Raw genomic sequence first — 115,343 nt, forward strand, 5'->3', positions numbered from 1 at the left:
ATACAGATGTATATTATAAGTTATAGTGTGATTATTCTAATATCAGTCAAATGATATAAATAATTAATATTTAAATATACTTAATAAAAATATGTATTTTAAAATTAAAACTAAACAAATAATTTTACTTACAAACAAGTCTTGCTCCAGTAAGAGAAGAAGAATTATTAAGTAAAAATGAGTAGCCGCTCTACAAAATTTTATTCTTCTTAAGAATTAATCTATTGATTCATAACATTTTTAAAAAAAAGTTGACTAAATTAGTCCTTTTTTCAACATTTTCTATTGTCATGCCCTTGTAATTTTTAAAATACACATCACTATAAAAAACATGGCAACCTCGTTGTCACTCATTAGGAGTGCCCATGTCTGAACTTATTATGAATGAAAAAACTGACTTAGAGCCTCAGGTTCCAAGTGTATTACCACTATTAGCCTTACGTGATGTGGTGGTTTATCCACACATGCAGATTGCGCTATTTGTGGGTCGTGAAAAATCGATCAATGCAGTTGATGTGGCTCGTAACAGTGACAATTTAGTATTTGTAGTTGCGCAAAAAGATTCGCTTACAGAAGAAATTGATCACGACAATTTATACCAGTACGGTACAGTCGCTAAGATTGTACAAGTAGTTAATCATGAAAATGATGAAAACTGCATTAAAGTACTTATTGAAGGCTTGCATCGTTCTAAGCTCACAAGAATTATCGATGAAGATAGTTATTTGACTGCTGAACACGATTTAAGCCCAATGACTATTAATGTAGATAAGGCAACGCAAGAAACTCGTTTACAAGAGTTACGTAACTTATTTGCTCAATATGCAGAAGCAAAATTACGTAATGCACGTGAACTGGTTGCTGCTGCCAACAAAATCGAAGACTTATTGCAATTGATGTTCTTCGTAGCAACTCGTGTGCCTCTAAATATTGAAATTAAGCAGAAATTTTTAGAGTACGATGAGTTTGAAGCTCATTTGCAAGAGTTGATGAACTACTTGATGAATCAATCTGCTGAACAGCAAATTGAGCAAACTTTACATGACAGCGTGAAACGCCAAATGGAAAAGAACCAACGTGAATACTTTCTAAATGAAAAAATGAAAGTCATTCAACGTGAACTTTCCGACATGAATGGCGGTGCTGAAGATGACGTTGCTGAAATTGAGAAACGTCTTGCTGAAGCTGATTTACCTGAACACGTACGTAAAAAAGCCGAAGCTGAGTTCCGTAAACTTAAAGCAATGCAGCCTGCATCTAGTGAAGCTGCTGTGGTACGTAACTATCTAGAAGTGATTCTAGATACGCCATGGAACAAAGCGAGCAAAGTCAGTATTAACCTGAACAAAGCGCAAGAGATTCTTGATGCCGATCATTATGGTCTTGATGACGTTAAAGATCGTATTGTTGAATACCTAGCTGTTCAATCACGTGTGAAAAAACTCAAAGGTCCTATCCTTTGCTTGGTTGGACCTCCAGGGGTTGGTAAAACTTCACTCGGTGAATCAGTAGCGAAAGCAACAGGTCGTGAATTTGTTCGCATGGCGCTTGGTGGCGTACGTGATGAAGCAGAAATTCGTGGACACCGTCGTACTTATATTGGTGCGATGCCAGGTAAAATCGTGCAGTCTTTAACAAAAGTTGGTGTGAAGAACCCATTGTTCTTACTCGACGAAATTGACAAGATGGCTCAAGACTACCGTGGTGATCCTGCTTCTGCTTTGCTTGAAGTGCTTGATCCATCACAAAACAGTAAGTTCAACGATCACTATTTAGATCTTGATCTTGACCTTTCTGAAGTGATGTTCATCTGTACTGCAAACAGCATGAATATTCCAGAAGCCTTGTTGGACCGTATGGAAGTTATTCGTCTACCGGGTTATACCGAAGATGAAAAAGTTAACATTGCTGAGCGTTACCTTGTTCCTAAAGCAATTAAGAACAATGGCCTACGTCCAAAAGAGTTAACTATTCATGAAGAAGCGATTCGTGACATTGTTCAACGCTATACACGTGAAGCTGGCGTACGTAATTTAGAACGTGAAGTTTCTAAAATTGCACGTAAAGTCGTAAAAGAAGCGGTAAGTAAAAAATCTAAAAACTTACAGCTTGACGTTACCTCTGCCAATCTTCCTGAATACCTAGGTCCACATAAATTTGACTTTGGTATGGCCGAAGATGAAGCACAAGTAGGCCGTGTAAATGGCTTGGCATGGACTTCTGTAGGTGGTGAATTGCTTACTATTGAAGTTGCAGCTGTTAAAGGTAAAGGTAAATTCATTACAACCGGTTCACTCGGTGATGTAATGAAAGAATCAATTACCACAGCAATGACAGTAGTACGCACACGTGCGGATGAACTTGGAATTGAAGCATCTCGCTTTGAAGAAACTGATGTACACGTTCACTTACCTGAAGGTGCAACTCCAAAAGATGGACCATCTGCTGGTTTGGCATTAACAACTGCACTTGTATCAGCATTTACAGGTATTGCGATTCGTCCAGACATCGCGATGACAGGTGAAACAAGTCTTGGTGGTCGTGCGATGCGTATCGGTGGCTTGAAAGAGAAACTTCTTGCTGCACATCGTGGTGGAATTAAGCTTGTCTTTATTCCTCAAGATAACGTTCGTGATTTGGCAGAGATCCCTGACAATGTGAAAGAAGGATTAGAAATCAAAGCTGTGAAAAGTATTGATGAGATCTTGCCTTTAGCATTAACTTCAATGCCAAAACCTTTACCAAAAACACCGATTGTAAAACCGGTGGAAGGCTCAAAAGCAGCACGTCACTAATTAAAAAATAAAAAAGAGAGCTTCGGCTCTCTTTTTTTTGTTACATAATTTGATTGAAAAATATCCAACCATCCTCATAATAAGAAGTAAGAGTGATTAATTTTATTATTTACTCTTATCTATCTTATGTTACAGATAGCCTTGTTTTTATTCTCTATGATCATCTGAACTCCAGACAGATGATCATTTGATCGCAGTCCAACACTGTTTTTTGGACTGCGTTTTTTATGCTCACTTACTCCCCCGCAGTTATTGTCTCCTCAGGTATAATACGTCAGCTGTTTTGACTGAATAGACCACATGAAAATTCGTATTCTGACCATTGGTCAAAAAATGCCTGCTTGGGTACTTACTGGTTTTGAAGATTATTTCAAACGCATCCAACCTTTCGTTCAGACTCAAGTGATTGAACTTCCAATGGCAAAACGCGGCAAAAATGACTCAGAAGCAGATATTTTAAAATACTGCCAAATTGAAGGTGAAAGTATTTTAAATGCTTTAAAACCCAACGAGACACTTATTGCTTTAGAAGTTGGCGGACGCGAACTTAGTACAGAAAAGCTGGCTGACACCATGAAACAATGGATGCTTGAAGGTAATGATGTTGCACTGGCTATTGGTGGCCCAGATGGCTTGTCTGATCAGGTACGTAAAGCTGCTGCCTGGCATTGGTCACTCTCAAAACTTACCATGCCTCATCCTTTAGTTCGTGTTTTATTAATCGAACAACTTTACCGAGCGATGTCTATTAATCATAATCATCCTTATCACCGTGCATAAAAAGAACAAACGTTTCATTTTAAGAACAATCCGTTGAAATCAGGATACTTTTAACATGTCCTGATTTTGGCATAATGACTATTATTCTGCTTTTCAACTCAGGTGTAATGAAATGGAACTACAAACCCTTCCCGGACTGTTTATTTCACATGGATCACCCATGCTTGCACTTGATCCAGAACAAGTGGGTCCTGCCTTACATCGTCTTAGTGTGAATTTACCTACCCCACAGGCAATCATCGTGATGTCTGCTCACTGGGAAAGTAAAGCGCTTGAAGTAAGTAGTTCAACACGTCCAGAAACATGGCATGACTTCCGTGGTTTCCCACCAGAGTTATATGAAATTCGCTATAGCGCACCAGGTCAACCAGAACTCGCCGAAGAAATCTTAAAGTTGTTGGCAGACGCTCATTTCGTTGCTCATGCCAATAGTACCCGCCCTCGCGACCACGGTGTATGGATGCCTCTTTTACATATGTATCCAGATGCAGACATTCCTGTTGTTGAGATTTCTTTACCAATGAGCTTAAGCGCACAAGAAATTTATAGAATTGGGCAAACACTTGGGCCTTTACGTGAAAAGCAAATTTTACTGATTGGTTCTGGAAGTATTACCCATAATCTTGCTGAATTGTCATGGCAAGGTGATAGTTCAAAAGTTCCTGAATGGGCTTCAACGTTTAGAAATACTGTTGTTAATAAACTTTCTCATCAAGATTACGATGGCGTGTTGGAATGGCAATCATTGCCTTATATAAAACGTAATCATCCAACTCTTGAACATTTTGCACCGTTATTTTTTGCAATGGGAACTGGCCATCGTTTTACGATTGTTCATAGCAGCTTCACAATGGGCTCGTTAGGTATGGATATATACCGTTTTGATTAATTTTTAGGAAATACCCCGTTTTTGCGGGGTATACCACTATTTTTATTAAAAATTCGAATAATTTACAAACTTATACATTTTAAAAACCGAAACAATCATATGTTTACATTTTATTTTTTTAAGAATGTTTTAAGCTTAGTGCTGTTGTTTTTTTACTTGAAGTTTTTTAAATGAAAATTAAATATTTAATTCTTGCGTTGTTACCTTTTTCTTTGATGGCGTGTCAAACAGTTTCAAATACTCAAGCTCCAATTGTATCTGAGCAACAACAAAATCTTGCAGCAACTTTAAGTGAATATGCTTGGACTTATCAAAATGTAAAAGCTTCTAAGCCACTTGTTCTTAATTTTAATGCAGATGGTAAATTAGCAATTAACACAGGTTGTAATGGTCAAGGTGGTACTTGGAAAGTTGAAGGCAACCAACTTGTAACCTCTCCTCTCGCATCGACAATGATGGCTTGCCAAGACGATTTAATGAAACAAGAACAATTGTCTAATAGCATCTTTAGTGAAGCAAAATTGCCAATCGAAATTAGTAATAGCAATGGTCAGGTAATCTTAAGCGTGACAGATAAAGCAGGTCAAAAGCATATTTTCCAAGGCGTAAAAGCAACTAATACTCAAGCTTTAACTGATTATTCATGGTCATACCAACCTGAAAATACTAAAAAGCCGATCGTTCTTAACTTCACAAACGACCGTTTGTCTATCGCAACAGGTTGTAACCGTCAAGGTACAACTTGGAAAGTTGAAAACAATACCATCGTAACTGCTGATGTCATGTCGACAATGATGGCGTGTGAACCTGCGTTAATGAAACAGGAACAATTCTCTAGTAGCCTGTTCCAAAAACGTGCGATTCCATTTGAACTTAATACGACAAATGCTGATCAACCAACATTAACAATCCTTGATGCTCAAGGTCAGAAATATACTTTCACAGGTAAAATGACACCTGAAGCAAAATACCAGTCTGAAGGTAAAACTGTTTTCCTTGAAGTAGCACCAGAAACTAAATCTTGTACGGGTGTTGCGCCACAAACTTGCTTGCAAGTTCGTGAAGTTAAATATGATGACAAAGGCGTAAAAACTTATGCCGACAAAAACTGGTCATTATATTATGGTCAAATCGAAGGTTTTGAACACAATCCAAACCAACGCGTAATCTTACGTGTAAAACGTTTTGAAGTGAAAAACCCAGCAGCTGATCAATCTAGCCAAGCAGATGTGTTAGATATGATTGTAGAGCAAGAAATGGTTAAAAAGCCTAAAAAATAATTTTTAGACTAAAAAAATCCGATGCAAAAGCATCGGATTTTTTATTTCTATATTTTAATAAATACCTTGTGCAAGCATGGCATCAGCAACTTTTACAAAGCCCGCAATATTGGCACCATCTACATAGTTCACAGTACCGTCTTCTTTTGTACCGTATCTTACACAATTGGCATGAATGTCTTTCATGATTGCATGTAAACGTTCATCGACTTCAGCATGTGTCCAGCCCAAGCGAATTGCATTTTGGGACATTTCTAAGCCAGAAGTTGCCACACCACCTGCATTAGATGCTTTACCAGGGGCATATAAAATCTTAGCTTCAATAAATTGTTCAACAGCTTCAAGTGTAGATGGCATGTTAGCGCCTTCAGCTACACAAATGACACCATTAGCAATAAGTGTTTTAGCATCTTCGCCTGTTAATTCATTTTGTGTAGCACATGGTAAAGCAATATCTACAGGAATATGCCAAGGGGTTTTACCTTCAAAATATTCAAAACCATGCTTAGAAGCAAACTCCGAAATACGCCCACGCTTAACGTTTTTCAGCTCCATGACCTCAGCAAGCAACTCATCTGTAAAGCCATTTTTTAGATAAACAGTACCGTTCGAGTCTGACAAGGTAACCACTTTCGCACCTAAGAACATTGCCTTCTCTGCCGCATATTGCGCAACGTTACCAGAACCAGATACTGAAACAGTTTTACCAGCAAAAGATAGCCCACGTGTTTTTAGCATTTCTTCTGCAAAATAAACCGTACCATAACCTGTTGCTTCCGGACGCATTAAGCTACCGCCAAATGAAATTCCTTTACCAGTAAATACACATGCCGTGTCATTACTGAGCTTTTTCATCATGCCAGCCATGTAGCCTACTTCACGCGCACCCACGCCAATATCTCCAGCTGGAATATCGGTATTGGGACCTAAATGACGGTAAAGCTCAATCATGAGTGCCTGACAGAACCTCATAATTTCAGCATCAGATTTACCTTTAGGGTCAAAATCTGAACCTCCTTTTCCTCCACCCATCGGCAAAGTAGTCAGTGAGTTTTTAAAAGTTTGCTCAAATCCTAAAAATTTTAAAATAGATAGGTTGACCGACGGATGGAAACGCATACCGCCCTTGAATGGACCAATTGCTGAATTGTATTGAACACGGAAAGCACGGTTTACTTGAGTCTGCCCTTGATCATCCATCCATGAAACACGAAATTGAATCACACGCTCAGGTTCAACCAAACGCTCTAACAATCCCTGCTCTGCATATTCCGGATTTTTTTCAATGAATGGCCACAAACTTGTCATGACTTCTTCGACAGCTTGTAAAAACTCAGGTTGATGCGGATCACGCGCTTGCACGTAATTCAGGAATTCATTCAGATTGTTATATTTCAATGCACGGTCCTCAGCATAGTAATGAATTAAATTGGTGCAATACATTTTAAAATGCATCATTTAGCAGCAAAATATTAAATCCCTTTCCATCAATTTTAACAATAGTTATTTTAAATTATTTTATTTTACTTAATTATCATAAACTTAATTTTAGAAAAACTATCTAAAAATCAAAAATAGTCATTTATCTTTTCAGTTTTATTGATCTATTATTGTGCAATATTAGCTACATTTTAGGTCAATCAAAAAGCCAATAAATTCGTTAAAATCCATTGACCTTACTTAGGTTTTTCTTCATTATCGCATCGTTTTAAGCAAGCTATTTTCCTCTATGAATCCATCTATTTCTCTCATACGCGAGATTGATGCGTTATTACCACAAACGCAATGTGGTTTATGTGGACACCGTGACGGCTGTCTACCTTACGCAAAGTCCATTGCTGAAGGTGAAGAAGCAAATAAATGTGTTCCTGGTGGACAGCCAGTGGCAGATGCGCTCGCAAAATTATTAAATCGCTCATCGTTACCTGCTGAAACAAGTGTCTGGCCTGTACAAGCCGATGGACGCCCTCAACGCATGAAAGCGATTATTCGCGAAGACGAATGTATCGGATGTACAAAATGTATTAATGCTTGTCCTGTAGATGCCATTATTGGTAGTGGTAAGCTCATGCATACCATCTTGACTGATTTGTGTACAGGTTGTGAGTTATGTATTCCACCCTGCCCAGTTGACTGTATTGATCTGGTCGAAGACACTCAAGCTTTGCCGAACGAACAACAGCGCATTGCAGAGCAAGATGATTTAAGACAACGTTACTACGCGCATATTCAACGCGAAGAAAAACGTCGTATACATCGTAAAGGGCCTGTTGTACGCGCTGAAATTGATACACAACTTTTTGCACAGTTTTCTCAAGCACTTGATGATTTACCTTCAATTCAAATCATTGAGAAGCCAAAAGAAGCGGTTGTAAATGATGCAAAAACTACGATTGAATTAGCTAAAATTCGCACACAAATTAAAAAGTTGGAAAAGCAGCTCAGTGTTCGAGAAGATGCAAAAAAACGTCTTCAACTTGATGAACTACAACAGCAACTCATTCAATTACAGGAGGTCTGAATGGCCGTCAAAAACATGACGAAAAAGCAGATTCAAATTTTCTTTGAACGCCTTCGTGAACAAAGACCTTCTCCAGAAACCGAATTAAAATATTCATCACCTTTTGAATTATTAATTGCCGTCATGTTATCGGCACAAGCAACCGATGTTAGCGTAAACAAAGCAACAGATAAGCTTTATCCTGTCGCCAATACTGCTGAAAAAATCTATAACTTAGGTGTAGACGGCTTAAAAGAATATATAAAGACCATCGGCCTTTATAACGCGAAAGCTGAAAATGTTATTAAGACCTGTAAGATTCTAATGGAGCAATTTAACGGCGAAGTTCCAAGTAATCGAAAAGACTTGGAAGCTTTACCGGGTGTAGGTCGTAAAACAGCCAATGTGGTTTTAAATACAGCATTCGGGCAACCAACTATGGCTGTCGACACACACATTTTCCGTGTGGGAAATCGTACTGGATTAGCAGTAGGTAAAAATGTTCTTGAAGTTGAACACCGTTTAGTTAAGGTAATTCCAAAAGAATTTATTATAGATGCACACCACTGGCTGATATTACACGGCCGTTATTGCTGTATCGCTCGTAAACCGAAATGTTTCGAGTGTGTTGTTGCTGATGTATGTAACTGGCCAGACCGCTTTGAATTTGGCGCCACAAAAGCAATTCCAACAAAAAACCTCAGTTAATCCTGAGGTTTTTTAAGCTGCTGCAATTTGGGATGTAGTTGACGTTCTCGTCCGTTCTTTTTATTTTCCAAAGCCTGTTGTTTCTGCACATGACGCAACATTTTTTGACTTTGATATAGTAAAAATAACAATAGTGCCAGACTCAGCAATACCACTAAAATCAAAATGATTTTCATATCGTTCTCCCGCACTCAATGAAAGAAAAGAGCCCTCATAAAGAGGGCTCTTTATGACAAATAATATTAAATTATTTGTCTAAGATGTTGAACAAATCTTTTTGTACATCTTCAATAGTGCGCAAGCCATCAAGCTTGTCATAAGTTGGCGCATTTTCACCAGAAGCAGCACGGCCTTGATAGAAACCAACTAATTGCTCTGTTTCAGTATGATAAGACGCTAGACGCTTACGGATGGTTTCTTCTTGGTCATCTGGACGTTGAACAAGATCTTCACCAGTTTCGTCATCTTTACCTTCCACTTTAGGTGGATTGTATACAGTGTGGTAAACACGGCCAGAAGCTGGGTGCTGACGGCGACCAGAAAGACGTTTTACGATTTCTTCGTCAGGTACATCAATTTCAATCACGTGATCAATGCTGATGCCTTCTTTTTCCAATGCTTCTGCTTGAGGAATCGTGCGTGGGAAGCCGTCAAAAATACAACCATTCACACAGTCCGGTTGAGCAATACGTTCTTTTACTAAACCAATAATGAGTTCATCTGAAACTAAACCGCCAGATTCCATTACACTTTTAGCTTTTAAACCTAATTCAGTACCTTCACGAATTGCAGCACGGAGCATATCACCGGTTGAAATTTGTGGGATATTGTAGCGCTTACAGATCAACTGAGCCTGAGTACCTTTGCCTGCCCCAGGTGGTCCGAGTAAGATAATGCGCATAAAAAACATCCTCATTTAAAACAATGAATGTGAGGTCTGGCAGATTTAATTTCGTTGATCCTGATAGATCCTGCCCGACTTCGAATTATAAGAAAGCCACAAACAAATGTATTGTACCAGCAATAAATCCGGTTACCCCACCTAGTACAATAAGAATCCACTCGTCCTCTTGGAATGCTGGACGTAACAAATTCTGAAACTCTTTTGGTGTCAGTTCACGAATACGCTCTTTAAACATTTGAAAAATCTTCTGTGCCCGGCTTGCATTCAGTGCAGGGTCACATACGGGTCCCATCGTAATTTCAATTGAACGATCAATCAAGTCCGTCTTTAATCTTGCGTACTCTCTTGGGCCCAAAGAAAGCTGTAAAGATGTACGAACAAGTGGTGTTTCCATAATTTCGTTAATATGACGTTTAACAATACGACGTGTTTTGTCCTTGCGTGAACCGTACATCATTTCTGTCATAATCGATTTTAACGTAATTAAGTCTTCTGTCACTACACTAGAAAAGACTTCAGAGACTTCTTCTTGACGCTTCATGAAAGCACCTTGGAAATTATAGGTACCGATTCGTAAAACAGGTACAATCCAAGGGAACTTGCGATCTTTGGTTAATCTAAATATTTGGGGATAACGAACGTAATGTGGCTCAATTGGGTTAAATACCATCCAGATTGCAATCCAGTTGGTTAAAAAGCCCCAAATAGATGCCCAAAATGGTACCGTCCAATGCCAAGGTACAACAAACCAGACAACCATCTGGAAAATACCGAAGAACATCCCGATTAGAGCACTAATATGCCAAATAAAGTTGATTTCTTTTTGCCCAACTTTTAAAAACATACGTACCATTAAACGGCGGTCACCTTCCATTTGGCTCACCACCATTTCACGCATATCAACCAGTGACTCGACATTCATGGTCAGTTCAGTTACTAATTCTCTTAGCACACCTGGTAACTGCTTATGTGCTTGAGCATAAATACGGCGTTTAATCGAATAAGGTAAATTTTCCCAAAGCACTGCATTACGATCGATCATCACTTCATCAATCAAATGCTCAAGTTCAAATCCGACTTGTTCACCAATAATACGTGCCATGTCTTCAGGGTCCATTGCCTCTAAAAACTCACGTAAAGAGCCTAACTTAGATAGAGTATTATCGGTAATAATTCCTGAGATACGCCCTGCTTTACGTGGCACAATACCTTGCCAGCCGACTGGTAAAGGACCTAAATGGAATCCCCAAAACTTGATTGGGTAAAACACCATTTTTAAAGCCATCCACACATGTGCCCATGTGACAAAGGCAGTGACCGGAATGATACTCAAAACGGCCCAAAAATCAGGTCTGTGTAAAAAGGTCTGCCACAATCCGCTGACGTACTCTAACATGTAAGACTCTCGTATTTATTTGTGCTCTGCTTATGGCGAGTTAACGATAAGCTGCTTTGTTTTATAAACCAAAACTTAGAGAATAAGAAAATTGTATTTGCGGTTTTGTATTGGCAGCAACGGCTCCATTTTGATCAGTTAATTTTTCAGCTGCTCCAATACCCACACTAAAGGTACTAATCCTTTCTGAATTCAACAATACATATGCCAAATCGACGCCAGCACCTAAACGAGATTTATAATCTCCGTCTACAGATTTGCTATCAAGATGTCCAGCATAAAAGCCAATATAGTAACCATTCTTATCAGTTCCGGTAAGGTAGTAAGGATAGCGAAATCCGACTTGTCCACCGGCAGTTTTATCACCATTTAAAAATGCACCAACTTTTGCATAAGCAATCCCATAAGGATTTACCCACTCACCATTGAGATGTAACAATTTTTGAGTAAAACCTGCGCCTACATTCCAAGTCGCTGCTTTATGATCTGCTAATTTTGCTTCTGGAAGAAATGAATAATCTTGAGCATGAGCCCAACTACTTACTGTCAAAACTGCAAGTAAGGGATAAATTTTTCTCATTATTTTCTCCATTTTCCCTAATCGTATGGTGAGAACAACCCTATTCTATTGAATGAGAGACTTTAACAGAATTATTTTGCTTCTTATATACAAGACTCTACAATTTTGTTGTCTACAAAGTCAAAAAAGCCAATTTGTTTCTTCACTGAAACTTTGAAAATTATGCAATATTTTAACTGCGCTTGCGTTAGAATAAGCAGCTATTTTTCTCATCCTATGTCATTAAGTCGATCCGTATGAAACAGCACTTTCCTTTAAAAGATATCCAGCAAGAAAAGCGCATTTATCGAGGTCGTATATTTTTTGCCGTAGGTCTTGTGATTATTTGTCTATTAGTATTAGCAAGCCGATACGCCTATCTACAAATTTTTCATTACGATGAGTTCTCGACCGCATCGGATAAAAACCGTATTCGCTTACAACCTCTCCCCCCTGCTCGTGGTTATATTTATGACCGTAATGGCGTTTTATTAGCAGATAACTATCCTGTTTTTACCGCAACATTAAGTAAAGCAGACGTTGAAGATCCTGATGCAGTTATTGAACAATTACAACCCATTTTAGAGCTGACTCAAGAAGATGTAGACCGCTTTAAAAGTCGTATTAAAACGGCGCGTAAAACTGAACGCGTAGCAATTAAGCTAAACTTAACCGAGACAAATATTGCCAAGTTTAGTGAAGTTAAATACAAATTCCCTGGGGTTAGAATTGAAACCCAAATGACGCGCTATTATCCGCATGGTGAATTGTTTGCTCATGTGATTGGATATGTGGGCCGTATTAACGATAAAGAATTAAAAAGTATTGATAAAGATTTATACGCTGGAACAAACCTGATTGGTAAAATCGGCGTAGAGAAAAGTTACGAAGATTTACTTCATGGAACACCGGGTTATGAATCTGTAGAAGCAGATGCTCATAGTAATGTATTGCGCCATTTAGGACGTAAAGACCCAACTCGCGGTAATGACCTGTACTTATCATTAGATTATGGTTTACAAGTCGTAGCATCACAGCAACTTGCTGGACGCCGTGGTGCAATTGTTGCGATAGACCCTCGTACAGGTGAAATTCTTGCGTTGGTTTCAAGTCCAAGCTTTAACCCAAACTTATTTGTGACGGGTATTAATCATAAAGATTATAGCTCGCTACGTGACAACATCGATCAACCTCTTTATAACCGTGCTGTTCAAGGGGCATACCCTCCTGGTTCGACCATTAAACCAATGGAAGCGATGGGCGGTTTACATTATGGTATTGTGGACTGGTCTACTGCTATTTCCGATCCGGGCTACTTCCATTTACCTGGAGACTCTCATAAATTCCGTGACTGGAAAAAAACTGGTCATGGCATCGTGAACATGCACAAAGCCATTATCATGTCTTGCGATACCTATTTTTATATTTTGGCAAATCAAATGGGCATCGACCAGATGAACCAATGGATGCGCCAATTTGGCTTTGGTCAAAAAACAGGTGTCGACTTACCAAGTGAAAGTGAAGGTTTATACCCAAGTCCAGAATGGAAAATGCGTACACGCAAAACTAAATGGATGAAAGGTGAAACAATTTCCGTCAGTATTGGTCAAGGTGCATTTACTGCAACTCCATTACAACTTGCAATGGCAACTGCTATTACAGCGAATCACGGCTCTCATGTAGTTCCACATGTTTTACGTGCATCGCATGGTGCAAAACCTTTTACAGTCCGTAATGCGCCTGATGGAAAAATTAATTTCAACGGTACAGACGAAGACTGGGTAAAAATGCGAGAAGCCATGATTGATGTAATTCAATCAGGTACTGGACGTGGTATCCGTACATCGCTCTATCAAATTGCCGGAAAAACAGGTACGGCACAGGTTAAGAGTATTGCGCAAGGTAAACGCTACAACGAAGCTGCGCTTAGTGAACGCCAACTTGACCATGGTCTTTTTGTTGGGTTTGCACCTGCCGATAAACCAGAAATTGCTATTGCGGTCATTTGGGAAAATGGTCGTCATGGTGGTTCCGCAGCTCAACTTGCTAAGCCAATATTTGATTACTGGTTATTAACCCGCAATAAAAATCCAATTCGTCCAGCCAACCATCAAGTTAATGGTGGCCTTATGACAGCCGGAATTAAACCGGGCGAGCTTCCAAGTGGCGGCGAGACTGCTAGCTCTACTCCAGCAGCTGCTACAACTACCGCAGCAGCAACATCTGCTCCACAAGCTGCCCCTGCTCGCCCTGCTACAAATGAGATCGATGAATAATGAAAAATCAGTTGCGCATTATTGGGGGCGAATGGAAAAGACGAGTTTTGCCATTTGCCAGTATTGAGGGTTTAAGACCAACCCCAGATCGTGTCCGTGAAACGTTATTTAATTGGCTCATGTGGGACATTCAAAATGCTCAGGTTCTCGACATCTGTACAGGTTCTGGTGCATTAGGCTTTGAAGCACTTTCGCGCGGTGCCGCATCTGTTTATATGATTGAACCTGATAAGACTCAAGCACGATTTTTAAAAGAGAATATCCAGCTTTTAAAAGCGCAAAATTGTCATTTAGTTAATGCAACTGCTCAACAAGCATTACCGCGCTTAAAAGAACAATTTGATGTAGTTTTTTTAGATCCGCCTTATAGTCTTGATCTATGGCAAGAGCTCGCTCACTTGGCAGATTCACATATTAAAAAGAGTGGATACATTTATGTTGAAGCTGACCGAGATTTATCTCAGCTTCAACTTCCTGCAACATGGCAACAAGTTAAAACCACTAAAGCTGGTACAGTCCACGCCGGTCTTTATCAGAAAATCTAATCATGTAGAATTTTTATAACGAATTATTTTAACTGATCTATTTGTCTGAATTCGATTATTTTAATTTTGCATTTCAGAATAAATAGATCGTAAAAAATCGTATGAGTTGACCTCGGTCGTAAGGAAAACTCGAAATATATTCATAACCAATTTTTAGTCTTGGATTAACACTATAGTTAACTCCATACCCAACTGAAATGGATAAATCTTGAATATTAATATGATTCGTTAAACCAGCGATGCTTTTGCTGTGAAGTTGCCCCGTATCATAGGCTGTATAATTATAAATCATCCAACTTTCATTTGAATAAAATTCGTTTTTAAGCACATTATAGTTATTAATTTCATCATCATGCTCAATTGCCAACCGCCTTTGTTCCAAGTTTAAATCTGATTGATCTAACAACTGATCTGTATCTAATAAAGCAGAATCATCGCTTCCTGGTTGAAAAAAATCATAAGCCTGAACATATCCACTATAAAGCATAGTGATCACTGTAAAAACAGTATAAAAAATTTTCTCTACACACATTTTATTTTGCAAATTCGAAAAGGTAGCTTAAAGCTACCTTTTTTTGCAAGGTTTTAATTAACTTAAACCAATGACTGCCACAATTGCTGCGCAGGTACCCATAATTTTTTTGCCATAAGGTACATATCGTGTAAATATTGCGCCTAATGCAAGTCCAGCACAATAAATAAGTGCCATACCGGTAACCATACCAGTTACTAATGCAACAATATGCCCTGCATGTGCTAACTCAACTCCATGAGCTACTCCATGGAAACTTGCGAGTAAAGCAGCAGCCATAGGCCATATCCGATTTGATTTTGTCCATAATGCAATCGCTGTAACAATCAAAGAAGCAATAATCCCATATTCAGCGATACTCTCTGGTATTAGACCTTGGGCACCTACTAAAAAGCCTACAATCAAAGCAATACTTAGAGTAATGACACCGGCAATTTTCCATTGTTTAGCTGCTGACCATAACAAGATACCAAAACCTAAAGCCATCACTAAATGATCGAGACCAGTAAAAGGGTGAATAAAACCTGCTACAAATCCAGAATGCGCATGATCATGACCCGGGTGTGCCATAGCTAACACAGGTAACATGCTAAGGAGCCCGACACTACATTTTTTAATGAAATTCATAGTTACTCCTTAAGCTTTAAACAGCCCTTGCTTCTCAATAAATTGAATAATTTCTTCAAGCCCATCTTGTGTTTTCATGTTTGAAAATAAAAATGGTTTTTCACCGCGCATGCGTTTGGCATCTTGGTCCATCACATCAAGATTTGCACCAACCATAGGTGCAAGGTCAGTTTTATTAATAATCAGTAAATCTGACTTGGTAATACCTGGTCCACCTTTACGTGGAATTTTTTCACCACCTGCCACGTCAATAACATACAAGGTTAAATCAGAAAGTTCTGGGCTAAATGTTGCGGCCAAATTATCGCCACCGCTTTCAATAATAATGAGTTCTAAGCCATCAAATTTCTCACACAAATCATCAATCGCGGCCAAGTTAATTGAGGCATCTTCACGAATTGCTGTATGAGGGCAACCACCTGTTTCCACACCCACAATACGATCTGGTGACATCGCTTCATTACGGGTTAAAAAGTTTGAGTCTTCTTTGGTATAAATATCATTTGTCACTACAGCCATATTGTATTTATCACGTAAGGCACGGCATAAGTTAAGCGTAAGTGCTGTTTTACCTGAACCGACTGGTCCGCCAATTCCAACTCGTAATGGACTACGTTCTGTCATGATTTTTATCCTTTTATTTCCTAATTTTAAGATCTGAATAACCGTGAATATTGTGTTTCGTGTTTCATACTCAGCATGGCATAGCGAGGTAAAGCACTACTCAGTTGCTCATCTTTAAGTTTTAAAGCCTTCTCTACAGCGTGTGGTACTCGCCCATGCAAATGCCACAAAATTCTTTGTCCTGCCATTTGTCCCAATGGGACTGTTTTTACGGCCGCTAAAACCTGATTTTCTAAAACAGTAAAGGTATACGCCGTGAGTACATCAATATCTTTAAGCTCTAAACGCCCACAAAGCTGTGCATAGACAGGTACAAAACCAAACTGCTTTTTAACCTCAACTGGCTTTTTCAAAACATCTTTAATCCATGCATTTAAAGAAAATGCGAGTTGCTGAGATTCAGCAAGTAGCTCTTTACTTTCTCGGCTTGCCTTATACAAATGTGCCCAAGTCAAGAACTCGTCTGAGTCATCATAATGTTGCATAAGACGCTTAAGTACAGGTAACTCAAAGCGTACCAGCAACATTTCAAGCACTTCTTCGAAGTAATCAATGGCAGAGCTTTCATCGCGTATTAAGCCAATATCAATGGCTGTTTCTACACCTTGTGAATAACAATACGCTCCAACTGGCAATGCCGTCGAAGACAGTGTCAGCAGTTGAAGTAATTGCGCTGCGTTATGAATGGACATGGTGCAAAGCTTTGATTGGGCTTAAGCGATGGTCATGACTATGCTGTGCATAGGCACCGCTTTCAGGTTCAAACGGATGATCAGTTTCTGTTACTGTAAGCCCCAAACCTTCTACCATTTCAGCAAGTACATGATCAGGCTCAAAATATAAAGCTGTTGGTGTCAGCATTAATGGCACATGTCGGTTACCTAAATGATAGGCCGCTTTAAGCAAATCAAATTCAGTCTGAGCAGTAACTCGCATTAACCGTTCAGGTTTTGCATCAACTCGCAATACATCGCCCTCTTGCGTTGCAATATATGAACCACTACGCAAAATGCCAGTACGAGGCAAATCCGCACCGATATCTACGCCACTCGCTAAAGCCGCTCGAAAACGTGATTTCTGACGGGTATCAAACGTTAGCTCAACCGTTTCAAATGTCTGATCAGGAGAAATATCTTCAAGACGTTGGGTGTAAATTTTCATTTAGCTTTTCTCTCCTTACTTATTTCTTTCACATATAAGGTAGTGAGGCAAATCACCTCTATAAATTCATTAAAACAAGAAATAACGCTGTGCCATTGGTAACACGTCAGCAGGTTCACACGTTAGTAATTCACCATCTGCTCGTACCTCGTAAGTTTCGGGATGCACATGCATAACTGGACAATATGTATTGTGTTTCATATCGGCTTTGGTAATTGAACGCGTATTTTTACATGAGCTAATTAACTTTTTCAGATTTAGTTTCTCAGCAACTTTTTCATCAATTGCTGCTTGAGATAAAAAGGTAATACAAGTGTTATGCACACCACGCGGATAAGCCCCAAACATTGGACGGTAATGCACAGGTTGAGGGGTTGGAATGGAAGCATTAATGTCACCCATCGGTGCAGCTGCAATCATGCCACCTTTAATAATCATGGAAGGTTTCACGCCAAAAAACGCAGGCTTCCATAACACTAAATCAGCAAGTTTTCCGACTTCAACCGAACCGATTTCATGGCTTAAACCATGGGTAATTGCTGGGTTAATTGTATATTTGGCAATGTAGCGTTTAACTCGATTATTATCATGAAGCTCATTGTCACCCTCTAATGGGCCACGTTGTACTTTCATTTTGTGGGCAGTTTGCCAAGTACGTAAAATGACTTCACCCACGCGCCCCATCGCCTGCGAGTCTGATGACATCATGGCAATTGCACCTAAGTCTTGTAAAATATCTTCGGCAGCAATAGTTTCACGGCGAATACGACTTTCTGCAAAAGCAATATCTTCGGCAATTGCTGGATCTAAATGATGGCATACCATGAGCATATCTAAATGCTCGTCAATGGTATTAATGGTATAAGGTCGTGTTGGGTTGGTCGAAGATGGCAAGACATTACTTTGCCCAATTGCTTTTAAAATGTCGGGAGCATGCCCGCCGCCCGCACCTTCGGTATGGTACGTATGAATGGTACGATCTTTAAAAGCCGCTAGTGTTTCTTCTAAAAAACCACCTTCATTTAAAGTGTCCGTGTGAATTGCGACCTGAACATCATACTCGTCTGCCACACTCAAGCAGTTATCAATTGCTGCTGGTGTTGAGCCCCAATCTTCATGCAGTTTTAACCCAATTACGCCAGCCTTAATTTGCTCACGAATAGGGTCAGGTAAACTCAAATTCCCTTTGCCTAATAGACCAATATTTATAGGCAAATCATCAATCGCCTGCAACATGGTCGCAATATGCCAAGGACCTGGAGTCACTGTGGTTGCCGAAGTTCCGGCTGCTGGTCCTGTACCCCCACCTACCATTGTTGTTGTCCCAGACATCAGAGCGGTTTCAACTTGCTGCGGGCAAATCCAGTGAATATGAGTATCAATACCACCAGCTGTTAAAATTTGCCCTTCACCCGCAATCACTTCTGTCGCCGCACCTAAAGGGATGGTAATGTCGGGTTGAATATCAGGATTACCGGCTTTTCCTATTTTCCAGATTCGTCCATTTTTTAAACCTACATCGGCTTTAACAATTCCCCACCAATCCACAATTAAAGCATTGGTTATGACTGTATCGGCAACTTCATCAGCTAAAAGTTGCGATTGCCCCATCCCGTCACGAATGACTTTACCACCGCCAAATTTAACTTCTTCACCATATGTCGTTAAATCTTGTTCAACTTCAATAAAAAGCTCTGTATCAGCTAGTCGAATACGATCTCCAACCGTTGGACCAAACATCTCAGCATATGCACGACGTGACATTTTCATAATTTTTTACTCATATCTTTCATTATGGTTGTTATGTTTAATCCAACTTACCCATGACTCGGCCTGCAAAACCATATACTTCTCGCTTACCAGCTAAAGCAACAAGTTCCACTTCTCGGCTTTGCCCCGGTTCAAAACGTATTGCAGTACCCGCTGCAATATTTAAGCGAAAACCCTTTGCTATCTCACGATCAAACTGTAAGGCATCGTTTGCTTCATAAAAATGAAAATGTGAACCCACCTGAATAGGCCTATCGCCAAGATTAGCCACTACAACTTTTAAAGTTTCTCGTCCGACATTCAGTTCAATATCAGTGTCTGGAGTAATAACCTCACCGGGGATCATAAGCGTTCCTTTTATACTATTGGCTGATGAACAGTGACTAATTTCGAACCGTCAGGAAAAGTTGCTTCGACCTGAACCTCAGCAATCATTTCCGCTACGCCATCCATAACATCTTCACGCTTTAACAAAGTCGTTCCAAAGTGCATAAGTTCACTCACCGTCATGCCATCTCGAGCACCTTCAAGTAAGGCTGCCGAAATAAACGCAACAGCTTCCGGATAATTCAGCTTTAAACCTCTTGCTTTACGACGCTCAGCCACCAAACCTGCGGTAAAAATGAGTAACTTATCTTTTTCTGTTGGATTGAGTTCCATATCTCTTTCCTAATAGCATCTAGTTTTCTTTAAGCAAAATGCGTGCTCAAAAACAGCATACTTGTTTTAATCGTTTTTAAAATACGCAATTTAACGTAAATTAAGTTTTCCAAATTCTTGGGAATTCCTCATCTAAATCAAACCAATACCGTCTTAATCTTGCTCTTATAGCCGCGAAAGCATCATGGCAATGTCGCACATCATTTCCTAAAAACCGAGCACACAGCACATCTTCTAGTAACGTCAAAGTCACAGGCACATCCATACGCATAATGAGTTCACGAATGAGTTCAATATGTTGCTCTAAATAAAATGAAGAACGGAATTTTGCTGGCGGTACAGCCCAAAAACTTGCCATTACAGCCAGATTATTCATTCCTAAACATGAGCTTAACCAGCGATCTCCCCCCTCAAAATATAAAGTATCGGCAACTAATAATTTATTCTCACGCCATAACTTAAATTGATTGTGATAACTTCCCTGAACAAAATTCTCAGCTCGAGCCTGTCGGCCCAAAACCAGCATATCCCATCCAATAAAACTTGCTGTTTGTTCAAGGTGAATATGTGTTTCCGAATGTGCTACAGCACCATCAAATAACATCGTTTCTTGTGGCATCCACTCTAAAATAGAGTCATTTTTTACAGTCAGATAAATATGCTGAAAAGCCTGTTTACCATTCGTTCTATACCATTTCCCAGCTCCAGGTGTGGTAATAACTGCATGTGCCTGCTCTGCTGTTTCAATTTGGAAAGTAAGATGATCTCCTCCTGCAATTCCTGCTGGTGGATGAACAATAATAGCGTGGCAAACTCCAGTTTTTTCGGGCCAGAGCATTTTTTGCACCCGAACAGGGCCATGATGTTTTCTATGACTCATTATGGTGCGAGAATTTTTAGAACTAAAACCAAGCTCTAATTGTGCATACCAAAATGGTGCTAAAGAAGTCTGAGAAAATTGCTGAATCCGATTCATTTTGGCTCATTTTTAATAATGGCTTTTTTAGTAAGCAAAATATGCACCAAATACAAAAAGAGGTCATTACAAACTTAGAAACAATTTTTTTATTTTAATGAGTTAAAAAATAGTCAATGTCTAACATAAAACCACAGTAAAGCATGGAATTATTTATACAATAGCGCCCATCCTCGCTCTTATAAATTTTTTCCATGAAAATCTTTTTCGTGTTAGTACCTTTTGTATTTTTAACTGGGTGTATTTTTGGCCAATCTAGTGAGCTCAAACGTGCAGAAAAACTATTAAATAATTTTCAATGTAAAAATGTTGAAACCAGTGAAATGCCTACAAGCTCTATCAATTCTTATTACCAACAAACTTTGGCGGTAAGTAAAGATAAAGCGACCTCTTATGTAGAAAGTTACAAAGAGGGTGAAGAATTATTCGCTATGCCTTTAGATGAAGTGGTAAAGAAGCAATATGAACTTTATAAAGCAGCATGCGACTCTCTAGGTGGAGTTTCTGCACAGCCATAATTAAAAACAGGTATCCATTAAATCGCCCGAATGGATACCTCTACCCCACCAACTTAATTTTAAAAATTACTATTAAAAGGTTCCTAATAAGCATTCACTTTACCTTTTGATAAAATTAAGCAACATACTAACGCTTTTATTTTATTTTCTTTTTTTCTAGGCTTTAAATACTTTTTATTTTTTATTTTGAGGTTTTGGTCATTATGAAAAAATCATTATTAGCAATTGCACTTATGAGTACTCTCCTTGTCGCATGTAATAAACACGAAAATAAAACAGAGACAACTTCTGATGCATCTACCCCTGTACAAACTACTGAAGCAAGTAATGCTGTTGCCGTAGATACTGAACATACAGCAGAGAACTCTCTCGACTGGAATGGTAAATACAAAGGAACACTTCCTTGCGCAGACTGTGAAGGCATCAAAACTGAATTAAAATTAAAAGATGATAAAACTTATGAGTTGACTGAAACTTATTTAGGTAAAGGTGATACAAACCCATTTGAAACACACGGTAAGTTTGCTTTCGATAAAGACAACACTTCTATTATTACCTTAGATGATAAAGCTCAAAACCGTAAATTCTTTATTGGTGAGAATACTGCTACTGCATTAGACATGGAAGGTAAAAAAGTTGAAGGTTCTTTGGCTGAACATTATGTGTTGAAAAAAGAAGACTAATAAATTTTTTCAATATAAATAAAAAACCGCTCATTTGAGCGGTTTTTTTATGAAGTCAATTCTTAGTGAGCTGAGAATTGGTTCATTGTGTTTTTAGAGTCATCACCAGCTTTAAGTGCGTTTTCACCAGCGAAGATTTCTTTGTGATCATCACCGATGTCTGAACCAGCCATTGCTTGGTGTTTCACACATGCGATGCCGCCACGGATTTCTTTACGTTGTACGCCAGCAACATAAGCTAACATACCTTGGTCACCGAAGTAACCTTGTGCTAATTCGTGAGTAGAAAGAGCAGCAGTGTGGTATGTAGGAAGTGTGATCAAGTGATGGAACACACCAGCTTCACGCGCAGCGTCTGCTTGGAAAGTACGGATTTTTTCATCAGCATCAGCAGCTAATTCAGTGTTGTCGTACTCAGCGCTCATTAATTTAGCACGGTCGTAAGCAGACACATCTTTACCTTCAGCAACCCAACGGTCATACGCTTGTTGACGGAAGTTTAAAGTCCAGTTGAATGATGGGCTGTTGTTGTAAACAAGCTTCGCATTTGGAACTACTTCTTTAACACGGTTAACCATGTGTGCAATTTCTTTTACGTTTGGAGTCGGAGTTTCGATCCAAAGTAAGTCAGCACCATTTTGAAGGCTAGTGATACAGTCAAGTACAACACGGTCAATCTGAGTGCCTTCACGGAATTGATATAAACCAGAAGCTAAACGAGTTGGGCGGTGTAACTTGCCGTCACGTTTAATTAAGATTTCATCATCAGTTGCTTCAGAGATATCAATTTCTTGAGTGTCTAAGTAGCTAATATATTTAGATGCGATGTCACCTGGTTCTTTAACTACTGGAATGCTTTGAGTAAGGTCAGCACCTTCAGAGTCAGTACGAGCAACGATAACGCCTTCTTCTACGCCTAATTCTAAGAATGCATAACGAAGAGCATGGATCTTAGCGATGAAGTCAGCATGTGGAACAGTTACTTTACCAGCTTGGTGACCACATTGTTTTGCATCAGATACTTGGTTTTCGATTTGAAGCGCACAAGCACCAGCTTCAATCATTTTCTTAGCAAGTAAGTAAGTTGCTTCTTCGTTACCGAAACCAGCATCGATGTCTGCAATAATTGGCACAACGTGAGTTTCGAAGTTGTCGATTTGAGCTGTGATTTCAGCTACTTTCGCAGAGTCACCCGCTTCTTTTGCTTTGTTTAAAGCACGGAACAAGTCATTTAATTCTTTTGCATCAGCTTGACGTAAGAAAGTGTAGATTTCTTCGATCAAAGCAGGTACTGAAGTTTTTTCGTGCATAGATTGGTCAGGAAGTGGACCGAATTCTGAACGAAGTGCAGCAACCATCCAACCAGAAAGGTAGATATAACGTTTGCTAGTAGTACCGAAGTATTTTTTGTTAGCAATCATTTTTTGTTGAGCGATGAAACCATGCCAGCAACCTAATGATTGAGTATATTTGCTTGAATCAGCATCGTATTCAGCCATATCACGACGCATAATCGCAGCTGTATACTTAGCAATATCTAAACCTGTTTTGAAACGGTTTTGAAGTTGCATACGAGCAGCATCTTCTGGACTAATGTCTGCCCAAGTGTTGCCGAATTTTGATTTTAATTCACGTACTGCATCAATCGCTGTTTGATATGTAGTCATGATATTGTCCTGTATTCATTTTAGGATTTCATCGATCAAAGCCTAGAGTCATGTTACTTAAATTTCTTATGACACCAGCTGCTTCTTCATGTACACAGCTTAGACTTAGCCAATCAATTAATCCAATATCCTTCGTTAATCTTCAGTATTTATTTAAAAAATATACCAATAAATCGATATTATAAGTAAAACTAAAAAACATAACACTTTGTTTATAAAAACAAAATAATCCTAAAGGAGTATAGTATTTTGATCAAAAAACTCTCCAAATTTTATTTTTATACAATTTTTGAGATTTTTCCATTCATTTTTAGTGTTAAAAGTCAATTGTAAATTAGGCGACTTTTGCCAATGAAAAAAGTCAATCAACATGCTAGAACAATACTAAATATTAATTAAAAATATTTCTTCCCTAACCACAAATATAAAAACAGATCAAAGATAACAAAATAGAGGATTTGAGGCGCTTTTCAAGCATACTTAATTTCAACAAAAAATGTCGTTTTTCTCATCATTTTTTCACACAATGTTCTTTAAATATGGCATAATTTGAAACAATTTTAGGGTTTTATTTTCGGTATTTTTTTTATGAATCTGGAGCGGGTAGATCTTAATCTATTAATATATCTTGATGTTCTTCTTCGTGAAAAAAACGTTACGCGCGCAGCCGAACAGCTTGGTGTTACTCAGCCTGCCATGAGTAATATTTTACGCCGTTTGCGTAATTTATTTAATGACCCTCTCCTGATCCGTTCATCTGAAGGGATGACACCGACAGAACGTGCACTTGAATTACAACCACGTATTCGTGATGCCCTTTCTGATCTTTCCATGATTTTGGAACCGCGTACCGAATTCCGCCCTTATACCAGTAATCGCGTTTTCCGTATTATGACTTCTGACTATGCAGAAGCAACCCTAGTCCCACGTCTTGTTAAAGCCCTACGCTCTGAAGCACCAAACGTTGTACTCGATTTTCTCACTCCAAGTGATGTGTCATATAGAGACATGGAACAAGGTAAAGTTGATTTAGCTATTAACCGCTTCAATGAAATACCACAAAGTTTCCACCAAGTTTTAGTTTGGCGTGATAGCTTTAGCTGTATTTTAAATGACAAACACCCTGCTGTTACTCATTTAAATTTAAAAAGCTATTTAGATGCTCAACATATTTGGGTATCTAAAACTGGTATGGGTGTTGGTTTTGGGGTAAACCCAGACAAACAAGGTGGCCTAGGCTGGATTGATCAAGCATTAGAACGTATTGGTCAACGTCGTAAAATTTCTGTATTTACGCGTCACTATCAAATGCCAGCATTACTTGCTCAAAATGTTGATTTGATTGCAACGCTTCCAACTCGAATGGCTCGTTTGCAAGCACAAAATCCAAAATTAGTCATTAAGGATCCACCGTTTTATATTCCTGAGTTCGAACTCAAGATGGCATGGTGTCCATTATTACATCATCATCCAGCTCATCGCTGGTTACGCCAACTTATCTTATTCGTTGCTCGCCAAATGATCGAAGAGGAAAATCGTGAATTCCTAACCAATAATTCACAATTTTCCCACTATTAAATAAATTTTAATTTAATTGTCTCTTTCAAACATTATCTTAAGCGATGAGCAATCAATCTGATTACCTCAGCGCTTTTTTGTGTTAAAACATAGTCATAATAATGATGATCCTCGGGTGATTTGTGAGTCTCTTTCAAAATATCATTATCATCGTACTGCTCATCATCGCAGCAGGCTTTTTATCTTTAACTGAAATTGCTCTAGCTGGTGCCAGAAAAGTAAAGTTAAAAATTTTGGCCGAAGCTGGCGAAGAACGTGCTCAACAGGTACTTGATTTACAAGAACAATCTGCAGACTTTTTTGCAGCATCCCAAATTGGCCTAAATGCTGTCGCAATCTTAGGCGGTATCTTGGGTGAAGCTGCATTTCGTCCTTTCTTTGTCAACTTAGTTGACCGCTTTTACCAAGGTCCGTGGACGCAAACAATTGGTTTCGCCCTATCTTTCACCTTGGTAACTTCTTTATTTATTTTATTTGCCGATCTCATGCCAAAACGATTGGCAATGATTGCACCTGAAAAAATCGCAATTAGTGTGATTAATCCTATTCAGATTTTTATTAAAATCTGTAAGCCCTTAGCATGGGGTATCAACGCAATCGCAAACTTGTTATTTCGCTTATTTAAAGTAAATACAACACGTGAAGATAATATAACTTTTGATGATATTTCAGCAGTTATGGATGCTGGTGCCCAAGCAGGCGTACTGCAAAAACAAGAACATCATTTTATTGAAAATGTATTTGAGCTTGAAGAACGCACAGTGCCGTCAAGTATGACAACGCGTGAAAATGTTGTGTATTTTACTTTAAATGAACATGAAGACAGCATTCGACAAAAACTAGCGGAATATCCTTATTCTAAATTTTTGGTTTGTAATGAAAATATTGATCAGGTTATTGGTTATGTAGATGCCAAAGATTTTTTAGTTCGTATTTTAAATAATCAATCGCCTACACAGTTAAATGAATCTACTATACGTAATGTTCTCATTATTCCTGACACTTTAACACTTTCTGAATTACTTGATCGCTTCCGCTCAACAAAAGAAAAATTTGCCGTTGTAATTAACGAATACGCGCTTGTGGTCGGTGTTATTACCTTAAGCGATATTATGATTACCGTTATGGGCGATTGGGTTACCCCAATTGAAGAAGAGCAGCAAATTATTAAACGTGATAATAATTCTTGGTTAATTGATGGAAGTACACCAATTGATGACCTAAGACATGCTCTAGAAATTGATGAAATGCCTGATGAAGAAAATTATGAAACATTAGCCGGATTTATGATGTACCGTTTACGCAAAATTCCTCGCCCCGCAGATTTTGTTGAATTCGGTGGTTATAAATTCGAAGTTGTCGATGTGGACCATTTTAAAATTGATCAGTTACTGGTAACACGTGTATTAGAAAAATCTGACCTCCCCTCAACACCAGATGAAAATTGATTTATTTTGGTGCAAAATATCCTGCTAATTAAAGCGGGATATTTTTTTAATAAAATAATTTTTAAACTCATACTTATTTTAAGATATTATCATTTTAAAAGTTTAATTTATTATCTTAATCATATTTTTAAATATATAAATTAACTCTTTAATTAAAATAAAAATTTTTAATTAAATAGAAATAAAAATTTGCACATAAAGCATTTACAGCTTCTTCTTACTTATGTAACGTAGCTATAGTAAGCAATGTAAATGGGTATACTTCTCATTTCAGCATTCAAAAACAAATATAATTGTTAAAAATATATGATAATTCCAAATATGATAAAGGTTTTATATGCTCTAATAATAACTAATATATATTATAAATAGACTATACCAATAATATATATATTCAGTATTTTCCTAGAATATACCTTTCCAAGTGAATATATATTAACCAAATAAACTAAATATATTATTTGTCTTTTTAATAAAAATTCATAAGAATAATCAAAGTCAGAGTTTTGAATAAACTTGTTCAGTAAAACTAAAGGCAAAGGATTGATTGTATGCTGACATTACTTGGTGTTGGCATGATTTTATGCTTCATGTATTTAATCATGTCCAAACGTTTAAGCCCTATTATTGCTTTAATTCTTATCCCATTTATTTTTTCTCTTATCGCCTGGGGCCTTGGTCATTATTTTGAAAGCTTAAGTCATATTGAGCTTAAGGGTCTCAGCGAAATGATGCTAGAAGGCATCAAAAAACTTGCGCCTACTGGCGTAATGCTCTTATTCGCGATTTTATATTTTGCCTTAATGATCGACGCAGGTCTTTTCGATCCTCCGGTTAAATGGATTTTGAAAAAAGTTAAAGGTGACCCTCTAAAAATTACATTAGGGACCGTTTTTTTAACTACATTAGTTTCTCTTGATGGTGATGGCTCGACTACATATATGATTTGTGTCGCAGCAATGCTTCCTCTCTATCAACGCCTAGGTATGAATACACTTATCATGACAGCACTTATGTTGTTATGTAGTGGTGTCATGAATTTAACACCATGGGGAGGCCCTACTGCTCGTGCAGCGAGTGCGCTTCAAGTCGACCCAAGCCATATTTTTGTACCAATGATCATTCCAATGGTGATTAGTATTGGCTGGTTATTCTTCTTGGCATATTTATATGGTCGTTATGAGCAAAAACGTCTAGGCGTAATTGAGCTTGAAAGTCACCATGGTGACAACATTACCGTTTCAAAAGATCCGGAAGCGACTCGTCCACATTTACGTAAAGTAAATATGGTACTCACCATTATTCTTATGATTGCGTTGATCAAAGGTATTTTACCAATGTCAGTGCTATTCATGCTGGCGTTCTGTATTGCGATGCTTATTAACTATCCAGATGTTGATATGCAGAAGAAACGTATCGCTATGCATGCAGATAGTATCTTGGCTGTTGTCGGATTAATTTTTGCGGCAGGTATTTTTACAGGTATTTTATCTGGCACAGGCATGGTTGAAGCGATGTCTAAAGAATTTGTCGCAATGATTCCTGCAAGTATGGGACCTTATCTGGCTCCAATTACAGCGTTGGTAAGCATGCCTTTGACGTTCTTTATGTCAAACGATGCATTCTTCTATGGTGTATTGCCTATTCTTGCCGAAGCTGCTTCACATTATGGCATTAGTCCAGAAGCGATTGCTCGTGCTTCAATTGTAGGTCAACCTGTACACTTATTATCACCTCTTGTTCCATCAACTTACTTATTATGTGGTCTTGCTAAAGTCGATTTTGCAGATCATCAAAAGTTTACTTTTAAATGGGCATTTATTACTTGTATGGTTTTAATGGGTACAGCTTTAGTGATTGGTGTTTTCCCACTTTTTAGTGCAATCTAAGCATATTCTGCTATAAAAAAATAAAAGCCCCAATTGGGGCTTTTTTTTATTTATTCACATACTCAATCATGGCATCTAAGAACGCATGAAAGTGCAAGGTAATATCTTCTTCTAAAATTTTATAGGCATTATCAAATTGCACCATTGGCCAACCTTCTTTCCAAAATGGGAAGATATCATGTAAGTCATGGGTAACTATGCCATCTTCACGAACAATTGCTTGTGAAATTTGTGCCAAAACTTGCGCTGTTTCTGCCCCATCAATAGCTAAATAATCAATACCACGTGCTTTTAAAATACGAATTCGATCTTTTTTATAGCGAATTTTTTTAGCTTGAGCTGCATTTAAACCTAGTGCAAGAGTAACTGCCTCTACAAATTTCTCTTCAAAATTTGTATTTAGTGCTACCAAAGCCTGTTTATGCGCTTCCTGACGTCCTGCTTTCCCCCCGCTACGGATGATCTCATGTGCTTCCGTATCTAGCTTATCTTTTTTCATCGACTGTAAAATGTCTAAAATTTCGATATCGCTTAAAGATTCAGGAGATTGCTCAAACATAGGAGTCCTTATACATACAACTAAAGACACATTCTCTCATAAAAGCAATATTAAAGCAGAACAAAATTTTAAAAGCCTATTACCTTGATATTTTTATAGTCCTAATCTCAGAGACTACATTCATAAAACCTGATAATTCTTTGGTTATGAATTTTACTATTTGCCAAATTAGTTTTACCCTGATAATATTATTTTACCCTGATAAAAATATGCGGCTAAAATGAATACTAAAATCACCTATACTGCTTTCACTGGAAGCACGCTTATTGCGAGTGACTCCCTTATTGAACTTGCAAAGAAACTCAAAGAACTTCCGAAAACAACGGAAAATATTCTGATTTTTAATGATCAAACAGGTCAACAAATTGATCTTGATCTTTCTGGTTCGGAACAAGAATTTCAACAACGTTATGCTGAGCCGGAAGAAATTAAAAAAGTTGGACGACCTAAACTTGGCGTAATTTCGCGTGAAATCACTTTACAGAAAAAACATTGGGATTGGTTAGATCAACAAAGTGCAAGTGCATCAGCAGTGATTCGCAAGTTAATTGATAAAGAGTTAAATAACCCAAATTCTGAAGGCAATATTATGCTCGCCAAACAAGCCATCGATCGTTTTATGTCTGCTATGTTAGGTAATATGCCAAATTATGAGGAAGCAACACGTGCCTTATATCAAGGTGATCGAAATACATTTTTAAAGATGATTCAGAACTATCCTAAAGATTTAAGAGAATATTTAACTTTAAAAGCTCAAAATATTTTCTAAACTCAATAAAAAAACCCGCTTACGCGGGTTTTTTAGAACTCATTTTCAATCTATTAAAGACGAACCAATTCCACGATTTTTTCTACTGCTTCTTCCACAGTTTCAGCAGTTATCTCTGTATCTATACCTTCCACAGAAGTTGTGATAATTACAACGCCCGTCTCACGTAATAGAACCAATTGCTCAGCTGTTAAGCTTGCTTTTGCAATAGCAACTACACCTTGCTGAATCAGCAAACTTTCTAAAGCTTGAGCTTTTTCAATTAATTGTGCAGAAACACCAATAGCGGCAGGTTTTTGCCCTAAACGAGCAGCACGGTCTTCGGCAGTAACAGCATTGCTATGAGCAGTCCATTCTACAGCCGCCTCTACCATGCCCGCACCAACGGTCACGTTACTTAAACGGTCAATAAATATAAATGAACCTGTGTAACGCGAATCTTGATAACGGTCAAACACGACTGGAGCATCGAACTCAACCACAACATCCGCAATTGCATTTAACTCAAGCTCTTCGACCTGAGTATGCTCAAGTGTATTCACATTTACACGGTAGTGAATGTTCGTCACTTTTGCTGGAACGGTTTGTGTACCAATCTTAATATTGTACAACTTACCTTTTACAAGTGGATGCTCATTCATCCATACCACAGAAGCACGAACGCTACGTGAAATTAATGGTTGCTCACCTGCACGTACCAGCACGTTTCCGCGACTAATATCAATTTCATCATTTAACGTTAATGTAACTGCTTGGCCTGCAACTGCTTGCTCAAGGTTACCATCAAAAGTAACAATTTCTTTAACTGTAGAACGCTTACCAGAAGGTAACGCTACAATTTCATCACCAACTTTAATTTCACCTAATGCAACTGTACCCGCAAAGCCACGGAAATCGAGGTTTGGACGGTTCACATATTGAACAGGGAAACGGAATTCATGTTTATTCGACTCACGGCTAATTTCCACAGACTCAAGAATACTCATCAAAGTCTGACCTTTATACCAAGGAGTATGAGCCGATGGATTTACAACGTTATCGCCATTTAAAGCAGAGATTGGAACAAATAAGATATTGGCTGGGCGACGGTCACCTAACTGGCTCACGAACGCATCATATTCAATCTGAATTTCATTAAAGCGCTCAGGTGAATATTCAACCAAGTCCATTTTATTAATGGCAACTACAATATTCTTAATACCAAGCAAACTTGCAATAAATGTATGGCGACGAGTCTGAGTTTGTACACCATAACGTGCATCAATCAAAATGATTGCAAGATCAGCAGTCGATGCACCAGTTGCCATGTTACGGGTATATTGTTCATGTCCCGGTGTATCAGCAATAATAAACTTACGTTTTTCAGTCGAGAAATAGCGATAAGCTACATCAATGGTAATACCTTGCTCACGCTCGGCCTGCAAACCATCTACAAGTAATGCCAAGTCCGGTGCATCACCTGTTGTACCCACTTTCTTACTGTCACGTGTTACAGCTTGCAATTGATCTTCATAAATCAATTTTGAATCGTAAAGTAAACGGCCAATTAAAGTACTTTTACCATCATCTACGTTACCGCAAGTCAAAAAGCGTAACAGGTCTTTTTGTTCATGCTGTTTTAAATAAGCCAGAATGTCTTGGCTGATTAAGTCTGATTGATGAGACATTGCTCAAACTCCACAAATTTAGAAACTGTCTTAGAAATAGCCTTCTTGCTTTTTCTTTTCCATTGAGCCTGCTTCATCATGGTCAATCATACGACCTTGACGCTCAGAACTTGTTGCCAATAACATTTCCTGAATAATTTCTGGCAATGTATCAGCTTCAGACTCGACTGCACCTGTTAATGGATAACAGCCTAGCGTACGGAAACGTACAGACTTCATTTGCGGAACTTCACCCTCTTTTAAACGCATGCGTTCATCATCCACCATAATGAGCGTACCACTACGCTCAACCACAGGACGAACAGCAGAGAAATAAAGAGGAACAATTTGAATATTTTCTAAATAGATATATTGCCAAATATCTAACTCAGTCCAGTTTGATAATGGGAATACACGAATACTTTCGCCTTTATTCACTTTACCATTGTAAAGATTCCAAAGTTCAGGACGTTGGTTTTTAGGATCCCAACGGTGCTTACTATCACGGAATGAATACACACGCTCTTTCGCACGTGATTTTTCTTCATCACGGCGCGCACCACCAAAAGCAGCATCAAATTGATATTTGTCTAGAGCCTGTTTTAAAGCTTGGGTTTTCATAATATCTGTATATTTTGAGCTACCATGATCAAATGGATTGATACCTGCTTCACGGCCTTCTTTGTTCTGATGAACAATTAAATCAAAGCCATGCGTTTTTGCCATGTTATCGCGAAACGCGATCATGTCTTTAAACTTCCATCCAGTGTCTACATGTAATAAAGGAAAAGGAAGCTTCGCAGGATAAAATGCTTTTAATGCAAGATGGAGCATTACAGCCGAGTCTTTACCAATTGAGTAAAGCATGACTGGGTTTTCAAATTCTGCCGCAACTTCACGAATAATATGAATACTTTCAGCTTCAAGTTGCTTGAGATGTGTAAGTCTTGATTCAGTCATGAACACGTCCTTCTCTATCCATTTTGCCCATAAAATCTAGAAGTGGTATTAAACCACCACTTAGAAGACCATGTGGAGGAACGAGTGCCATAACAACTCCAATTTTTTGTGATAAATAATCCAACCACAAGCCTTTATGAGGCCTATAGCATTAGTTATGCATTATAGTGATTTAAAACTGTTTTCTTTTGCTTGTTTTTTCATATTGATATTCAAATTCATCATATAAATGTAAAATACTGATTCGCATAGATAACATGTGCATCCTAGCTCGCATCGTTAACCGAAGCAAATCACGATCTCATCTTTAGATTTCTTTAAATACAATAAAAAAGAGAAGCCATTTTAGCTTCTCTCTTTCTATAGCATTATTTAATTCTTAGAAACCAAACATTTTACGTTCTAACGGAATCTCAATACCAATAGATGCACCTGAATCATTACCCTCTAAATCAGAGTCACTAATCCAACCATTAATTTTTAATGGAAGATCTGGTTTGATGTAATGCGTCCAAGTTAAATCAAGCGCTTTAATTTTATCTTCTTTAGGGAAAGCTTTATTGATTGCTAAGTTAGATTCATTCACCTTAACAACCATTGCACGACCACTTAAGCGATTCATCGTATCAAAGCGAATATCGCCACCAACAGAATACATTTGACCATCACCACCCATTGCATGTCCTAGCGGGAAACCATGCTGATAATAACCATCTGTATAAATATAATGGTTATAAGAAATTCCTTTTACATCGCCATTAGTACGTGTATCTGCCCATTCAGCATAAAGTTGATAAGGCATATTTTTATAGCTAGAAGAATAATCAGCACCAGCTAAATACATTTTCTTCGATGGTAAGTGCCCCGCTTCATCTTCACCTACATATTGACCATAAATACCAACAGGAACATTTAAAAGTGATTGAAGATTTAAACGAGCATCAAATCCAGCAATTTGGTTAGATCTGTCTTCAGCTGCATCATAAACATTATCATTACCTTTAATTGCATTCCATAATGAGTTCCAACTTTCAGAACGCCCTTCACCACCCCATTGTAAAGTTCGTGAAGCACCTAGTTCCAAGTAAGGTAATGGACTTGCAGTAACACGCAAACCTAATAACTTAGCATGTGGAATAGCTTTATAATCATCTAACTGACCTGCAAATAGTTGATATTGCCAAGGCCCAATCCAAGATAACCATTTAGTATCAAATGCATTTTGTATAGCTCTTTGAGCTGTCACCCCATAAACAGGACGACTTGCATCACCACGGATTAAACTACCATCATGCCCAGGTCCCCACCATGTTGGAATTTGACCGGCAACAATCCATTGGTTCCAGATTTTACCAGCGACATACGAACCCTCCACATTAGCATCATGACCATTATCAATTTGCGGATCTTTTTCTGCGTTTACACGGATTTTTGCATCCCAGTTTTCACCACCTGCATTAAACTCTACAGAGCCTTGATACTGTGATTTATGATTATTCCCAAATGCTTGAGGAATATCTTTGATATCTGTTCCAGCGAAAGCACCCACTTTAACCGTATCATTATCTGCTTTTAATGCATTGAGAACTGAGTTAATAACTTTTTGTTGAGCTGGATGCGTTACTTTAGCCTGTGAGAGTGCACGTTGAATTTCATCCCCACTTAAAGGCCAAGTAGAAGTGCTGATGTTAATAACACCTTGTTGATTCAACCAATTTAAATCTGTACGTAAATCATCATTATTAAGCACCAAGCCTTGGGCAAAAACAGCTGATGAGGCAGTAGCTAATAATGCAATTGAAAGTGTTTTTCTTAAAAACATGTCAGCACAATTCTCAAAGTTATTTATGAGCAACACATTAATTTTTTTATCGCAAATTTGCAATTGTTAAACTGTGCAATTACATTTTTTAACGAGGTCTTAAGTTTTCTATAATTTAAGTATTTTTTATATATAAATAGTTAATAAAAAAGGCAGTTTACACTGCCTTTTTTATTGAAGATTAAATTAACCTTCTTTACGACGCATATGCGGGAATAAAATTACATCACGAATACTTGGCGCATCTGCAAAAAGCATAACCAAACGGTCAATACCAATACCTTCACCCGCTGTTGGAGGTAAACCATATTCAAGCGCTTCAACAAACTCTGCATCGTAATGCATTGCTTCATCATCACCTGCATCTTTTTCCGCAACCTGAGCTTGGAAACGTTCAGCCTGATCAATCGGATCATTTAACTCGCTAAAGCCATTTGCCAATTCACGTCCGCCGATGAAAAATTCAAAACGATCAGTAATGTGTGGATTGTCATCATTACGACGAGCGAGTGGAGAAGTTTCCGCTGGATATTCAGTAATAAAAGTAGGCTGACGAAGTTTAGTCTCAACTGTTTCTTCAAATACAATCGTTTGAAGTTTGCCTAAACCAAAACCAGGTTTAACTTCTTCTTTCAGCTCTTCACGCACAAATTTTGCAAGGAACTCACGATCACCTACATTTTCAGGTGTGAACTGAGGGTTATTCTCTAAAATCGCATCGAACATAGAGATTTTCTTGAATGGCCCTTTAAAGCTAAACACTTCACCTTGGTAAGGCACATCAGTCGTACCTAAAATATCAAGAGCTAGCTTTTCAAGCATGTTTTCAGTTAAAGCCATCAAGTCTTTATAATCAGCATAAGCTTGATAAAACTCGATCATTGTAAATTCAGGGTTGTGACGCGTTGACACCCCTTCATTACGGAAGTTACGGTTAATTTCAAACACGCGCTCAAAACCACCAACAACCAAACGCTTTAAGTAAAGCTCAGGTGCAATACGCAAGAATAATGGCATATCTAGAGCATTGTGATGCGTTTCAAACGGACGTGCAGACGCACCACCTGGAATCACATGCATCATTGGCGTTTCAACTTCCATGAAACGTTCATTTGTTAAAAATGCGCGAATACCTGCAACGACTTTGGCACGAATTTCAAAAGTCTTACGAGTTTCTTCATTCACGATTAAGTCGAGGTAACGTTTACGGTATTTAACTTCTGTATCGTTCAAACCATGAAATTTATCTGGTAACGGACGAAGTGATTTTGTAAGAAGTTCAAAACCTTCAAGGTGTACATACAAGTCACCTTTGCCTGAACGACCAATATATCCTTCAGCAGCAATAATGTCGCCCAGGTCTAAACCTTTAATAGTTTCAAGCGTATCTTTTGGTAAACCTTTGCGGTCAACATATAACTGAATGCGACCAGTCATATCTTGAATCACCATAAAAGAACCACGGTTTAACATGACACGGCCAGCGACTTTTACATATACATGTTCAGCGCTTTCAATTTGTTCTTTCGACTGATCTTTAAATTGTTCTTGTAGATCAGCAGCGTAATGTTCACGTTTGAATGTATTTGGCCAAGGACTCTTTCCAGTATCCTTTGCAACATCTTGGATTTGCTTTAATTTGGCATGACGCTGTGCAATTAAATCGTTTTCGGAAATAGTTGGTTCAGAAGTCGATTGAGCGTTTTGTTGCGTCATCTCTGCCTCGATTAAGTAAAAATGAAGTGGCATAGCTTAACAGATTGCTGAGGTTTTTCGAATGATTTCAATCAAACAAAAATGAAAAAAGTCAAAGCCATCACATTAAAGGCGGTTTGAATGATGAAAATTAGTTAGACCAATCGCTAAGATCATTTTTTTTAGCTTTAAGTAAAATATAAAAAAATCCAAATAACCTCGATTTTTAAAAGGCCTATTTTGCCTTTTATTTTATCTATGAGATTGTGTAGCAAATAATGAAAATTCTATTTTTACATGGCTTGGATTCTTCTCGTGAATCAACAAAATTCCATGCCATCTTGCATCCTGAAAAATTTTGTATTGATGTGGATTATCGTAACTTAAGTTATGCCTCAGTGAAGGACTTTTATCATCAAGCAATTGAAACGATTAAACCAGATTTATTAGTCGGCCATAGCCTTGGTGGCTACTGGGCTTTAAAAACAGCTGCTCAACATAAGTTAGCTGTTGTTGTTGCCAATCCAAGCCTTAATCCTAGTTTTCGTAATGATTATCCCGACCTTTGTGATGAAGATCTTGATCACTCTAATCCTAAAATGGCTTATTTAGAGTTAGGAGACGAACAACTTGATATGTATCAAGTACAGGAAAAGCTTTCACCTTATATGACAGTAGAAACATATGACGGAGGCCATCATCGTCTTGCTTATCCTTCTCGTCTCAATGATCTTATTTCTAAAATTCATAAAAAATACTTTGCCTAAACAATTAACTGAATAAGATAAATTAACTTCCTTCAGCAATATGTTTTACAACTTCAAAACCTTGAACAAAGCCACTTTTTAACATACCGATATATTCAGGTAAGGTGGCCAATTCAACTTTTAAAGTTGTAGTATTCCCATTTTGGCTTAAAAAATATTTTTCTAACGAACCACTCCAGCTTTTCACCTCTTCACTTTCTAAGTCTTCTTTTCCTTCTTTAATCATTCCTAAATGTTTAAAAATTAATACTTCAGGCTTTTGCATTTCTTCAATGGTTGAAACCATTCCATTTCCTTCTCCGTCTAGAAAATATGTATTACCGCCAACTTTCCAGTCCGTCTTCATTGAAGAATCCGGTGCAAAGAATTTTGTCCATGCATTAAATGTTTCACTATTCCAGAGTATGTCCCATACTTTTTCTATAGGCGCATTAATTTCTACTTCATATACTAGAATTTCCATATTCGACTTCCTTATCTCTGTTACTAAGTGTTCAATAAACTTTCTCGTTTTATATAAACATCATTTTATTTATTCATTTATTAACCAGATTACATTTTTAAGAACTTTATTTATATAAATGCTTTGCTCTTTTTGTAACCCTTCATATCACGTAAGGTCTTATTACATTAATGAGTGAATAAAAACATATGATTTATTATGCGTTTAAGTGGAAGTTTTGCCTAAATAACCACTTATTTGTCTCGATATGCCATTCATCTTTGCTTACGAATGATTAAACTCCCTTATGTGCTTTACTTTAAATGTAGAACTGCGTAAAAATTTGATACCCGATCAAAGCTACATTAGTTATTATTGAACGGATCGTAGTTACATTATTAATAGATGGAATAGTTTTACTGAAAGGCAGCTTTGAGCAAACTTATCAGTGCGGAGAGTCTCATGAAAAAATATCAATGTATCGTTTGTGGATGGATTTACGATGAAGCAGAAGGTTGGCCACAAGACGGCATTGCAGCTGGAACAAAATGGGAAGATATCCCTGATGATTGGACTTGCCCTGATTGTGGCGTTTCAAAAGCTGACTTTGAAATGATCGAAATCTAATGTCTTAAATTAAAAGGCCATGATTTACATGGTCTTTTTTATATATCACCAATCACCGTATTAAATGAACAATTCTAATTCTGGAGAAAAAAATGCATCCAATCGTCATTATCGGATCAGGCATGGCGGGTTATACCTTAGCACGTGAGTTCCGTAAGCTTAACCCAGAGCAAGAACTTGTGATGATTTGTGCGGATGATGCAGTGAACTATGCAAAACCAACGTTATCTAACGCTTTTGCAGGTAAAAAGGCTCCAGAACAGATCCCTTTAGGTGATGCCGCAAAAATGAGTGCGCAGCTCAATATGCGTATTGAGCCTTTTACATGGGTAAAAGAAATTTTAGCTGAGCGTCATGAGCTTGTTCTGGAAAAAGATGGGGTAACTTCAAATCAACCGTATTCAAAACTGATTTTAGCCGTTGGTGCCAACCCGATTCGTCTTGCAATTGCAGGTGATGGCAGTGATGACATTCATGTAGTGAACTCTCTTATTGATTATCGTTCTTTCCGTGAAAATCTAGCTCAGCGCAAAGATAAACGTGTTGTGATTTTGGGTGCTGGTTTGATTGGTTGTGAATTTGCCAATGACTTACTTCATAGCGAATATGATGTAACGGTAATTGATTTAGCGCCTCAACCATTAGGCCGTTTATTACCTTCACACATTGCTTCAGCTTTCCAAGAAAATCTTGAAGAAGCTGGGGTTAAATTTGCTTTAGGCACAACTGTTGAAAAAGTAAATAAAATTAATAACGGTGAAGATTACGCGGTTACATTGGCAAATGGTCAGACTTTGGTCGCTGATATTGTGCTTTCAGCCATTGGCTTACAACCGAATATTTCTCTTGCTCAAAGCGCAAATATTCAAACTAGCCGTGGTGTAATTACCAATAGCTTGCTTGAAACCAATCAAGCCGATATTTATGCAATTGGTGACTGTGCAGAAGTGAACGGTACCCTGCTTCCTTATGTAATGCCAATTATGCAACAAGCGCGTGCTCTAGCAAAAACATTAAGCGGTCAACAGACAAATGTACATTACCCCGCTATGCCAGTTGCGGTAAAAACTCCGGCTGCACCGCTTACAGTTTTACCGGCTCCGGTTGATGTCGATGTAAATTGGGAAACTGAAGAATTCGACGATGGTATGCTTGCCAAAGCAATTGACAATGAAGGAACATTGCGTGGTTTCGTATTGTTAGGTGCAACAGCAGGCAAGCAACGTTTAACGTTAACTAAGCTTGTTCCAGATCTTATTCCTGCCCAAGCATAAGGTTTAAATTGGGAATGCTCGCTCGAGAGTATTCCCTTCAAGGAATGCATAACATGAATAGCGCCTTACAATTTAGTATTTCACCCTACACTCCTTTTATGCAAGAAACCAAAGTCAACTTAGGCAATGGTATTGAATTGCATGTAGAAGTAGGAGGAAAAGCAGAACATCCGACCATTTTGCTGATTATGGGTCTAGGTGCCCAAATGCTATTTTGGCCGGACTTTTTCTGTAAATCGCTCATTGATCAAGGTTTTCGTGTTATTCGTTTTGATAACCGTGATATTGGCCTTTCTTCGAAAGTACGTCATCAGGGTAAACGTTTAAATACCATGAAATTGATGGGGCGTTTTGCTTTAGGGTTAAGTAATCAAGGTGCACCTTATACGCTCTATGATATGGCAGATGATGTATCGATGCTTCTCGACCGTTTAGGCATAAGTAAAGCGCATGTGATCGGTGCCTCAATGGGCGGCATGATTGCTCAGATACTTGCTGCAAAATATCCGGAAAAAGTAGAAAAATTAGGTTTGATGTTTACAAGTAACAACCAACCGTTTTTACCCCCACCGTTTCCTAAACAACTTTTAAGCTTAATTGGCAAGCCAGAATCACGTGATGAAGAAGGGATTGTTAACCACAGCTTAAAATTATTCCAATTGATTGGTTCTCCTGGTTATATTAACCATATTGAAGCTGTACAAACTGCACGAAAACTTTATCAACGTAGCTATTATCCTGCTGGTGTACTTCAACAGTTTTTAGCAATATTATGTACAGGTTCCTTACTGCAACTGGACCGTGAAATTAAGCAACCCACTATAGTCTTACATGGCTCGCGTGACCGCTTACTTCCACCAAGCCACGGTAAGGCTGTAGCAAAAGCAATTTCCGGTGCTAAGTTTGAATTAATTGATGGAATGGGGCATGATATCCCTGCCCATTTTATTCCACAGCTTAGCGGTTTATTTGCGCATCATTTTAAATCATCATACTAGGACACTATGGCTGCATTACCCTCACTAAGACAGCTATCATATTTAGTTACGTTGTCGGAAACTTTGCATTTTACTGAAGCAGCACGACGCTCTTTTGTTACCCAATCGACTTTATCGGGCGGTATCATGGAGCTGGAAAGGCTATTAGGTGGCGTTCTGGTTGAGCGTGACCGTCAAAATGTGCGTTTAACACCATTAGGTGAACAAGTCGTTGCTCGAGCCCGTGTATTGCTAGCAGATGCTCAGGATTTAATGCGTTTAAGCCGTGAAATGAGTGAACCATTAACTGGTGATCTTCATTTAGGTGTTATTCCAACCATTGCACCTTTTATCCTGACACGGTTACTTGATGAAGTGCATCAACAATTACCGAAGATTCAGTTGCATTTACATGAAGCTCAAAGTGAGAAAATTGTAGAACGCTTAGAACACGGTAATTTGGACATGATCGTCCTTGCCCTACCTTTTGACACAAGAAGTCTAAAAGTAGCTGAAATTTCAAAAGAAAATTTATATCTTGTTTGTAGTAAGCAAGATACAAATGCACTTCAAGCAAACTCTCTCGATGACCTTGATTTGTCACGCCTTATTTTGCTTGAAGAAGGCCACTGTTTACGTGACCATGTATTAAGTGCTTGTCCAATTGGTGAACGTAAAAACGATAACCGTTTAAAAGCAAGTTCACTACCAACATTAGTCGAAATGGTTTCTTCTAATTTAGGTTTTACGCTTTTACCAGAAATCGCAATTGAAAATAGTATGATCAAGTTTAATGATCAGATTACTGCAAAACCAATTGAAGATGCACCAAGTCGTACTCTAGCACTCGTTACGCGTAAAAGTACGCCATTGCAAAGCGAGTTTGACGTACTACTGCAAATCATGCAGAAGATCACAACAAATTTACATGAATAAAAAAAGGAGTCTTCAGACTCCTTTTTCTTTTACTGTGCTGTTAAAGAAGCCCATTTAAAAACCCAAGCCGATTTTAAATCTAAACTCTCATCTGAAATTATTTTTTCTCGAATAATTTGTGCAATCGCAAAATCATTAGCGGGGTCTACCATAACCCGTATTCCTTTTGTGGTTGGGCTAGTCACAATCTTATATCCTTTCGCCTGCAATTGTGACTGGATCATATTTGCTTTATTTTGATTAGGTGCCAACGCTACCTGTACCATCCATTTTTTTTCGCCATTTTCTAAAATTTCTTTAGCGACTGCTGCATCAAGCTGTTTTTTATTCTCAAGATTTTTCTTTTCATCTATTTTTTTTAATTGAGTATCTTCAACTTTCTTTTGTGCTACCAGTTCATCTTGAGTAGGTTTTCTTTTCTGGACCGTTATTACCTTGGTTTGTGATTCATTTTTCTTATTTTTTTCCTTAGAGGGTTGTATAAAGTAGGGATATATCATTTGATCATCATATTTATGAAAAACAATAATATCTCCATAGCACTTTTGATCTGCATATGCAGTCACTGGCATTACCCCTAAAAATATTCTAATAAATAAACTTTTAATAAAGCCTTGCATATTATTCACTTACCAAAGTTAAGTATATTTAATGCCGCGTATTAAAGTAGATTTCACGTAATTTGTATATTTTTAAAATTCAATGTTTTATGTAAAGAATCACATATTTTTAAAACATATTGCGGTGTTTCAAATTATTATCGTATATCCTGCAACCATTTAAGAAATCATATTAAATTACTATGAATTTCAAATAATTAAAAAGCCGACACGAAGCCGGCTTTTTAATATTAAGTTTTATTTAAATGTTTCTAATAATTCTCTTTGAGCATTATGTAATTTTTCACCCTCAGCAGGCTGCGCACGTATCCAAGTACCATCCCCTTGTAATAACCAAGCTTGCTGGTTATCTTGCAAATAATTAAGAAGACCTTGCTGATAAATACGTTTTTTCAACGCAGGATCTTCAATTGGGAAACATGCCTCAACACGATTAAATAAGTTACGGTCCATCCAGTCAGCACTTGAACAATAAATGCGGGCATCACCATTATTACTAAAGTAATAAACACGTGTATGTTCAAGGAAACGTCCTACAATCGAACGTACACGAATATTTTCCGATAAATTTGGTAAGCCTGGACGTAAGCAACAAATCGAACGAATGATGAGATCTACCTGCACGCCAGCTTGAGAAGCTTCGTATAATTTATTAATGAGTTGAACTTCAGTTAATGCATTTACTTTCACAATAATTTGGGCTTTACGACCAGCCTTTGCATTGGCAATCTCTTCATCAATGAAATTGATGAGCTGAGCATGCAAAGTAAAAGGAGCATGGAGTAACTTTTTCAGCTTTGCCATTTTGCCCATACCAGTCAGCTCTTGGAAAATACGGTGTACGTCTTCACACAAGTCTTTATCGGTCGTCATGAGACCATAATCGGTATAGATACGGGCATTCATAGCATGGTAGTTACCTGTTCCTAAATGAACATAACGTACCAGTTTATTGTTTTCACGGCGTACCACCATAATCATTTTGGCATGTGTTTTATAACCCACAATACCGTAAACAACTACCGCCCCTGCTTCTTGAAGTACATTTGCCACTTCAATATTTGATTCCTCATCAAAACGGGCACGTAATTCAATGACTGCTGTTACTTCTTTTCCATTACGTGCAGCTTCGGCCAAGACTTGAACAATTTCAGAGTCCGCTCCACTGCGGTAAAGCGTTTGTTTAATTGCGAGCACCTGTGGGTCACGTGCTGCTTCACGGAGTAACTGAATAACAGGAGCAAATGATTCAAAAGGATGATGCAGTAAAATATCCTGCTTTTGCATAGCCGAGAAAATACTCTCGGTCTTTTTAAACACTTTCGGTACGACTGGCGTGTGTGAGTCGTAACGTAAATGAGGACGTTTAAAGTTTGAAACCAGACGGGCTAAGTTTACAGGGCCATCAACTTTGTATAGTTGTTCTTCGTTTAAGTCGAATTCTTCAAGCAAATATTCATAAATATGCTGTGGACAGTTGTGAGTTACCTCCAAACGAACTGCACGACCAAATCGACGTGAACTTAATTCACCTTTTAAAGCTTTAGCTAAATCTTCAACGTCTTCATTGAGCGCCAAATCCGCATTACGAGTTACGCGGAATTGATAGCATCCAGTTGCAGTCATGCCAGGGAACAAGTCTGATACGTGTTCATGAATAATTGCGGACAGCATAACATGATGCTCTTTGCCACCCGTTAGTTCGTCTGGTAATCGTACAACACGTGGCAATGAACGCGGCGCTGGTACAACAGCTAAATCAATTTGACGGCCAAACGCATCTTTACCTTCTAAGGTCACAATAAAGTTTAAGCTTTTATTGACTAAGCGTGGAAATGGATGGGCTGGATCTAAGCTAATTGGTGTCAACACAGGTGCGACCTGTTCCTGAAAATACTTTTTCACCCACGCCGATTGAGCTGGTGTTAACTCCCCACGACGCAAGAAGCAAATATCTTCCTCACGAAGTTTAGGTAAAATTTCTTCGTTTAAAATACGATATTGACGTTCAATTGCAGCGTGAGCAGTTTCAGAGATTTTTTGTAAGACTTGTCTTGGTGTTAAGCCATCTGGACTTCGACTTTCATTACCTAGAGCATATTGCTCCATGACTCCCGCTACACGAATTTCAAAAAACTCATCTAAATTACGCGAAAAAATCAGTAAGAAATTCATTCGCTCTAATAGAGGATGTAAAGGGTCGACTGCCTGTTCCAATACACGCAAATGAAAGTCAAGAATAGACAACTCACGATTAATATAACGGTCGTTATAACTATATTCTGTTGGGGTCGTTGCTGTAATCGCTGTATTCATGTCTAAATCTATCTCTTTCCAACCAAAATCTCTGCAAAACAGTATGCTGCAAAATTATGTCAATTTTATAAAAATTAAAAAAATAACACATCTTTAAGACAGTGTTATTCAGGAATTGGGGTGCTATTCATATAACGTAAAATTACGCGTTTTCGATATTGTAGTTTACGATCATTGCGGTGATCTTGATAATATTTCGGATCAGGCAATAAGGCTGCTAAAAAAGCTGCTTGTTCGCGTGTTAAGCTTTTAGCACTTTTACCATAATAATATTGAGCAGCTGCTTCAACCCCATATAAATGTTTACCAAATTCAACCGAGTTCATATACACCTCAAGAATTCGGCGTTTTGACCACATGCGCTCCATCATCCACGTTGCTATCGTTTCTTGGCCTTTACGAATAAATGAGCGCTGATTATATAAGAACAAGTTCTTTGCAAGTTGTTGAGACACGGTAGAACCACCTGCAACAACTTCACCTTCTTCATTATTACGCTCTAGAGCAAAACGGATACCATACCAGTCAAAGCCATGATGATGAATAAATTTTGCATCTTCGCCTGCCAAAATCGCATGTTTGAAATTGTCGCTAATATCATCATAGTCGAGCCATTCATGAACAATCGGCCGAGATGTATCTGACCAATAATCAATTCGCATAAACATGGTGGTATCAACTTCATGTGTACGCCACCAAACCAAACTTGAAAAGATCCAAAGCTGAATAAGGAGAATTGCCCCAATAAAAATTAACAACACGCGAACAATAAAAGCTTTCATGTTCGTCTTGATCTCCTGTATTCAACTTTTTTCATGTTAAGCTGTAAAGCATGTTCATATATAACAAAAGCATAGCATGACTCAAACTCAGCCTCCGCACATTAATCGTAAACTCAATGTACAAGCTTGGTGGCTGACCGCCCTACTGATCTCGATCAATGTAGGTTTGTTCATCTGGCAAATTGTATCTGGGGTGGACATAAGTGACCCAGCTATAAAAGATGCACTTCGCTGGGGAGCAGATTTTACACCACTTACTTTCTCTGGACAGCCAGAACGTTTATTTACCAACATGTTTTTTCACTTTGGTATTATTCACCTTATGCTCAACATGTGGGCCCTATATATTTTTGGTAATGTCGCTGAAGCTTTATTTGGTCGCTTATATTTTATTGGTCTATATTTACTTGCAGGTTTGTTTGGTAGTCTTTTGAGTAGTTATATCAATATTCAAAATGGACATGAATTACTACAACATTTTGATCAAAGCTTACTTCCTCACGTAAGTGCAGGTGCATCGGGCGCTGTGATGGGATTAGGTGCAGCGTTAACCGTTCTTTCTTTATTTCCACCCTTGCCACATCAAGTCTACATACTTGATAAAAAAGCATTATTAATGATTATGGCCATTAACCTTATATTTGGTCTGGTTGCCACAGGTATTAATAATGCTGCACATGTCGGCGGTATGATTATGGGTGCCTTACTCGCACTCATTTGGTATTTAAGCTACCACACTCAATTTAAAAGCCTCCTAAAATTCTTAGGGTTAGTGGGAGGACTTTTCATGACTGTCGGTTTCTATATTTACTGTAATCAGCTTAACTCACCATTACTTCCACTTTGGCATGAAGTTTTAATTCAGAATCCAGAAATACTGCCCTAACTTAAATCTGGTTCAACTCTCTTAAACTTTGTAGTGGCGGTAAATTACAAAGATAACCTAGTCTATATCGACCAATAAGAGCACAAAGTAACATCATGGCAAGCGGTAAAATTAACCATATTTCAATATGCCACTGTAAAGTCATCTTCATTTTATAACTTGCAATTGCACTAATTACCTCGGCAAAACAGCAGGCAACAATGCCTGCTAACAGCCCTAAAAATCCAATTTCTAAACTGAGCATTTGCTTCATTTTATTTTTAGACAAACCAAATGAACGCAACAAAGCCACTTCCCGACGGCGTTCATCCATTAATAGATTTAAACAAGCAATTAAAACAAGTATCCCAGAAAAGCCAACTAAAGCTGCAAGCACAGTCACAATTTTAACCAAGACATTCATTAAGTGCTTTACTTCATCCAAAATACGGTCAACATCAATAAAAACCGTATTTGAAAATTGTTGAATCATATGGATCATTTTAGGTTGATCTTGTTTAGGCACATAAAAACTGCCCAAATAGCTACCAGCATTTTCATCTAAAGTTTTAGGTGAAAATATAAAGAAGAAGTTTGGGCTAAAACTTTCCCATTCAACATTTCTAAAATTCACAACTTTAGCCTGTAAAGTACCGTCTGGCAGGCTAAAAGTAAGCTTATCGCCAAGCTGGATACCTAGACTTTCAGCAGTTTTTGCCTCGACCGAAACTTGCCCTACAGCATTAAAAGTGGCCTGCCCCTTTGTAATGACATTGTCATTTGGTAATGTACTTGACTGAGTTAAATTTAATTCACGTCTTAAAGAATTATTTTGCTTGATCGCATCTTCAGAAAAAGGAATATCATTCTTTGCGAGTAATCGCCCCCGAACATTGGGATATAACGGTGTGCTTTGCCAACCATTTTGTTTTAATTGTTGCTCAAAAGCTTTTAAATCAAATGGAGGCAACCCGTATACAAACTGGTTTGGTGTACCCTCAGGTAACTGCTGTTGCCAGCGTTCTAGTAAATCTGTTCTGAGCACGCTTAACACTGTAATAAGACTTAACCCTAAAGCCAAAGCAGTAATTTGTAAGGCACTTTGCGATGGTGAACGAATATAAAAAGCCAAACGAGTTTTCATCTTTTTTAAACTACGAAGCAAACCCCAAACAACGGTGTACAGCAAAATACAAAGAACGATAATGGCAGCCAAAACTATAATGCTGAGCATTAAGTTTTCACTTAAAACTAAGCTAAAAATAACAAGACTGGTGATGCCTGCAAAAAACATAAAGAATAATGATTTTCGGGATTTTGCCTGTTCGCGAATAACTCGAATAGGTGGCGTATTTAACAATTCCCAAATGCTTGGCAAAATAAACCCAAGTAGCACAATTACACTGGTAAAAATGGCAATTGGTAAGGGACCAAGTAAAAATCCAACTACAGAAAAACTTAATTCCAGTTGTGGAATCAGTTGTAACATGAGCTCAAGTAAACCATAGCCCATCATTATTCCTAATAGACTACCAATCACAATTGAAATTACGCTGACTACGCAAAGTAGCCCAATATAGGCCCATAAAATTTGGAACTTGCTAGCACCAAAGCAACGTATTACAGCAATATGATCTTGGTTTTGCTGAACATAACGTTGGCTTGTTAAAGCAATAGCAATACCACACAATAAAATCGTTAAAATATTGGCAAGTTGCAAAAAGGTATCTAGGTTTTCTAGCGGTCGTAATAATCTGCTATTTGATTCACTGGCATCACGTAAGCGTAAACCTATGGTTTCTTCCTGATCATTTACAGTTTTATGTTGTTGTTTAAATTGCTTGCTAAAGTTTTGTACTTGATTAGGTTGACCAGACATTAACAGTCTATAATCGATTCTACTTCCAGTTTGAATTGCATGGGTTTTAGCAATATCGGCTTGATGAATAATAACTGTGGGCGAAAAACCTGAAAAACCGAGTTCTTGATTTGAATCCCGAAAAATTACGCCGCTAAAGCGAAATTGGGCATCTGCAATAGATACCGTATCGCCAAGTTTAACTTTAAGTAAATCAGCTGCTCTTTGACTTAGCCACACTTGACCAGGTTGAATACTCTGTGCTCTAGGCTCAATCTCAAGTTTTCCTCTTAATGGAAACGCAGGTTCTATAGCTTTCACATTGACCATGACAAACTGATCTTGAGTATGTGCCATTGAACTAAACATAGTCACATGAGTCTGCTTTAATCCAATCTGTTCCGCCTTTTTTTGCCATTTAGTGTCTAGAGGTTCGTTATTTGATAGAACCAAATCAGCTGCTAACATTTGCGAGGCTTGTAGGCTAACCGCATTTTTAACTTGGTCATTACTAAACTTAAGAGCCGTGGTCGCACTAATCGCAAGTGAAAGCGCAATGATGAGTAAATATAACCCTCCAGTGCGAAAGCTTTGTAGCAAAAGTGGCTTAAGTAGATTACGCATAGTCTAACTACCCTGTACTGTCTTTAGTCGGCCATCATTTAATTCAACATGACGTTGGCAAAGTCCAGCCAAATTACGGTCATGTGTGACCAAAATAAGCGTTGTACCGAGCTCTTTATTTAAATCAAAAAGTAGTCGTTCAATTTCTTGGGCTGTTTGACCATCTAGGTTTCCAGTAGGTTCATCTGCAAAAATAATTTGTGGTTCTGCAATAAGGGCCCGTGCTATTGCCACACGTTGCTGCTCTCCACCAGATAAGACTTTAGGCGTTTGTTCCGCTTGACGGCTTAAACCTACCCGATGCAACCAATCTAAAGCTTTCTGCTCAGCAATTTTATAATCAAAATCTTTACGTAACCGAAGCGGCAACATCACGTTTTCAAGCGCACTTAACTGCGGTAAAAGTTGGAAAGACTGAAATACAAAGCCAACATGCTGCATTCTGATCTGGGCGCGCTGTTCCTCCGTCAACTCATGAACAGGCTGACCACATAACCATACTTCGCCTTCAGACGGTTGGTCTAAAGTCGCTAAGATACCAAGTAAAGTCGATTTTCCTGAACCAGAACGTCCCGTAATGGCTACCTGCTCCCCTTCATAAATATCTAAATCGATATTTTTTAAAATCGTAAATTGATTTTGGTTAATCTGAATAGTTTGTGTAACTTGATGGGCAGCAATGATAGGTTGTGGCATGATGGGGACAGTCCTATATATTTAGTATTCGGGTCGAAACACAAATGTATAAATCTTATTTGTCTGGTTCTAAAAGTCTCTTGCTCATCGCATTGAGCATGTTGCCTATGTTGGTCTCGGCCAAAACTATTTTAATTTTAGGAGATAGTATTAGTGCCGGTTACGGAATAGACCCTAAACAAGGTTGGGTACAATTACTACAAAAACGTCTAGACCAACAGTATCCCAAACAACATAAAGTGGTCAATGCAAGTATGAGTGGTGAAACCACAAGTGGCGCTTTGGCCAGATTACCTAAGCTTTTACAAACGTATAAACCCGAAGTCGTAGTTATTGAATTAGGTGGGAATGATGGTTTACGAGGTCAACCACCACAAATGATTCAACAAAATCTGTCGCAGCTCGTCCATTTAAGCCAACAACAAAAGGCGCAGGTTATTCTTTTTGGTATGAAGATTCCGCCTAATTATGGCACAGCTTATAGCAAAGCATTTGAAACCAATTATAAAACTGTAAGCCAAAAATATCAGGTGAAACTGCTACCGTTTTTCCTTGATGGCGTCGCTGGACAAAGACAACTAATGCAAAATGACTTGATTCATCCAAATGCGCAAGCGCAGTCAAAATTACTTAATTTAGCTTATCCATACATAAAAGGTGCCCTATAGGCACCTTTTAGTTTTAAATCTTTATAGACTGATTAGAAGTCAAAAAAAGTAACTTCACCAGTTTCTAATGAATACTCAGCACCAACAACAATCAACTCGCCTTTTGCAATCAGGTTTTCTAATACAGCCGAGCCATGACGTAATTGATTGACCGAAGCAAAAACGTTTGAACGTACTGCATGACATGAAAGTTTTTTCAAATCATTTTTCAGATCAGTTTGCATTAAAATTTCAACTGATGGTCGAACACGGTTCACAATCGACATTAAGTTAGATGAAGGCGGATGATCAGGGTTCATCAACGTATCAATAGTCGCTTGAATCGCACCGCAATGACTATGCCCTAATACAACTACAACCGGACAATCATAACGTTCTGCCGCAAACTCAACACTACCAACTTGTGAAGGCGCAACAACATTACCAGCAACACGGATTACGAATAAGTCACCAAGACCTTGATCAAATACCATTTCTGCTGGTACACGAGAATCTGAACAGCCTAATACAATTGCAAACGGATTTTGATCCTTTGCCATTTCAGCGCGTTCATGATGCGATAAGGTTTTTGCAAGGGAAGTATTTCCATTTACAAATCGTTGATTACCTGCTTTCAAACGATCTAAAACTTCTTGCGCAGTAGGCATTTTATATTTCCATTGTTTTTTCAAGGTTAGAAATCATTTTAATGTGTCAAAATTTGAATGTCACTGACAAAAAATGAATCCTTTTCTAAGAAAATATTTTTAAAGCTTTAATGAGTTTTATAAGAAGGATAACCGCACAATTCCCTACTGTTTAGTGAAAAAATAGACATACTTTAGTTTATAGATTGACTATAATTTTCTTCATTCCAAACGTTTGGCAAATGACTCATTGGCAAAGTTTTTCAATAATTTTTCAAACTCGTTTAAGCTTCAAGGATGAAATGTATGATAAGGCTGTCCGCTCCAATTAAAGCCTCTATGAAAAAAACTGCTACTGCATTGATTCTAGCTTGTAGTTTGTTGTCAGTAACTAGTATTTCTCAAACGCAGGCAGCCGATAATATTGATGTCAGTTTTCAAACAATATTACAGCAAGAACGTAGCTGGGCCGGACTGCAAAGTAAAAAATTAAAAGTAGGTGATATTACTTGGTCATATAGTGAAGGTGGTTCAACCACAAAACCGACCTTGTTACTTATTCATGGTTTAGGTGGCAGCCGCGATAATTGGAATCGCATGGCGCATTACTTAACTACGAATTACCACGTGATTATTCCAGACTTACCAGGTAGTGGCGAAACTATCGTTACGCAAGACTTCGATTATTCGGTTCCGAACCTTGCTGAAAAATTACGCCGCTTTGTTGAAGCTGCAAATTTGAAGGGGCCTATTCATATTGCAGGGCACTCACTTGGCGGCTCAATTGCCCTACTTTATGCGGGACAATATCCATTTGAAACTAAAAGTCTATTTTTAGTTGATAGCGGTGGTATTTTCCGTTCTGCCAACACAATTTATCTCAAAGACCCTACCTATCTAAAACAACTGTTAGTCTCTAAAAAAGGTGACTTTAACTATTTGTTAAAACAAACCATGTTTAATCCTCCGTTTATTCCTAAAGAATTCTTACAAGCTCAAGAAAAATTGATGATTAATCAGGCACCTCAAACACAAAAACTAGTCGACCAACTAATTGCACTCAATAAAGTCTATACTCCAGATTCATTTGCTGTACTTACCAAAACGATCGACGCGCCTACACTTATTTTATGGGGCAAACAAGATAAGATTATTAATGTAGAAGTGGCGAGTGAACTCAAACGACTTTTAAAAAATGCACAACCGCCAGTTATTTTAGAAAATGTAGGTCATATGCCGATTTTGGAAGCTGAACAACTGGTCATTCAACAATACGTACCATTTTTACTTAAAGTAGAATCGAATCAGTCAGTAAAAACGGCAACACCTTAAATAAAACTCCGGACTTGTGAGACCTTATGTCTACCCAACCAATTATTGAAAAACTTATTGAAGCTCATCTAGTTTTTTTAGATGAGCAATTTGTTCAGGCTCAGGTGATTCAACAAGAGTTTGAACAGTTTTACCATTGGTTGGGGAGTCGGCAATTACAACACCTTTGGACTTTTGAACAGATTCAACATCTCATTCAAAAGCAGATTTTAGATACCCCCGCTTCTGATTTTCTGATCGAACAAATTGCAGAGCATATCCGCTTCGCCCTGATTCATCCTGCAAATGAGACGGCAACAGTTGAAGATGTTATTCCTGTTTTAACGATTGACCGCATTGCACAGTATGTTGCAAGTAAAGAAGAGCATCGTAAAAAACTGATTAAAACAATTGTAAATAATCCAGCTTTTTCAGCTCTTTTGACTCAGTTGATTCAACAAACAATGCATGATTATTTAGATGAATCAATGTCAAAACGCGTGCCAGGTGTAGGACGCTTCATGAAAATGGGTAAATCAGTATTAGAAACAGTGACCGATTCTAATCTGGACGATACCATTAACCATTATTTGCAAAAGAATATTTTAAAACTTAGCCAAATGAGTGAGCGCGTTTTAAACCAACATTTTGACAATGATAAGCTCTATCATTTTCAGGCAAATGTTTGGCACAAAGTTAAAACTATGCCACTTTCTGTTTTAAAAAATTATGTAGAAGTTCAAGATTTAACAAAAACTGTAGGTCTAGGGCATGAAATCTGGGACCACATTCGTCAAACCGATTATCTAAAACAGCAAGTCCACGATGGTATCTATACTTGGTATGTCCGTAATCAGGAACGTAGTTTTGACTTACTACTCCGTGACCTCAATATTGATGAAAGTTTGGTGAAGCATGAACTCACCGACTTGCTTGTACCCGTATTACAACAACTCGTTACAACAGGACATTTAAGACGCCGTGCCCGTGTGTATTTAGAGAAGTTTTATTATTCTGAAAAAGCTTTAGATATTTTAAATAACAAAGGCGCTTGAAGCGCCTTTGTTACTTTTATTGATTAGAAAGAATATTTTAAAGAAGCGTAATAAGCTCGACCTGGCTCATTATAAGTTTGGCTAATAGAATTACTGTCTCTTAAAATTTGTTTATCAAATAGATTACTTACACCAACGCGTGTACTTATATTGTCTGAAAATTTATAACCGACATTAATTCCAGCAATACTATAGCTTTTTACAGTACTTGGCTTAAGCGCAGAATTCGCACCTCCTGAACCTATACCAGATTCAAGTCTATTTTCTGCAAACTGGCGTGATTTTTGACGACCATATTGAGTAAATACAAAATTTACATCTAACTGATCCGTAATGTCATAATCAAAAATTGAGTTAATCGTATAGTTTGGTACTAAAGATAATGGGTTCCCTGTTTGTTTATCTTTCGAGTCCATCATATAAGTAAAGTTGTTAGTCCAGCGGATATCACCAAAGTCTAACCCTAAGCTTCCCTCAAAACCTTGAATTAGAGCTTTAGGCGTATTTTCCCAACGCAGAATATTCCACTTCGTATTCGTCACAGCTCCTGTATTTGCATTGGTGCTTGAACCATCAACTGTTCCGACAACATTTGTACCAGCTACAATTTTATCTTTATAGTCATTACGGAACCAAGTTAAGCTCGCATTCACGATATCTTTTTGAAACTGAATACCGAGCTCTTTGTTTACCGATGTTTCAGGTTTTAAGTCGCCATTACCTTGTAACAAACAACGTGAATCAATATTGGCTGGACAACCATTACCATTTGTACTTAATAAATACCCTTCGGCATTTTGATACATATTTGGTGCTTTATAAGCTTTTGCTACCCCACCTTTTAAAGTGAAATAATCGTTAAGTCTTTGGGTAATATTTAAGCTTGGGCTCCAGTTAGAACCAGATTTACTATGGTCATCAAAACGTAAGCCTAATACAACATCTGTGCTGTCTGTAACTTTCAGGTTATCTTCAATATATGCAGAAGCAATACGTGATTCCATTTTACTACGATCACCTTTCGTCAATTGATCGCCATAACCTGAACCACTGCTGTCTTTACCTTGATTTGTCGAGATATTATCTTTAAATCTGTCTTCAACCCATTCCGTACCTACAGTTAATACTTGGGGTATATAGTATTCGAAAGGAATATTAGCCTCACCGTTAAAGCGAAGAGTTTCTAAACGTGAGGTGGCTTTATCATCAAGGTTATTAATTTTTCCTTCTACACTCCCCGCTAAACCTTCAGGTAGACGTTTGTTATGCGTTTTATCATATTGAGCAACGAGTTTACTCTTACCCCAAGACCAATCGCCCTCGTGCGTTACCGCATAGCTATCACGATACATGGTATTGGTTTCTTTACCGATGAGCTGCGAAAGAATCGCATCTGCTTCTGCGTTTGCATTTAACTGAGAGTCGCCAGAATAAATATTACCTTGTTTGCTAGAAGAAACATCGAACAAGACAGTTTGTTGGTCTGTTGCCTGCCAAGCTAAACGGCCTGAAATATCTTTATTTTTAACACCTTCACGGCCAGCTGCTGTACTACCAATAGATTTATTAATATCAACATCATCAGCTTCCGTTTTATTGTAATTACCATATAAACGATAAGACAAAACGTCTTTATTTAATGGCCCACTTACATTAAAACCAACACGATTTGATGAACCTTCTTTGGAGTCTTCAGGCTGTGAAGTATAGAACTCTACTGAACCATGAGTTTCATTAGTTACTTTTTTAGTAATGATGTTAACTACACCACCAGCAGCACCTGAGCCATATCGCGCAGCTGCTGGTCCACGTAAAACTTCGATCGACTCGATTGCTTCTGCTGGTACCCAGTTTGAGTCGCCTCGTGTATCACGCTCTCCTTTCCAGCCATAACGGACTGAGTTACGAGAGTTAATTGGTTTACCGTCCACTAAAATAAGTGTGTTTTCAGGCCCCATTCCACGAATATCAATTTGTCTATTATTACCACGCTGCCCTGTTGCACTATTGCCTGTCAGGTTGACACCTGGCATACGACGTACATAGTCAGAAATATCATTACGAACTGGTAGTTTTTCTAAATCATCTTTGGTAATAACCGATACACCAAGCGATTGCTTCACTTGCTCTTCCGCTGTTACGAAAATTGTTTCCAATTTCACAGGTTCAGCAGGCTTTTCTAATGTTTGTTCAGCTTGTTCTTGCTCATTTTGTGCAGCAAAAGCCATAGACATCATACTTGCCAGTACTGAAACAGAAAGCACTGACTGGATAATACGCTTCGACATAAGTATTCCCAATATATTGATTTATTAAACATCTCTCATTTTCTGTTTCGCATTGTAACAAAGATAAATAAAATTACAAATGATATTGATAATAATTATCATTATTTATATTGAGTAATAAAAAAACCTCATTTCGAGGCTTTTTTATTTCACTTTTCAAATAATTTAATTATTTGAAATAGGCACCTTCTGCTTGCGTATGGTCTGTTTGGTCAACCACACGTTGTAGTTCAGGAATGTGTTCTCTTAACGTTGTTTCTACACCTTGTTTCAAGGTTACATCAATTGCAGAACAACCTTGGCAACCACCACCGAACTTCAATACAGCAGTTAAGCCATGTTCAGGATCATCTTGCACTTCAACTAAGCTACAGTTACCGCCGTGTCCTGCAAGACCTGGATTAATTTCCGCTTGAAGTACATAAGTAATACGCTCTTCAATTGATGCATCTGGCCCTACACGCGGCACTTTAGAGTTTGGTGCACGGAAAGTTAGCTGACCACCGAAACGATCTTTGTTGTAGTCAATAACAGCGTCTAAAAGATATGGAATAGACGGCGCATCAATGTATGCAGGGAAATCAGGATAGTCCTGTTTATAGTCCGTTGGCACCACTTCTTCTGGTGCACTATATGCCATACAGCACTCTGCACGTGGTGTACCCGGATGTTCAACAAAAATTCGAACGCCAATTCCCGGAGTATTTTGCTTCGCCAATAATTCGTGCAAATACTCTTGTGCAGATGGTGTAATCAAAAGGTTCGGAATTTCTTCTGCAACAGCAGTGTTGGTGTTCTCAGTCGACATAACAATATTCCTCAAGCTGATGCCTTTATATTAACCGAAGATGAGGTGGATTTAAAAAAAATCAACTAAATCTGTCGGATTTATACACAACGGGGTTTCAAGTTGTATTTTTAATGGCATTATTGACCTCAGTATCGATCATTTTTTAAATATTTCTTATGTTGCATTTGCCGTTTAACCATACCATTACCCTTATTATTATTACGGTCATTATCTCTTTACTTGCTTTTAGCAATCAAAACGTTATGAACCGCCTAATCTTTTGGCCGCCTGCGATGCAACGTGGACAATTTGATCGCTTCATCACACATGGCTTTATTCACGCAGATGGTACTCATTTACTCTTTAATATGATTACCCTGTTTTTCTTTGGCAGCATCATTGAAAGTTTTTATCGCCAATATTTCTACGACATGGGCTTTGTCTTGTTCTATTTGGGCGGGCTAATTTTTGCGATTTTACCAAGCTATCTACAACATAAAAATGATGCAAACTGGGCAAGTCTTGGAGCTTCAGGGGCAGTATCTGCTGTTCTATTTGCCTATATCCTGTTTCAGCCATGGAAACTGATTTTTGTATTTTTTATTCCAGTACCCGCTATTATTTTTGCAGTTCTCTATGTTGCTTATAGTATTTGGGCAGGTAAACGTGGCAATACGCATATTAATCATAGTGCCCATTTATGGGGTGTAGCTTACGGCGTAATTGTAACAATTTTGATTGAGCCGCGAGTGATTCCACATTTCTTAGATCAGCTTACCCGCTTACCGTTTTAAACTTAATATTTTTGAAAAGCCCGATATGGGCTTTTCTTTTTTTCTCATTTATTTATCACGATAAATTCTCAGATATTTTTCTGATTTTCTTTGATCAATTCCTTGTTTTGATTGCAAAAACCATCTGATTAAACTCAAGCCAATTCTTTTAATAATTCAGATGATACAATGAAGTACAAAGCTCTTTCATCTAGTCTTTCAATTGCATTATTTAGCTTATCTTTAGCTGGCTGTAACGATAATGATTCACAAGAAACCACGGTAAGTACTCCAAAGCAGCCCAATATTTTATTTATTATGGCCGATGACTTAGGCTATTCAGATTTAGGAGCATTTGGTGGTGAAATACATACGCCTAATATTGATAGTTTGGCGCAAGAAGGTCGACTGTTAACGGACTATCATACTGCACCCACTTGTTCCCCTACTCGCTCGCAACTTATTTCAGGAACTGATCATCACCTAGCAGGCATAGGTGCTATGGCAGAGCTTACACCAGACCATTTAAAAGGCCAGCCAGGTTACGAAGGCTATTTAAATGAACGCTCTTTATCAATTGCGCAGGTGCTCAAAGACAATGGTTATCGGACATATATTAGTGGTAAATGGCATTTGGGGCTAACTCCTGAAACCAATGCTCATGCCAAAGGTTTTGACCATTCATTTACCTTATTACAAGGTTTAGACCATCACTTTAAACAAGCCCCAAGCGCGTTTAAACGAAATTCAACCTATACCGAAGATGGGCAAATTATTCCAATTTCAGCATTACCTGATGACTTTTTCTCGACCAATTATTTTACCGATAAATTGCTGAGCTATTTAGAATCAGGTAAAAATAGCGGTAAGCCATTCTTTGCTTATGCTGCCTATACAGCACCTCACTGGCCTATACAGGCTCCAGCAGAATACCGTGACAAATATCGTGGCGTTTACGATGTCGGTTATGACGCCATTAGAAAAGCACGTATAGCACGCCAAAAACAGCTTGGAATTATTCCAGCAAACTTTGAAGCAGCAGAACCAATCGCCACTCAAAATGCACCACAAAAATATGGAAAATGGGAGGAGTTAACAGCTGAGCAGAAAGCACTTGAAGCCCGTAAAATGGAAATTTACGCAGGTATGGTAGAAAATCTTGATGCAAATGTAGGCCGAATTATCCAATACCTAAAACAAAATAATCTTTATGAAAATACTTTAATTTTCTTTGTTTCTGACAATGGTGCAGAAGGTTTCATTAGTGGTGGGTATGGCAGTGAATCTGGTTTTGATAACTCTGTAGCAAACGTAGGCACCCCTACTTCCTACCACTATATTGGACCACGTTGGGCTGAAGTCAGCGCGGCACCTTTTCATTTATGGAAAGATACAGCTGGCGAAGGTGCAACTACAGCTCCTGCTATTGTGAAATTACCAAATCAGAAAAAAGCTGAAGAAACTAATCATAGCTTCGCATCTGTACTCGATGTTTTTCCAACATTATTAGATTATGCCAATATTCCTGTACCTCAAGGACAATATAAAGGCCGAACCATTAATACACCAAGTGGTTACTCTTGGAAGTCTGTACTTGAAAATAAATCACAAACTATCCGTCCAGCCAATTTCAGCTTTGCCGATGAATTACACGGTAGTAAATATGCTAAACAAGGCGAATGGAAAATTGCACTTCAAGGACGCCCTGAATTAGGATCAGGTTCTTGGGAACTCTATAACATTGCTACTGATCGTGGTGAAAATCATAATGTTGCACAGCTTTATCCTGCAAAAGTTCAAGAGCTATTAGCGGTTTATCAGAAATATACTGAGCAAAATGGCGTACAGGAATATAACGCCAAATGAAATTAAAACTGCTTTTAAGTACTACACTCAGCCTGTTATTCATCACAGGCTGTAGTAAGTCTGAACATAAAGCTGACCTGAAAACAGTTTTACCAAAGCAAGCCACCTCATCGGCTGCTTTGGGTTCTATCGAACAGTGTAAAAGCTATATAGGGCTTCCTACAAACTGGCTTAAAAATAAAACCGCAGGTATGGTATTCATACCAGATGGACAATTTAATTTTGGTTCTGAAAAAGCTTATCCAGATGAACTTAACTTTGGGAAAAAACAACGGGAAGTTAAAGGTTTCTGGATTGATCAAACTGAAGTCACTGTTGCTCAATTCGCCAGTTTTGTAAAGGCAACTGGTTATATTACCGATGCTGAAAAACAAAAACAGGCTGCTGTTTTTACTCCAGATCCACGTCATCCCCAACAATGGTGGCAACTCAAATCAGGATATACATGGAAAACTCCAAATGGCAAAAATGGAGCTCTCCCTCCCCCTCATGAACCTGTAAGGTACGTGACGAAAAATGATGCTGAACATTATGCAGTTTGGCTAGGACGTGATTTACCAACAGAATTAGAATGGGAATACGCCGCTAAAGCAAACTCAAAAACTGACACACCTTTACACCAAGCACCTACCGATGAACATCAGCATCCACAAGCAAATTACTGGCAAGGCACATTCCCTTTTGAAAATTTGAATCACGACCATTTTACTGGTGTTGCTCCTGTCGGCTGTTTTAAATCCAACGGCTTTAAGCTATTCGATATGATTGGAAATGTTTGGGAATGGACATCCTCTCCCTATCAAGGTGCGCATGATCAACATATGGGTAATTATTCTGATTTAAGACAAAAAGAAATGAGCAGCACTCAATATGTGATTAAAGGAGGCTCATTTTTGTGTGCTGAAAATTACTGTTCACGTTACCGTAATAGTAGTCGCTACCCACAAGATTTTGATTTAGCCGCTACTCATGTAGGTTTTCGTACAATTTTACGTACGCCTTAATCGCTAAAAAAACTAGTTTGGAGTGTTGATATTTCTTAACCAAAAATAGATCGAAAAACAATCTAATAATTTCTATAGTAAATAATAAAAGGGAGAATGATAAAAAGAGAGAACAATATGATGAAAAAATTTCTAGTTTGTGCAGCAGCAATTTTCACACTATCACTATCGGCTTGTGCAGTTTATACCCCTGCTGGCAGTGTAGTAGTTGATCCGGATTCGCCTTATCACAATCATCCAGGAGATTTTTGTCCACCAGGTCAGGCCAAGAAAGGTCGTTGTTAAAAGTTTAGATAGACTATAAGCAAATTAATCTGACTGTTTAGAAAGATGATTTACAGCTTATGTATAGGGCTTCACCCAAAATTAGATGGGGCGAAACTAGAAAATTATGGTGTAAAAAAATCACCATATCCCCAAGATTTTTAAAAGACAATCTTACGTTGTCTTCCATCTAGTTTCACCCCAATTCTTTCTTATTCCGTTTGACTTTTCTTATCGTTTAATAAAAAAGTCTAGTTTTTTACTCATCATCGTATCTTTTTTATTGATACATTTTGAACATTTTATCTTCAGCTTAGATCTGATGAATTCGCTCTATACAAAATAATCATTTATGTAACGTAAGTCTATAAAAATGTTCTAGAAATGTGAAAAAAAATGAAGTTAAAATGAGATCAAATTATCATAAAAACTCACTCAAACCACCTTCATCACAAAAATAATTTAATTTTCATTTTGTCAGTTATTGCCACTCGTTTCTTTTAATTGGCATAGATAATGTATACACCTGTATATTAATACTACCGTCCAAGTGAGATATTTTATGTCCAGCCAGAGTCCAGACGAAGGTCTACAATTTCCGATACACGCTTCAACAAAAAAACAAAGTACTTCTCGCACAGGCCAAGAGATTTTGTCAGAAGCTTTATCTATTGTAGATAATAAAACTGCTCAACAGATTTTGACTGAAAAAAACTGGCGGAAAAACTATCCAAGATACTTTAAATCACTTGTTCAACATGGGCTTTCTAATAACAATAACCCGATTACTATCGCCAAACAGGGTTTACATAAGGCTCATCATCTTTTTGACTATTTCCGCGATGGTAAACACTATCTTTTAAAAGATGCTTTGCACATCCCTACCACTAAGCCTTTAAATACAGTTAGATTTAAAGGTGAAAGTGAAGCTGCACCAGAATGGTATGTTCCATATAAAGGCCAAAAACTTAGCGGGCAAAGCTTACTTGATCAAATTCAAAAATGGGAAAATGCAGGTATTATTGAACCAAGCCATGCCAAGGCTTTACGTGAAGCTGCCGCTCATCCAGAATGGTTTGATTTATCTGATCGAACCATGGTTCTGTTTGGTGCGGCTTCAGAAGCTGGTCCTTTACCTTGGTTAGCAAAATGGAAAGCGAATATTGTTGCAATTGATTTACCGAACCCAAGAGTTTGGGGGAAAATTTTAAATACAATTCAGCAAGGAAACGCAACGCTGATTGCACCTACAATTGAATCAGTTGACTCAACAGCAAAAGCTTCTGAATTAAGAGATAAATTAGGTGCCAATTTACTGACTCAAATACCAGAAATTGCTCAGTGGTTAGTTCAATTTCCTCAAAAATTAGATTTAGCTGCTATTGCTTATCTAGATGGTGAAAAACATGTCCGCGTCTCAATGGCTATGGACAGTATTATGCAATATGTGAGTGAACATAAAGCTGATACAAGCTTAATGTTTATGTGTACTCCAACCGATGTTTACGCAGTACCTAAAGAAGTTGCAGAGGCAGCTCAAGAGAAATTTAAATCTCGTTCACAACTACAAAAAATGGCTGCAAAAGGTGTCTCTACACTATCGCTCAAACGTTTTTTCCAAGCACCTTATCAAGACTTGATTACCAGCGAAAATGGCAAAACTTATGGTATTGCAGACTGCTTGGTAGTTGAACAAGGGCCAAACTACGCATTAGCTAAACGTATTCAACAATGGCGAGCAACACTTGCCCGCTATCAAGGCCAACGCGTGAGTATTAATATTGCCCCTTCTACCACAACTCATTCGGTCACAAAAAATCCACTCCTTAAAGCCGCTTTTAACGGTGCGGAACTTTTTGATGTAGAAGCGTTTAGTCCAGAAACCACAAATGCCATTATGGCGGCACTCTGGATCCATGACTTAAGAAATGAATCTTCTGTCGCAAATCCTGAAACTGTGCTTGACCATCCTCTAGAGTTGATGATGGAAGGTGCCAACCATGGCGGTCTATGGCGTGTAGCTTATTTAGCCCGTACAGCCCTTCCTTTTGCTGCAATCTATGGTTTTGCGGCCGAAAAGCTTCCATTTAAGAAATTTTCTAAAAAATAATGAAGTTAAAAGCCCAATTTTAGAATTGGGCTTTTTTATACAATTATTTGTTTTGACTATGCGTTAAATACTTTTGCATTTCATCAGGTGGAACCATACCTCCACCAGTCGCCCATACCACATGTGTCACATGCTGTAACTTTACAGCTGACAATTCATGCAAGGCCAAATAATCAGGAGTAGTTTGCACATAATATGGCCCCATCATGCCTGCCGCTGCCGAGGGCTCAACTTGGATATTCTCAGTTTGATTTAAAAGCGCAATCAGCTCATATAAACATTCATCATGAATGGTGTAGTAACCGTCAATTAACTGCTGCATAGCACGGCCGACAAAACCAGAAGCACGGCCAACAGCCAATCCATCTGCAGCAGTAATGTTATCTAAACCAATATCGTTTACTGAAATCTGATCATGCAGCCCTGTATAAACACCTAGTAACATACATGGAGAGTGAGTCGGTTCTGCAAATATACAATGTACATGCTCACCAAAAGCGAGTTTTAACCCAAAACTCACTCCACCAGGGCCACCACCGACACCACATGGCAAATAAACAAATAATGGGTGTTCTGCATCGACTTTAATCTGTTTTTGCTCACACTGTTGTTTTAAGCGTATTCCTGCTACTGCATAACCTAAAAATAGAGTCGTCGAATTCTCATCATCAATAAAAAAACAATTTGGATCTTGTTCTGCTGCTTTACGTCCCTGCTCTACAGCGACACCATAATCACTGGCGTATTCCACAACATTGACACCTAATGAACGCAGTTTATCTTTCTTCCACTGTCTTGCATCAGCAGACATATGCACGGTCACTCTAAAACCGAGCTTCGCGCTCATAATACCGATTGATAAACCAAGATTACCTGTAGAACCTACTGCAATTTGATATTTGGAAAAAAATGCTCGAAATGCATCTTGGTCAAGTTGACTGTAATCATCATCTAACTTGAGAAGCCCTGCCTCAATTGCTAACTTTTCAGCATGAGCCAAGACTTCATAAATTCCACCACGTGCCTTAATTGAACCCGAAATAGGTAAATGACTATCTTTTTTAAGCCAAAGCTTTCCAGTAAGCTTCTGTTGTTTTTCTACAGATAAGGCTTGTTGCATATCTGCAATTTCAACTAGTTCTGATTCAATTTTTCCATGTAGTGCTTGAGTTTCTGGAAATACTTTTGCTAAGTAAGGTGCAAAACGTTCTAGCCTTGCTTCGGCATCTTTTACATCTTGCTCTGTAAGTCCTACTTTCGCGAGAGCTTCTTTTAAAGGATAACGGCTCGGATTAAACCAAAATGTTTCTTGGTAATCTTGTAATGTTTGAATGAGTGGGAATTGTTGTTTGAGTTGATCGAGTTGAACCGTTTTCATCCTATATCCTTTCATCAATTTTTGAGCTAGTCACCTAGCAATAAGTATTTGCAGTAATCATTCATTCTTTACTGAGTTTATTTGAAAAAAGCGATCTTTTTTTTAAATGTGACAATAAAAAAGCCACTAATAATAGTGACTTTTTAGATTTAAGCAGACAACTTAAATGAACTTTAAGAACAACCAATATAAACCACCTGACAAACAGATGGTCGCAGGTAAAGTAAATATCCAAGCTGACAAAATTGTCTTAATGGTATTAAAGTTTAGACCTGATTTATTTGCAACCATGGTACCCGCAACAGCACTGTTTAAAACATGAGTAGTTGAAACTGGCATACCTAAACCATCTGCTGCTGCAATAGTACTCATTGCAATAAGCTCAGCAGACATACCTTGACCATAAGTCATATGGTTCTTACCAATACGCTCACCTACAGTCACCACAATACGTTTCCAACCAACCATAGTGCCAAGACCAAGTGCTAATGCAACCGCAACTTTCACCCAGTTTGGAATGTACTGTAAGAATGAATCCAAGCTACCGCGATAATCTTTCACAAGCTTTTTCTGTGAATCATCCATTTTTGGTAAAGCATCTGCTTTGTCCAAACGTTTAAACGTGGTTGTGCTTAAATACATATCATTACGAATTTCACTAATCGCAGCTTCAGGAATATCTTTTAAGTCGCTATAGCTAGAAACACGAGCACCTAAATGATCAGTCATACTTGCCAATGCAGGTACAACTTCAGGTGTCTGTTGCTTGGTTTGAATATATTTAGTTAAAACTTCACGCGCTTTTTCATCAGTCAATTCTTGCTGATTATGGTTTAACAAAACAGCAGTTTGAGAAGAAAGTTGGTGGAATGATTGAACCTGTTGTGTATCTAGGTTTTTATTTATTGAATAAGCTAACGGTACTAAACCAACCAAAATGAGCATGATGAGACCCATACCTTTTTGGCCGTCATTTGAACCGTGTGCAAAACTTACACCTGTACAGGTAAAGATTAAAATTGCACGAATGATTGCTGGTGGTGGCTTATTACCTTCAGGTGGCTGGAATAATTCTAATTGGCGTTTGAAAATAGTTTTAACCAACAAGAATAAGATTGCTGCAAAAGCAAAACCAATTAAAGGTGAAAATAATAATGCCTTACCTACTTTAATCACCTGATCCATATCTACACCACTGGTCGTTACGCCAGTCGATGCACTCAATAGATGGTTCATAATACCCACACCCAAGATTGAACCAATCAAGGTGTGAGAGCTAGAAGCTGGGATTCCTAAGAACCAAGTACCAAGGTTCCAAAGAATTGCAGCGATTAACAATGCAAAAACCATTGCAAAGCCAGCACCGCTACCCATGTTCATGATAAGTTCAACAGGAAGCAATGCAATAATGCCATAAGCAACAGCACCACTTGCGACCATTACCCCAAGAAAATTACAAAAACCAGCCCACATGACTGCAACTGGTGCAGGCAATGCATTTGTATAAATGACCGTTGCAACTGCATTAGCAGTATCGTGGAAACCGTTTACAAATTCAAAGCCCAATGCAATGAAAAGTGCAGTAGATAAAAGAATAACCGAATAAAGGCTCAAAGGTGGAACATGCGCTAAATCAGCACTAACCTGAAACCCAATATAAATAAGTGTTGCAACAATAATCGTCAGAAACACCGGCATAAAAAATTTCGGTGTTGGGACGTGTACATTCGTCGATTTTGCTTGCAGGTTTGCCGCAAGTTTTGAATCCGAAACAGGGGGTAGATTAGAATTCATGCAGACGGTAAGAGGATAATAAAATCCTCTGTATTCTTAAATTAAATTATGACAATTATATGACAAAGAGCCGCCTGATGAAGTCAATTTTTTATATTTTGACCTCATTTGATGCACCTTTCCCCGATCATTTTTATTTTATTTTTAAAATACAATAACTTAATTCATTATTTATGAGCTCCTTTTGTGCTTATTTTTACAGCAAAAAAATAAATAAAATGGCCTATATGTCTATTTTTCATACAGAACAACTGTAATATTTCGGCATATTGAGCATGAAATATTTCAATATCATGATCATTTGATGAATATTTCATGAAAATTCTTTCGTTTTTGTCATAAAACACGCTCTTTATTATTTTTTTACTTATTGTCTCATGACCTTCGTAGGTCATCATTTGTGCTGCTATTCTGTTACAATAGCGCCGCATTTTTAAATTCATATAAAAGATCGGGGTTTTCTATGTCTACGCTTGCCACCCTAAAAGCGCTTCTTGCTAAACGCATTCTGATTATTGATGGTGCTATGGGAACCATGATCCAGCGCCATAAATTAGAAGAAGCCGACTACCGTGGTGAGCGTTTTGCCGATTGGGCACATGACTTAAAGGGTAATAATGACCTTTTAGTTTTGACACAACCTCAAATTATTCAAGGCATTCATGAAGCTTATCTTGATGCTGGTGCGGATATTATTGAAACCAACAGCTTTAATGGCACGCGTGTTTCAATGTCTGACTATCACATGGAAGATCTTGTTCCAGAGATTAACCGTGAAGCAGCACGTTTAGCCAAAGCAGCTTGTGAAAAGTATTCAACTCCAGAAAAACCACGTTTTGTTGCTGGTGTACTTGGGCCTACATCGCGTACTTGTTCAATTTCACCGAATGTAAATGACCCTGCTTTTCGTAACATTACCTTTGATGAGTTAAAAGAAAACTACATTGAAGCGACTCATGCACTGATTGAAGGCGGTGTAGATATCATTTTGATTGAAACCGTATTTGATACATTAAACTGTAAAGCAGCGATTTTTGCAGTCAAAGAAGTCTTTAAACAAATTGGTCGTGAATTACCAATTATGATTTCAGGGACAATTACCGATGCATCAGGTCGTACTTTAACGGGTCAGACTGCAGAAGCTTTCTGGAACTCTGTGCGCCATGGTGATTTGCTTTCAATTGGTTTTAACTGTGCCCTTGGTGCAGATGCCATGCGTCCTCACGTAAAAACCATTTCCGATGTCGCAGATACTTTCGTTTCAGCACACCCCAATGCAGGCTTACCAAACGCATTTGGTGGATATGACGAAACACCTGAGCAAACTGCAGCTTTCTTAAAAGAATTTGCTGAAAGCGGTTTAATTAATATTACTGGTGGTTGCTGTGGTACGACACCAGACCATATTCGCGCTATTGCTAATGCAGTTAAAGACATTGCGCCTCGCCAAGTACCTGAAACCGTACCTGCTTGTCGCCTAAGTGGTTTAGAGCCATTTAATATTTATGATGACTCTCTCTTTGTAAACGTTGGTGAACGTACTAACGTTACCGGTTCTAAAAAATTCTTACGTCTTATTCGTGAAGAAAACTTTGCAGAAGCTTTAGAAGTTGCACAGCAACAAGTGGAAGCTGGCGCGCAAATTATCGACATTAACATGGATGAAGGGATGCTCGATTCGCAAAATGCGATGGTGCATTTCTTAAACCTTGTAGCATCAGAACCTGATATTTCACGTGTGCCAATCATGATTGACTCATCCAAATGGGAAATCATTGAAGCTGGCTTAAAATGCGTACAAGGTAAACCAGTTGTTAACTCCATTTCCTTAAAAGAAGGTTATGACGAGTTTGTCGAAAAAGCCCGCCTCTGCCGTCAATATGGTGCCGCAATTATTGTAATGGCATTTGATGAAGCTGGACAGGCTGACACTGCTGAACGTAAACGCGAAATCTGTAAGCGTTCATACGATATTCTAGTGAATGAAGTGGGCTTCCCTGCTGAAGATATTATTTTTGACCCGAACGTGTTCGCAGTGGCAACTGGTATTGAAGAACACAACAACTATGCGGTCGATTTTATTGAGGCAACAGGTTGGATTAAACAAAACTTACCACATGCCATGATTTCTGGTGGTGTATCGAACGTTTCGTTCTCGTTCCGTGGTAATGAACCAGTTCGTGAAGCCATTCACTCGGTGTTCTTGTACCATGCCATTAAGCAAGGCATGACCATGGGTATTGTGAACGCTGGGCAAATGGCAATTTATGATGATATTCCAGCCGAGCTAAAAGAAGCAGTTGAAGATGTTATCTTAAACCAAAACCAAGGTGAATCAGGTCAAGCTGCGACTGAGAAACTGCTTGAAGTAGCAGAAAAATACCGTGGACAAGGTGGCGCAGCTAAAGAAGCTGAGAACCTTGAATGGCGTAATGAGTCGGTTGAAAAACGTCTTGAATATGCACTAGTTAAAGGTATTACGACTTATATTGACCAAGACACCGAAGAAGCTCGCTTAAAATCAAAACGTCCTTTGGATGTGATTGAAGGGCCGCTGATGGACGGTATGAACGTGGTTGGTGACTTGTTCGGTTCAGGCAAAATGTTCTTACCACAGGTTGTAAAATCTGCCCGTGTAATGAAACAAGCTGTAGCATGGCTCAACCCGTACATTGAAGCTGAAAAGGCTGAAGGACAATCTAAAGGTAAAGTCCTGATGGCAACTGTTAAGGGTGACGTACACGATATTGGTAAGAATATTGTTGGCGTAGTACTTGGCTGTAATGGTTATGACATTGTTGACCTTGGTGTGATGGTCCCTTGCGAGAAGATCTTACAAACTGCAATTGATGAAAAATGTGACATCATCGGCTTGTCTGGGCTGATCACTCCATCTTTAGATGAAATGGTATTTGTTGCGAAAGAAATGCAACGCAAAGGCTTTAACATTCCTTTATTGATTGGTGGCGCGACTACTTCTAAAGCGCATACGGCAGTAAAAATTGATCCTCAGTATCAGAATGATGCAGTAATTTATGTTGCCGATGCTTCACGTGCTGTAGGTGTTGCTACAACCTTGCTTTCTAAAGACATGCGAGGTGCATTTATTGAAGAACACCGTGCTGAATATGCCAAAATTCGTGAACGTTTAGCCAACAAACAACCAAAAGCGGCCAAACTGACTTATAAAGAGTCGGTTGAAAATGGTTTTAAAATTGATGAAAGCTACGTGCCACCAAAACCAAATCTTTTAGGAACACAAGTTTTAAAGAATTATCCGCTTGCAACACTCGTGGATTATTTTGACTGGACACCATTCTTTATTTCATGGAGCTTGGCAGGTAAATTCCCGAAAATTTTAGAAGATGAAGTGGTTGGTGAAGCTGCAACTGACTTGTACAACCAAGCTCAAGCAATGTTGAAAGATATTATCGACAATAACCGTTTTGATGCTCGTGCCGTATTCGGTATGTTCCCTGCTCAGCGCACTGATGCAGACACAGTGAGCGTATTTGATGAAGCGGGGCAAAATGTTACGCATACTTTTGAGCACTTACGCCAGCAATCTGACAAAGTGACAGGTAAACCAAACTTGTCTTTGGCAGATTACATTCGTAATGACCGCGAGCAGCAGGACTACTTAGGCGGATTCACTGTATCGATTTTTGGTTCAGAAGAATTGGCAAATGAATACAAAGCCAAAGGTGATGATTACTCTGCAATTTTAGTTCAGTCACTAGCCGACCGTTTTGCAGAAGCTTTTGCCGAACACTTACATGAACGCATTCGTAAAGAGTTCTGGGGTTATAAAGCTGATGAACAGCTTAGTAATGAAGAACTGATTAAAGAGAAATATGTCGGTATTCGCCCTGCACCAGGTTACCCTGCTTGCCCTGAGCACTCTGAAAAAGCAGTATTGTTTGACTGGTTAGGTTCTACCGACAAAATTGGTACTAAACTGACTGAACACTTTGCAATGATGCCGCCATCTTCGGTAAGTGGTTTCTATTATTCTCATCCACAAAGTGAATACTTTAACGTAGGTAAAATCTCTCAAGACCAACTTGAAGATTATGCAAAACGTAAAGGTTGGACACTGGATGAAGCAAAACGCTGGTTAGGACCGAATTTAGATGATTCGATTGTTTAAGCTTAAGTAACAATATTAAAGCCTCTAAAATGTAGAGGCTTTAATATATAAATATTGATAGTGACAATGATTTTATTTTAATCTAAAATCAAGAAAAAATTATATATTAAAGTTACTTATGGAAATGGATGAAAATCAAAAGAAGGAGCAGTTTAGTAAAGCTTTTGTTTCAGCAATATCAGCTCAATCTGGATTAAGAATTGACTCTATTTCTGTTGATGATGACAGTATTGACTTAATAATAAGAGGTAAAAACTTTTCAGGTATATTCCGTAATCCCCAAATAGATATACAATTAAAATGTACAGCAAATGATGAGGGTGATAAAGATAATTTAAAATTTGTTCTTCCTATAAAAAATTATAATGATCTTAGAGGAAATAATATAGTTACCCCTAGATATTTATTTGTTGTAATAGTCCCTAAAAACTGCATAGATTGGCTAATTCATTTAGAGGATTTTTCAACAATAAAACATTGTTGTTATTATTATTCATTACTTAACCACCCTGAAAAAAATAATAAAAAAAGCGTAACACTACTTATTCCACGCACCCAAAAACTAACATCTGCAACTATGTTAGAATTACTAGAAAGTGCCAGTAATGGTAAAAGCATTGGAGCCAATCATGATTAAAGAAATAGACTTTAGCTCTTTCAGTCTTGATTGCTTAACTGCTTATTTAGACTCTAAAAAATGGATAATATCTACTAAAGTTAAATCTAACAATTTTCAGATTTGGCACAGACCTGAGAAAAAATTCTATGATTATGAAATTGTACAACCATTAGATATAACCGTACTCGGCTATAAACAACGTTTGTATGAATTATTAAATACTTTATCTGAATTTGAAAATCGTGATATATCACTGATTACCCAAGAAATAGAGTATTATAATTATGATATTTTAAAAGTCCGTTTAATTGGTGAAGATCTAAAAGAAGGCTTTATAAATTTGCAGGATGGTGTATTACTTTTCGAAAAAGTAAAAAATCTAATAATTTCCATACTTCATTCAACTGCAACTAAAAGAAGTTTCTACACAAGCCCAATTCCCGTGGCTTTTGAGAACTATTACAATTCTCTTAAATTTGGCCAAACTGAACACGGTAGCTATATTGTAAATGTTTTAGCACCTCATCAATCTGATATAGAAAATCATTTAGAACCAATCGAAAACGATCTAACTAGTAATATTAGTGAAAATTTTGATCATACACTTCGTGCGTTAAATACTGCCTTAATAAAATATAAAAATAAACAAAAGATTAGCTTTTTCCAAGAGTCAGTTTCAAATGGTGTTAGTGCTAACTTATGTGACTCTTTAATAGGAATGAGTGGTAAAAATGAAAACTATGATATTGAAATTTCTATAAAGTCCAGAAAAACTAAAGTTACTAGTACACATCTTTTCAACTCATCTTCGATTCAATATATGAAAATAGCCACTGATTTTCTTAAAGGCCAAAATTCTATAGAGAATTATACAGTTATAGGCACTGTTATAAATTTAAAACAACAGCCTAATGAAAATTATGGAACAGTTACTATAAAATTCAAACATGATGGAAAAATAAGAAGTATAAAGTTACGTCTTGAAAATTCTGATTATCTTGAAGCAGTAAAAGCCCATGCAAATAAAAAAACTGTTTCAATTAAGGGTGACTTATATATCAGTGGAAAAAATACTGATCTTTTAAATTTTAAAAAACTAATTATAACTGATCAAATTACTCTTGACTTTTTATAGGATTACCAAAGATTTATTACACAAATAATAAAAAAATTTATTAACAATAGATTTTAAATTGAGCAAGAGAATTGTTAAACGATTTGAATTTCCTCAACTCTTAAGTGATGCATCATCTCTCGAACAAATATAAAGTAGGTAAAAATATAAAGCTGATCTGGAGCCACTTGGCTTGTGTAGTAGCTCAAACGCTCTATAAAATCATTAAATCCATGCTCAAGCTCGAGACGGCTGATTTGTTTTTTAGCGCTAAAAAATAACTCACTAAGTTGTGTCATGGCAGTATCAGAGGTAATGGCTACACCACTTATCTTTAAATTTCTGAGTGGCTTTGACTCGATGATTTCTTCAATGAAATAAATCATCTTTTCGATAGCAAGTTCATCAATTACACCATGACTAATACTTCTTGAATCAACAAAACCCAAGACCTGTTCGAGTTGGATGCGTTGGTTGTCTATGTCAAATGACAAGCCATTAAGACCAAGCGAAAATTTTAAAACTGAGACAGAATGAGTCATAAAAATAGCTTACCGCTGAGTTTTATTAATAGGACTAGGACCAGTTTGTTCAATAGTTAGAGTTAACAGCGCTAATCATCATTAACACTATATATAATAAAAAACTCTTTAAAAAGACGAAAAATCAATCTTATATTCATGCAATCTAACTATTAAAAAATAGAGCATAAGCATGAAAAAACTAGCAATTTTAGGTGTTACGATTTACAGCTTTGCACAACTGGCAAATGCAGCAACCTTAAATGTAAAGCCATATGGCACGACTCAAGACGGTCAAAAAGTTGAACTCTATACCATGAGCAATAACAAAGGAGTCTCGGTATCTTTTATTAGTTTCGGTGGTGTAATTACCCAGATTTTGACTCCCGATGCACAAGGCAAACAAAATAATATTGTTTTGGGCTTTGATGACTTAAAAGGCTATGAAGTCACTGATACCAAGGAAGGCATTCATTTTGGCGGATTAATTGGTCGTTATGCGAACCGGATTGGTAATGCTAAATTTAGCTTAGATGGAAAAACGTATAACCTCGAAAAAAATAATGGCCCGAACTCATTACATAGCGGCAATCCTGGTTTTGATAAACGTGTTTGGCAAGTTAAACCCCTCGTCTCTCAAGGTGAAACCGTTAAAGCTTCTCTGAAGTTAACCAGTCCAAATGGTGATCAAGGTTTTCCCGGAAAATTAGATGTAGAAGTAATCTACAGTCTTTCAGATCAAAATGAATTCAAGATTGAATATAAAGCCAAAACTGATCAACCGACAGTCGTCAACCTTACCAATCATAGTTATTTCAACTTATCAGGCGCTGGCAATAATCCTTATGGTGTGCTCGATCATGTAGTACAACTCAATGCAGACCGTATATTAGTAACCGATCAAAACTCTTTACCAACAGGTGAAATTGCTTCAGTTACAGGTACGCCTTTTGACTTTCGGAAGCCTAAAGCAATCGTAAAAGATATTCGAGCGAATAATCAGCAACTCGCCTATGGATATGGCTATGATCAAACTTGGGTAATTAATCAAAAGTCTCAAGGGAAACTCAATCTTGCAGCGATTGTGGTTGACCCAAAATCTAAACGGACCATGCAAGTCTTAACCACTGAACCAAGTGTCCAAATGTATACAGCCAATCATTTACTCGGAAATATTGTTGGCGCAAATGGCGTACTCTACCGACAAGCAGACGCGCTAGCATTAGAAACGCAGCATTTTCCAGACAGCCCAAATCAACCGGCTTTCCCGTCTACACGTTTGAACCCAAACCAAACTTATAACAGTGTTACCGTATTTAAGTTTGGTGTTCAAAAATAGTCTTTTAATTAGAGATATATTTGGCTAAAAAAGACTCCCAGCTGAATATGACTGAGAGTCTTTTCATTTATTTAACCTTTGTGTTTGGTAAAAGTACTGTTGCAAAACCAAGTAATGGCAACAATGAGCATAAACCAAATACCCATTCAATACCGTTAATATCCGCTAAATGCCCTAGCCCCGCTGCGGCAATACCACTTACCCCAAACATCAGACCAAACATTAAACCCGCAATCATACCCACACGGCCCGGAACAGCTTCTTGCGCATACACCACCATCGCTGCAAAAGCAGACGACAACACCAAACCAGCAATAATTGAGAAAACCGTTGTCCAAAACAAGTTTGCATACGGCATCATTAATGCAAAGGGTGCCATACCAACAAATGAAACCCAAATCACAGCTTTACGGCCAATCTTATCGCCAATTGGACCACCAGCAAATGTACCTACAGCCACAGCTGCCAAAAAGGCAAATAAGTGTAATTGAGCTGTTTGAATGCTGATATGGAACTTTTGAATTAAGTAAAAGGTAAAGTAGTTACTAATGCTCGCAATGTAGGTAAATTTGGCAAACATCAACAAACTAATTGTGCCCAAGGCGATAATGAGCTTACGGCCATGCAATTTAGTATGTGCTTGGGTAGCACGCGCAACTACCTGACTTTTAGCATGACTCACGGTCCAACGGCTTACGCCAAATAAAACCCAAATTGCTAAAAGTGCAAATATCACCAAACCCGCAACTGCATGCTGCCCAAATGGAACAATTAATAACGCTGCTAATAATGGGCCAATCGCAGTACCTGTGTTTCCGCCCACTTGGAAAGTCGACTGAGCTGTACCGAAGCGCCCGCCCGATGCCATTCGTGCTACCCGTGAAGCTTCTGGATGAAAGGTTGCGGACCCGACTCCAATCAGTGCAGATGCACATAACAACACAGCAAAACTTGGTGAAAAGGCTAACAAGATAATGCCGCAGAATGTGACGACCATTCCGAGTGGAAGAAGATACGGTTTTGGATGTTTATCGGTATAAAGTCCAATCCAAGGCTGTAGCAAAGAACCTGTAATTTGATATACAAACGAAATCAGGCCAACCTCCGCAAAACTCAGCGAAAAGTTTGCTTTTAGCATTGGATAGATAGCTGGTAGCACCGCTTGAATTAAATCATTCAGTAAATGTGCGACTGCCACGGCGCCTACAATTTTAATAATCATTCCTTGAGGCTGATCATTTGCAACGGTATTGGCAATACCATCTTTCAATTGTATTGAAGACGTCATACCTGAAAAACTCCAATATTTTTAAATGAGATGCTTATTGTAAATTGTCGCTTATAAAGTTATCTTCCAATAATTATCGTATAAGTGACAATTTCTAGGATAATTTATGTCCGATTCTCTTATTCAGTCCGATTTGTCTGAACTGGTGATTGGGCTATCTTCCGAGCATTCTTACCGAGAAATCACCCCTACCCATACGCATACACGTGCGCAGTTTTTATATGCATCTACTGGAACTATTCAGGTGTTTACACCGAATAATGTGTGGATTGTGCCACCCATGTGTGCGTTATGGATTCCAGCACATGTAGAGCACAGTGTGATTTCACTGAGTCACGTGAAGTTAAATACGGCATTGGTTGAAGTAAATGCAGCCGCTCTAATGGGACAACATTGCTTTATTATTCGGGTGAGTAACCTGTTGCATGAACTTTTAATACGTTTAAATGAAATTGAACGAGAGGAAACTCCAAATACAGCAACCTCTCAAGAGCTTTCCCGTTCTTTACAAATTTTGATTTTTGAAGAAATACATCGGGCCAATTTATTGCCTATCCAGATACCGTGGCCGAAAGACAAAAGACTCTTAAAAATTTGCCAAGAGTTATTACATATGCCTGATAGTTCAAAAGATTTAACAGATTGGGCTGATGATATTGGCACGAGTTCTAGAACTTTAATGCGTATGTTCCAGAAAGAAACCGGGCTATCTTATCGGGCATGGATACAGCAAATGCATATTGCACTTGCCTTGAGTAAAATCGCGAATGGTGAATCTATTTCTCAAATTTCAGAGTCACTGGGGTATACAAACCCCAGCGCGTTCAGTGCGATGTTTAAGCGACATCTAGGAAAAACACCTCAGCAATTTAGAAGTGCCGCGATGTCGCTATAAGTCTTTTTTTTTGCAGGGAGGTCATGCTTTTCGAGCAAATCATCGAAATCGTGATAAACATGAAGTTCTCTGTCTTTACCAGTTCTCGCATGATCTAGACGCTGTTCTGGATCGACTAAAACAAGTGTATGTCCATCATCAATTAAACGATCTAAGCCTTCTAAAAACATACGTTTACCCACATCGTGGATAAGTGAAATCTGGGTTAAATCAATGACGATTGTGCTTTGATCAATTGTCTCGTCTTGTAAAATACGCAATAACATTTCAGCTTCAGTAAACTTCAACACACCACGCAGCACATACACACTCAATGATGCATCTTTTCCAGTGCGATAATGGCTTTGTACAATGGTTTGTGCAGAAGGTGTTCCTTCCATGAGGTGTAACCCCATGTCACGAGATAATCGTTCTAAAATATCGATACCTCGAACACTATGACCATGCTCATCTAGTCGAGGTGAAAAAGCAGCCATACTGACCTGACCAGGTAGCACGCCCAAGATACCACCTGCTACACCACTTTTAGCAGGAATACCTACAGTTGAAAGCCAGTCACCCGCAGCATCATACATACCGCAGCTCATCATGACACTAAGTACTTGTCTAACCACAGATCGGTTTAATAAGCGCTTTCCAGTTTTAGGGTCGACTCCACCATTGGCAAGTACACTGCCCATGCGTACCAAATCTTTCACTGTAACCATAATCGCGCATTGGCGAATGTAACCATTCACAATATCGACTGGGTCAGTTTCTAAAATCCCCACTGTTCGCAACATATAACCGATCGAAAGATTACGGTAGGCTGTTTTGACTTCCGAATCATAAACAGACTCATCAAAACTTAATTCGCGGCCTGCAAGCTCGCTCATAAAACGGCGTAGAATTTCTGCGCTGTGCAAACCATGTTTGACCTGAATCAAGGAATGTACAGTAATTGCGCCAGAGTTAATCATTGGATTTTTTGGTCGGCCATCTTTACCCAATGAAATTTCATTAAAGGCTTCCCCTGACGGCTCCACCCCTACTTTCGCGAGTACTGCATCAATGCCAAGTTGTTGCAAAACGTAGGCATATACAAAAGGTTTAGAAATCGATTGTATGGTGAACTCAACATCATCATCGCCGACCGAATAAATTTCACCATCTACCGTAGACATTGCTAAAGCTAATCGATTTGGGTTTGCATTTGCCAACTCAGGAATATAATCGGCGAGATGACCGCTGTTATCGACGTCACAGGCTTCTATAACATTTGCCAAATAATCTGGGAGAGGGGTTTTCATGGTCAGTAACCTTAAATGAGGAGATTTACAACATCGCGCAAAATTTCAGCACAACCTGCTGATAATATTAAAATTATATCTTTTGTAATGATTTAAATATCACGCTATAAGTATTGTAATTCCTATAACTTCCCCATTTCAAGCTCATTATAGGTTTTTCAAAACTTTAAACTGAAGATTAGCTTATTCTTTCTACAAACAAGATCCCATTTAAATGATCAATTTCATGTTGAACAATACGAGCAGGAAAACCATGAAAAACGCTTTCAATCGTCTCACCCTGAAGTGTTAAGTATTTCACCTTAACCATTTCTGCGCGTTCAACTTGTCCACGTTCGTCTGGCACACTTAAGCAGCCTTCTTCACCTAAACACACTTCGTTTGAGAACTCTAAAATTTCAGGATTTACCATAACCACAGCATCCATTTCAGGTGCATCCGGATAGCGTGGATTTGGTCGAGATGCCACAATAATGACGCGTTTAGAGATATACACTTGCGGTGCTGCAATCCCCACCCCATTACGTTCAAGCATTGTTGCATGCATAGCGTCAGCAAGTTGATAAAGCCAATTACTGTTTAGCTCATTTGCCGAAACAGGAGCCGCAATTAGTTTTAAAATATCTTCACCACGCTTCGCGACAGGTAAAACCACACTCATCCTTTGAATCTCTAATTAATCTGGCTATGACAAGTTTTATTGTGTCGCTGAACGAAACAAAAGAAAAGCCATTCCTACATCTGTTTTTGTTTTATCTAAAGCGTTTTTTGTTTTAAGGCTTTTTTAGCTTACTAAGTAAAATCCACACATCCCTATAGAACAAATTTCCTCCATTTACTTTTATTTCACTTTTCCATTAATATCCTAACTTCAATTACAACAACTAAGTAAAAAATGGATCAAGAATTAACTTTGCAGGACGCGAACTACCTCACTAAAGAAGATAAACGAACCCTCGCCCTTTCTTCATTGGGTGGCGCTTTAGAGTTTTACGATTTTGTGATTTATGTATTTTACGCAAAAATCATTTCCGACCTCTTTTTTCCAAGCACGCTTAGTCCGTTTTGGGCCATGCTCAACACTTACGGCATTTTTGCAGCAGGTTACTTTTTCCGCCCTTTAGGCGGGGTTGTCATGGCCCATTTTGGTGACTTGGTCGGGCGTAAGAAGCTCTTTTCACTTTCAATTTTGCTGATGGCACTGCCTACCCTGTTTATCGGGATTTTGCCCACCTTTGAAAATATCGGATATTTGGCACCGCTACTTTTATTGCTTATGCGTGTGGTGCAAGGGATTGCGATTGGGGGTGAAATTCCAGCTGCATGGACCTTTGTATCTGAACACGTCCCTGAGAGAAAAATCGGACTGGCAAATGGGTTACTCACCGCTGGGCTTTCTTTAGGAATTTTACTGGGTGCACTGATGTCTTTATGGATTTCACTGAATTTTAGTGAAGCACAAATCCATGACTGGGCTTGGCGTATACCTTTTATTGCAGGTGGTATTTTTGGTCTAGTTGCACTTTATTTAAGAACGTATTTAAAAGAAACACCTGTATTTAAAGCCATGCAGGCACGTAAAGAAATTTCAAAAGAAATGCCTGTAAAACAAGTCTTAAAAACGCATAAAACAGCCGTTGCGATTGGCATGTTATTTACATGGTTTTTAACGGGCTGTGTAGTGGTGGTGATTTTAGCCATGCCAAATTTGTTGATTGGTTCATTTGGTTTTGATCGTGAACAGACTTTTGAAATGCAAAGTGCAGCCATTATCATGCAAATGGTCGGCTGTATTTTGGCAGGTTATTTTGCTGACCGTTTTGGTTGTGGCAAAGTCATGATGGTCGGTGCGCTTGCTGTGGCACTTACAGCGGCAGTTTTTTATAACAGTTTAGGTCATGCCGCACATTCAACCATTTTTGGTTTATATATGTTGTTAGGTCTATGCTCAGGTACTGTCGGCATGGTGTCGAGCAGTATGGTTAAAATGTTCCCCGCGCCAGTTCGCTTCTCTGGCATTTCATTTTCTTATAATTTGTCTTATGCAATTGTTGGTGGTATGACCCTACCTTTAGTACATTGGCTCAGTCAATACAGTGATATTGGTGCGATGTATTATATTTTCACGCTAACCATTTTGGCCTTTATAACTGCCTTTATGTTTTGGAATAAGTTTGAAAAAAACAGGTATTAAAAATTTTCACTTATTAAATAAAAAAACCACGCCGATTGCGTGGTTTTTTAATATTGCTTACTTTAGAAAGTAAACCCGATATTAAAGTTAATACGGTATAGCCACTTATCACTGTTAGGTGAAGTGGCAGAGGTATACCCTGTTGAGTTGGTCGAGCCACCAATAATATTGGAGTTTTTACCCCACGTATAATCTGCCCAAACCATAAACGGTGAAGCAATAAACATCATGCCTGTAGTGTTCATTTGCGAATCTGACCAATCATCACGTTTTTTATCGAGATAACTATAGTCATTATAAAACTTAATGGCTTTTAGCTTGCCCATATTGGTCACAGGTAAGGTATAAGCAAGGTTTAAACTGGCAATCGTACCCTCTGAAGCAATGAAATAGGCAGGTGTAAAGCCATTATTACCCATTAAAGTCATGTCATTATTTACACCATCTGGGTTTTTAGCATCATATTGATAGTGAATGACCGAACTTTGTAAATTAAAGCGATTGTAGTTGTTTTCGGTATGCAAACCGACTGCATAATACTTGCCGTCTTTATCGGTCACTTTGTTATGTAACTGTGCAATCGCGCCAGAAACACCAAACTCCTGTTTACCAAAATCGGTTTCTAACTTGCGAACAATGCGGGTATTGATCTGATTACGCTTTTCATTTTGATAGGCTTTTTGAGATGGAAATGCATTTCCTGCCAAATCATCATAAGTTGCACTCTCAGGTGAATAACGCAAGTTGGTCTCTAACATTTGCGGGTAGTAACCGAGTTTTACATCCCAATCTTTGTCGTGATAATTCCAGTTAAGTCCCGGCGCAATGTTATTTCCATACCCTAAAAAGAATGGAATGTGATAGGTCCAGCCATTTTGCGGATAGGGATAAATTGTAAAAGGTTTATAAACCAGACCTGCTTCAATGCTGTTATTGGCATTTAAGTTATAGCCAACGTATGCCTTTTCAATAGATGTTTTCTGCTGATCTTGAAATAGATAGCTGGCGTTGATGTAAGCGTCATCAAACTTACCTTTTAGATCGACTCTGAAAATATCAAAATAGAGCTTACCGAAACCGCGGTTTGGGCCTTCCCAATCTTCATAACGTTGATTTAACCGAACCACCCCACCTAACTTTAATGAGTCGGTGCCGTCATCACTTTTCCATTCAAGCAATGAGTCTTTTGCAAATGCATTGACGCTTACCCCCATCGTAAGCTGCGCAATGAATGCCATGATCAATGAAGTCTTTTTCATCTCTACATCCTTGATTGAGTTCCAGCGTCCTGCTGGAACTTTATTTGTTTTACCTGTAAAACTTCGTTTTTATTGTTTTTTAGACAAAAAAATTTATCTAAAAAAAGGATGGCTTAGCAGCTCCCATCGCATATGTACTAAACCATCCAAACTGGTTAATACAGTTTCTTTTGCGGTGGACCCGAGAAGTTTAATGGTCCAATCGAGTTCATATCGAGCTCGATCACGGTTGGCCCTTCAAAAGCAACAGCCTCTTGAATAACCGTTTTAAACTCTTCTGCACTACCGACTTTCCAGCTTTTCACACCCATTGATTCGCCAAGAAGTTTGTAGTCAGGTGTATGCAGTTCATTGAAATACTGGCGACCACCGAAGTAGTTATTTTGAATGCCACGCATGACGCCATAACCACCGTCATTCATAATCATTAGGACCATATTGGTGTTTTCTTGCACCATAGTTGCAATTTCACCAATACCAAGCATTAAGCCGCCATCGCCGACTAAACCAATTACTTTTTTGTCAGGGTTAGCAACTGAAGCACCGATTGCTGTTGCAAGGCCTAACCCAATTGCACCCGCAAGTGAGTGGATGTTTTGGTTTGGTGCTTGTACAGGGAATAAACGACTACCCCATGTACTACCCGACATGGTGATGTCACGTACAAAAATACCGTCTTGAGGTAAAGCTGCACGTAAGTGATCACAAATTAAAGCGTATTGGTCGATTTGCTTACGCAGCGCATCAATTGCAGCCTGTTTAGCCGCTACTACAGCAGCATCGTAATCGGCATCAACTTTTGAAGTTCCTTGAAGCTGTTCTAATACACGTGTTAAGACATCTTTGGCATCGCCACAAATGAAGTTACGAATTTTATAATTACGTTGCTGAGCCACTGGGTTGGCATCTACCTGAATAATGTTTTCAGGGAATTCAACCGAATAAGTTTTGGTTTCATTACTACGTAAACGAGAACCCACCACAACCATTAAGTCAGCATCTTTTAATAATTGCTCAACACCTGCCGAGTTATGGAACGCACCTAAACTACGTGGATGATCATCTGGCAACACCCCACGAGCATGAGTCGATGAAACAACCGGAATACCTAAATCTGCAATTGCTTTAACTTCAGCAACACTATTTAAAGTTCCACCGCCAATCCAGAAAATCGGACGTTTTGCTTTTTTAATTTCGTTTACCAGAAGATCAATTTCAGCTTGCTCTGCCTGTGGCAACTCAAGTGCTTTCACTGGCCCAAGGTTAAGTGGCAAAACAATCTCTGCTGCTTGTACATCAATGGGTAGCTCAACACTTACTGGTCCCATTGGAACAGTGGTTGCGACACGAATAGCCTCACGAATCACGCCAACAGCATTGTCTGGACTGGTAATACGGAACGCCGCTTTGCTTGATGCTCGTAAGAATGTAAGTTGGTCTTTAGTTTCATGAATAAAGCTTGCATCACGGTCGAGATATTCACGCTCAACTTGACCAGTTAAATGCAATACAGGACTACCCGCATTCATTGCTTCAATCAGTGAACCCACCGCATTACCTGCCCCAGCACCCGTACTGGTCAGCGCTACACCTAAGCCTTTAAAACGTGAGTGTGCATCTGCCATGGTGACTGCACCCGCTTCACCACGCGCTGCGACAAAGCGCATTTTTTCACGGCGCCCTACTGCATCGGCAATAGGTAAATTGTGGATGGAAATAACACCATAAATACTATCAACTTGGTGCGCTTCTAATACTCTTGCGATTGCTTCGCCTACATTTACACGTTCAGTCATGTCTGTTCCTCAAAATTTGTTTTCAGTCCTTGAATTTATTAATCGCACCAAGGGTTAGGCTGTTCATTCAGCCCCATATAGATACTCTTTTGTTGCATGTACGATAAAATGCCCAAACGGCCTTTTTCGCGCCCAATCCCACTGTCTTTAAAGCCACCAAACGGCGCACTAATCGAGAATTTTTTGTAGGTATTAATCCATACCGTTCCCACTTCTAAAGCACGTGCAATTCGCCAAGCTTTGCGATAGCTTTCAGTCCAGATACCTGCGGCAAGACCAAAACAACTATCATTGGCTTGGGCAATTAAATCTTGCTCGTTGTCATATTTCATAACGACTAAAACAGGACCAAAAATTTCTTCCTGACAGGTTTGAGCACTGTTATTTAAGCCCGTGATAATGGTGGGTAAGTAATAGCTTCCTTTCGCATAGTCACCAGTCGTAAGTGCCTCACCACCAATCAGAACCTGACCACCTTCGCTTTTGGCAAGTTGCACATAGCGGTCAACTGACTGCAAATGTTTGTCATTGACCAGTGGCCCTAAATGCACACCAGCTTGTTCTGGATGGCCCACACGTAAGCCTTTGGTAATTTCAACTAAACGCGTTAAAAACTGATCGTAAAGACTGCTATGAATAAACAAGCGAGAACCTGCGATACACGCTTGGCCTGCCGAGCTAAAAATTCCGTACGCCACACCTTTAGCAGCCAATTCAACGTCTGCATCCGGCAAAACGATGGTTGGTGACTTACCACCCAACTCAAGTGAAGTGGTAATCAGTTTGTCAGCGGCAATGTGTGCCAAATGACGCCCCGTGGTTGTTCCACCCGTAAAAGAGATTTTACGAACCAGCGGGTGCTGAGCAATTGCATCACCAATGATAGAACCACGACCAACTAGCACACTAAGTAAGCCTTTTGGTAAACCTGCTTCTTCAAAAATTTTGGCAAGCTCTAAAGCAATGAGTGAAGTTGCTTCTGCTGGTTTTAACACCACGGCATTTCCTGCTGCCAAAGCTGGAGCAAGCTTTTGAACTTCACTCGCAATTGGAGAGTTCCAAGGGGTAATTGCTGCCACAACACCCACTGGTTCATGCACGCTCATGGTCATAAAGTCTGGAGCACGTTGAGTGGTGAGCTCATCGTTCAATGTTTCACATGCCGCAGCAACATAACGTGCAGTTGCCGCCGCGCTCATCACCAAGCCACGAGTTTCGGTTAAAGGCTTACCATTATCGCGGGTTTGTAGTTTCGATAATTCATCTACACGCGCTTCAATAATGTCTGCAACTTTGTAGAGAATACGTGCGCGCTCATGCGGCAAACTGTTTTTCCAGCTCGGTTCACGCCACGCCTGATCTGCTTTTTCAATTGCTTCATTTACATCTTCAAGCGTTGCTGTTGAAAGCTCAGCGTTAACCGACTGATCTGCCGGAAACAGGCTTTGAATGACTGCACCACGGCCTAAACGCCATTCACCCGCAATATAAATTTCCTTTGCCATGATCAAATCCTTCTTAAATCTGTATTGCTTCTACACTGTTGCGACAAGCACGAATCACGCTAAGCGCAGCCAAAGTTGATGTTTTCGGGTTACTTGGCAGCGGTACTCCCACCAGTTCAATGGTCATTTGCCCAAAGCCACCTTCTGCTACAATGGTGTGTTTATTTTTGTTGATGGTTGGATCAACAGTTAACTCAACCATGGTTTCATCCATTCCAAGCCCTGCAAGTGCAATGGTTGCTGCAACATTGGCGTTGGCAGGAAATTTCATGGCAGCTTCACGGGCAGTTCCAGTAAAAAAGACCGTAGGTTCTGAAACATGGTCTAAATCGACCAATTGCTCTGCATAACTGCCCTTCCAGCTTTTTGGACTTTTACAGCCTTTATAAGTGACTTTTTGCAAACCACCTTCTTTGGCCGCAGAAATACCGTCAATACCTGCGATAGCCCCTGCCAGTAAATGCAGATGGGCATCATTTTTTTCAGCAGTTTGTTTAAGCTGAATTAAAAACTCGCTATCAGCCAAAGTACCCACCGAAATCAGACCAATGGTCCAGCCTTTCGCTAAAACTTTTTGAGCATGCTCTTTTACTGCTGCTTGACCTGCCACCTCAATGACATAGTCTGGCGTACCATCACATTGCTCAATATCTGAAATCACTTGAATCTCGGAAGACACTTGTGCTTGAACTTTTTCAATACTGCGAGATGGCACTACAATCCATTTGAGTTGCAGGTCTTGAGGCAAGTGGGCATACACTTCTGCTGCCATTGCGCCAAAACCAATCATCATCAACTTTTTCATGACAGCACCTAATGTTTATAAATGTTTGTTAAAACCACCTGAGACATCTATTGCCGAACCTGTGGTGTAAGATGCCAATGGTGATGCCAAGAAAACTAAAGCATGTGCAGGCTCTTCTGGACGGCCTAAACGCTGCATAGGAATGCCACGATTTTTTGCGATATTGCCGGTCCATTCTTCCCATGACAGATTTAAATCTGAACGGGTTTCATAACGGCGTTTCCACTGCGCAGATTCAACCATACCGAGTAAAATCGAGTTCACACGAACGCCATATTGAGTAAACTCATGCGCCAATGAATGGGTTAAATTCAACAGTGCAGCGCGTGCAGATGAAGTCGCAATCATGTGTGGTTCCGGTTGCAATGCCAGTAACGAGTTCACATTGGTAATTGAGGCATTTGCCGACTGTTTTAAGTCGTCAAGAAAAGCCCGTACCGGATGTAAAACACTGAAATATTTCAGCTCAATTTCTTTCATCCAGTCTTCATCTTGCGTATTTTCAAAATTTGAGACACGACCTTGCCCAGCATTGTTAATGAGCATATCCACGTTGCCCAAATTGAGTTTGACCTCTTTGGCAAATTGCTGAACTTCTTCTTTTTTCAACACATTACATGCTTTGGTAAAAATATTGGCATGTGGAAATTTTTCTAAAATATAGTGCTTAGAAGCATTTAAACGTTCTTCATCGCGACCACACCACGCAACTTTTGCACCCTCTGCAACCAGTATTTCAACAGCAGCCAGCCCAATCCCAGATGAGCCACCGGTAACAACTGCAACTTTTCCTTCAACTTGGAAGCTCATAATCCTTAATCTCTCTTACGATTGTTCTTGAATCGTCAACATAATTTGGTTAAATGCTTGCGGTTGGTCGACATAACTTAAATGTCCTGCATCTTCTATGACGAAGCGCTGTTCCAACTGCAATTCCTGAGCAAGCTCTTGTATACCTAACGCAGGAGTGATTTGATCTTGCTGCCCTGCAATCACTGTGCATGGGACTTTTAAATCGGTTAAGTAATTACGTATTTCGTCATATGCCAGTAAGTACGATGCATGGGTGAAACCCTGTAGGGTCAATTGCTGCATCACCTCTGAAACTAAAGCTAAGGCTTGTGGCTCTTGTTTATAAATCAAATGAGGTCCACGGCTTTGGGCCATTCCTTTAGCACCGAGTTCTTTCAACATTTTTGGTCTTTTTTCAAAAACCTGAATTTGTGTTTGTTCATCGTGGCGTTGGTAGCCTTGCGCCAAGTTAGCGACCACCAAGTGTTTCACTCGCTCTGGGTAAAGTGCAGCAAATGCACTGCCCTGTAAGGCACCTAAGGAGTGTCCCACCACTATTGCTTTTTCAATTTTTAAAGCATCGAACAATGCTGCCAAACGCTTTGCGTAGTCGGTCGCATTCGGTTGATCCGTTAAAAGTTCATCTGATTTGCCATAGCCTGGTGCGTCCCAGGCAATGACATGAAAATGATGAGACAGCACTTCAAGTTGGTTTACCCATGAAGCAGAACCTGAACTAATGCCATGCAACAGCACAAGGTATTCGCCCTGACCAGCTTCCCGATAAGCTTGCTGCTGGCCTTGAACATTGACCGTTTTCACCGGAAATTCTGCTAACTTTTCAATGAGTGTCATCATTTTTAATTCTTTCCCTTCATTCACTTCATCAAACAATTAACGTTTGATTTGAGACAATGGATGCTCTGGTGGATAGTTAGGAATTGTTGGTTTACCTGTTCCCAACATCACGCACATCAAGGCATCTTCTTGACCTGGGTTAAACAAACCACGGTAGATCCCCGGTGGAATTGAAATCAGGTCACGCTCTTTTAAACGGGTCTGGAATTTCTCGCCGTTGTGCTCAATAAACAAATCAATTTCGCCGCGGAGCATAAAGAAAACTTCTTCAACGTCGTGGTGAATGTGCAAAGGACCTTCACACTGTGGTGGTAGCACCATAGTCGAAAACGTAAAGTTCTCTGCAGGTACAGTGTTGCTGTCATTTGCAACACCAGTTGCACCCGTACCCATATAGCGCATTTGAGCACGACGATATTTCGGGTCGTAATCGGCTTGAAACTTCAAAGCCTCAAAGTCATATTTACGAGTCTCAAAGCGAGCAATACGTGTGTTTAACCAATCTTCTAAAGAAGCGCCTTCCGGCTGTTTCCACGATTCGAATTGTTGTGTAGTCATTTTTTAAACTCCTATACAGTGAATTAATAACGTTTTAAAAGAGGAACCAAGAACAACGACCCAATGACAGCGACTGCAGCCAAGAAGGTAATTCCCAAATTAAAACTATGTGTTTGCATCACGATGTAACCGATAAGAACAGGCGCAATTGCACTTGCAAAATTGCCTAAACCGTTAAATATTCCACCCGCAGTCGCCCCTACATTTGAGGTAGTTACTCGGGCAAGCAGAGCAAATACCGCAGCTACTCCCAAGCCCCACGCCATCGCACTTAAAGACATGGCAGCAATAATCAATAATGGCTGGGTCATAATGACCATCACATACATGAAGATGCCCGCGAGTAATAAACCGCTAAATACCTGAATAGCGCGGCGGCCTAACTTGTCAGATAAAAACGCACCCACCACCTCGCCAATTAACATGGCGATGAATGGAAAGCTTGAATACATCCCAAACTCTTTGAGATTGAATCCTTTGTCTTGCATAAGATAAGAAGGAACCCAACTGTTTAAGCCCCACAAATAAGTCATCAATGCAATGTTAAAGAGGCAAACCAACCAGAATGCGCTGTTGCTGAGCAGCAATTTAGTATTGGCAATGTGACCCTTGAAGTTGGTGCGTTTACTCTCGCCCTCAATTTCGACAGTTTTCTTGAGCTGTAAGTTACGTAAACCAAAAACAATGCTAAAAATGGCGATCAGTGTTAAACCAGCCATCACAAAAAAAGTGGTGTGCCAGTCGTGATGAGCTAAAACATTTGCAGTGATCGGGAAACCAAGGAATGCACCAATCGGTGTACCCAGTAAGAACATGGTTGAGGCACGTGCCTGCTGACGGTCTGTGTAAGTCTGTTTAACAATGGTGTATGCCAAAGCAAATAGCGGACCTTCTGCCAAACCAAGTAAAACCCGTAAAATCAACATGCCTGAGTAGCTGGTGGTAAAGCCCATGCAAAGCATGAGTAAACCCCAAGAGGTCACACTCCAGAACAGCATTTTCTTTGGGTTAAAAATGTCGCCTAAAAAGCTTAGAAAGACTGATGAAAACCCATAAGCAAGTAAAAAGCTTGTCATGAGCCATCCGAGCTTGGCTTTATCTTCAGCAATTCCCATCGAGCTTTGAAAATGTGGGTCTGAAAATAAAACCGCAATACTGATCTTGTCGAAAAATGCCAGTACTACACACACCATAAGGACAAAAGCAGGTACCCAATGCTTTAATCCACTTTTTTCTTCATTACTCATGTGTCATTCCTTCGATTTGGTAATGAGAACCAGATTTAATGTTTACGGTTTTAACTTCATGACATTAAATTCAGCATCTGCTAATAATTTTGGATCTAAAACGGTGTTGGCTTGCATCCAACGCTTTGCCAGCTTGATTAACTTCGAGTCATTAATGGCAATCATATTCAGCAAGCGATTTTCATGGTCCAGATATAAATAGCTCACCTGATCTTCACCACCTTGGCGAATCACCACTTCTTTGGTTTTTTCAGGTTGATACGTGCCTAAAATCTGGATATTAAAGTGATATTGATCAGACCAAAGCCAAGGAATATCGGTATATTCAGTTTCAATTCCGAGCATTGATTTCGCAGCTGCAATCGCCTGATTTTGTGCATTTGCCCAAGACTGAATGCAATAGCCCAAACCCGGATGAATCGCGACATCACCTGCGGCATAAATGTCTTGATCTGAGGTTTGTCCAAAACAATTCACCACAATGCCATCTTTCACATCGAGCCCAGCGTGCACGCCTAACTCTTTAGCAATTTCGGCACCTGCACCCACTACAACACAATCAAATAACTGGCTATGTTGAGGATGGTTCACCACTTCAACTTTTTGATCTGGTGCTTCCACTAAGTGAAGGCTCTTGCTGTCTAAATGAATTTTTGTGCCTTGAGCCTCATGCATATTTTTTAAAAATGCAGAAACATCCGGACTCACACTTCTTGCACATAAGCGGTCGCCATATTCAAAAATATGAACATCTTTCCCTTGCTTACGTGCAGTTGCAGCGATTTCCAAACCAATCCAGCCACCGCCAATCACAGCAACATTTTTTGCATTCTTTAAAATTTCAGCCAGACGTTCACAGTCACGCACATTTCGTAAAGTCACAACATTAGGAATGAACTGCCATGTATTGACGGGTACACGTGCACGGCTTCCTGTTGCAATCAGCAATTTGTCATAGGGTAAAACCTGACCACTTTCTAAATGAACCTGCTTTTGCTCGCGATCGACTTTTGTTGCAATTTCTGGTTTATGCCATTGAATGTTGAACTCTTGGACCTGTTCTGGGGAGAACAGATTCAAACTTTCATACGTTGCTTCTTTTGAAAGTACTTGCTTAGACAGAGGCGGACGCTCATAAAACACCTGATCTTCATTTGAGACCACATGAATTTCACCCACATAACCATTTTGACGTAAGGTGCTGACTGCCCAACCTGCAGCTTCCCCCGCCCCTACAATTACAATCTTTTCCATAGCCTTTCTTCCTTGTAAAGCAATACCTGTTACACAGGCTTTACCTGACGGCGGGGTTTGTCATCAAGACCACCTTCAATCGCCCACTCAGTGAAAAGCTCTAGACGATGTTCTTCTACACGTGGCTGCCATTCTTCAGTCAAATAATCATCGTTGGTGTAATATTCAAATGCACCACCCAATGGTGAGTTGACGTACCAGAAATAAGCAGAAGAAATTGGATGACGTCCTGGTCCAATAAAGGTTGACCACTCTGAACGGTTCATATGTAATCCGCCTCCAATCACCTCATGAATATCACGAACAACAAACGCAACGTGATTTAGACCAGCAGGTTTATTTGGAACGCTAAGTAAGAATAAATCGTGGTGATAACCTTCACCGCGGCAACGTAAGAATGCACCGCGATTTTTGTAAGCATCAGATAAATGAAAGCCTACTTTTTCAATATAGAAGTTTTCAGTAGTTGCTAAATCCGGTGTGAAAAACACCACATGTCCAATCGCAACAGGTTGACCTTTTTCATAAACAGGACTTGCTGCATTAACACGTTGAATGTTGCCGTATTGGTTAATGCCTTCCGTTTTAAGTTCTGGTACTTCTTTTACAAAACTTTGTTCAAAACGAATAGTCATGCCATTTGGGTCAAGACACTGAACTGTATTTTCAGTACGTTTAAAACCGTCTACATCGGCCAAACGAGCTGCCAAGTCTTCAAGGTCTTGAAGACTATCAACACCCCAAGTGACTTCACGTAAAGTTGAACCTTGCTCAATAGCAGGCGGCAAACGGTTATCATCACAATTAAATAGATAAATCTTGCTGCCGTTTTGAGTCTGGTATAAATCTACACCTTCAATATCTGAAGTACTTTGGCTTAAACCAAAATCTGCCAAAAATTTGTTTGAAGCGGCTCTATCTTCAACTCCAAACTTTAAAATCTCGATCCCTGTAATCATTTGACTACTCCTTAGTTAAAGACAAAACCGCCATTGACCGGAATATTTTGACCTGTCACAAAAGAGGACAAATCCGACAGTAGATACAATGCTGTTCCATTTAAATCTTGTGGAAGTTGCTGGCGTTGAATCGCTCTTCCGTTGACATATAAATCATGACGTTCCTGTGGCACATACTCGGTTGCTTCAACCAGAGTCAGCCCCGGAGACAAGGTGTTAACACAGATATTGAACTGCCCTAACTCTCTTGCCATTGAACGTGTCATAGCAACAATTGCTCCTTTACTTGCAACATAAGCCATCAGGTTCGGTGCACCCCAAAGTGCTGTATCTGACGCAACATTAATAATCTTGCCGGCAGCCGATTGTTTTAAATGTGGAATACACGCTTTTGTAATTAACCATGTGCCTTTCACATTAATATTCATGACCCGATCCCAAAGTTCAGGATCGTAATCAATCATATTTTTTCCACCGACATTGGTTGCAAGCGCTGCACAGTTCACAAGGCCATCTAGTCCTTGTAATACTTCCACGCTTTTTTCAACCGCACTTTCAATAGAGTCTGCATTGGCAAGGTCAACGGTGACAGCATGAACGTTTAGCCCTTGTTTTTGTAAGGCTTGTGCTTCTTGTTGCACGAGATCAGATAAAATATCTGCCATTACAACTTCACCACCGGCCTCAGCAATGGCTTGAGCGAAATCTCGCCCTAAACCACGTGCAGCACCAGTCACTAAAACTTTTTTGCCTTGCAACAACGCTACATTAGCCATGAGCTTCTTCCTGCATCTCGATACGGTTTGATGCATTTAGTGCAGCAATTTTCTTTAATTGCTTCTCAGCTTCTTTCTTCATTAAACGGCGTAAACGTGCAAGCCCAACATCGTGTTGATATAAGAATTCTCGTGCACGTGCATTTGGCGCAAGGTTTTCTAAAATAATTCGGTCTTGTTCCAATACATCCCAATGCAATTGTTCTAAGTGATTGCGATATAAGAAGCGCCATACATTACGCTGCCAACCACTCACCTTACGGCAGCGCCAGAAAAATACACGGGTATTGTTGGCATCAATTGGCGTTGCATAACCCACAATCCAGAATTCACCACCCGGACCAAATTGTTTACGGTAAGGAATTGAAAGACGTAACCAACTTGCACCTGTCGAACCGTACTCAACCCAGTCAAAGTTCACACCTGTTTGGCCTTCTTTTTCAAAAACAAAACCATTTTCAGTTGTGCGGTGTTTCATCTCTGCGGTACGTTCACCTTCTGCCATTGAGTGTGACGTACAGTGCAAATATGTACCGTGCATTGGGTCCATGACGTTATCAATGGCATATTGATGGTTTACTTTCCAATCTGCTTGGCAAAGGAATGAACTCCACTCTTCGCTTGCCAGTTGTTCTGGGAACTCAAGCGGTGCGGGTTGTTCATTTGCATCGATACCAAACCAGATGAAGATTGCACCATGCTGTTCAATGACCGGATAGCTCTTTAAACACTTGGTTCCAGTCATTGGGCATTCATGAACGGCTGGTACATCGGCAACCACACCATCAGCACGAACTTCAACACCGTGATACCAGCAAGCAACTCGATCACCCAAGTTCCAACCGAGTGAAAGACGAGCACCGCGGTGTGGACAGCGATCTTCAAGCGCATGAACCTGACCTTCGGCATCACGCCAAACCACAATGTTTTCACCTAAACGGGTAATCCCAACCGGATTAGCAGCGACTTCCCAACTTGCTAAAACCGGATGCCATTGGTCACGTAAACCAAGTTCTAAATATTCTTCAGCGCTTTGTGAAGTTGATACGATTGCGTTCATTTTATTCTTCCCTGAATCAATAACCTAAACGTTGCATTTCTTCTGTAAAGCTCTCAGAAGTCCATTCATCACCAGATTCACAACGGAAACCTTGCTGATTAAGTGCAGAAACAACCTCATCTAATTCTGTTGCGCCCGCAGAAAATGCCTGAATCAAGTTCTTTACAAAGTCTTGTTCGTAGAGAGTCGGTTCTTTATAACGTGTTTGCCAAACCAACAATTCAGATTGACCTGGAACTTGAATATTGTTGATACCTGCTTCGGTTGCCGGCGTTGCATGAATCCAGCTTGCCAACTTTTCATTAAATGTCTTCATTGTTCTGCTTCCTTGTACATGTGAGGACTAGAGTTGAATTTGAATATCCTGTCCTTCAACACGAACTGGGTACGTACATAGGTTTCTACACCCGGGTCCACTTTTTAGCTCACCTGTCTGAATGTCAAAAATTGCTTCGTGCAATGGACATTCCACAGTTTGATCTTCAATAAATCCTTCCGTTAATAAGGCATACGCATGAGGGCAAACATTTTCGATAGCGAAGTAATTTTCATCGACAAAAAAAACACCAATTTTTTTCCCTTCAACTTCGACGGCTTTCGGCTCATCTTCGCTAACGTCACCCTGCTGACAAACTGAGATCCAACTCATACCTTGCGCCCTCATTTTGTTTTATATACAAAACATAATTTGATTTTCAAAACACAAGCTAAGCATAATCCTCTTGATTAATTTTTGTCAAAGTAAAAATAAACATTAAAATCAATTGATTAATAAATTTTAAATAATTTGTTACGTTTAAGAATAGAAACAATGTTTTAAATATAAAAATTGTTTTATGTAATCTTTATAATTACAATAGTTCTAAAATAAAGCATAATGCCCCAATTCGAACCCTGTTTTATTTATAGGAAAACGACACGAATGAGCCTAGAGATTGAAGAAGATTCGCAAGAATCAGAAACAACAAAAAATGATGATCGGTATTTAGTACCAGGGCTTGTGCGTGGTTTAGCCATCTTGCAAGCATTTAATCAACAAGCACAAGAAATGACGATTACAGAAATTGCCGAAATTTTGGAAGTGAACCGTTCTAGTGCATTTCGGCTTATCTATACACTTGAAGCTTGCGGTTACTTAAGAAAAGCTTCACAAAAAACGTATGCTTTGGATTCAAAAGTTATGGAGCTTGGTTTTAACAGTTTATCAAAGCTTTCATTACTTGATTTATCGACTCCTTTAATGAAAGAACTACGTGACCAGACCAAACTTGCAGTACACCTGACCGTTTTAGAAGGTACACACATTGTTTTTGTAAATAACGTTCAATCTATGGGGACGTTTACCAGCAATATTAGTTTAGGCACTCGCTGGCCTGCCCATGCGACAGTTATTGGTCAAATGTTATTGTCAGATTTACCAGAGGCAGAAGTACGCCAACGCTATCGTAATTTCAATGACTGGGATAGTTACTCAGAACTGACCCCAACCAGTTTAAAAGCGTTATTGCAAAAATTGAATTATGTAAAAACTCAAAAGTCGATGGTGAGCTGGGGTCATTACAACCATGATATGGCTGCTTGTGCTGCCCCTATTTTCAAACAATCAAATGGAAAAATGGTGGCTGTCCTTTCGGTAAGTTGCCCAATTACCACTTATGATGAAAAGACCTTTAAAGAAGATATTGCCGCTCTGGTCATCGCAACGGCAGATAAAATTTCAAAATTTATCTATTAAAAAAAGCGACGTTAAGTCGCTTTTTTTGTACTTTAATTTCATCAATTAAAAATTACACTTAAAAGTTTCACCATTCATATTCTGAAAACTCAGTGTTGAATAATTTTCTTTAATATCAAACTTTAAGTACTGCTGTTTAAACTGTAGTACTGCATAAAACTCTTCGGCTCCATCATCTAAACCTGTCGCAGAGACTTGGGTCCCTTGGGGAAAGTCCTTGAGCCATGCAGCCTTATAGAAATCTGACACTGAATTAAAATCTATATATTTTTCAGGCTCAGCCATAATTTTTGCAGCAATTTGATCAAACTGTTGTTGCTTATAAGCCTCTAAACTCAACAACATGGTTATTCTCCCAATTAAAGCTGCTCAGCACCTAAGTTCTGCTTTCTTTTAACCTTTTCCCATTGATACCAACCATAAGCTGCCATTAATACAAAGGCTGCATATAAAGCAGAAGTTAAAAACAGATCTTTATAAATAAACATTCCCACATAAATAATGTCGACAAATACCCAAAGTATCCATGTCGCAATATGCTTTCGGCTGGTCCAGTAAGTGGCAAGCAAACTAAATGCCGCAAGCTGTGAGTCGAGCATCGGCACCGCTGCATTGGTAAAGTTTTTAAGTATCAGACCAAAGAGCAAGCCACCTACCGCGGCAATGATCATTTGAAAAATTGCCACCTTAGGAGCTATTGGTTCTATACGAATGTCATGATCTTGCTGCTTTCCTTTGAGCCAATAGTAAAAACCATAAAAATTTACAGCCATAAAAAAGAACTGCAAAATCGTTTCACCATAAAGCTTAAATTCGTAAAACAAATAAGCGTATAAAACAAAGGCGAAGAAATTAAACAGCCAGCACCACATATTACGGATTACCGTTAACCCGACACCAATGAGGCTAATTAAGACCGCGAAAATTTCTAGAGGTGACATAAGAGAAGCTGCTTATTGAGATCAATTTAACAGCGTATTATGAGAAAAATATAAGACTAAGCAAACTGCTAATTTAAATAAATCATGAAAATTGACATTATCTTAGGATCTGTCTTTTCGTATGAAATTGATTTACTTCAATACATAGACAAAAGAAATACTGATCAAGTCACTAACAATTTCTATTTGCTAGTTTTTAAATGATTGTTTAAAAGATAATGAGAGACAAATAAAAGAGCTTGAAAATATGTCAAATCAAGAAGGAAAAGTCAGCCGTGAAACTCGCGGACATATTTTTTTAATTGGCTTAGATCGCGCAGCAAAACGTAATGCCTTTGATAGTCACATGATTAAAGACTTATCACTAGCGCTCACCGAATATGAAAATAATGACGCCCTGCGCTGTGCGATTGTTTTTGCTCACGGTGACCATTTTACAGCTGGCTTAGATTTGGTTGAGTTACAACCTAAGCTTGCTACAGGTGTTTTTGATTTTAGTGAAAATGAAATTAACCCGTGGGGCACAATAGGTCGAAAGCTGAGTAAACCTTTGATTGTGGCAGTACAGGGTTATTGCTATACCGCTGGCATAGAACTCTTTCTCAATGCAGATATTGCGATTGCAAGTGAAAATACTCAGTTTGCTCAAATGGAGGTTCAACGTGGCATCTTACCTTTTGGCGGAGCAACTGCACGTTTCACTCAAGCCGCGGGTTGGGCCAAAGCCATGCGCTATTTGCTTACAGGTGACTCTTTTGATGCCAAAGCAGCCTTGGATATGAACCTGATTACAGAAGTTTGCCTAGAAGGTACGGAGCTTAACCGTGCCATAGAACTCGCTGAACATATTGCTCAAGCAGCGCCCCTTGCCGTAAAAGCCACTCTTGCCTCTGCACGTGAAGCTATTAATGAAGGTTACGAGGTTGCTTTTCATCAATTGCAAAATCATCTACAACCTTTACTAACTACAGAAGATGTTCAAGAGGGTGTTTTTGCTATGCTACAAAAAAGACCACCAGTGTTTAGAGGCAAATAAAACCGATTCAAACACTACGCTTCGGGGTCTAAAATTTATGACTCACTAAGAGTAAATATGCAAAAAAAGAAAGCCCACATGATGTGGGCTTTCTTTTATTTATTAGATTTATTCAACTCTAATGATTTTACCAAATTCATCATGGTGAACGACCGTAATTTTTTGGCTACGGCCCTGTTCAATTTCTTGTTCTGGCAAATCAAAGTAACGTGCATAATCATCTGTCTGTTTCATGTTAAGTGCACTACCCCCAACACGGCGTTCAGGCAACACATGACTCCAGAGCAGCAAGCCAATTGCACAAGCAATCAGAGCTGTAATGCCATGTTCAATTCCTACACCAAAAGCACTAAACAAACGATGTACTAAATGAGTTTTTTGGAGCTCTGCCAATACCCAAATAAATACAAACGGACGCCACAACAACAACCAACCGCCCCACATCATGGCTGTGCTTGTTGTAGAAACATAGCGTTTGTGCCATGGTAGTTGACGACGTAAATCAATAATCAACGAATTTGTCTTCATTTCTCTTTACCTAACGAAGTGCTGCGGTTTTTCCCCAGACATCAATACAGCACGATCTTTAAAATCTCATGACTCTTGCATTTCATCTAACGAATGCCCCGATCCGGGCTCACCCAACGTGCTCGTTTCTCATCTCCACGTCGTAAGACCTTTGGAAATGCCACAATGGTTGCCGAAATGGTGATTAGCCAAAAGACCAATGGATACCAGATCATCCAGAAATAATTTTTTCCTAGATGCGGTTCATAGCGACTATCCATCCATTTGCTTAAAGCAAACTGAATTAGACAGGTTGCCCCCAATAAAATACCGCTACCATACGGTAAAAATGGGGAACTCACAACGGCTAAAGCAGGGATTGGTAAAATAAAATGTACCAACCACAATAAAGCCATTGCCAGCATTAAATATGACCATACTAAAGTTAAGCAAAGCTCAAACATTAGAGGCCATAAAAAATTCAATTTTGGTTTGGTGAACACATCAATGTTTTTAATTAAAACCTGTGCTCCACCCATTGCCCAACGTAAACGCTGTTTCCATAAACCATTTAAAGTTTCAGGCATCAAAATCCAAACCAAGGCATTCGGTTCAAAACGAATGTCCCAGCCTGCACGCTGCAACTTCCAAGTAATGTCGATGTCTTCAGTCAACATATTTGGTGACCAATAATCGACTTGATGAACAGCGCTTTTACGAAAAGCTGTAATTACACCAGACACTGTAAATAAACGACCAAATGTACGCTGTGCACGTTTAATCATTCCCACAATCGAAGAAAACTCACCGACTTGAATACGGCCTAACAAAGTTGAACGCGTACGTATACGTGGGTTTCCAGTTACAGCTGCAACCGTTGGGTTCTGAAGAAAATGACGAATCATCCATTTTGCTGCATGTGGGTCAAGCAAAGCATCACCATCGATACCAATTAAAAATTCGGCATCGGTCATCAGGCTACCCGCCTGTAGTCCCATCGCTTTTCCTTGGTTTTGTGCAAGGTGAACAACACGAAGTTTTTCGTATTGTTCAGCTAAACGATCGAGCACTTCACCCGTATTATCCGAACTGCCATCATTAATCGCAATGACTTCAAAATTTGGATAATCCAGTTTTAAAGCATGGCTAATGGTTTCCTCTGCATTATCACCTTCGTTAAAGCAAGGGATGAGTACAGCAACTTTCGGATAGCTTTCTAATGGAGCGGGTTGATCATAAGGTGGAGCCTTACGTTCCTTCCAATAGAAAATGATCGCACCAATCATCCATAGATATGACATAAACAATGGATAATAAAAAACGAATTTTAGGGCGTGCGACCATATTGCAGCAAAGATTGTCATGTTTCAGCCTCGTCTATGGCACAAGACGAGATGACTTTTCAGCAAATGCTTTATGCATCACGTTCACGTCCGGATGATCTTTAATTGGGTCATCTGGATAGTATGCAACATGCATTGCACCTTGTTCATAGAGAGAATGAATCGTCGCAGCCATTTCAGTTGAAGGTACCTTTTCGTTATTACGCCAGTTTGTTGCCTGTAGCTCAAAAACTGTTTTCTTAATGCCATTTGGATATTTTTTCACGCGATCAACCATATCTTTATAGAATTGATCTGGATTTTTCACTTGCTCCATATAAGGCATCGCCATAATAGCAGTAAAATCATAACGGTTTAATGACTCTTCAAGTGACTGAGAGTACCAATTTTCCGCATATGGTTTTAAAGCCACTTGCGCATATAAATTACGTGCTGTTAACAGGAACGGTTCATATTGACGAACCTCATCAACAAGCTGCATCGCAAAATCATCTAAATATCTTGTTTTAAATGCAGTCCACTTTTGCAAATCTTCGTCATTCGCACGAATTTTTGCCAAGTCTGTTGGTAAGCCTTGTTTTGCATAAGCTTTTAAAGCATCTGGACTTGCATCTTCATAATCAGACAAGGTCACATCGTCATGGAATAAAATTCCATTAAAAGACGATGATTTTGCTAAATCTTCATATATTTCACGGATAGTTTGACGCGCTTCTGGTGAAAAAGGACTTAAACGAATGTATCCCATATTGAGGTGTCCACTCGTCTTATCCTGTTGGGTCACAACCAAATCTTTCGATACTGGATCAGTTTTTGGTAGTTCCCATGCCAATAATGGCATCCACGCATAAATACGGCTTACAGGAGTACGTGTTTGAATTTGCCATGCAACACGGTTGAATAAATCAGCACGCATAGGAATATGTCGATTTGGGAAGTATACCATATCGGCAGAACCATTCGCATCTGCATCAGAGAAAGCCTGCAAATAAACTGTATTTACACCCATTGCATTAATACGGTCGAGTAAATTACCTAAATTGCGCTCTTGCTGTTGCGGGTCTGGATCATAAATATAGTCGAGATCCACATGCATGATTTTTTGCGGACGATTATTATCCGTTAAATTTAACTCACGATTTTTAATTTCTTGAGCTAAATCATTCGTGCTCATTCCACCCTCTACCAAAATACGACTCATATTTTGTAGAGACTGTTTTGCATGATCTGCCCCATCATCAAGTGTGATAGTAATTGGCATACCAAGCTTTTTAGCAATTTGAACAGTTTGCATATTATAGCGACCATATGGCCACACCATAATACGTGGTGAACGTATACCATGTTCTTTAAGCAACTGATTATTCTTTTTTAAATCATTATAAATTCGGGTCTGATATTGGCTGTCGTTTTCGTACGTTTTAGTTTTTACGTCATAAAAACGAGTTGTCGCCGCAGGTTCAGAGTTGCCTTGAGGGTTACCGGTAATACCACGGTGTAAATGATAGCTGTGGCTTGCAATTTCAACAAAACCGCTGTCTTGCATTTCTTTAAGTTCAGGCCAGCTTAAGATTTTATCACGTGAAATTTCTTCGCCAGAAAAATCTACTTTTTGATTTGCTTTTGGCTCTAGCCATGAACCAACAACAGCAAGCACTACCGGGATTTTTTTAGCCTTAATAACTGGATAGGCATTTTGATAAAAAGACTGATAACCATCATCTACGGTTAATAAAACTGGTTTGGTCGGCAGTGCAGCTTTGCCCTGATGAGCACGAATCAACTGATCTACAGTAATAAAATGGAAACCATTTTTTTGCAACCAATCGATATGCTCACCAAATTGTTTTGTGGTCACTGCATATTGAGGAATTAAGGCATTTTTAGTATCGGTAATTTCATGATAGCCAATAACAGTAAGTTCTGAAGCATCTATTTTAGGAGGCTTAGCTAGTGCCATACCTGACAAGCCTGCTAAAGCTAAGCCAAGCGTTAGATTCAACAAAGGAGATGCAAAACGGGTAATCATGAAATAGCGTCTCAATAGCAATATAGATTATTTATGTGAAATTTAAACTTAAGAACTAAAACTCTTATTTATTTAGTTCTTAAGCTCAAACTGCCCCAAAAGAACAGTTTTTCAGTTCACCTTTATAATGAAATAAACTGAAAATAATCTTAAATATTCAAAAAGCTAAAATATAAATAACGAATATATTCATATTTAAAGCTTATATAAAAAAATCAAACGGTAAAATTTTGATTTCATTCATCGCGAGTTTTTACATCAAACAATTCAATTTCAAAAATCAAGTTTGAGTTTGCCGGAATAATTTTACCCATTTTGCGTTCGCCATAAGCCAAATGCGCAGGAACAATAAGTTTACGTTTACCACCAACTTTCATTCCCATGATGCCTTGGTCCCAACCTTTAATCACACGGCCTGTACCAATGACACATTCGAAATAATTTCCGCGATCAATAGAAGAGTCAAATTTAGTACCATCTTCTAACCACCCTGTATAGTGAGTGGTAATCAAGGCGCCTTTAACCGCTTCTTTACCTTCGCCTACTTTTAAATCGATAATTTCTAATTCAGTGATCATAACATTTCCGTTTCATTTAATTTCACAGCTCAGACTCAATCTTTAGTCTAGCAAGTGAAGTTGTAAAATTTGTTGCGCTTTTCAGTTTTACTGTAATTGTGTCCACACCACATTTGCTTGGCCCTTGTCACTTAACAAAGTCCATTCGTTATCCATAACATTTAACTGTAGCTGCATGGTACGTTCACAAAGTTGTTCTAACTCTGCTGTACTTTCAGGCGCGATTTGCCATACCTGAACATTACCCAGTGTTTTAATTTTACTGTTTCTCTTCCACCAGTCTTCGACTTGGGAACCATAGGCAACAATTGCCACAGTTTTACAACGAGCACTGGCTTTTCTAACTTTATCTTCAGATGGTAAACCAACTTCAATCCAGGTTTCTAACTGCCCTGTTAAGTCTTTTTGCCAAAGTGCCGGCTCATCGGTTTCAAAAAGGTCTTTGGTGAATTCAAGACTATCGCTGGCAAAGCGTGCAAATGCCATAACACGAACCATTAATCGTTCTAAAGTTTCTGAAGGATGTAAGGCAAGAGTCAATTGATAATCGCCATAAATATGGTCATCCATATTGGCAATATTCAAGTCTGCCTTATAAATTGTTGCTTTAAGCGCCATAGTTGAGATGTCCAAAAATTTGGCGCTAAGAATACTCGATTTTAATTAAAAAATTATAGAAAAAACTCAGTAATACAAAACTTCTTTCATGCTTCATTTGCATCTTATTCCAAAACAGCCGTGTACTTTCAAAGTTGGCGGGCTTTTTGCTTTAAAGGGGTGTATTCCTCTCTTTTGATTTGATGACTTATGTGGCAAAAACTTAAACGTAGTTTATTTCTACAAGTCCTCTGCGCTCTCTTCCTTGGTATTGCAGTGGGTCTTGCTTTTCATGATTTCTCCCTAGCTTTAAAACCTCTTGGTGATGGTTTTATTTCTCTCATTAAAATGTTGATTGCTCCAATTGTATTTTGTGTAGTAGTACTGGGAATCTATGGTGCGAACGACATTAAAAAAATGGGCAAAGTCGGTGCAAAAACGATTCTTTATTTTGAAGTCGTCACCAGTATTGCTTTAATTTTGGGAATTATTGTTGCTTATGTCTTTAAACCGGGCGTCGGCATGAATATTGATATTAGCCATTTAGATGCTAAAGATTTAAGTACCTATACCGACCGTGCTCACGACATGCATACGGGTTCGGACTTTCTGCTTAATATTATTCCAAAAACATTTACGGCTGCTTTTGCCAACGGCGATATTTTACAGATTTTACTTATCGCGATTTTGTTTGGTGTTTCTCTCCTTTTAATTCCTAAACATTTAGCAGAACTGGTACGTCAGGCACTTGAAGCTTTTTCTGAAGTTTTCTTTAAAATTATGGGTCTGATTATTCGCCTAGCTCCAATTGGTGTATTCGGTTCAGTTGCCTATACCACTGCAAAATTTGGATCAGACTCACTCCTGCAACTCGGTTATCTGGTTTTACTCTTTTATGCAACCTGCATTTTATTTGTTGTGATTGTTTTAGGTTCAATTCTAAAGCTTACCGGCCTGAATATTTTCAAGTTTGTGGGTTATTTTAAAGATGAGCTCGCGATTGTTTTAGGTACTGCTTCTTCTGACTCGGTACTTCCTCAAGTCATGAAAAAGCTTAAAAACCTAGGTATTAAAGATTCAACAGTCGGTCTGGTCATCCCAACCGGTTATTCTTTTAATTTAGATGGCTTTTCAATTTACTTAACTCTAGGGGTGATCTTTATTGCACAGGCCTGCAATATCGATCTTTCTATGCATGACTTGTTGGCTATTTTGCTGGTTTCGCTCATTACCTCTAAAGGCGCACACGGTATTCCGGGATCTGCCTTAGTGATTCTTGCTGCAACACTTTCAGTCATTCCAAGCTTACCTGCAATTGGTTTAGTACTTTTACTGTCTGTAGACTGGTTTATCGGGATTATCCGTGCCTGTACCAACCTCATTGGTAACTGTGTTGCGACCGTAGTCATTGCCCATTGGGAAAAAGACATCGACCATGCACAAGCAAAACAAGTACTTGATATAAAAAATTGAATTTTTTATGGAGAACATTGAAGTATCTTTTCAATGTTCTCTATTCAGCAATTCTGCAGTCTAATAATTCAGATTCAAATGCCAGCCAGTCGTGGTCATGTTGACTAATCATTTCAATACGATTATCAATCCCTTCTTCACCAGACTTATAGTTAAACTGCTCAGGATTAAAGTTAAAGGTCTTCCATCCCTGATCTGTATTAAAAATTCCTTTAATACGTAGCCAGTCTTTCTGTGCACATAACACATCGAGCAGAGCATAAAATTCAAATTTCCAACGTTTAGGTAATTTCCAACCCGCCACAATATAACCTTGTGCCGACTCAACATAGTGATATGGCAATTGATGAATTTCTTTAGCAACTTCAGCTTCGGTCATTTGCTTTTGAAGCTTGAGTAAAGGTTGTATAGAGCGTGCAGTTAAACGAGCAGGCATATCAATTTGTGCTAGTTCAAGTTGACCATGCTCGGTCTTTAGCCATTGCTGCTGATAAGGCTGGTATTCTTCTTTAAGCTCAACCAGTGCCTGTTCATCTTCAAAAGTCATGGTGTCAGCATGAGAGACCACTACAATTTGTGCAGCCTTTAACTGATCTTCATACAGATTTTGTTTAACCCAATTGGTGTCATGCAAACGGCTACCATCGACAACTGTAACCAATGCACGCATAGCCAAGCTGTTTTGCCAATGCGGTTCGGTTAACTGATCAAATAATTGCGAAGGGTGCCCAAGCCCAGTAGGTTCAATAAAAAGTCGGTCTGGCTTTTGTTCACTTAACAAGCGAGCCAAAGCAATATGCATTGGGAGTTGACTACTACAGCATAAACAGCCGCCCAATAATTCCTTTACTGCATAGCCCTGATCTTGTGGTAAGAGCTGTTGATCTACTCCAATTTGCCCAAACTCATTCATTAAAACCGCCCACACTTCATTTTTGGGTTTCTGACTTAACAAATGCTGCAATAACGTCGTTTTCCCTGCCCCTAAAAACCCTGAAATAATATGGGTAGGAACAGTTTTTTGGGCAAAAATTTTCACAGGTGGCTCAAATCAACAAGGTTTAAAAACTAAAAAAGGTATATCACTGTTTAACTACTATGAAAATATTTTTTCATTTTGAAGCTATAGTTTTCAATTATCCGGCTAAAACAATCTTTATGTGACATAAATCTCATAAATTATTTAAATTAACTTTAAAGAAAAAAGAATTAAACGGAATATTCTATTTATAGACATTCATAATTCATGCCAGAGTGTTTTGTTTACGTAAACAATTTGGCTTTTTTTTACTCAACAAGAAATATTCTTTCACATTTTTAGCGTTCAACTAGCGCTTTAATTTTACAGTAGACGCACATAAACGGCCCGTATATTTCATATTGTTAAGATAGGCGTAATAGATTGTTAAGTTAATTGATGTAATCCAAAGCTCGGCTTAGCATGTGTCCTAGCTTAGTCATTCAGCCATACATGTTTTATCTCCGTTAGGTTGAACGATTAGGTTTGATTTATTTTTTAATGAATTTAAGGATGCCATAAAATGAAATTAGCTAAAACTTTACTCGCTACTACCCTAGCTTTAACTGCTGCTTCAACTTTTGCTGCTTCTAAACATGATAAAGTTCATGCTCCAGCAGAAGATAAAGTTGTAGTTTCAACTCAAGAACAAGCAAACACTGCAAATGCTGCATCTGAAGCGGTAGGTTCTGCTTCTGAAGCTGCTCCTGCTGCTCAATAATTATCTCTGTACTCTCCTCCAAGCTCAGAGATAATTTTGCTGAAACGAAACAGGAAGTTGAATTTCAGTGAATAAAAAAAGATCGAACCATGCTGCGGTTCGATCTTTTTTATTTTAGTCGTTTTTCTTTTTAAGAAGTTTTCTTATACATGCTACAAGAAGGATTATGATTTTCTTGTAGGCGTAATACCTTGCGGTGTTCTGCCGCTTCAAATCGACAGCGTTTCCACTCTGTATCGAGTTTTAATTGAGGCACTTCACGAGGTTTACCATTCTCATCAACCGAAACCATCGTGAAATAACAGCTATTGGTGTGGCGCACGGTACGCTTTTGAATATTCTGTGCTTCTACACGAATACCCACTTCCATTGAAGTACGGCCCACATGGTTGACACTCGCTAAAAATGTAACGAGTTCGCCCACATAAATCGGTTCTTTAAAATTTACTTTGTCTACAGACAACGTTACGACGTAGCTGCCTGAATAACGACTTGCACAAGCATAGGCCACTTGGTCTAGCAGCTTTAGAATTGTTCCACCATGAACATTACCTGAAAAATTTGCCATATCCGGCGTCATTAAAACTGACATGGTTAATTCTGACTGATCATCAGTTACGGTTGTCATTTCATCTAATGTAGGCATGACTCAACTCTGTCTCAAACAAGCTCAGAAAACATTATGGTTGATAATTCACAAAAAAAACATGCTTAAATCCACAACATAGCATCGTATTTTTTAATATTGTTAATTCTTTTTTTGAACGAATATTTTTTAAACTATTATTTTTAATAATTTTTTAGTTTTTCTTAAATAAAAAGTTATTGAGCGGTCAAAAATAATCAAAAGATGCTATGCCATTTTGTTCCATTTTAAATGACATAGCATCGTTTTATATGAGCCTGACTATACTTTATGGATCAGTCCGGTAATACCATTAATAATCATATCAACAGCAATCGTACCGATTAATAAAGCAGATAAACGCCCGACTATATCAAAATAGCGATCGATATATTTTGCATGTTTGTAGCGTAAATGATCATGTGAAAATTTCATCAAAATCAAAATACTGCATGTTAAAAACATGGTAAATCCGATCACAAGTGCCGCAGCACCAATCGACATTTCAATACCTGTCACCACAGCCGCACTAATGGTACCCGGCCCAATCATAAAAGGCATCGCGATGGTTCCAGCTAAATGCTCAGGAGCACCGCGCATTTCACCAATGGTGTCGGCTCCCTGAAACACGTAGCGATAGCCAATCACTAAAAAGATAAGACCACCAAAAATCTGGAAAGCCTCAAAGCGTACATTCAGGTATTTACTAAAGATTGCTTCACCGCCCCATGCAAACAGCATAAAGACGATATAAGCAATCAAGCTCCCCTGAATTAAGGCTTTGTTAAACACCTTAGTTTCTGAATGGCGGATCAGGCCAATCATATAAATGCTCATTAAAAAAGGATTGAGCAAAGAGAAAAATAAAGCAAAAGAATGCAGATATGGTGAAACCATGCATATTCCCCTTAAGCTTGCGGATCTGGGAATAATGGACGGTTCCCAGGGCTAATACGATTAATATGCAAGAACGTCATATGTCTTTCATATTTATCTAAAATGTCATTAATGACCTGCTCTTTACTGTAACCCACAAGGTCGTTGTCTTGAGAACCTTCATAAAGATAAGTTTCGAGACGGTAATAGAACTGTTTGCCTCGTTTTACACGCTGACTAAAGTTAGGCGCGCTATAACGGACTGGCCAAATCTGATACACGAAGTTTTGCTCTTCTTCCAAATGAATGGTGATATCGAGGTGATATAGCGCCTCTTCATCTTCAAGTGGGGTTTGCTGCACATCTACGTTCATACCTTGCTTAATGAGTTCGTCAGCTACGGCCTGAACAGCAGGTTTGCAAACTGTATCGAGCATACGTCTGGTTTCAGAGGTTCCCGGATGATGCATAACCCGAGTCAAACGCTGTTTCCAATTGAGAATGTCGACGTTACCCACCACAGGTGCTGCGTTCATACTTCGGCTTGCATGCCTGTAGTCTTCAAGTCTAAGTGACTTATAAAGCCCCGCCATCACAAGGAACATCACGAAACTAAACGGCAGTCCCATAATGATGGTTGCATTTTGCAAAGCGGTAATCCCGTTGGTCATCAGCATAGCGAGCGTTAATAAGCCAATGGCAATTGCCCAAAACACGCTTAACCAACGCGGCGCATCATTATCAATATGGGTAAGCTTGGTCGTGAAGTTACCTAAAACCAATGCCCCCGAATCGGCAGAAGTCACATAGAATAAAAGGCCTGTTACTGTTGCGACTGAAGCAATGAAAGTAAAGCCCGGGTACTGTGCTAACAGGTCATAAAAACCATGTGCCGGATTGGATAATACCGTTGCAGCCAATGTCTGGTTGCCTTCAAAAATCACGCTGTGCAATGCGCTATTACCAAAAATGGATAACCACGTTAAGGTAAATAGCAGAGGAATAATTAAAGTCCCGCACACGAACTCGCGAATAGTACGGCCTCTAGAAATACGAGCCAAAAACAACCCTACAAATGGCGACCAAGCAATCCACCATGCCCAGAAGAACAAAGTCCAACTGCTCATCCAATCTTTAGGTTGCTCAAAAGCAAAACTTTGAAGGGCTAAGGTTGGGAAGCGAGTTAAATAATCACCAATATTTTGTACCAGCGCATTGAGTAAAAACTCGGTATTGCCCAAGAACAAAATAAACAGTAAAAGACCAATTGATACATAAATATTGATTTCAGATAAAATCCGAAGGCCTTTATTCACCCCGGATGTCACTGAAATAATACTAATACCGACTGCAATGGCAATCAGTGCAAACTGCATCCAGATATTCTCTGGCAGTCCTAATAAAACATGTAAACCATAGTTCAGCTGTACCACGCCAATCCCGCAGGTGGTCGCAATACCAAAAATTGTCCCAATGACGGCAGCAGTATCTACACTATGGCCGATGGCCCCATTAATTCTGTTCCCGAAAATTGGGTAAAGTGCAGAACGAATGGTAAGTGGTAAGTTATATCGATAACTGAAATAGCCAAGTGCCATACCAATCAAGGCATACATACACCATCCGGTCAAACCATAGTGAAACAGCGTCCACACCATACTTTGGCGTGCCGCTTCATAGGTCTGGCCTACGCCAACAGGCGGCTGCATATAATGAGATAATGGCTCGGCCACCGAGAAAAACATTAAATCGATACCAATACCTGCCGAAAACAGCATGGCAGACCAACTCAGTAAACTAAACTCAGGCTTTGAGTGTTTAGGACCAAGTTTAATTTCACCATATCGTGAGCAGGCAATGAAAATTACAAACACCATATACAGCGTAGCAGCCAGTAAATAATACCAGCCAAAGGTTGACGTTACCCACGCAAGGACGGTGTTAATGGTTCGATTTGCGAAATCGTTAAATAAAAAAGTAACGAGAGAAAAGATTAAAATGATTAGAGCTGAAATATAAAAAACCACACGGTTAAGCGGGTCTTTTTTAGATTTAGATAATGTTAAATCATCAACTGCTCTTGGATTATCTGTTGCCATACAATCCTCAAGGAATAGAAGAAAAATAAAATATTCAATTTAGTCTTTTCACTATTTAACAATAATGAAAAGACTGCTTTGAACGCAAAAAATATAAATAAATGTGATGAACCAAGGTTATAAAACCTCGGTCACTTTGTTCTGGTCACAATTCGATGGAATAGAAATGTCTTTTGAAATAGCTAACTGCTTTTTCTCAACATTCGGGTCAAAATCATCTTGCTTTAGGGCTTTGGCCAGGCCAAACATATAAAGCAAAATAATCACAGAAAATGGTAAACCACATAACACCACTGCACTTTGCATGGAGTTAAAACTACCTGCTAATAATAAGCCGATACTTACAATGGTAATGACCACAGACCAAAAGATGCGTAACCAGATCGGTGAATCACTATCACTGGTGCCCCCTTTCGAGGACAAATTGGCGATCATTAGTGTACCAGACCCAACCGGTGTCAAAAATAAAACGAAACAAATTACAACAACAATCCCGGCAATATACGGATTAAACGGGAGATATTCGAGTAATTTGAATAATGACAACGCAGGGTCACTTAAAACCATATCACCTAAAACTTTCTGTTTCTGGTTAAGAATAAAATGAATTGCAGTATTTCCAAAAATCGAGATCCAAGCCAAGGTAAAACCTAGTGGAATGAGGCATACACCCAAAACCACTTCTCGAATAGTTCGGCCTTTAGAAATTCGGGCAATAAACATTCCTACAAAAGGTGCCCAAGCAATCCACCATGCCCAATAAAACACAGTCCATGAACCCAACCAGCCACTGGCTTTTTGATTGTATAAATACATATCAAAACTTTTACCCATAAAATTATTAAGGTAATCGCCCGTATTTTGTACAAGACCATTTAACAAATGGTTAGTCGGTCCGGTTAAAAATACAAATAAAAGTAAAGCATAGAGCAAACGTAAATTAGTACGCGATAACCATGCTAAGCCTTTTTCAATCCCGATCACTGTAGTGACTGTCGCCACAAACATCATGATTAAAACTGCAGTGATTAAAGTTGCAGAGCTATGCGGTATTTCAGGAATTAAATAACAAATACCTGAAACTAACACCAAAGCACCAATACCTAAGTTGGTCACTAATGAAATGACAGTTGCTAAAATACCAAACCCATCAACAAAATCGCCAACTAGACCATGTACTCGCTCTCCAAAAATTGGATAGAGCGCCGAGCGTAGTGCGAGTGGTAAATCTTGTCTAAAGGCAAAATAACCTAATGTCACACCGAGCAAGGCATAAAGTACCCAGCCATGAATTCCCCAGTGCAAAAAGCTATAGGTCATAGCATTACGGGCGGCCTGAACAGTACCTGCCTCACCTTCTGGTGGTCTTAGAAAATGGTCAACAGGTTCAGCAACACCATAATAAAGTAGCGCGATACCAATACCTGACGAAAACAGCATTGAGGTCCAAGCCAAATAGCCAAACTCAGGTTTGTCGTGGTCTTTTCCTAAAGGAATCTGTCCCACTTTTGAGAAGGCGAGCCAAGCCACAAAGCCTAAACACAGCACAATCACCAACATGTAATACCACCCGAAAAAGTGGTTTACCTGCTCTTGCACATAGGTCAGCCAAAACTGACTTTTTTCTGGAAACAGTACAAATAATAGGCCAAAAATGCCGATACTGACTGCCGAACTCCAAAATACAAAACGATTTAACCGAATATGGTCTGAAGAATATCCATCACTTTTCAACACCATCTTATTGCTCCTTGCAATCGGTGTATTTTTTCCAAAATAACGTGATAAGTACCGGACTTATGCGCATCATCCTATCCGTAAGAACTTCTGATTCTACCTCTTCTTCCCCGAAATCAGATTCAAAAATTCATTGATTTTTACACATCATACTTGTTATTGATTGAACGTTCAATCAATAACAAGTATGATAAAAAAAGTGCTATGATGCTCTGCAAGTTAACATGCTGAATTTAAAGCACCCCTAAAAGTGCTGATGTGGAAAATCATGACAAAACGCAGAGTAAAACCAGAGCATGTGCGCCGTGAAGAGATTATGAACGCTGCACTCGACGTAATTTATGAAGTGGGGTTATCCAATACCACCATTGCACAAATTGCAAAAAAAGCCGAGTTGTCGACCGGTATTGTCAGCCATTATTTTGGCGACAAACAAGGGTTAATAAATACTTGTATGCAAGAAATGCTCAATGTGTTGCGTCGGAAAACCGAACAGTACAGAGCAGAAGCAGATTCGCATCCGGAAAGCCAGATTAAGGCAATTATTGACTCTAACTTTGACATTAGTCAGGTAAATGAAAAAGCAATGCGGGTCTGGTTAGACTTTTGGTCTGCAAGTATGCATGTACCGGACCTAAGCCGTTTGCAAAAGATTAATGATCAACGCCTGTATTCCAACTTGAAGTTTTATTTTCTCAAGTTAATGGATGAACAACAGGCCAGTGTTGCCGCAAGAGGTTTGGCAGCATTGATTGATGGATTATGGCTACGTGGCAGTTTAAGCCGTCACAACGAATTTGATAGCGAGCTGGCCCGTTCCATTGCTTACGATTATGTAAAAACGCAATTGCAATTTGCGAACAAGCCTTTGCAGGAGAGACAAAATGAGTGATGTACAAGTTTATCAACTGTATATCCATGGACGCTACGTTGAAGCAACCAGTGGTAAAACATTTAATAGTATTAACCCTGCCAACGGCGAGACAATCGCGACTCTTCAACAGGCATCTGAACAAGATATTGAAGCTGCTGTAAAAAGTGCCCAACAAGGACAAAAAATCTGGGCAGCCATGACCGCTATGGAGCGTTCACGTATTTTACGTCGCGCTGTCGATATTCTCCGTGAACGTAATGATGAGCTTGCCCGTCTTGAAACACTCGACACCGGTAAAGCCTATAGCGAAACATCTACCGTCGATATTGTGACTGGTGCAGATGTACTCGAATACTACGCCGGACTTGCAACAGCTATTCAGGGCGAACAAGTCCCACTTCGCGAATCAAGTTTCTTTTATACACGCCGTGAACCTTTAGGCGTGGTTGCAGGTATTGGTGCCTGGAACTATCCAATCCAAATCGCTTTATGGAAATCTGCCCCTGCCCTTGCTGCAGGCAATGCCATGATTTTCAAGCCAAGCGAAACAACGCCACTTACTGCATTAAAACTTGCAGAAATCTATACAGAAGCTGGCTTACCAGACGGCGTATTTAACGTAGTACAAGGTGCTGGTCGTGAAATTGGTCAATGGCTCACTGAACATCCTGTGATTGAAAAAATCTCATTCACGGGTGGCGTAGAAACTGGCAAAAAAGTGATGGCAAGCGCTGCTGGCTCTACCCTTAAAGAAGTGACTATGGAGCTTGGTGGTAAGTCACCACTCATTATTTGTGAAGATGCTGACCTTAACCGTGCAGCAGATATTGCGGTTATGGCGAACTTCTTTAGCTCAGGTCAAGTATGTACCAACGGTACCCGTGTATTTGTTCCAAAATCACGTTTAGCCGACTTTGAAAAAGCCGTTGTAGAGCGTGTAAAACGTATTCGCATTGGTGACCCAATGGCTGAAGACACAAACTTCGGTCCGCTCACCAGCTTCCCTCATATGGAAAAAGTGTTGTCTTTCATTGAGTCAGGCAAACAACAAGGCGCTAAAGTATTAATCGGTGGTGGTCGTGCGACCGAAGGCGAACTAGCCAAAGGCGCTTATGTACTACCAACGGTATTTAGCGACTGCACTGACCAAATGGCGATTGTTCAAGAAGAAATTTTTGGACCGGTTATGAGCATCTTAAGCTATGAAACCGAAGAAGAAGTGATTCAACGTGCCAACGACACGACCTTTGGTCTAGCTGCTGGCGTAGTCACTCAAGATATTAGCCGCGCTCATCGCATTATTCACCAAATTGAAGCTGGTATTTGCTGGATTAACACTTGGGGTGAATCACCTGCCGAGATGCCAGTCGGTGGCTACAAGCAATCTGGTGTGGGCCGCGAAAATGGCTTAACCACGCTTGGGCACTATACCCGTATCAAATCTATTCAAGTTGAACTTGGCGATTATCAAAGCATTTTTTAATGCCTCAATCGCTCTAAACACTTCAACCTAAATCACATATGCCGAGCAGTCTTTATAGATTGCTCAGGCAAACTGTTAGTAAAAAAAGGATAGTTATGAATATTAAAGAATATGATTACATTATTATTGGCGCAGGATCTGCCGGAAATGTACTCGCTGCGCGTCTTACTGAAGACAAAGATACCACCGTTTTACTGCTAGAAGCGGGCGGACCAGATTATCGCTTGGATTTCCGTACACAAATGCCGGCAGCTTTGGCCTATCCTCTTCAAGGCCGTCGCTATAACTGGGCTTATTTAACTGACCCAGAGCCACATATGAACAACCGTCGTATGGAATGTGGTCGTGGTAAAGGTTTAGGTGGGTCATCTTTAATTAATGGTATGTGCTATATCCGCGGTAACGCAATGGATTTAGAACAATGGGCGACCCATAAAGGCCTTGAAAACTGGACTTATGCCGATTGTTTGCCTTACTACAAAAAAGCCGAAACTCGTGACATTGGTGGCAATGACTATCATGGTGATAGCGGTCCTGTATCAGTGGCTACACCAAAAAATGGCAACAACGTGCTGTTCCATGCCATGGTTGAAGCAGGTGTACAGGCAGGTTACCCACGTACTGACGACTTAAACGGTTACCAACAAGAAGGTTTTGGTCCAATGGACCGTACGGTTACGCCTAAAGGCCGTCGTTCAAGTACCGCACGTGGTTATTTGGATATGGCGAAAGGCCGTCCAAACCTGACTATTTTGACTCATGCAACGACCAACAAAATCTTGTTTAATCAAAAGCAAGCGATTGGTGTTGAATACATTATTGGTGCCGACCAAAACAACCTGCAACGCGCATTGGTTAAACGCGAAGTATTACTTTGTGCAGGCGCAATTGCGTCACCGCAAATTTTACAGCGCTCAGGTGTAGGTCAAAGTACCTTCTTAAAATCAATGGACATTGATGTGGTTCATGATTTGCCGGGTGTGGGTGAAAACTTGCAAGATCACTTGGAAATGTACTTACAGTATAAATGTAAGCAACCCGTTTCTTTATACCCGGCTTTAAAATGGTATAACCAACCTGCCATTGGTGCCGAGTGGTTATTCAATGGTACAGGTATTGGTGCAAGCAACCAGTTTGAAGCGGGTGGATTTATCCGTAGTTCGGATGAGTTTAAGTGGCCAAACATTCAATACCATTTCTTACCAGTAGCTATTAACTACAACGGTAGTAATGCTGTAAAAGAACATGGCTTCCAAGCACACGTGGGTTCAATGCGTTCGCCTTCACGCGGTCGTATCAAACTTAAATCGAAAGACCCATTTGCGCACCCAAGTATCTTGTTTAACTACATGTCGACTGAACAAGACTGGCGTGAGTTCCGTGATGCAATCCGTATTACGCGTGAAATCATGCAGCAATCTGCGCTTGATCCATATCGTGGTGATGAAATTAGTCCGGGCAAACATTTGCAGACAGATGCAGAGCTTGATGACTTTGTTCGCAACCATGCAGAAACAGCTTACCACCCGTCTTGTAGCTGTAAGATGGGTGAAGACGAAATGGCTGTTGTAGATGGTCAAGGCCGCGTACACGGTATGAATGGTTTGCGTGTGGTTGATGCCTCAATTATGCCGCTCATTATTACCGGTAACTTAAATGCAACCACCATTATGATAGCTGAGAAAATTGCAGACCAAATTCGTGGACGTGAAGCACTACCACGTTCAACTGCACCTTTTTATGTAGCTTCATAAAACTATTTAGGGCATATTTCTTATACAGGAATATGCCCTAAATTTAATCCATACCCCACAAGCATTAATAAGAACTATGTATGACAAAAAATAAGCGACTATAAGGTGAACATTTACATAAATCGGGTATGAAATAAAAATTAATTTATTTTTATAGGCAAATTACTATTAAGTGATTCAAGTTTAATCAATATTATTTTATTTATTAAATTTCAATTATTTAAATTAAAATAAAATCTAAAAACAATCTTATAAAAGCCTAATTTGATCAAATATAAATCATATTTATGATTTTAATAGAACCCATTTATTATAAAAATTGTCTTGTCAATGCAAAATTAGTCTAAAATATAGAGTGTTTGCGATAATCCCAAGTAATTTTTCTTTTTTCAAAGTTCTCTGTTTTGGAGAATTTTATTTTCGCATTTATATCCGTTTTGTCTGGATACGCTGTCTAGGTTTCCTCACACCTTAAGTGACTCAAATAACTTATTTTAAGGTTCCCCTTGCATGAAAAAGTTTTTGAAATACCTTCTGGTATTAATCATTCTTATTTTAATTGCAGGTATTGTTTTCTTGTTTAGACCAATTGCGTCAAAACAGGTACAAACTGCAAAAGATGAGCCAGTTGTTGATGCCGTTCTTGTTGGCGGCGGCATCATGAGTGCCACTCTGGGTACTTATTTCACTGAGCTTGAACCGAATTGGCAAATTCGTATGTACGAACGTCTTGACCAAGTTGCTCAAGAAAGTTCAAACGGCTTTAACAATGCCGGAACAGGCCACTCTGGCTTTATGGAAATGAACTATACCGAAGAGAAAAACGGTAAGATGGAAATTGCCAAAGCTGAAAAAGTTGCTTCTCAGTTTGAAGTAGCAAAACAGTTCTGGTCATATCAGGTAAAACAAGGTGTTTTAGCTGAACCGAAAACATTCATTAACCCAGTTCCACACATTGCTTTCGTTTGGGGCGATAACGTTCAGTTCTTAGAAAAACGTTATGCTGCCATGATTCAAAGCCCGTTGTTCAAAGGTATGAAATTTACTGAAGACCCAGCTGTAATTAAACAATGGGCACCTTTAGTAATGAACGATCGTGATCCAACTCAAAAAGTTGCAGCGACGCGTATGGAAGTTGGTTCAGATGTAAACTACGGTTCAATCACGAATCAGTTAGTGAAACACTTAAGCCAAAATCCAAACTTCAAATTGCAGACTTCAACTGAAGTGACTGGCATCAGCCAAAATGATGACAAAACTTGGACTGTGTCTTTCAAAGATTTGAAAACTGGTAAAACAGACCACGTTAAAACACGTTTTGTGTTTATCGGTGCAGGCGGTGCAGCAGTTAAATTATTGCAACTTACTGGTTTACCAGAAGCAAAACAATATGCTGGCTTCCCTGTAGGTGGTGAGTTTTTAATTACTGACAACCCAGCAATTACTTCTCAGCATACAGCGAAAGTATATGGCCGTGCTGAACTTGGTGCGCCTCCAATGTCTGTACCACATATTGATACACGTTATATCGACGGTAAAAAATATGTTTTGTTTGGCCCATTTGCAACGTATTCAAACAAGTTCCTGAAAAATGGTTCTCAGCTTGACTTGCTTGCATCAACCAACAAAAACAACGTTTTACCAATGACGACTGTTGGTTTAGAAAATCTTGATCTTGTTAAATACTTGGTGAGCCAAGTAATGATGTCAGACAAGGACCGCCTAAACGAACTTCGTAAATACTACCCAGATGCGAAAGCTGAAGACTGGCGCTTAAGCCAAGGTGGTCAACGTGTTCAGATCATCAAAAAAGAACCGGGTAAACCTGCAACACTTCAATTCGGTACAGAAATCTTTGCCTCTAAAGATGGTGCTGTAACTGCATTGTTAGGTGCATCTCCGGGTGCTTCAACTTCTCCATACATCATGCTTAACTTGCTTGAAAAAGCTTTCCCAGAGCAAACAGAAGGTAAGTGGAACCAGAAGCTTCATGAAATTGTGGTTTCTTATAAACAAGACTTAAGCAAAGACCCTGTGCTACTCGACAAAGTTCGTCAGTACACAAGTTCTACGCTTGGCTTGAACTATACATCTCCGTTCAAAGCTGCAAATGATGAAACTGCTGCTGCCCCTGTTGCAAAAGCAAACTAAGTTTGATGATGTATAAGTAAAATATCAAAAGGATGAATTTCGATTCGTCCTTTTGTTTTTTTAGACTTCTGTTGAGATATTTAGACTAGCTATGACGCCTTTAAACTCATCACCTCGCCTCTTAACGTTTTGTTTTAAGCTCGTACTTGTTTTGCTACTGGCTTATCTTTTGTTAAGCGGGTTTTATATGTGGATGATTGGCAGTACAGCAATTTACGTCAGCTCAGCCGTGTTATTTACCATAACGGCTTATGCTTTTAAGCTCGGTAAATATCAAAAATTATGTGCTGTTTTAAATGTGCTCATGAGCGCAGCCGCATTATATTTCAGCACGACTCATCTATTTTTCTCACCTATTCAGTTCTTTATATTTTTACCTGCCTTATTTTTTGTTGTGTTGGCTTTTACTCACGTAAGTAAAATTCGTAGCTTATCTAAAGTTTTAATATTTATTAGTTTATTGGTGTGGTCAGGCGTACATTTTACGCAGCTCGAACAACTTCGAGCCTATTATAAAACACAGCATACTGGTGAAAGTTGGCAGCAATACGGCGCGTTATA

The 115,343-nt window shown here is 39.0% G+C and carries 105 protein-coding genes (1 of these 105 running past the window's edge); 43 read left to right on the forward strand and 62 right to left on the reverse strand.

The window, feature by feature from the left end; translation table 11 throughout:
• Positions 1-365 precede the first annotated feature (365 nt).
• From lon to J576_RS05305, 4 genes are all read left to right on the forward strand, one after another.
• Positions 366-2,795 carry an endopeptidase La gene (gene lon, locus J576_RS05290; protein WP_002054337.1) on the forward strand — a complete coding sequence of 810 codons (2,430 nt, stop codon included), beginning with the start codon at positions 366-368 and terminating at the stop codon, positions 2,793-2,795.
• 300 nt (positions 2,796-3,095) lie between these two features.
• A complete protein-coding gene (gene rlmH / locus J576_RS05295; RefSeq protein WP_002054393.1) occupies positions 3,096-3,575 on the forward strand; it encodes a 23S rRNA (pseudouridine(1915)-N(3))-methyltransferase RlmH in 480 nt (159 codons plus the stop codon).
• Between the two features lie 112 nt (positions 3,576-3,687).
• A complete protein-coding gene (locus J576_RS05300) occupies positions 3,688-4,464 on the forward strand; it encodes a dioxygenase family protein (protein ID WP_025468007.1) in 777 nt (258 codons plus the stop codon).
• 170 nt (positions 4,465-4,634) lie between these two features.
• Positions 4,635-5,744, forward strand: coding sequence for an META and DUF4377 domain-containing protein (locus tag J576_RS05305; RefSeq protein WP_002054437.1), 1,110 nt, complete (start codon positions 4,635-4,637; stop codon positions 5,742-5,744).
• 54 nt (positions 5,745-5,798) lie between these two features.
• Here the strand turns inward: J576_RS05305 and gdhA are convergent, their stop codons facing one another.
• On the reverse strand, positions 5,799-7,202 hold the full coding sequence (gene gdhA, locus J576_RS05310; protein ID WP_004710040.1) for an NADP-specific glutamate dehydrogenase: 1,404 nt from the start codon (positions 7,200-7,202) through the stop codon (positions 5,799-5,801).
• Positions 7,203-7,473: 271 nt separating this feature from the next.
• Between gdhA and J576_RS05315 the strand changes: the two genes are divergently transcribed.
• Together J576_RS05315 and nth are read left to right on the forward strand one after the other, a co-directional pair.
• Positions 7,474-8,265 (forward strand): RnfABCDGE type electron transport complex subunit B, encoded by a 792-nt coding sequence (locus J576_RS05315; RefSeq protein ID WP_002054379.1) that lies wholly within the window; start codon positions 7,474-7,476, stop codon positions 8,263-8,265.
• Entirely contained in the window at positions 8,266-8,952 is a 687-nt protein-coding gene (gene nth, locus J576_RS05320) for an endonuclease III (RefSeq protein ID WP_002054431.1), read from the forward strand. It abuts the gene before it with no gap.
• On the opposite strand, the gene J576_RS05325 is transcribed toward nth, so the two are convergent.
• From J576_RS05325 to J576_RS05340, 4 genes are all read right to left on the reverse strand, one after another.
• Entirely contained in the window at positions 8,949-9,128 is a 180-nt protein-coding gene (locus J576_RS05325; protein WP_002054380.1) for a hypothetical protein, read from the reverse strand. The two genes, nth and J576_RS05325, sit on opposite strands and share 4 nt — an antisense overlap.
• Positions 9,129-9,199: 71 nt before the next feature.
• A complete protein-coding gene (adk, locus tag J576_RS05330) occupies positions 9,200-9,853 on the reverse strand; it encodes an adenylate kinase (protein WP_002054405.1) in 654 nt (217 codons plus the stop codon).
• A gap of 85 nt (positions 9,854-9,938) precedes the next feature.
• The gene (locus tag J576_RS05335) at positions 9,939-11,252 is read right to left on the reverse strand and encodes a DUF445 domain-containing protein (protein WP_004710044.1); all 1,314 of its coding nucleotides are present in this window, start codon (positions 11,250-11,252) and stop codon (positions 9,939-9,941) included.
• Positions 11,253-11,313: 61 nt separating this feature from the next.
• Positions 11,314-11,832, reverse strand: a complete 519-nt coding sequence (locus tag J576_RS05340) for a hypothetical protein (RefSeq protein WP_002054381.1) — start codon at positions 11,830-11,832, stop codon at positions 11,314-11,316.
• Positions 11,833-12,068: 236 nt separating this feature from the next.
• Here J576_RS05340 and mrdA point away from each other — a divergent pair, with 236 nt between their 5' ends.
• Together mrdA and rsmD are read left to right on the forward strand one after the other, a co-directional pair.
• Complete coding sequence (gene mrdA, locus J576_RS05345; RefSeq protein WP_002054406.1) at positions 12,069-14,087, forward strand: penicillin-binding protein 2; 2,019 nt, start codon at positions 12,069-12,071, stop codon at positions 14,085-14,087.
• The gene (gene rsmD / locus J576_RS05350) at positions 14,087-14,632 is read left to right on the forward strand and encodes a 16S rRNA (guanine(966)-N(2))-methyltransferase RsmD (protein WP_002054382.1); all 546 of its coding nucleotides are present in this window, start codon (positions 14,087-14,089) and stop codon (positions 14,630-14,632) included. Before mrdA ends, rsmD begins: the two co-directional genes overlap by 1 nt.
• A gap of 73 nt (positions 14,633-14,705) precedes the next feature.
• On the opposite strand, the gene J576_RS05355 is transcribed toward rsmD, so the two are convergent.
• The 9 genes from J576_RS05355 to J576_RS05395 form a co-directional block, all read right to left on the reverse strand.
• Entirely contained in the window at positions 14,706-15,164 is a 459-nt protein-coding gene (locus J576_RS05355; protein WP_025468008.1) for a hypothetical protein, read from the reverse strand.
• A 57-nt stretch (positions 15,165-15,221) separates the two neighbouring features.
• Complete coding sequence (locus tag J576_RS05360) at positions 15,222-15,791, reverse strand: HupE/UreJ family protein (RefSeq protein WP_002054370.1); 570 nt, start codon at positions 15,789-15,791, stop codon at positions 15,222-15,224.
• Between the two features lie 9 nt (positions 15,792-15,800).
• A complete protein-coding gene (ureG, locus tag J576_RS05365) occupies positions 15,801-16,415 on the reverse strand; it encodes an urease accessory protein UreG (protein ID WP_000140200.1) in 615 nt (204 codons plus the stop codon).
• A gap of 26 nt (positions 16,416-16,441) precedes the next feature.
• On the reverse strand, positions 16,442-17,107 hold the full coding sequence (locus J576_RS05370) for an urease accessory protein UreF (RefSeq protein ID WP_002054330.1): 666 nt from the start codon (positions 17,105-17,107) through the stop codon (positions 16,442-16,444).
• Complete coding sequence (gene ureE, locus J576_RS05375) at positions 17,094-17,576, reverse strand: urease accessory protein UreE (RefSeq protein WP_002054404.1); 483 nt, start codon at positions 17,574-17,576, stop codon at positions 17,094-17,096. The genes J576_RS05370 and ureE overlap by 14 nt, the downstream gene beginning before the upstream one ends.
• A gap of 69 nt (positions 17,577-17,645) precedes the next feature.
• Positions 17,646-19,346, reverse strand: coding sequence for an urease subunit alpha (ureC, locus tag J576_RS05380; RefSeq protein ID WP_002054453.1), 1,701 nt, complete (start codon positions 19,344-19,346; stop codon positions 17,646-17,648).
• A gap of 37 nt (positions 19,347-19,383) precedes the next feature.
• A complete protein-coding gene (locus tag J576_RS05385) occupies positions 19,384-19,692 on the reverse strand; it encodes an urease subunit beta (RefSeq protein ID WP_002054400.1) in 309 nt (102 codons plus the stop codon).
• An 11-nt stretch (positions 19,693-19,703) separates the two neighbouring features.
• Complete coding sequence (gene ureA, locus J576_RS05390; protein ID WP_002054385.1) at positions 19,704-20,006, reverse strand: urease subunit gamma; 303 nt, start codon at positions 20,004-20,006, stop codon at positions 19,704-19,706.
• A gap of 100 nt (positions 20,007-20,106) precedes the next feature.
• The gene (locus J576_RS05395; protein ID WP_002054360.1) at positions 20,107-20,982 is read right to left on the reverse strand and encodes an urease accessory protein UreD; all 876 of its coding nucleotides are present in this window, start codon (positions 20,980-20,982) and stop codon (positions 20,107-20,109) included.
• 194 nt (positions 20,983-21,176) lie between these two features.
• Here J576_RS05395 and J576_RS05400 point away from each other — a divergent pair, with 194 nt between their 5' ends.
• Both J576_RS05400 and J576_RS05405 read left to right on the forward strand, forming a co-directional pair.
• On the forward strand, positions 21,177-21,500 hold the full coding sequence (locus tag J576_RS05400) for a hypothetical protein (RefSeq protein WP_004710055.1): 324 nt from the start codon (positions 21,177-21,179) through the stop codon (positions 21,498-21,500).
• Positions 21,501-21,703: 203 nt separating this feature from the next.
• Complete coding sequence (locus J576_RS05405) at positions 21,704-22,183, forward strand: copper resistance protein NlpE (RefSeq protein WP_002054321.1); 480 nt, start codon at positions 21,704-21,706, stop codon at positions 22,181-22,183.
• Between the two features lie 62 nt (positions 22,184-22,245).
• On the opposite strand, the gene J576_RS05410 is transcribed toward J576_RS05405, so the two are convergent.
• Positions 22,246-23,850, reverse strand: coding sequence for an isocitrate lyase (locus J576_RS05410; RefSeq protein ID WP_002054455.1), 1,605 nt, complete (start codon positions 23,848-23,850; stop codon positions 22,246-22,248).
• A gap of 588 nt (positions 23,851-24,438) precedes the next feature.
• On the opposite strand from J576_RS05410, the gene J576_RS05415 reads away from it, so the two are divergent.
• The 3 genes from J576_RS05415 to J576_RS05425 all read left to right on the forward strand — a co-directional run bounded on the left by J576_RS05415 (position 24,439) and on the right by J576_RS05425 (position 28,765).
• Positions 24,439-25,428, forward strand: a complete 990-nt coding sequence (locus J576_RS05415; RefSeq protein ID WP_001047619.1) for a LysR family transcriptional regulator — start codon at positions 24,439-24,441, stop codon at positions 25,426-25,428.
• Positions 25,429-25,550: 122 nt separating this feature from the next.
• Positions 25,551-26,876 (forward strand): polyamine export protein PaeA, encoded by a 1,326-nt coding sequence (paeA, locus tag J576_RS05420; protein ID WP_002054376.1) that lies wholly within the window; start codon positions 25,551-25,553, stop codon positions 26,874-26,876.
• Between the two features lie 551 nt (positions 26,877-27,427).
• Positions 27,428-28,765, forward strand: a complete 1,338-nt coding sequence (locus J576_RS05425; protein WP_002054475.1) for a CitMHS family transporter — start codon at positions 27,428-27,430, stop codon at positions 28,763-28,765.
• A 46-nt stretch (positions 28,766-28,811) separates the two neighbouring features.
• Here the strand turns inward: J576_RS05425 and J576_RS05430 are convergent, their stop codons facing one another.
• Positions 28,812-29,324: a hypothetical protein gene (locus J576_RS05430; RefSeq protein WP_002054476.1), complete on the reverse strand. Its 513-nt coding sequence runs from the start codon at positions 29,322-29,324 to the stop codon at positions 28,812-28,814.
• Between the two features lie 220 nt (positions 29,325-29,544).
• Between J576_RS05430 and J576_RS05435 the strand changes: the two genes are divergently transcribed.
• Complete coding sequence (locus tag J576_RS05435; protein ID WP_002054470.1) at positions 29,545-30,093, forward strand: DUF2239 family protein; 549 nt, start codon at positions 29,545-29,547, stop codon at positions 30,091-30,093.
• A gap of 53 nt (positions 30,094-30,146) precedes the next feature.
• Here J576_RS05435 and cysN read toward each other — a convergent pair whose 3' ends face one another.
• From cysN to lysS, 5 genes are all read right to left on the reverse strand, one after another.
• Positions 30,147-31,760, reverse strand: coding sequence for a sulfate adenylyltransferase subunit CysN (cysN, locus tag J576_RS05440; protein WP_002054420.1), 1,614 nt, complete (start codon positions 31,758-31,760; stop codon positions 30,147-30,149).
• A 30-nt stretch (positions 31,761-31,790) separates the two neighbouring features.
• Positions 31,791-32,699 (reverse strand): sulfate adenylyltransferase subunit CysD, encoded by a 909-nt coding sequence (gene cysD / locus J576_RS05445; RefSeq protein ID WP_000140408.1) that lies wholly within the window; start codon positions 32,697-32,699, stop codon positions 31,791-31,793.
• The gene (locus J576_RS19570) at positions 32,692-32,823 is read right to left on the reverse strand and encodes a hypothetical protein (RefSeq protein ID WP_002054314.1); all 132 of its coding nucleotides are present in this window, start codon (positions 32,821-32,823) and stop codon (positions 32,692-32,694) included. Before J576_RS19570 ends, cysD begins: the two co-directional genes overlap by 8 nt.
• Positions 32,824-33,078: 255 nt before the next feature.
• Entirely contained in the window at positions 33,079-34,521 is a 1,443-nt protein-coding gene (locus J576_RS05450; protein WP_002054417.1) for a capsule assembly Wzi family protein, read from the reverse strand.
• 186 nt (positions 34,522-34,707) lie between these two features.
• Complete coding sequence (gene lysS, locus J576_RS05455) at positions 34,708-36,237, reverse strand: lysine--tRNA ligase (RefSeq protein ID WP_002054306.1); 1,530 nt, start codon at positions 36,235-36,237, stop codon at positions 34,708-34,710.
• A 257-nt stretch (positions 36,238-36,494) separates the two neighbouring features.
• Here lysS and J576_RS05460 point away from each other — a divergent pair, with 257 nt between their 5' ends.
• A complete protein-coding gene (locus tag J576_RS05460; RefSeq protein WP_000697206.1) occupies positions 36,495-36,983 on the forward strand; it encodes a YqiA/YcfP family alpha/beta fold hydrolase in 489 nt (162 codons plus the stop codon).
• 22 nt (positions 36,984-37,005) lie between these two features.
• On the opposite strand, the gene J576_RS05465 is transcribed toward J576_RS05460, so the two are convergent.
• Positions 37,006-37,446, reverse strand: a complete 441-nt coding sequence (locus tag J576_RS05465) for an SRPBCC family protein (protein ID WP_002054387.1) — start codon at positions 37,444-37,446, stop codon at positions 37,006-37,008.
• Between the two features lie 441 nt (positions 37,447-37,887).
• On the opposite strand from J576_RS05465, the gene rubA reads away from it, so the two are divergent.
• The 4 genes from rubA (at position 37,888) to oxyR (ending at position 41,239) form a co-directional block, all read left to right on the forward strand.
• Positions 37,888-38,052 carry a rubredoxin RubA gene (gene rubA, locus J576_RS05470; RefSeq protein WP_000760495.1) on the forward strand — a complete coding sequence of 55 codons (165 nt, stop codon included), beginning with the start codon at positions 37,888-37,890 and terminating at the stop codon, positions 38,050-38,052.
• 92 nt (positions 38,053-38,144) lie between these two features.
• Positions 38,145-39,326, forward strand: coding sequence for a rubredoxin reductase RubB (gene rubB / locus J576_RS05475; RefSeq protein WP_002054427.1), 1,182 nt, complete (start codon positions 38,145-38,147; stop codon positions 39,324-39,326).
• Positions 39,327-39,379: 53 nt separating this feature from the next.
• Complete coding sequence (gene estB / locus J576_RS05480; protein WP_002054414.1) at positions 39,380-40,324, forward strand: esterase EstB; 945 nt, start codon at positions 39,380-39,382, stop codon at positions 40,322-40,324.
• A 6-nt stretch (positions 40,325-40,330) separates the two neighbouring features.
• Positions 40,331-41,239 carry a LysR family transcriptional regulator OxyR gene (oxyR, locus tag J576_RS05485; RefSeq protein ID WP_002054474.1) on the forward strand — a complete coding sequence of 303 codons (909 nt, stop codon included), beginning with the start codon at positions 40,331-40,333 and terminating at the stop codon, positions 41,237-41,239.
• 29 nt (positions 41,240-41,268) lie between these two features.
• Here the strand turns inward: oxyR and J576_RS05490 are convergent, their stop codons facing one another.
• The 3 genes from J576_RS05490 to mtgA form a co-directional block, all read right to left on the reverse strand.
• Complete coding sequence (locus tag J576_RS05490; protein ID WP_002054358.1) at positions 41,269-41,859, reverse strand: SPOR domain-containing protein; 591 nt, start codon at positions 41,857-41,859, stop codon at positions 41,269-41,271.
• A gap of 237 nt (positions 41,860-42,096) precedes the next feature.
• Positions 42,097-44,175, reverse strand: coding sequence for a polyphosphate kinase 1 (gene ppk1, locus J576_RS05495; protein ID WP_002054335.1), 2,079 nt, complete (start codon positions 44,173-44,175; stop codon positions 42,097-42,099).
• A gap of 104 nt (positions 44,176-44,279) precedes the next feature.
• The gene (mtgA, locus tag J576_RS05500) at positions 44,280-44,957 is read right to left on the reverse strand and encodes a monofunctional biosynthetic peptidoglycan transglycosylase (protein ID WP_002054442.1); all 678 of its coding nucleotides are present in this window, start codon (positions 44,955-44,957) and stop codon (positions 44,280-44,282) included.
• A gap of 76 nt (positions 44,958-45,033) precedes the next feature.
• Here mtgA and J576_RS05505 point away from each other — a divergent pair, with 76 nt between their 5' ends.
• Positions 45,034-45,843: a rhomboid family intramembrane serine protease gene (locus tag J576_RS05505; RefSeq protein WP_002054357.1), complete on the forward strand. Its 810-nt coding sequence runs from the start codon at positions 45,034-45,036 to the stop codon at positions 45,841-45,843.
• Position 45,844: 1 nt separating this feature from the next.
• Here J576_RS05505 and J576_RS05510 read toward each other — a convergent pair whose 3' ends face one another.
• The gene (locus tag J576_RS05510; protein ID WP_002054354.1) at positions 45,845-48,304 is read right to left on the reverse strand and encodes an ABC transporter permease; all 2,460 of its coding nucleotides are present in this window, start codon (positions 48,302-48,304) and stop codon (positions 45,845-45,847) included.
• A 3-nt stretch (positions 48,305-48,307) separates the two neighbouring features.
• The gene (locus J576_RS05515) at positions 48,308-49,000 is read right to left on the reverse strand and encodes an ABC transporter ATP-binding protein (protein WP_002054374.1); all 693 of its coding nucleotides are present in this window, start codon (positions 48,998-49,000) and stop codon (positions 48,308-48,310) included.
• 44 nt (positions 49,001-49,044) lie between these two features.
• Here J576_RS05515 and J576_RS05520 point away from each other — a divergent pair, with 44 nt between their 5' ends.
• Positions 49,045-49,668 carry an arylesterase gene (locus J576_RS05520; RefSeq protein ID WP_002054308.1) on the forward strand — a complete coding sequence of 208 codons (624 nt, stop codon included), beginning with the start codon at positions 49,045-49,047 and terminating at the stop codon, positions 49,666-49,668.
• 32 nt (positions 49,669-49,700) lie between these two features.
• Here the strand turns inward: J576_RS05520 and J576_RS05525 are convergent, their stop codons facing one another.
• The gene (locus J576_RS05525) at positions 49,701-50,315 is read right to left on the reverse strand and encodes a carbonic anhydrase (RefSeq protein WP_001141692.1); all 615 of its coding nucleotides are present in this window, start codon (positions 50,313-50,315) and stop codon (positions 49,701-49,703) included.
• Between the two features lie 285 nt (positions 50,316-50,600).
• Here J576_RS05525 and J576_RS05530 point away from each other — a divergent pair, with 285 nt between their 5' ends.
• On the forward strand, positions 50,601-51,626 hold the full coding sequence (locus J576_RS05530; RefSeq protein WP_002054425.1) for an alpha/beta fold hydrolase: 1,026 nt from the start codon (positions 50,601-50,603) through the stop codon (positions 51,624-51,626).
• A gap of 26 nt (positions 51,627-51,652) precedes the next feature.
• The gene (locus J576_RS05535) at positions 51,653-52,660 is read left to right on the forward strand and encodes a hypothetical protein (RefSeq protein ID WP_002054478.1); all 1,008 of its coding nucleotides are present in this window, start codon (positions 51,653-51,655) and stop codon (positions 52,658-52,660) included.
• A gap of 23 nt (positions 52,661-52,683) precedes the next feature.
• Here the strand turns inward: J576_RS05535 and J576_RS05540 are convergent, their stop codons facing one another.
• Together J576_RS05540 and nfuA are read right to left on the reverse strand one after the other, a co-directional pair.
• Entirely contained in the window at positions 52,684-54,948 is a 2,265-nt protein-coding gene (locus J576_RS05540) for a TonB-dependent siderophore receptor (protein ID WP_002054449.1), read from the reverse strand.
• A 169-nt stretch (positions 54,949-55,117) separates the two neighbouring features.
• A complete protein-coding gene (nfuA, locus tag J576_RS05545) occupies positions 55,118-55,756 on the reverse strand; it encodes a Fe-S biogenesis protein NfuA (protein WP_002054458.1) in 639 nt (212 codons plus the stop codon).
• A 158-nt stretch (positions 55,757-55,914) separates the two neighbouring features.
• Here nfuA and J576_RS05550 point away from each other — a divergent pair, with 158 nt between their 5' ends.
• From J576_RS05550 to J576_RS05570, 5 genes are all read left to right on the forward strand, one after another.
• Positions 55,915-56,532, forward strand: a complete 618-nt coding sequence (locus tag J576_RS05550) for a rhomboid family intramembrane serine protease (RefSeq protein WP_002054421.1) — start codon at positions 55,915-55,917, stop codon at positions 56,530-56,532.
• Positions 56,533-56,700: 168 nt separating this feature from the next.
• The gene (locus J576_RS05555) at positions 56,701-58,377 is read left to right on the forward strand and encodes an arylsulfatase (protein ID WP_033855526.1); all 1,677 of its coding nucleotides are present in this window, start codon (positions 56,701-56,703) and stop codon (positions 58,375-58,377) included.
• A complete protein-coding gene (locus tag J576_RS05560; protein WP_002054443.1) occupies positions 58,374-59,381 on the forward strand; it encodes a formylglycine-generating enzyme family protein in 1,008 nt (335 codons plus the stop codon). Before J576_RS05555 ends, J576_RS05560 begins: the two co-directional genes overlap by 4 nt.
• Positions 59,382-59,501: 120 nt before the next feature.
• Positions 59,502-59,666, forward strand: coding sequence for a hypothetical protein (locus tag J576_RS19580; protein WP_004710089.1), 165 nt, complete (start codon positions 59,502-59,504; stop codon positions 59,664-59,666).
• A gap of 541 nt (positions 59,667-60,207) precedes the next feature.
• Positions 60,208-61,755, forward strand: a complete 1,548-nt coding sequence (locus J576_RS05570) for a hypothetical protein (RefSeq protein ID WP_002054429.1) — start codon at positions 60,208-60,210, stop codon at positions 61,753-61,755.
• Between the two features lie 43 nt (positions 61,756-61,798).
• On the opposite strand, the gene dsdA is transcribed toward J576_RS05570, so the two are convergent.
• Both dsdA and J576_RS05580 read right to left on the reverse strand, forming a co-directional pair.
• Positions 61,799-63,133, reverse strand: a complete 1,335-nt coding sequence (gene dsdA, locus J576_RS05575) for a D-serine ammonia-lyase (protein ID WP_002054299.1) — start codon at positions 63,131-63,133, stop codon at positions 61,799-61,801.
• A gap of 162 nt (positions 63,134-63,295) precedes the next feature.
• Positions 63,296-64,927 (reverse strand): inorganic phosphate transporter, encoded by a 1,632-nt coding sequence (locus tag J576_RS05580; protein ID WP_004710095.1) that lies wholly within the window; start codon positions 64,925-64,927, stop codon positions 63,296-63,298.
• Positions 64,928-65,390: 463 nt separating this feature from the next.
• On the opposite strand from J576_RS05580, the gene metH reads away from it, so the two are divergent.
• The 3 genes from metH to J576_RS05600 all read left to right on the forward strand — a co-directional run bounded on the left by metH (position 65,391) and on the right by J576_RS05600 (position 70,831).
• Positions 65,391-69,077 (forward strand): methionine synthase, encoded by a 3,687-nt coding sequence (metH, locus tag J576_RS05590; RefSeq protein WP_002054362.1) that lies wholly within the window; start codon positions 65,391-65,393, stop codon positions 69,075-69,077.
• A 118-nt stretch (positions 69,078-69,195) separates the two neighbouring features.
• A complete protein-coding gene (locus J576_RS05595) occupies positions 69,196-69,714 on the forward strand; it encodes a DUF4365 domain-containing protein (RefSeq protein ID WP_002054345.1) in 519 nt (172 codons plus the stop codon).
• Entirely contained in the window at positions 69,707-70,831 is a 1,125-nt protein-coding gene (locus tag J576_RS05600; RefSeq protein WP_002054346.1) for a hypothetical protein, read from the forward strand. Before J576_RS05595 ends, J576_RS05600 begins: the two co-directional genes overlap by 8 nt.
• 74 nt (positions 70,832-70,905) lie before the next feature.
• Here J576_RS05600 and J576_RS05605 read toward each other — a convergent pair whose 3' ends face one another.
• Positions 70,906-71,352 (reverse strand): hypothetical protein, encoded by a 447-nt coding sequence (locus J576_RS05605; RefSeq protein ID WP_002054366.1) that lies wholly within the window; start codon positions 71,350-71,352, stop codon positions 70,906-70,908.
• Positions 71,353-71,524: 172 nt separating this feature from the next.
• On the opposite strand from J576_RS05605, the gene J576_RS05610 reads away from it, so the two are divergent.
• Positions 71,525-72,670, forward strand: coding sequence for an aldose epimerase family protein (locus tag J576_RS05610; protein ID WP_002054373.1), 1,146 nt, complete (start codon positions 71,525-71,527; stop codon positions 72,668-72,670).
• Between the two features lie 67 nt (positions 72,671-72,737).
• On the opposite strand, the gene J576_RS05615 is transcribed toward J576_RS05610, so the two are convergent.
• Positions 72,738-73,958 carry an MFS transporter gene (locus J576_RS05615; protein ID WP_002054391.1) on the reverse strand — a complete coding sequence of 407 codons (1,221 nt, stop codon included), beginning with the start codon at positions 73,956-73,958 and terminating at the stop codon, positions 72,738-72,740.
• Between the two features lie 106 nt (positions 73,959-74,064).
• On the opposite strand from J576_RS05615, the gene J576_RS05620 reads away from it, so the two are divergent.
• Positions 74,065-74,853: an AraC family transcriptional regulator gene (locus J576_RS05620; protein ID WP_002054435.1), complete on the forward strand. Its 789-nt coding sequence runs from the start codon at positions 74,065-74,067 to the stop codon at positions 74,851-74,853.
• Here the strand turns inward: J576_RS05620 and J576_RS05625 are convergent.
• Positions 74,820-76,142, reverse strand: coding sequence for a glutaminase (locus J576_RS05625; RefSeq protein ID WP_002054468.1), 1,323 nt, complete (start codon positions 76,140-76,142; stop codon positions 74,820-74,822). The two genes, J576_RS05620 and J576_RS05625, sit on opposite strands and share 34 nt — an antisense overlap.
• A gap of 178 nt (positions 76,143-76,320) precedes the next feature.
• A complete protein-coding gene (gene def / locus J576_RS05630) occupies positions 76,321-76,803 on the reverse strand; it encodes a peptide deformylase (RefSeq protein ID WP_004710118.1) in 483 nt (160 codons plus the stop codon).
• A 234-nt stretch (positions 76,804-77,037) separates the two neighbouring features.
• Here def and J576_RS05635 point away from each other — a divergent pair, with 234 nt between their 5' ends.
• Complete coding sequence (locus J576_RS05635) at positions 77,038-78,336, forward strand: MFS transporter (protein WP_002054392.1); 1,299 nt, start codon at positions 77,038-77,040, stop codon at positions 78,334-78,336.
• 62 nt (positions 78,337-78,398) lie between these two features.
• On the opposite strand, the gene J576_RS05640 is transcribed toward J576_RS05635, so the two are convergent.
• From J576_RS05640 to J576_RS05705, 14 genes are all read right to left on the reverse strand, one after another.
• The gene (locus J576_RS05640) at positions 78,399-79,595 is read right to left on the reverse strand and encodes a putative porin (RefSeq protein ID WP_002054411.1); all 1,197 of its coding nucleotides are present in this window, start codon (positions 79,593-79,595) and stop codon (positions 78,399-78,401) included.
• 155 nt (positions 79,596-79,750) lie between these two features.
• Complete coding sequence (locus tag J576_RS05645; protein ID WP_002054339.1) at positions 79,751-81,391, reverse strand: thiamine pyrophosphate-binding protein; 1,641 nt, start codon at positions 81,389-81,391, stop codon at positions 79,751-79,753.
• 38 nt (positions 81,392-81,429) lie between these two features.
• Positions 81,430-82,896, reverse strand: a complete 1,467-nt coding sequence (locus J576_RS05650) for an aldehyde dehydrogenase (protein ID WP_002054401.1) — start codon at positions 82,894-82,896, stop codon at positions 81,430-81,432.
• A gap of 13 nt (positions 82,897-82,909) precedes the next feature.
• Positions 82,910-83,701 carry an aspartate dehydrogenase gene (locus J576_RS05655; protein WP_002054295.1) on the reverse strand — a complete coding sequence of 264 codons (792 nt, stop codon included), beginning with the start codon at positions 83,699-83,701 and terminating at the stop codon, positions 82,910-82,912.
• A gap of 15 nt (positions 83,702-83,716) precedes the next feature.
• Positions 83,717-84,511 carry an SDR family oxidoreductase gene (locus J576_RS05660; RefSeq protein ID WP_002054465.1) on the reverse strand — a complete coding sequence of 265 codons (795 nt, stop codon included), beginning with the start codon at positions 84,509-84,511 and terminating at the stop codon, positions 83,717-83,719.
• Positions 84,512-84,526: 15 nt separating this feature from the next.
• The gene (locus J576_RS05665) at positions 84,527-85,351 is read right to left on the reverse strand and encodes an alpha/beta fold hydrolase (RefSeq protein ID WP_000988612.1); all 825 of its coding nucleotides are present in this window, start codon (positions 85,349-85,351) and stop codon (positions 84,527-84,529) included.
• Positions 85,352-85,387: 36 nt separating this feature from the next.
• Positions 85,388-85,909 carry a cupin domain-containing protein gene (locus tag J576_RS05670; protein WP_000211626.1) on the reverse strand — a complete coding sequence of 174 codons (522 nt, stop codon included), beginning with the start codon at positions 85,907-85,909 and terminating at the stop codon, positions 85,388-85,390.
• A gap of 23 nt (positions 85,910-85,932) precedes the next feature.
• Positions 85,933-87,156 (reverse strand): MFS transporter, encoded by a 1,224-nt coding sequence (locus tag J576_RS05675; protein ID WP_002054396.1) that lies wholly within the window; start codon positions 87,154-87,156, stop codon positions 85,933-85,935.
• 42 nt (positions 87,157-87,198) lie between these two features.
• Complete coding sequence (locus tag J576_RS05680; RefSeq protein ID WP_033855528.1) at positions 87,199-88,410, reverse strand: NAD(P)/FAD-dependent oxidoreductase; 1,212 nt, start codon at positions 88,408-88,410, stop codon at positions 87,199-87,201.
• Positions 88,411-88,439: 29 nt separating this feature from the next.
• Entirely contained in the window at positions 88,440-89,369 is a 930-nt protein-coding gene (locus tag J576_RS05685; protein WP_033855529.1) for a VOC family protein, read from the reverse strand.
• Between the two features lie 11 nt (positions 89,370-89,380).
• Positions 89,381-90,145, reverse strand: coding sequence for an SDR family oxidoreductase (locus J576_RS05690; RefSeq protein ID WP_002054433.1), 765 nt, complete (start codon positions 90,143-90,145; stop codon positions 89,381-89,383).
• Positions 90,138-91,205 carry a Rieske 2Fe-2S domain-containing protein gene (locus tag J576_RS05695; protein WP_000991783.1) on the reverse strand — a complete coding sequence of 356 codons (1,068 nt, stop codon included), beginning with the start codon at positions 91,203-91,205 and terminating at the stop codon, positions 90,138-90,140. The genes J576_RS05690 and J576_RS05695 overlap by 8 nt, the downstream gene beginning before the upstream one ends.
• 16 nt (positions 91,206-91,221) lie before the next feature.
• Complete coding sequence (locus J576_RS05700) at positions 91,222-91,521, reverse strand: recombinase-like helix-turn-helix domain-containing protein (protein WP_000847096.1); 300 nt, start codon at positions 91,519-91,521, stop codon at positions 91,222-91,224.
• A gap of 27 nt (positions 91,522-91,548) precedes the next feature.
• Complete coding sequence (locus J576_RS05705) at positions 91,549-91,854, reverse strand: non-heme iron oxygenase ferredoxin subunit (protein WP_000118514.1); 306 nt, start codon at positions 91,852-91,854, stop codon at positions 91,549-91,551.
• Positions 91,855-92,127: 273 nt separating this feature from the next.
• On the opposite strand from J576_RS05705, the gene J576_RS05710 reads away from it, so the two are divergent.
• Positions 92,128-92,940 (forward strand): IclR family transcriptional regulator, encoded by an 813-nt coding sequence (locus J576_RS05710; protein ID WP_000051057.1) that lies wholly within the window; start codon positions 92,128-92,130, stop codon positions 92,938-92,940.
• 45 nt (positions 92,941-92,985) lie between these two features.
• Here the strand turns inward: J576_RS05710 and J576_RS05715 are convergent, their stop codons facing one another.
• Positions 92,986-93,285 carry a hypothetical protein gene (locus J576_RS05715; RefSeq protein WP_002054355.1) on the reverse strand — a complete coding sequence of 100 codons (300 nt, stop codon included), beginning with the start codon at positions 93,283-93,285 and terminating at the stop codon, positions 92,986-92,988.
• 14 nt (positions 93,286-93,299) lie between these two features.
• Positions 93,300-93,881, reverse strand: coding sequence for a nicotinamide riboside transporter PnuC (gene pnuC, locus J576_RS05720; RefSeq protein ID WP_002054318.1), 582 nt, complete (start codon positions 93,879-93,881; stop codon positions 93,300-93,302).
• 247 nt (positions 93,882-94,128) lie between these two features.
• Here pnuC and J576_RS05725 point away from each other — a divergent pair, with 247 nt between their 5' ends.
• The gene (locus tag J576_RS05725; protein WP_002054461.1) at positions 94,129-94,917 is read left to right on the forward strand and encodes a crotonase/enoyl-CoA hydratase family protein; all 789 of its coding nucleotides are present in this window, start codon (positions 94,129-94,131) and stop codon (positions 94,915-94,917) included.
• Positions 94,918-95,025: 108 nt separating this feature from the next.
• Here the strand turns inward: J576_RS05725 and pgaD are convergent, their stop codons facing one another.
• The 5 genes from pgaD to J576_RS05750 form a co-directional block, all read right to left on the reverse strand.
• Positions 95,026-95,445 (reverse strand): poly-beta-1,6-N-acetyl-D-glucosamine biosynthesis protein PgaD, encoded by a 420-nt coding sequence (gene pgaD, locus J576_RS05730; protein ID WP_002054480.1) that lies wholly within the window; start codon positions 95,443-95,445, stop codon positions 95,026-95,028.
• A gap of 86 nt (positions 95,446-95,531) precedes the next feature.
• Positions 95,532-96,788, reverse strand: a complete 1,257-nt coding sequence (gene pgaC / locus J576_RS05735; RefSeq protein ID WP_004888283.1) for a poly-beta-1,6-N-acetyl-D-glucosamine synthase — start codon at positions 96,786-96,788, stop codon at positions 95,532-95,534.
• Positions 96,789-96,801: 13 nt separating this feature from the next.
• On the reverse strand, positions 96,802-98,796 hold the full coding sequence (pgaB, locus tag J576_RS05740) for a poly-beta-1,6-N-acetyl-D-glucosamine N-deacetylase PgaB (protein WP_002054296.1): 1,995 nt from the start codon (positions 98,794-98,796) through the stop codon (positions 96,802-96,804).
• A gap of 236 nt (positions 98,797-99,032) precedes the next feature.
• Positions 99,033-99,374 (reverse strand): FKBP-type peptidyl-prolyl cis-trans isomerase, encoded by a 342-nt coding sequence (locus J576_RS05745; protein WP_002054441.1) that lies wholly within the window; start codon positions 99,372-99,374, stop codon positions 99,033-99,035.
• 87 nt (positions 99,375-99,461) lie between these two features.
• Positions 99,462-99,992 carry a YaeQ family protein gene (locus tag J576_RS05750; protein ID WP_002054386.1) on the reverse strand — a complete coding sequence of 177 codons (531 nt, stop codon included), beginning with the start codon at positions 99,990-99,992 and terminating at the stop codon, positions 99,462-99,464.
• A 189-nt stretch (positions 99,993-100,181) separates the two neighbouring features.
• On the opposite strand from J576_RS05750, the gene dctA reads away from it, so the two are divergent.
• On the forward strand, positions 100,182-101,444 hold the full coding sequence (dctA, locus tag J576_RS05755) for a C4-dicarboxylate transporter DctA (RefSeq protein WP_002054365.1): 1,263 nt from the start codon (positions 100,182-100,184) through the stop codon (positions 101,442-101,444).
• A gap of 40 nt (positions 101,445-101,484) precedes the next feature.
• Here the strand turns inward: dctA and J576_RS05760 are convergent, their stop codons facing one another.
• Positions 101,485-102,483 (reverse strand): CobW family GTP-binding protein, encoded by a 999-nt coding sequence (locus tag J576_RS05760; RefSeq protein ID WP_002054311.1) that lies wholly within the window; start codon positions 102,481-102,483, stop codon positions 101,485-101,487.
• A gap of 502 nt (positions 102,484-102,985) precedes the next feature.
• On the opposite strand from J576_RS05760, the gene J576_RS05765 reads away from it, so the two are divergent.
• Positions 102,986-103,183, forward strand: a complete 198-nt coding sequence (locus tag J576_RS05765; protein WP_002054416.1) for a hypothetical protein — start codon at positions 102,986-102,988, stop codon at positions 103,181-103,183.
• Positions 103,184-103,313: 130 nt separating this feature from the next.
• Here the strand turns inward: J576_RS05765 and J576_RS05770 are convergent, their stop codons facing one another.
• The 4 genes from J576_RS05770 to J576_RS05785 all read right to left on the reverse strand — a co-directional run bounded on the left by J576_RS05770 (position 103,314) and on the right by J576_RS05785 (position 108,523).
• Positions 103,314-103,829, reverse strand: a complete 516-nt coding sequence (locus J576_RS05770) for an acyl-CoA thioesterase (RefSeq protein ID WP_002054353.1) — start codon at positions 103,827-103,829, stop codon at positions 103,314-103,316.
• Between the two features lie 261 nt (positions 103,830-104,090).
• Positions 104,091-104,705 carry a MarC family protein gene (locus J576_RS05775; RefSeq protein ID WP_002054351.1) on the reverse strand — a complete coding sequence of 205 codons (615 nt, stop codon included), beginning with the start codon at positions 104,703-104,705 and terminating at the stop codon, positions 104,091-104,093.
• An 11-nt stretch (positions 104,706-104,716) separates the two neighbouring features.
• Positions 104,717-106,783, reverse strand: coding sequence for a choline transporter (locus J576_RS05780; protein WP_002054451.1), 2,067 nt, complete (start codon positions 106,781-106,783; stop codon positions 104,717-104,719).
• A 117-nt stretch (positions 106,784-106,900) separates the two neighbouring features.
• Positions 106,901-108,523, reverse strand: coding sequence for a BCCT family transporter (locus tag J576_RS05785; protein ID WP_002054402.1), 1,623 nt, complete (start codon positions 108,521-108,523; stop codon positions 106,901-106,903).
• Positions 108,524-108,788: 265 nt separating this feature from the next.
• Here J576_RS05785 and betI point away from each other — a divergent pair, with 265 nt between their 5' ends.
• From betI to J576_RS05810, 5 genes are all read left to right on the forward strand, one after another.
• Positions 108,789-109,412 (forward strand): transcriptional regulator BetI, encoded by a 624-nt coding sequence (gene betI / locus J576_RS05790; RefSeq protein ID WP_000166965.1) that lies wholly within the window; start codon positions 108,789-108,791, stop codon positions 109,410-109,412.
• Positions 109,405-110,877, forward strand: coding sequence for a betaine-aldehyde dehydrogenase (gene betB, locus J576_RS05795; RefSeq protein WP_002054363.1), 1,473 nt, complete (start codon positions 109,405-109,407; stop codon positions 110,875-110,877). The genes betI and betB overlap by 8 nt, the downstream gene beginning before the upstream one ends.
• A gap of 95 nt (positions 110,878-110,972) precedes the next feature.
• Positions 110,973-112,631 (forward strand): choline dehydrogenase, encoded by a 1,659-nt coding sequence (gene betA / locus J576_RS05800; protein WP_002054383.1) that lies wholly within the window; start codon positions 110,973-110,975, stop codon positions 112,629-112,631.
• Between the two features lie 510 nt (positions 112,632-113,141).
• Complete coding sequence (gene mqo / locus J576_RS05805; protein ID WP_002054430.1) at positions 113,142-114,782, forward strand: malate dehydrogenase (quinone); 1,641 nt, start codon at positions 113,142-113,144, stop codon at positions 114,780-114,782.
• A gap of 91 nt (positions 114,783-114,873) precedes the next feature.
• Positions 114,874-115,343, forward strand: partial view of a hypothetical protein gene (locus tag J576_RS05810; protein ID WP_031951337.1) — the 5' portion only. Its footprint extends 1 nt past the window's final position; the window shows 470 of its 471 coding nt (coding positions 1-470); its start codon is at positions 114,874-114,876; only part of the stop codon is in view: it crosses the right edge, with 2 bases visible at positions 115,342-115,343.

The organism is Acinetobacter sp. 766875, from assembly GCF_000582055.1.
In the GTDB taxonomy this organism is placed as follows: Bacteria; Pseudomonadota; Gammaproteobacteria; order Pseudomonadales; family Moraxellaceae; genus Acinetobacter; species Acinetobacter nosocomialis.

What these genes read in the sequence shown, in the direction of transcription:
- J576_RS05515 (WP_002054374.1), bottom strand. Translation starts at nt 49,000, where the DNA reads ATGCCACAACCTATCATTGCTGCCCATCAAGTTACACAAACTATTCAG.
- lysS (WP_002054306.1), bottom strand. Translation starts at nt 36,237, where the DNA reads ATGACGCAACAAAACGCTCAATCGACTTCTGAACCAACTATTTCCGAA.
- lon (WP_002054337.1), top strand. Translation starts at nt 366, where the DNA reads ATGTCTGAACTTATTATGAATGAAAAAACTGACTTAGAGCCTCAGGTT.
- J576_RS05715 (WP_002054355.1), bottom strand. Translation starts at nt 93,285, where the DNA reads ATGTTGTTGAGTTTAGAGGCTTATAAGCAACAACAGTTTGATCAAATT.
- J576_RS05635 (WP_002054392.1), top strand. Translation starts at nt 77,038, where the DNA reads ATGGATCAAGAATTAACTTTGCAGGACGCGAACTACCTCACTAAAGAA.
- gdhA (WP_004710040.1), bottom strand. Translation starts at nt 7,202, where the DNA reads ATGATGCATTTTAAAATGTATTGCACCAATTTAATTCATTACTATGCT.
- J576_RS05355 (WP_025468008.1), bottom strand. Translation starts at nt 15,164, where the DNA reads ATGTGTGTAGAGAAAATTTTTTATACTGTTTTTACAGTGATCACTATG.
- J576_RS05435 (WP_002054470.1), top strand. Translation starts at nt 29,545, where the DNA reads ATGAATACTAAAATCACCTATACTGCTTTCACTGGAAGCACGCTTATT.
- J576_RS05695 (WP_000991783.1), bottom strand. Translation starts at nt 91,205, where the DNA reads ATGAACGCAATCGTATCAACTTCACAAAGCGCTGAAGAATATTTAGAA.
- J576_RS05395 (WP_002054360.1), bottom strand. Translation starts at nt 20,982, where the DNA reads ATGAATCGGATTCAGCAATTTTCTCAGACTTCTTTAGCACCATTTTGG.
- dsdA (WP_002054299.1), bottom strand. Translation starts at nt 63,133, where the DNA reads ATGAAAACGGTTCAACTCGATCAACTCAAACAACAATTCCCACTCATT.
- J576_RS05325 (WP_002054380.1), bottom strand. Translation starts at nt 9,128, where the DNA reads ATGAAAATCATTTTGATTTTAGTGGTATTGCTGAGTCTGGCACTATTG.
- J576_RS05430 (WP_002054476.1), bottom strand. Translation starts at nt 29,324, where the DNA reads ATGTTTGAGCAATCTCCTGAATCTTTAAGCGATATCGAAATTTTAGAC.
- pgaD (WP_002054480.1), bottom strand. Translation starts at nt 95,445, where the DNA reads ATGAAGACAAATTCGTTGATTATTGATTTACGTCGTCAACTACCATGG.
- rlmH (WP_002054393.1), top strand. Translation starts at nt 3,096, where the DNA reads ATGAAAATTCGTATTCTGACCATTGGTCAAAAAATGCCTGCTTGGGTA.
- J576_RS05405 (WP_002054321.1), top strand. Translation starts at nt 21,704, where the DNA reads ATGAAAAAATCATTATTAGCAATTGCACTTATGAGTACTCTCCTTGTC.
- ureA (WP_002054385.1), bottom strand. Translation starts at nt 20,006, where the DNA reads ATGGAACTCAATCCAACAGAAAAAGATAAGTTACTCATTTTTACCGCA.
- J576_RS05550 (WP_002054421.1), top strand. Translation starts at nt 55,915, where the DNA reads ATGTTGCATTTGCCGTTTAACCATACCATTACCCTTATTATTATTACG.
- nfuA (WP_002054458.1), bottom strand. Translation starts at nt 55,756, where the DNA reads ATGTCGACTGAGAACACCAACACTGCTGTTGCAGAAGAAATTCCGAAC.
- J576_RS05490 (WP_002054358.1), bottom strand. Translation starts at nt 41,859, where the DNA reads ATGCAAGGCTTTATTAAAAGTTTATTTATTAGAATATTTTTAGGGGTA.
- J576_RS05460 (WP_000697206.1), top strand. Translation starts at nt 36,495, where the DNA reads ATGAAAATTCTATTTTTACATGGCTTGGATTCTTCTCGTGAATCAACA.
- def (WP_004710118.1), bottom strand. Translation starts at nt 76,803, where the DNA reads ATGAGTGTGGTTTTACCTGTCGCGAAGCGTGGTGAAGATATTTTAAAA.
- J576_RS05335 (WP_004710044.1), bottom strand. Translation starts at nt 11,252, where the DNA reads ATGTTAGAGTACGTCAGCGGATTGTGGCAGACCTTTTTACACAGACCT.
- J576_RS05510 (WP_002054354.1), bottom strand. Translation starts at nt 48,304, where the DNA reads ATGCGTAATCTACTTAAGCCACTTTTGCTACAAAGCTTTCGCACTGGA.
- J576_RS05645 (WP_002054339.1), bottom strand. Translation starts at nt 81,391, where the DNA reads ATGACTGAACGTGTAAATGTAGGCGAAGCAATCGCAAGAGTATTAGAA.
- mrdA (WP_002054406.1), top strand. Translation starts at nt 12,069, where the DNA reads ATGAAACAGCACTTTCCTTTAAAAGATATCCAGCAAGAAAAGCGCATT.
- rubA (WP_000760495.1), top strand. Translation starts at nt 37,888, where the DNA reads ATGAAAAAATATCAATGTATCGTTTGTGGATGGATTTACGATGAAGCA.
- J576_RS05780 (WP_002054451.1), bottom strand. Translation starts at nt 106,783, where the DNA reads ATGGCAACAGATAATCCAAGAGCAGTTGATGATTTAACATTATCTAAA.
- J576_RS05705 (WP_000118514.1), bottom strand. Translation starts at nt 91,854, where the DNA reads ATGAGTTGGATCTCAGTTTGTCAGCAGGGTGACGTTAGCGAAGATGAG.
- J576_RS05680 (WP_033855528.1), bottom strand. Translation starts at nt 88,410, where the DNA reads ATGGAAAAGATTGTAATTGTAGGGGCGGGGGAAGCTGCAGGTTGGGCA.
- J576_RS19580 (WP_004710089.1), top strand. Translation starts at nt 59,502, where the DNA reads ATGAAAAAATTTCTAGTTTGTGCAGCAGCAATTTTCACACTATCACTA.
- betI (WP_000166965.1), top strand. Translation starts at nt 108,789, where the DNA reads ATGACAAAACGCAGAGTAAAACCAGAGCATGTGCGCCGTGAAGAGATT.
- rubB (WP_002054427.1), top strand. Translation starts at nt 38,145, where the DNA reads ATGCATCCAATCGTCATTATCGGATCAGGCATGGCGGGTTATACCTTA.
- J576_RS05305 (WP_002054437.1), top strand. Translation starts at nt 4,635, where the DNA reads ATGAAAATTAAATATTTAATTCTTGCGTTGTTACCTTTTTCTTTGATG.
- dctA (WP_002054365.1), top strand. Translation starts at nt 100,182, where the DNA reads ATGTGGCAAAAACTTAAACGTAGTTTATTTCTACAAGTCCTCTGCGCT.
- ureC (WP_002054453.1), bottom strand. Translation starts at nt 19,346, where the DNA reads ATGAAAATGTCACGTCGTGCATATGCTGAGATGTTTGGTCCAACGGTT.
- J576_RS05750 (WP_002054386.1), bottom strand. Translation starts at nt 99,992, where the DNA reads ATGGCGCTTAAAGCAACAATTTATAAGGCAGACTTGAATATTGCCAAT.
- rsmD (WP_002054382.1), top strand. Translation starts at nt 14,087, where the DNA reads ATGAAAAATCAGTTGCGCATTATTGGGGGCGAATGGAAAAGACGAGTT.
- cysD (WP_000140408.1), bottom strand. Translation starts at nt 32,699, where the DNA reads ATGACTGAATCAAGACTTACACATCTCAAGCAACTTGAAGCTGAAAGT.
- J576_RS05610 (WP_002054373.1), top strand. Translation starts at nt 71,525, where the DNA reads ATGAAAAAACTAGCAATTTTAGGTGTTACGATTTACAGCTTTGCACAA.
- mqo (WP_002054430.1), top strand. Translation starts at nt 113,142, where the DNA reads ATGAAAAAGTTTTTGAAATACCTTCTGGTATTAATCATTCTTATTTTA.
- ureG (WP_000140200.1), bottom strand. Translation starts at nt 16,415, where the DNA reads ATGACAGAACGTAGTCCATTACGAGTTGGAATTGGCGGACCAGTCGGT.
- nth (WP_002054431.1), top strand. Translation starts at nt 8,266, where the DNA reads ATGGCCGTCAAAAACATGACGAAAAAGCAGATTCAAATTTTCTTTGAA.
- J576_RS05685 (WP_033855529.1), bottom strand. Translation starts at nt 89,369, where the DNA reads ATGATTACAGGGATCGAGATTTTAAAGTTTGGAGTTGAAGATAGAGCC.
- J576_RS05520 (WP_002054308.1), top strand. Translation starts at nt 49,045, where the DNA reads ATGTATAAATCTTATTTGTCTGGTTCTAAAAGTCTCTTGCTCATCGCA.
- J576_RS05415 (WP_001047619.1), top strand. Translation starts at nt 24,439, where the DNA reads ATGAATCTGGAGCGGGTAGATCTTAATCTATTAATATATCTTGATGTT.
- J576_RS05530 (WP_002054425.1), top strand. Translation starts at nt 50,601, where the DNA reads ATGATAAGGCTGTCCGCTCCAATTAAAGCCTCTATGAAAAAAACTGCT.
- J576_RS05700 (WP_000847096.1), bottom strand. Translation starts at nt 91,521, where the DNA reads ATGAAGACATTTAATGAAAAGTTGGCAAGCTGGATTCATGCAACGCCG.
- J576_RS05465 (WP_002054387.1), bottom strand. Translation starts at nt 37,446, where the DNA reads ATGGAAATTCTAGTATATGAAGTAGAAATTAATGCGCCTATAGAAAAA.
- J576_RS05535 (WP_002054478.1), top strand. Translation starts at nt 51,653, where the DNA reads ATGTCTACCCAACCAATTATTGAAAAACTTATTGAAGCTCATCTAGTT.
- J576_RS05620 (WP_002054435.1), top strand. Translation starts at nt 74,065, where the DNA reads ATGTCCGATTCTCTTATTCAGTCCGATTTGTCTGAACTGGTGATTGGG.
- cysN (WP_002054420.1), bottom strand. Translation starts at nt 31,760, where the DNA reads ATGTCTCATCAATCAGACTTAATCAGCCAAGACATTCTGGCTTATTTA.
- adk (WP_002054405.1), bottom strand. Translation starts at nt 9,853, where the DNA reads ATGCGCATTATCTTACTCGGACCACCTGGGGCAGGCAAAGGTACTCAG.
- J576_RS05765 (WP_002054416.1), top strand. Translation starts at nt 102,986, where the DNA reads ATGAAATTAGCTAAAACTTTACTCGCTACTACCCTAGCTTTAACTGCT.
- J576_RS05640 (WP_002054411.1), bottom strand. Translation starts at nt 79,595, where the DNA reads ATGAAAAAGACTTCATTGATCATGGCATTCATTGCGCAGCTTACGATG.
- J576_RS05745 (WP_002054441.1), bottom strand. Translation starts at nt 99,374, where the DNA reads ATGATCACTGAATTAGAAATTATCGATTTAAAAGTAGGCGAAGGTAAA.
- J576_RS05300 (WP_025468007.1), top strand. Translation starts at nt 3,688, where the DNA reads ATGGAACTACAAACCCTTCCCGGACTGTTTATTTCACATGGATCACCC.
- J576_RS05785 (WP_002054402.1), bottom strand. Translation starts at nt 108,523, where the DNA reads ATGGTGTTGAAAAGTGATGGATATTCTTCAGACCATATTCGGTTAAAT.
- J576_RS05655 (WP_002054295.1), bottom strand. Translation starts at nt 83,701, where the DNA reads ATGAAAAAGTTGATGATGATTGGTTTTGGCGCAATGGCAGCAGAAGTG.
- betB (WP_002054363.1), top strand. Translation starts at nt 109,405, where the DNA reads ATGAGTGATGTACAAGTTTATCAACTGTATATCCATGGACGCTACGTT.
- J576_RS05450 (WP_002054417.1), bottom strand. Translation starts at nt 34,521, where the DNA reads ATGTTTTTAAGAAAAACACTTTCAATTGCATTATTAGCTACTGCCTCA.
- J576_RS05540 (WP_002054449.1), bottom strand. Translation starts at nt 54,948, where the DNA reads ATGTCGAAGCGTATTATCCAGTCAGTGCTTTCTGTTTCAGTACTGGCA.
- J576_RS05340 (WP_002054381.1), bottom strand. Translation starts at nt 11,832, where the DNA reads ATGAGAAAAATTTATCCCTTACTTGCAGTTTTGACAGTAAGTAGTTGG.
- pgaB (WP_002054296.1), bottom strand. Translation starts at nt 98,796, where the DNA reads ATGATTACCCGTTTTGCATCTCCTTTGTTGAATCTAACGCTTGGCTTA.
- J576_RS05400 (WP_004710055.1), top strand. Translation starts at nt 21,177, where the DNA reads ATGAAAATCTTTTTCGTGTTAGTACCTTTTGTATTTTTAACTGGGTGT.
- pgaC (WP_004888283.1), bottom strand. Translation starts at nt 96,788, where the DNA reads ATGACAATCTTTGCTGCAATATGGTCGCACGCCCTAAAATTCGTTTTT.
- J576_RS05360 (WP_002054370.1), bottom strand. Translation starts at nt 15,791, where the DNA reads ATGAATTTCATTAAAAAATGTAGTGTCGGGCTCCTTAGCATGTTACCT.
- J576_RS05570 (WP_002054429.1), top strand. Translation starts at nt 60,208, where the DNA reads ATGTCCAGCCAGAGTCCAGACGAAGGTCTACAATTTCCGATACACGCT.
- J576_RS05410 (WP_002054455.1), bottom strand. Translation starts at nt 23,850, where the DNA reads ATGACTACATATCAAACAGCGATTGATGCAGTACGTGAATTAAAATCA.
- J576_RS05425 (WP_002054475.1), top strand. Translation starts at nt 27,428, where the DNA reads ATGCTGACATTACTTGGTGTTGGCATGATTTTATGCTTCATGTATTTA.
- ureE (WP_002054404.1), bottom strand. Translation starts at nt 17,576, where the DNA reads ATGAAAATTTACACCCAACGTCTTGAAGATATTTCTCCTGATCAGACA.
- J576_RS05770 (WP_002054353.1), bottom strand. Translation starts at nt 103,829, where the DNA reads ATGCCTACATTAGATGAAATGACAACCGTAACTGATGATCAGTCAGAA.
- J576_RS05690 (WP_002054433.1), bottom strand. Translation starts at nt 90,145, where the DNA reads ATGGCTAATGTAGCGTTGTTGCAAGGCAAAAAAGTTTTAGTGACTGGT.
- pnuC (WP_002054318.1), bottom strand. Translation starts at nt 93,881, where the DNA reads ATGTCACCTCTAGAAATTTTCGCGGTCTTAATTAGCCTCATTGGTGTC.
- J576_RS05370 (WP_002054330.1), bottom strand. Translation starts at nt 17,107, where the DNA reads ATGTCCATTCATAACGCAGCGCAATTACTTCAACTGCTGACACTGTCT.
- J576_RS05555 (WP_033855526.1), top strand. Translation starts at nt 56,701, where the DNA reads ATGAAGTACAAAGCTCTTTCATCTAGTCTTTCAATTGCATTATTTAGC.
- J576_RS05385 (WP_002054400.1), bottom strand. Translation starts at nt 19,692, where the DNA reads ATGATCCCCGGTGAGGTTATTACTCCAGACACTGATATTGAACTGAAT.
- betA (WP_002054383.1), top strand. Translation starts at nt 110,973, where the DNA reads ATGAATATTAAAGAATATGATTACATTATTATTGGCGCAGGATCTGCC.
- J576_RS05605 (WP_002054366.1), bottom strand. Translation starts at nt 71,352, where the DNA reads ATGACTCATTCTGTCTCAGTTTTAAAATTTTCGCTTGGTCTTAATGGC.
- estB (WP_002054414.1), top strand. Translation starts at nt 39,380, where the DNA reads ATGAATAGCGCCTTACAATTTAGTATTTCACCCTACACTCCTTTTATG.
- J576_RS05560 (WP_002054443.1), top strand. Translation starts at nt 58,374, where the DNA reads ATGAAATTAAAACTGCTTTTAAGTACTACACTCAGCCTGTTATTCATC.
- J576_RS05725 (WP_002054461.1), top strand. Translation starts at nt 94,129, where the DNA reads ATGTCAAATCAAGAAGGAAAAGTCAGCCGTGAAACTCGCGGACATATT.
- J576_RS05595 (WP_002054345.1), top strand. Translation starts at nt 69,196, where the DNA reads ATGGAAATGGATGAAAATCAAAAGAAGGAGCAGTTTAGTAAAGCTTTT.
- J576_RS05625 (WP_002054468.1), bottom strand. Translation starts at nt 76,142, where the DNA reads ATGAAAACCCCTCTCCCAGATTATTTGGCAAATGTTATAGAAGCCTGT.
- ppk1 (WP_002054335.1), bottom strand. Translation starts at nt 44,175, where the DNA reads ATGAATACAGCGATTACAGCAACGACCCCAACAGAATATAGTTATAAC.
- J576_RS05660 (WP_002054465.1), bottom strand. Translation starts at nt 84,511, where the DNA reads ATGAGCTTCCAAGTTGAAGGAAAAGTTGCAGTTGTTACCGGTGGCTCA.
- J576_RS05665 (WP_000988612.1), bottom strand. Translation starts at nt 85,351, where the DNA reads ATGATGACACTCATTGAAAAGTTAGCAGAATTTCCGGTGAAAACGGTC.
- J576_RS05615 (WP_002054391.1), bottom strand. Translation starts at nt 73,958, where the DNA reads ATGACGTCTTCAATACAATTGAAAGATGGTATTGCCAATACCGTTGCA.
- J576_RS05315 (WP_002054379.1), top strand. Translation starts at nt 7,474, where the DNA reads ATGAATCCATCTATTTCTCTCATACGCGAGATTGATGCGTTATTACCA.
- metH (WP_002054362.1), top strand. Translation starts at nt 65,391, where the DNA reads ATGTCTACGCTTGCCACCCTAAAAGCGCTTCTTGCTAAACGCATTCTG.
- J576_RS05580 (WP_004710095.1), bottom strand. Translation starts at nt 64,927, where the DNA reads ATGAATTCTAATCTACCCCCTGTTTCGGATTCAAAACTTGCGGCAAAC.
- oxyR (WP_002054474.1), top strand. Translation starts at nt 40,331, where the DNA reads ATGGCTGCATTACCCTCACTAAGACAGCTATCATATTTAGTTACGTTG.
- J576_RS05525 (WP_001141692.1), bottom strand. Translation starts at nt 50,315, where the DNA reads ATGCCTACTGCGCAAGAAGTTTTAGATCGTTTGAAAGCAGGTAATCAA.
- J576_RS05775 (WP_002054351.1), bottom strand. Translation starts at nt 104,705, where the DNA reads ATGGTTTCACCATATCTGCATTCTTTTGCTTTATTTTTCTCTTTGCTC.
- J576_RS05600 (WP_002054346.1), top strand. Translation starts at nt 69,707, where the DNA reads ATGATTAAAGAAATAGACTTTAGCTCTTTCAGTCTTGATTGCTTAACT.
- J576_RS05505 (WP_002054357.1), top strand. Translation starts at nt 45,034, where the DNA reads ATGACTCAAACTCAGCCTCCGCACATTAATCGTAAACTCAATGTACAA.
- J576_RS05710 (WP_000051057.1), top strand. Translation starts at nt 92,128, where the DNA reads ATGAGCCTAGAGATTGAAGAAGATTCGCAAGAATCAGAAACAACAAAA.
- J576_RS05670 (WP_000211626.1), bottom strand. Translation starts at nt 85,909, where the DNA reads ATGACTACACAACAATTCGAATCGTGGAAACAGCCGGAAGGCGCTTCT.
- J576_RS05675 (WP_002054396.1), bottom strand. Translation starts at nt 87,156, where the DNA reads ATGAGTAATGAAGAAAAAAGTGGATTAAAGCATTGGGTACCTGCTTTT.
- J576_RS05650 (WP_002054401.1), bottom strand. Translation starts at nt 82,896, where the DNA reads ATGGCAAAGGAAATTTATATTGCGGGTGAATGGCGTTTAGGCCGTGGT.
- mtgA (WP_002054442.1), bottom strand. Translation starts at nt 44,957, where the DNA reads ATGAAAGCTTTTATTGTTCGCGTGTTGTTAATTTTTATTGGGGCAATT.